This is a genomic window from Glaciimonas sp. Gout2, from assembly GCF_035018905.1.
In the GTDB taxonomy this organism is placed as follows: Bacteria; Pseudomonadota; Gammaproteobacteria; order Burkholderiales; family Burkholderiaceae_D; genus Glaciimonas.
Genome location: NZ_JASJXA010000010.1, coordinates 57,672 through 146,133 on the forward strand (window position 1 = coordinate 57,672; position 88,462 = coordinate 146,133).

The following is an 88,462-nucleotide window of genomic DNA, read 5'->3' on the forward strand; positions in this document are numbered from 1 at the left end:
TGGTCGAAATCTATGGCCCTGAATCATCCGGTAAAACCACGCTGACCCTGCAAACCATTGCTGAAATGCAAAAGCTGGGCGGCACCTGTGCGTTTATTGATGCAGAACATGCGCTTGACGTCGGTTACGCTCAAAAGCTTGGGATCAATCTGGCAGACCTGCTGATTTCACAACCGGATACTGGTGAACAGGCGCTTGAAATTACCGATGCGCTGGTCCGTTCCGGCGGTGTAGATCTGATTGTTATCGATTCCGTTGCCGCATTGACGCCACGCGCCGAAATCGAAGGCGACATGGGCGATTCCTTGCCGGGCTTGCAAGCGCGTCTGATGTCACAAGCATTGCGTAAATTGACTGGCAGCATTAATCGCACGAATACACTGGTGATTTTTATTAACCAGATTCGGATGAAGATTGGTGTCATGTTTGGTAATCCGGAAACAACAACCGGCGGTAACGCACTGAAGTTTTACGCTTCGGTCCGCCTGGATATTCGTCGTACTGGCTCAATTAAATCAGGCGACGAAGTGATCGGTAACGAAACACGCGTAAAAGTTGTGAAGAACAAAATCGCACCACCGTTTAAGGAAGCGCATTTCGACATTCTGTACGGTACAGGTACTTCGCGTGAAGGCGAAATTCTGGATCTTGGATCGGATGCCAAAATCGTTGAAAAATCAGGTGCCTGGTACAGTTATAACGGCGAGCGTATTGGTCAAGGTAAAGACAACGCCCGTAACTACCTGAAAGAGCGCCCAGAACTGGCACGTGAAATCGAAAACAAAGTACGTGCATCACTAGGCGTACCATTACTAGAGGGCGCAGTGTCGACAGAAACCGACAAAGCCGCTGAGAAAGCAGCAAAAGCCGCTGAAAAAGCAGCAGCCAAAGAAGCTGCAGCGTTAGCCGCAAAAGTAGAGTAATCAAAGAAAAGTGAATCGGTCGGGTGGCGCATGGCTCCTCGTCCGATTTTTATTTTGTTCTTGATGAGTGCAAAATAAGCGTGATGAGTGTTAAGTGAGGTTATAGCTTTCTCCTGACTCCTTATGTGCTTTTAAGATTGCGTTTTAAATAAGGTTGCGACGCTGCAAACTTAATGTGCTGTCGTAAAAGCGAACCCAACGTTTTGTAACGTTTTGTTTTTGGGAAATATTTTTTAATAAGGCGGGCTGTGTTACATGACCCGCATCCAGTAATGGCAAAACCAACAGTCAGTCTGAAGGGCAGGGCGCTTCGTTACTTATCGATGCGTGAGCATAGCCGTATCGAGTTAAAGCGTAAGTTATCGCGTTATGTCGAAGAGGGCGATGACATAGAGGTTTTGCTCGATTGGCTTGAGGAGTCTAAATTTTTATCTCAAGAACGCTTCTCCGAATCTCTTATTAATCGGCGCTCTGGACGTTATGGCAATAGCCGCATCGTGATGGAATTAAAAAGTCACGGTATCGCCGCCGATGCGATTAGTGCGGTTAAATCACAGCTTGCAGAAGGCGAATTTGCCCGCGCCCGCGAAGTGTGGGTGAGGAAATTTGGGCGTCAACCGCTTAATGCTATCGAACGCGGCAAACAGATGCGGTTTTTATTGCAGCGCGGATTTTCTCATCGGGCGGTGCAAGCTGCGATTAACAGCGTTGGTGATGACGATGCGTTCGAGCCCGTTGAATCTGATGACGATGGGATTGTTTAGGGCGGACATCAACATATTATTGCCACCGGTTCGGTCCTAATTTGGGCCTTAACCTAATTTGGTTCTTATGATGCCGAAGACGTCTGATGCGTCTAATAGAGTGGATTTTCGACGATCCTCGTACAATCCTTGTACATGCCTGTACATCCTCGCACATTCTTTCATATACGTGATTTAAACAGCTTAAATCGCCCATACGCGGGCGGCCATGCAAATTTACCGTAACTAGGTCATACTGTGAGATTGTTGCAACGCACACAAACTCACCTATTCACTACATCTGTGCTACACTTTTGTGGTTTTTTGCAAACCGCAGGAGCGGCAGCTACTATAGAAACTGTAGTAGCGATAAGCAAAGCAGACCAAAAAAATGTCCCTATTACCTCCTACTTCTCGCAGGGCGCTGACACATACGCGCACCATACAAGTCGACGCGTTTATTCGTGACGATGGCTTATGGGAGTTGGACGCGCACATTACCGATATTAAAGCCAGTGATCTTGAGTTGCCGCACGGAATTTTGCCAGCCGGCGAGGCTGTGCACGATTTATGGCTGCGTTTAACGCTAGACAATCTCTACACCATTACCGAGGTCGCGGTGCATTCTGAGGCCATGCCTTATCCCGGACATTGCAATACCGTCTCCCCTGCCTACAATCAATTAGTTGGCCTGAATCTGTTAAAAGGATTTCGCTATACGTTGAAAGAGCGTGTCGGTGGTGCGCTGGCTTGCACTCATCTGACTGAGCTTGCTCAAATATTGCCGACTGTTGCGCTTCAAGCGTTTTCTGGTGAAACGAGTGTTGGCAGCACGGCACCGACACGGTTGAGTACAGGAGACAAAAAACCATTTCAGGTAGGAAGTTGCTACGCGCTGCGGAGGGATGGAGCGGTTGTCGCGCAATTTTATCCAAAGTGGGCGTCCGCGCGGCCAGAAATTCCTGAGACACAATCCAACATGCCAGTTAGTAAGCCCCCGGACATACAGTCCGAACCCCGTTAGTGTCGTTAATGATTTTGTTGTAATTTAATTCTTAGTGCATTTATCTAGTCCAACCAGCAAGTTAATTTAAATCAGCGTCAGAAGGGAAGCTCGCATGAAAATCCATGAGTATCAGGGCAAAGAAATTCTCCGTAAATTTGGGGTAACAACACCGCGCGGTATTCCGTGCCTGAGCGTCGATGAGGCAGTTAAAGCTGCTGAAACTCTCGGCGGTTCGGTATGGGTCGTGAAGGCACAAATTCATGCAGGTGGTCGCGGTAAAGGCGGCGGCGTGAAAGTGGCTAAATCGCTTGAACAAGTTCGCGAATACGCTAATGAAATCCTGGGCATGCAGCTGATCACGCATCAAACTGGCCCAGAAGGTCAAAAAGTGCGTCGTTTGTTGATCGAAGAGGGCGCAGACATCAAGCAAGAACTATACGTCAGTATGGTAACTGACCGTGTTAGTCAACGCGTGGTGCTGATGGCATCGAGCGAAGGCGGCATGGACATTGAAGAAGTTGCTGAAAGTCATCCGGAAAAAATTCATCAGGTCGTCATTGATCCATCGACAGGACTCACTGACGCAGAAGCGGACAGTATTTCCGCAAAAATCGGCGTACCAGCGGGTTCTATTGCTGACGCTCGGGTACAACTGCAAGGTCTATACAAAGCTTATTGGGATACCGATTGCTCATTGGCCGAAATCAACCCGCTGATCGTCACTGGCTCTGGCAAAATTATTGCTTTGGACGCGAAGTTTAACTTTGATCCTAACGCTTTGTATCGCCAACCTGAAATCGTTGCTTATCGCGATCTGGACGAAGAAGACCCAGCAGAAGTCGAAGCATCGAAATTTGATCTGGCATACATCTCACTCGACGGTAACATCGGTTGCCTGGTAAATGGCGCTGGTCTGGCGATGGCCACGATGGACACGATCAAATTGTTCGGCGGCGAGCCAGCGAACTTCCTTGATGTAGGCGGTGGTGCTACAGCAGAAAAAGTGACTGAAGCATTTAAGATCATGCTGAAGAATCCAAGTTTGAAGGCAATTCTGGTCAATATTTTCGGCGGTATCATGCGTTGTGACGTGATCGCTGAAGGCGTGATCGCTGCATCGAAGGCGGTTTCATTGAGCGTGCCACTTGTCGTGCGCATGAAGGGTACCAACGAAGAAATCGGCAAAAAATTGCTGGCGGAATCGGGCTTGCCTATCATTGCTGCCGACAGCATGGAAGAAGCGGCGCAGAAAGTTGTTGCTGCAGCTAACGGTCAATAATCGCATTGGTTTTAGCGATCTGAGAATTTAGCGACGATCAATTTGCACTTACGTTGACGAATTGATTCACGCTCAAAAATAAGGCAAGGAACAAACATGTCGATCCTGATTAACAAAGATACAAAAGTCGTCACCCAAGGTATCACTGGCAAAACCGGTCAATACCACACGCGCGGTTGCCGTGATTATGCAAATGGCAAAGAAGCTTTTGTCGCTGGCGTGAACCCTAAAAGAGCCGGTGAAGATTTCGAAGGCATTCCTATTTTCGCTAACGTCGCAGAAGCCAAGGCCGCTACCGGCGCTAACGTTTCAGTGATTTATGTGCCGCCAGCAGGCGCGGCAGCAGCGATTTGGGAAGCGGTTGAAGCAGAACTGGATCTGGCGATCTGTATCACGGAAGGTATTCCTGTCCGCGATATGCTGGCATTGAAAGACCGTATGGCTAAATCCGGTAGCAAGACTTTGCTTCTAGGACCAAATTGCCCAGGTCTGATCACGCCGGACGAAATCAAAATTGGTATCATGCCAGGCCATATTCACAAGCGAGGCCGTATCGGTGTGGTATCGCGTTCGGGTACATTGACGTATGAAGCAGTCGGTCAGTTGACCGCGCTGGGTCTGGGTCAATCATCGGCAGTTGGTATCGGCGGCGATCCAATCAACGGCCTGAAACATATCGATATCATGAAGATGTTCAATGACGATCCTGATACCGATGCGGTCATCATGATCGGTGAAATCGGCGGTCCTGATGAGGCTAATGCAGCTTACTGGATCAAAGACAACATGAAAAAGCCGGTCGTTAACTTTATCGCTGGCGTTACAGCGCCTCCGGGCAAACGTATGGGTCATGCCGGTGCGTTGATTTCTGGCGGTGCTGATACAGCACAAGCAAAACTCGACATCATGGAAGCTTGCGGTATCAAAACCACTAAGAATCCGTCTGAGATGGCGCGTTTGTTGATGGCGATGTTGTAATCCGGCTACTTGCCTGATTGTAATTGAATGAATAAAAAGGAGCTTCGGCTCCTTTTTTGTGGCCAGTCGTTAACCGTTTAGTGCTGATTTTGTTATGTCGGCTATTTTCTACGCTACCGAAAATCGCAAGTTTTATGTTGCTTCCCTCAGCAATGACATGGCTACGAGGCTTTTTCAGAGTGGGCCTTCGAGGACTTTGGATGGATGAGATGCCAGACGATTTCGTTATCTACATGGACTGCGATGATTCACTACACAATAGATAAGTTAAGATTTCTCTTGGGAGTTAAGGTGTTTGAACGGCTTCGCCAAACAACCATGTACGTCATCAAGAAATATCTAGTTTTTCGCCTTTTTTTATGTTGCTGTCGTTCTATTAACCAACGAAAATACATTTAGATCAGCATTTGCCTGATATCTATACTCTTTTGATCGCTACTGAAAATGTCCATTCCTTTACGATTTGATTTTTTTGCCAAGACCGATGTTGGCATGGTGCGACCAGAAAATGAGGATGCTATTGCGATAAGCGAGGTTTTGCAACTGGCTATTTTGGCGGATGGGATGGGCGGCTATAACGCGGGCGAAGTGGCAAGTGGCATCGCCACGGTGACAATTCAGCATGCGGTAGAGCGGCATCAACGTGAAAACCAATATAGTCATCCAGATGATCAACCAGCGGTTAGGCGTCTGTGTTTAATTCAGGCTGTTCGAAAGGCCAACAGCACAATTATCGAGACTGCCCGCCAACATCCTGAATATCGCGGAATGGGGACGACGGTGGTGCTGGCGTGGTTTCAGGGTGATTGCGTGAGCATTGCACATGTTGGTGATTCACGCGCCTATGTGTTGCGCAATGGCGAGTTGGCGCAATTAACGCGAGATCATTCTCTGGTACAAGAGCAAATTTCTGCAGGGCTTTTAACGCAAGAACAAGCAGCATTCGCCATGAATCGTAATGTGATTACGCGCGCAGTAGGTGTAGAGCATCAACTGGTAGTCGACGTGCAAGAGCAAGCGGTGGAGGTCGGCGATCTTTTTTTGTTGTGTTCTGACGGCTTATCAGACCGCCTTTCACCACTGCAAATTAAAAACATTATCAACGCCACAAGCGATGATTCGAAAGCAGCATGTGAACTCCTGATAAAAGCCGCTAATGAAGGCGGTGGGCAAGATAATATTTCTGTAGTGTTAATAAAAGTTGTTAGTAATGATGCCCAGAATGACTCCCAATGCAGTGCCGCAGAGCAATTAAAGCCGAGTCATTAACACCTATGGATACCCATTGTGATTCACTCACAAAGCGCTGGGACCCGAGCGCTCATAATTGCACTTGTAGCATCAACGTTTTTAATTTTCTCAACAGGGAAAAACGAGTAGAAATTGATATCAATCCTGAGAAAATGTATTTAAAATAATATTTCTCCAGTTGTCCACATAAAACGAGAGAGATAGGAATGGCGAAGATTGTATTAACCGAAGGGGACAATGTCGTTCAGGAAATGGTCCTCCATAAGGAGCGCACTACCATCGGTCGGCGCCCTCACAATGACCTGGTGATCGACAGCCCCGCTGTTAGCGGTGAACATGCTGTCATCATCACTATCTATAATGATTCGTTTTTGGAAGACCTGAGCAGCACTAACGGCACGCAAGTCAACGGGCATGCCGTTACAAAACATTTTTTACAGCACAACGACGTCATACAGATGGCGAAGTACAAACTGGTGTATCTCGTCGACGCGGTTGAGGATATCAGCGAGGACCACCATCTGAAGATGTTTCCGTCGCTGCGTCCTGATGCGATCGTTACCGTGATTGACGGCCCCGGTGCTGGCAAGAAACTGGCGTTGGTGAAAGTACTGACGACAATTGGCCGTCCTGGTGTTCAAGTTGCCATTGTGGCGCGTAGAGCGCACGGTTATGAGCTAACGCACGTTGAGGGAAATACCTACACGCGTGTCAACGGTGCACCGCTGAAGGTGGGGGCATGGTCGCTATCAGATGGGGATGTAATTGATATTGCAGGAATGACTATGCAGTTTTCCTGGAAACCTCGGAATGGATATCAAAAAATCAATACTGCCGGTAAGCGGTGATTATCTGATCGCGACGCTTAATGCTGCGCGCTCCAGAGATACCCGGACCAAAGCGTCATAAAGCCATAGATATTAATTGACCAAACGTTAAAAAAACTGAAACGCATGGCGTCTTTAGCGGATAACGATTTGGTTTTCTTATTTTTGGGCTGACGAAGGGAGAATGACTTTGCATTCGGTCAGGATGTCCTTACCGAACAAATGAGTAAGTAGCATCTCTTGAGGCAAATGAATCGCCAGCCATTTTTTGGTTGGCGATTTAGATTCAGAGATTAGATGCTAAACGTTAAACAAGAAGTTCAAAACGTCGCCATCTTTCACTACATACTCTTTACCTTCAGCGCGCATCTTGCCAGCTTCCTTAGCGCCAGCCTCACCCTTATACGTAATGAAATCATCGTAAGCGATTGTTTGTGCGCGAATGAAACCGCGTTCGAAGTCAGTATGAATAACGCCTGCTGCTTGGGGCCCGGTATCACCGACGTGGATGGTCCAGGCGCGGACTTCTTTCACGCCCGCAGTGAAATAGGTTTGCAGACCGAGCAACTTAAATGCAGCACGAATCAGACGATCCAGACCCGGCTCTTCCATGCCCATGTCTGCCAGAAACTCGTGTTTGTCGGCTTCATCGAGGTCTGAAATTTCAGATTCAATTGATGCGCAAATTGGTACCATCGGTGCGTTTTGCGACGCGGCGTACGCGGTTAATTGATCGAGCAATGGATTGTTTGTGAAGCCGGTATCTGAAACATTGGCAACATACATCGCGGGCTTTGCCGTAATCAAACAAAGTGGCTTGATCAGCGCCATTTCTTCTTCATCAAGGCCACAAGCGCGTACTGGCTTGGCCTGGTTCAATTCCGGCATCAAACGTTCTAATACTGCGACTAGCTTGGCTGCATCCTTGTCGCCGGATCGGGCCTTTTTGTTTTCGCGATGAATCGCTTTCTCGACCGTTCCCATGTCGGCTAGCGCTAATTCGGTCTGGATAACTTCGATATCGTCTAGCGGGCTGACTTTGCCAGCAACGTGGATGACATTGTCATCTTCAAAGCAGCGTACTACATTGACGATGGCGTCTGTTTCGCGGATATGGGCTAGAAACTGATTACCAAGGCCTTCGCCTTTGGAAGCGCCGGCTACCAGACCAGCGATGTCCACAAACTCAACCGTCGCAGGCAGAATCCGCTCTGGCTTGACAATTTCGGCTAGCGACGTCAAGCGCGGGTCTGGTACTTCCACCATGCCGACATTCGGTTCGATAGTGCAGAATGGATAATTTTCTGCTGGAATGCCTGCTTTAGTCAGTGCATTAAACAGGGTAGATTTGCCAACGTTAGGTAGGCCGACGATGCCGCACTTGAGACTCATGAAAATCTTTCTAGATCAATAGGTTACACAGGAACAGTTACAGATGAAGCGGTCCGGCGCAGTGTCAGGTTAAATGCGCGTCGGCGATTCGAAGTGCCAATAAGCCAGGACGCGTAACGAAGATTCACAACGAGGATGCACAACAGACTTGCAACAGTACCAACAAACTTGGGTGACGTTCACCAATTTTATCGAGACTTTGTTCAAAAAGATGCCTATTGTAACTCTCTCGGAAGGTCTTCTGCCAACGGCGCTGACCTAAAACGGCTGGATATCTGCGAGATCCTGCTTTACATCGGTTTTGTGTGCAAATAGCGCGACTTTCACGCAACATAGGCGCGGTGTAAAGGTTTTCAGATGCATTTTGTCGGTGAACAGGTACGTTCGGCTGAATTGCTGTAAATAGTCTTGCGTGCGTTGCAATCAGAACCACCCGCACCTGGAGTAAAAATGCGTAGTCATGAGCGGACCATTTCTTGTCGATTCGGCGATGATGTGTCACTCACTATCATGAGCTTATATAAAGTTGTGATTTGCCGCGCCTGAATATCAGAAGTAGAAGAGGGTGCGCCGTTCCGGTGCTAGGGAACGGCGCTTGCTTTTTTATGTTTGATCAGAACTTAAAATATTTTAGCGACGCCGAGCTGGAATGTATTGGCTTTATTTCCACTCGCGAACTGACCGCTATAATTTGCAAAGGCAGTTGTATCGGCTGCCAGTTTGATGTTCGCACCCAGATCAAGATGGGTTGTGTTTGCCGCGCTTTGATACCCTGGCATCCCAAAACTGCCACCCATTCCGACCACATGCGCACGGACATCATCCGGCGTATTTTTCAATTCTCTGTCCCACGCTAGTTTGGCAAATGGTTGGATCGTAAAGCCCCACATAGTTTGATTGGAGGTTAATTGCAGCCCAACGCTGGATACTAGCGATGTACGTGTTTGCGCGTCAAAGTGCATGGCTGTGCTGTCGTTACCCAGTTCATCATATGCATCGACCTTTATCTGTTGCCAGGTCAAATTAACCAGAGGACTCAATACGGCGGCGCCTAGTGTGAAGTCATATTGAGCGCCTAAGCGCAGAAGTACTTGATCACCTGAAGTCTTACCGTTTTCGTTACGTAAAGCCTGACCCAGCAAGATACTTCGGGTGACATTGTTATAGTCAAGCAAACCGGCTAAGCCGATAGCATTGACAGCCCATGCGCCATCACGGTATTGGGTATAGGCTGAGATCATGGTTTGATCCAGCTTGAAGTGTCCGGTATTGCTGCCAAAATTTTCTTTATTTTGACCGTAACCAAACGCGGTTCCAATCATCCACTGCCGATTAATCGCGTAATCAATTCCCACTGTGGCACTCGTGGCGGAACCATCCAGGCCCTGCATATTATCGGTTCTGCTGTAGTTACGCTGGGTATTGCCAACTACCGCGTAGGCTTCTGGCTTGCCTACGTTTGCTGGTGCCAGGCCGAATAAACGCAAACGATTATCGATGGCGAGCGTTTGGGCTTGTGTGCCGACTAACGGCGCTGAAGCCAGCATACTAATCTGCGTTGGTGCTAACAATACCGACTGCGCATATTGGGCGAGGATTGCCTGGGCTGCGCCGCTGGGATGCACGCTATCGGCGAATAGGTAGGTCATATTTGCGTTCGGCTCTACTAAGGTAGCTGCCGTGCAAGTGCCAGAATCGGGTGTTGTACATGCCGCTGATATGACATTTTTAAAACCGTATAGCGTCGGATTGCGGATTACTTCATCCAGCAGACTGAAGACATCTAATGCAACAATATTGCCGCCTAACTTGTTCAGACTTTGATTCAAGGTTTGATTAAATGTGTAGGTCGAAGCCGTCCATAATTGCTGTAATCCGAGTTGAGCCGCCAGTGGCGTATTTCCGATATCGGGCAAATTCAATACCATTACTTTTCCTGCGCCAGCGTGTTGCAACGCGCCCACCAATCCTGCAACGTTAACGGCTTCACCCGCGACTAGTCCGACGATCGTTTGTGCGGTGGCTGCTTGCACCGCAGGATCTGGGTCTCCTAGTCCCGCCTGATTCAGGGTTGTATAAGCAAAAACGTCGTTGGAGCCCGCCCATACGGTGTAAAGGGCATTTTTATCCACTTTAGGGTGGCTGGCTAAATAACCATTCACCTGATCGGTGATAGAGGGAGTCAAGTATCCACTCGCCGGATCCAAAGAGGCCTGGCTTGTTTGCGCGCCGCCAACAGCGTAATTTGTTCCGCTCAACGGTACCACGCCATTCGGCGTCAGCACATAAGCTGGGTCGGCAGTCAGGCCATTTTTATGTGCCAGTAATTGCGTCCAGATCAAATCAGGATTGGTCGTAAAAGATGGCTGTTGACCGACACCGGTATAAAAGCCGCTATCCATTAAGGAATCGCCAAAAAAAACCATTTGTGAAAAATTCGAGGCAGACGCGACGGGCGCTATGCACAGGCCTATCCCAATACTGGCGCTGATAGCGAGAGTCCACCCAGTTCTGCGAGCTTGGCATTCCGGGCGCAGAGAAAGTAGTGTTGAAAAAAAAGAAGCGCGACGTGAGAGTGCAAACGGGAGCAGTGCCAAAGAAATTCTCCTAAGATAATTGATGTATTTTGTGTCTGCAGTGATAGGGGCAATCCGTATTTTTTTGGGTAGTTCGGACTACATTTCGATTGCTCTTGTTTTCCGGCTGAGACTGTAAGCAATCATCTATTTTTTTACCGAATACTTCTGAAAATAAAACAGGCGCAGAAAAAACATTATTTCCTCCTAATCTGGTGTTGCGCGCAGTGAGAACATCACTGTTCATTTAGGCACAACGGCCATTAATACAGTGTGAAGCGGCTAATGCGCTCGGCAAGTATGCATAACCATTTTCAAACAACGGTAGAAATGTTGTTATTTTTTCTATTTTGATTATCTCATCATGCCAAGAAAATACATTGATAATTCTACGAATCTCTACATTTCCTGATATTTGGATTGGTTGGCGAAGGTCGAATCGTGCCCCTTTTTTAGTTCGAAACTGTGGATGTAGGTTTTTTGGGCTGTTGGACAATAAAAGTCCGTAGGACACGGGCATTGGACACCATTTTTATAGCAAAGGGCGAGCGGTGATGGAGGTTGGGGAGAAAACGCGCTTCGAACGAGAGTTGCTCGAAGCGCAGAACGTTAGAAGCGTCTTTATTCCATCCTGATAGCGTTAATTGTCATAAGCCTAGATGTGATTGCCCTAGCTTACGCATATTGGCTTCCTTATCTCAGCTAGAACATCGCATTCACTATGATGGCCTCACAAAAAGGAGGCTTCACAACGCATTAACGATAATGATGAGGTCTGTGGTGGTGTTGAGAGTAATGATGATGGTGATGGTGGCGCATCATTGGACGGTGATCTTGTGCTTGCGCGAACGGAATACATCCCAGGACAAGTGCCACAAGGCAAAGTAGCTTTTTCATTTTCACTCCTTCTAGTGGTTGAAGTGTTAACCGCATGGGCAGCGGTACAATATCAAAACGCTATCAAATTGAATTGGTTGACAATGTTTTTATATTAAATGCGTCTTAAAATGGGTCGATTAGCGTCCAAATGAAGCTGAATTTCTCTCTTGATCTAATGGCGCAACGCATCAGCGGAGCTTATTTGGCGGTATGCAATAGCATGGTTGCTTCAGAAAATTTGCCGTCGCACAGCATTGGGATGACTTTTAGGCTTTCTGCGATGGCCTCATCAAGGAGTGGTTGTTCTTCTTTACGTGGTCGATGCAAGACAAAGTCAGCCACAGCCTGTTGTAAATTTAAGGTGCGCGGGTGTCCGATGCCGATGCGCAAGCGCCAGTAGTCTTGCGTTCCGAGTGCAGCGGTAATATCTTTTAGGCCATTGTGACCACCGGATGAACCGCCTTTTTTTAGTTTGGCGATGCCTGGTAACAAATCCAGTTCGTCATGTACCACTAAAACTTCCTCAGGAGAAATTTTATAAAAGCGCGCTAATGCGCCGACGGATTGGCCGGAACGATTCATGAAGGTTTGCGGTTCAAGAAGCCATACTTCTTGCGCATTAATTCTTGTTTTTACCATGAGTGCTTTGAAATCAGCTTTGCGCTGAAGGCTGCAGCCGAGATCTTGCGCCAGATTGTCGACTAGCCAGAAGCCGGCGTTATGGCGTGTTTGCTCGTATTCCGGGCCGGGATTACCGAGGCCAACGATGAGGCGAATAGACATGAGATTCCGAATAAAGCGTGCGGTGGATTTGAGGCGATATAAACGCGAATGGCATTTTGCTTACATCCCATTAGGCAGCTTTACGCTCTTGTATCGATTTTAGGGGTAAATACCCAACTGTTGCAATCTGGTTAGTTCACCGTCAATGTTACGACTATCGTGATTGGGATCGTCCGATAGCTGGTTAGGGATCGTGGATTAGTTGGGTATAAGGATGGTAATAAAAAAAACCCGCCACAAGGGGCGGGTTCTCTCGTCACAAAACATGCTGACTAATTACATTATTTTTTTTCTGCAGCAGGAGCAGCAGCGGCAACAACGGAAGCAGGTACTTCAGCTTCAACCTTACCAGCTGGAATCGCAGCAGTTGCGATTGTCAGATTTTCCTGGCTGACAACTGTCACGCCATTAGGCAACTTCAGGTCGACCAAGTGAATCGAGTGACCCACATCCAGAGCGGACAGATCAACTTCGACGAACTCTGGCAAGTCTTTAGGCAAGCAAGAAATGTCCAGGTCAGTGATAACGTGGCTGATGATACCAGCCGACAATTTCACTGCTGGCGAAACGTCTGCGTTGATGAAATGCAGTGGGACTTTAACGTGGATCGCGTGTGTCGCGTCTACGCGTTGGAAATCTGCGTGCAAGACTAACTGTTTGTATGCGTGGACTTGGAAGTCGCGCAACAACACTTTTTGCACAGCGCCGTCGATTTCCAGATCAAGGATCGAAGAGTGGAATGCTTCTTTCTTCAGCGCGTGGTAAAGCGCGTTGTGATCGAGCGACAGGTTAACTGGCGCGTCAGAACCACCGTATACGATTCCTGGTGTTTGGCCAGCAATGCGCAGGCGGCGGCTCGCTCCGGTACCCAGCTCTTTGCGAACAAATGCGATAACTTTCATTTTGAAACTCCATGTTTGCAAGATTTGCATCTTGCGGTAAAAATCTCCCGCGACCAGGGGATTTAAGTACACCACCGAAAGGGACAATCCCAGTTCGGGGGGTATAAATTCTTAAAAAATATTACGATTCAGCAAATAGCGACATGACTGAGTCGCCTCTGCTAATGCGCTTGAATGTCTCGGCTAGCAACTCTGCGCATGACAATTGGCGAATCTTGCCGCAGGCTTTTGCTTCGGCAGAAAGTGGGATCGTGTCGACTACCACTAATTCGTCTAGCGGAGAATTGACGATGCGCTCGAGGGCCGGACCGGACAATACCGGGTGCGTACAATAAGCAACGACCTTCTTCGCGCCGCGTTCTTTCAATACTTCAGCTGCTTTGGTCAGGGTGCCGGCGGTATCGACCATGTCATCCATAATCACGCAGTTACGGCCTTCGACTTCACCGATGATGTTCATGACTTCGGAAACGTTGGCTTTTGGACGACGTTTATCGATAATAGCCAGATCGCAATTCAGACGTTTTGCCAGAGCCCGAGCACGTACTACGCCGCCGACATCTGGAGAAACGACCAGCAGATCATCATAATTTTTGCTTACCAGGTCACCCAATAAAATGGGCGACGCGTAGATATTGTCAACAGGGATGTCGAAAAATCCCTGAATTTGGTCTGCATGCAGATCCATAATCAATACACGTTCAACGCCAGCTTCCTGCAACATATTGGCAACCACTTTTGCCGAAATCGCAACGCGCGCTGAGCGCGGACGGCGATCCTGGCGAGCATAACCAAAGTAAGGAATTGCCGCAGTAATGCGACCAGCAGAAGCACGTTTAAGTGCATCAACCATCAACATGATTTCCATTAAGCTGTCGTTGGTCGGCGCGCAGGTCGATTGCAGAACGAAGACGTCTTTACCACGGACATTTTCGTTAATTTCGACGGCTATTTCACCATCAGAGAATTTGGTGACGTTCGCTTTGCCCAACGGAATGCCGAGCTGTTTGGCAACTCCAATAGCTAGTTCCGGGTTTGCGTTGCCGGTAAAAACCATAAGGTTTTCGAGTGCCATGGAGATCCCTGAGTACAGTCGTTAAAAGTTAAAAAGCCAAGTTGAAAATCCAAGTTAAAAAGCCGACAATGCCCGACTGTGACAGTCTTGCGTTGGCGGCTTGTTCTTGTATTGTCGTATTTTTCGCGATGCTACGGGCGGTGTTGCTGCCACATAAAACGCTGTTTCTCTTGCTGCCTTGGTGTTAATTATTTTGTACTACCAACAGATACGGATAGCACAAGAACTTTATGGCAGGGGAGGAAGGACTCGAACCTTCGAATGCTGGAATCAAAATCCAGTGCCTTAACCAACTTGGCGACTCCCCTACGCAACTTGTTGTCGATCAAAATCGTCAATGCGCTAATCTAGCGCTTGCATTTCATGACCAACGAATTAGGGACCAGATTATAGCAAATCTTTTAAAGGATGGAAGCTTATTCCTTTAGCTTTCCACACTTTCCAACGTTGAGGTACTAATTTCAGTACTTCATCGGCTTGACTTTCCTGTTCAAAGGCGCAGAAGACGCATGCACCAGAACCGGTCATCCGCGCATTTCCATATGCGTTCAGCCAATTAATGACTTCGGCAACAGCTGGAAAAAGCTTGGTAGCAACGATTTGTAAATCATTCTTTCCGAAGCAATCCTGATGCCCTGAAAAGTCCGCTATTTTGACCAATTTTGTCGTCCGTGTCAATTCTTCTGACGAAAATATTAACGAAGTGGAAATTTGAACGCCGGGTTCGATGACGATGTACCAGTAATCCCGGGTATCGACTGGCATCAGCGTCTCGCCAACACCCTCGGCAAATGCATTTTGACCGAATATAAAAAATGGTACATCCGCTCCTAATTGCAGCCCGATCACCATTAACTCTGCGCGGCTGAAACCACCGTCCCATAGGTGATTTAGTGCCATTAGTGTCGTTGCGGCATCCGATGAGCCGCCTCCCAGACCACCGCCCATCGGCAATATTTTGTTTACGGTAATGTTGGCGCCGGGTGGTGGTTGACCTAATTTTTTTTGCATCGCCGTTTGTAGCAATTTTGCCGCGCGCACGATCAGGTCAGTTTCCGCCGGTATACCTGGAATGTCGGTAATACGTTGAATGATCCCGTCGTCCCGTGTTTCGAAGTCCAGCAGATCACAGTAATCAAGCAATTGAAACACTGTCTGCAATAGATGATATCCGTCTGCGCGCCGCCCATTAACGTGCAGGAAAAGGTTTAATTTGGCAGGAGCAGGGCAGTTTTTAAGCGTACGGGTCATAACGGATAAAGGTGCGGGTAATAAGCGCCGAAAATGGCGCACATGCTGAATTAAGGCCATCCATTCGCAATCTCACTGACCGCTTTGGTCTGTAAGAATGCAATGGCACGATTTAGTGCGGCTGCGCGCTATCAATCACGATACGGATAGCCACGTCGCCAGCTTGCGCGGTATTGCGCGTCAGATCAATGCGTTTCGGCAGGGGGTTGGCGGCGCCTTCTGCAGGCTGCCAACTAGCATATTGAATGGACCAGTGATCGGTGGTAGTAACGGTTGTCACCCCGTTATCGCTGGCCGGATTGACGTTAAAGGGTTTGCTATTGACATCAGTACCAAAGCCCTGCAACCAGTCCCGCAGACCCGCAATGGGCAGTGGCCATCCCAGTGCTTGCGCGGTCAATAGATCGACATCTGCTGCCGTGCGTGATGGCTGACCGGCTTGATGAAGAGTTGATTGTTTGGGTGTTATATCAATGGTCGCCAAAGTTTGACCCAGCGGGGAAAGCAACGTAACGAGCGTGTGCTGGCTAGTTTGCGCCCAGGTGAAGCTGCCGTGCAGCGCTTGTTCTTTGCCATCCTGTTGATAGCGGACCGACAACCGCCCACTTAAATCAATCGCCTGATGATACGAACGACTAACGCCATTAATAGCTGAAGCGGGTGGTGGCGCAGGCGTTGTGAGTGCCGCGCAACCGCTGATCGTCAAAGCGGCAGCCAGGCTAATGGCGGTAAAAGTAGTGCGCTTTGTCAACTGCGCTAATTTCCGATGAAATCCCAGTCCGCCGCTGGAAATCAACGCATTCAACCCTGACGGGATGTCTGTGCTCATCCTCTGCTGCCAAAGGCGGACAATCCAAGGCATTATCATAGGCGGACGTGCAGGCGTGTCAGCGTGCTGGTTAATGCGGCGTTTTTAGGATCTTTGGCCCGGAGTTCGCGCCATATCTTTTGTGCTTCTTCTTTTTTTCCGGTAGTCCATAAGACTTCCCCTAAATGAACGCCGATTTCAACATCGGGTAATTTACCGTAAGCCGCGCGCAGGTGGACTTCTGCCTCTGTCAGATTGCCCATCCGAAATTCTACCCATCCCATGCTATCGAGAATAAATGGGTCTTGAGGGGCAAGTGACAGCGCTTTCTTAATAAGAACCAACGCTTCCGGGAGCCGAATATTGCGCTCGGCGAGCGAGTAACCCAGTGCGTTGTACGCTTGCTGGCTATTAGGTGCAATTTCGATCAATTTGCGCAGCGATGTCTCCATGACGGCAACTTTGTCGAGTTTCTCCGCCACCATGGCATAGTCGTACAACAGATCGGTATTTTTTGGATAGTGTTTGAGCGCGACTTCGAGAACGTGTAGCGCTTCTATATTGCGATTCGCATCGCGCAAGAATTGTGCGTCGACTTGTGTAACCTGAACTTCTTCGCCCTCGCCATTGGTTTCGATTTGTGCCAGAACTTTTCTAGCGCCATCGATATCGCCACGTTTCGCTATTAATTGCGCGCGTCTTAACTGGGTGTCAAGGTAAGCTTCACCCGGACCAACCTTGGCGAGCCATTTGAGTGCGCCGTCAATATCATTTCGCTCTGCAGCCATTTGGGCCAAAATCTGAAGCGCTTGGGTGTTATCGCGATTTTCGTCTGGATGCGTTTCGAGTTTATCAACATATTGGGTGAGGTATTTTTCGGCCGTTTTGGTGTCGCCAATTTGGGCGTTAAGCAAACCGAGGGCCAACAGCGTGGTCAAATCCTCTTTGTCAGTTTTAAGTAATATTTCAAATTGAGCGCGGGCCTTATCGTATTCTTTTTGTTCGACCAAAGTGCGTGCATAGGCGATGCGGACTTCACGCGCTTTAGGGTGGGACGCGAGAAAATCGGTTAGTTCTTTGCCTGCAATTACTTTGTCTGGTGCGACTTGCGCCACAGTCAGGATCGCTAGCTCAGAATCCGGTTTCAGTTGCAATCCGAGATTGGCTTCTTCGATTGCGCGAGGACTGTCGCCATTCGAGAAAGCTGATTGCGCCAGCGCCAGATGCGCTTCCGGCATGCTTAAATACGGCGCTACAATGGTTTCGAGCATCCGCATGGCAGCGACTTTGTCTTGCGCGCGACTTAACAGACGCTGAATTTGGAAGATGATCAATCCGCGCGTTTGCGGCGTGGCATTCGCCACTCGCTGTTCCAAAATTGGCTGTGCTTCTGCCAGATTATTGCTCAGTATGATGAAGCCGAGAAAATACTGTGTTGCCTCTTCTGAATCGGGGGCAAGTTCACGCCACAAGCGAATGGCGACCAATGCGTCGCCGGCTTGTTTGGCGCTGAGTGCCATTTCGGCAGCGCGACGGGCCGGACGCGGATCGCGGGTCTGTTTAGCCACACTCATTAATGTGACGTAGGCTGATTGCCAGTTGCCGCGCTGAAATGCGATCTCAGAGCTCAACTCTTTGAACAAAATTTCACTGGTTAATTCGACCAACGGTAGGTGCTCATCGGCCTTCTTAACGTTGGCATCGGATGTGTCGTCATCCGATTTTGGCGCAGACGACGCCATTTTTTCGGTGGGCGTATCTTTCGTATCACCGGTGCTATTGGTTGGCGCCAGGCCTGCACATGCAGACAACAAGGTCGAGAGCGTTACAATGGCAAGAGCTTTTTTCAAGGCATTATCCTGACTAGCAAAGCAGAGTTGTAGGGCAGTTCTAATAAAATCAGTGTTTGCTGCAGCTAAACTTTTTAAAGTTAGCCTTGATTTTACGCCCAACCAGAGCGGAATGTGCGACTGCCCCACGGGATTGCAGTTTACGCGTTATCTTAGAATCCGCTTACTATTTGCGGCCTTAACGGCGCTGGTCTATTCCAAGTTCACAATAACGTCGCGTAAAAAACGGCATAGCTGAAATGCACCCGGCATTTTGAGGTGTGTTCGTGTGTTTATTGCGAAGTGAGCGCCAAATCGATGGTCACTCGTGACTACGCAGTAAGATAATGGGCTGATTTTCAAAGTGATATCATCGGGTTATCATCATCTAACTTTTTTGAATGCGTGTACGTTATGCCAGAACTCCCAGAAGTTGAAGTGACGAGACGTGGGGTCGCGCCTTATATTGAAGGCAAGATGGTTACCGAAGTAGTGTTACGGCGGAGTGGACTGCGTTGGCCTTTTCCCTTGGAACTGTCGTTAAGTCTGAGCGGTCGCACGGTTCGCGGTACGGGCCGACGTGGTAAATATTTATTGATTCATTTTGATCATGGTACCTTGATCGTTCACCTTGGCATGTCAGGAAATTTGCGTATTTTGCCACTGGCAACGCTCCCCAAAAAGCATGATCATTTCGATTTAGTTGTTGGTCAGCAGTTGATGCGGATGAACGACCCACGTCGTTTTGGCGCAGTACTCTGGCATGCTATGGAAGACGGCCCGGTTGCGCAGCATGTCTTGTTGGCCAAGCTTGGACTGGAACCGTTAGAAGATGTTTTTTCAGGCGATATTTTGTACGCCCAAACACGTCATCGCAGCGCACCGATCAAGCAGGTATTGTTGGCTGGAGATATTGTTGTTGGTGTTGGCAATATTTATGCGTGTGAAAGTTTATTTGAGGCGGGCATCAATCCAAAGACTGCCGCACAGAGGATCGGCAAGGCGCGGTATGCTAAATTAGCCAGCGCGATCCGCGATATTCTCGCGCGTGCTATCGAAAAAGGCGGCAGCACTTTGCGGGATTTTGTTGGTGCTGATGGCCGCTCTGGCTATTTTCAACAGAGTTATTTTGTCTATGATCGTGCCGGAGAGCCTTGTCGGGTCTGCGGTTCGTTGATCGAGCAAATGAAGCAAGGGCAGCGTTCGACTTTTTATTGTAAAACGTGTCAAAAATAAAATTAAGTAATGGCAATTAATCTGCGGCGTATCGGAGCCGCTTACTATACTGACCTTTATTCGAAGACCAGAAGTTACCGATTGCTAGTTTTAAATAGAAAATCGAATCTGCATCGGAGTGACGCAAATGCGTTGAATGGGGCAAAATTGAGGCTGACTTCGCATAAATAAGCGCCGCCAGATGGGCTTAACCCACAAAACAATCGTTGAAAGTAGCCGTATAAATGAAGCGTGTCGTGAAGAATTCTCTTGCCAGTGATGGCGTCCTTATTGCGAATAATATCGCTGCCAATAGTGCTGAAGGTGTCGTTGCCGCGGACGTGAGCAAGACCCTATCAGACAACAATCAGCACCTCGTCCATTACGTTGATCCCACGTTTTCTGATGCTGTGATTAGATGGCAGAAACAGCACGGACGGCACGCGTTACCTTGGCAAAATACGCGTGATCCCTATCGGGTCTGGCTCTCGGAAATCATGCTTCAGCAGACACAAGTGACAGCGGTAATTCCTTATTATCAAAAGTTTATGGTGCGCTTTCCAAGCCTGCACAGTCTGGCAGAAGCGCCGAGTGAGGATGTGATGGCGCATTGGGCTGGATTGGGTTACTACACGCGCGCCCGCAATTTGCATCGCTGCGCGCAGCGCGTTGTGGCGGAGTACGGTGGTGTATTTCCCAGCGATCCCTTATTGCTAGAAGATTTGCCTGGCATCGGACGGTCGACCGCTGCGGCCATCGTTGCGTTTTCCTACGGTGTGCGCGCAGCTATTTTGGATGGTAATGTCAAACGCGTATTCGCTCGCGTATTCGGTATTGACGGTTACCCCGGCGCTAAGCAAATTGAGTTACCCATGTGGCGTCGGGCTGTGGATTTGTTGCCGGAGCAAGGTGTCGAATCTTATACTCAAGGCCTGATGGATTTAGGAGCAACACTTTGCACGCGCAGCAAACCGTCTTGTATGGCTTGTCCCTTGGCGCAACGTTGCGTTGCGCTGGCGACTAATAGAGTGGCGGAGTTGCCTGTACGTAAGCCGAAAAAGACAATTCCAGAGAAGCAAACGGGTATGTTGGTGATTGTTGATGGAAACCAGGTACTTCTGGAGCAACGACCAGATAGCGGTATTTGGGGCGGATTATTATCGCTGCCAGAGTTCGATATGGAGCATGATATTGAATCATCAGTGACGCGGCTGACAGCCCCCTTTGGTACGGTGGCTTCGTGTGAGCCATTACAGTCTTTCCTGCATGTTTTCACCCATTTCAAGCTTCAGATTTCCCCTTATGAAATCCGGCTTGAACGCCGACTTAATATGGCGGCGCAATCAGCGTATGTTTGGTATTCGGCAGAAAAATTAGCAGATGCACCGTTGCCAGCGCCAGTCAAAAAATTATTGCTGGCAGTGTTTCGCCAGGCTGATCTTTTTGTGTAAGCGCACTACGAAATGTTTAATGCGCCACTGCGTCATCAAACCTGATCAGATATTAATTGAACGACATAGGTCGCTCAATTAACTGACAACGTGGCTAAGTTGTCGATGACGCCGGACTACATGCTCGGTCGTTTCAAAATGTTGGGCAAGATGTTCGACCATATAAACGGACCGATGTTGTCCGCCGGTACAACCGATCGCGACCGTTAGATAGCTACGATTGTCTTGTTTAAAGGACGGAAGCCATTTGCTGATGAAGCCTGCTATGTCGTGCAGTAACTCCGCGACCTGCGGCAACTCGTCAAGAAAATCGATGACCGGTTGATCGCGACCGTTCAACGGGCGCAGGACCGGATCGTAGTGTGGATTGGGCAGCATGCGGACGTCAAACACCAGATCCGCATCGAGTGGCACGCCATGCTTGAAAGCGAACGATTCGAACAGCAACGTCAGCGGGGCGTGTTCGGTATCGACCAGATCTTTGATCCAGCCGCGTAGTTTGTTGGTACTCAAATCAGACGTGTCGATGATATGACCAAGACCTTCAATGTCTACCAGCAACTCACGTTCCCCAATGATGCATTCGGTCAGCGTCATACGGTCTGAGGGATTCTGGCCGGGACGTAAGCGATGCGATAACGGATGACTACGGCGAGTCTCAGAAAAGCGTGCGATCAATGCTTCGGTTTGGGCGGTCAGAAAAATAACTTTGACGTCATGACCTTGGGCTTTTAGCTGTTTAATATCGGAAGGAAGCCGTGCCAACGAATCGGCGCTACGTGCGTCGGTGGCAACTGCGAGCATTTGGATGTCCTCGTCGACGCGGGTTGCGACCAATTCCCGTAATAAAGTCGGTGGCAAATTGTCGACGCAGAAGTAGCCAGCATCCTCTAAAACGCGAAGGGCGACAGATTTTCCGGAGCCGGAAATGCCAGTGATGAGAATTATTCGCATAGTCTAATAGGTCGCATGAGTCGTGTTTTTACCGAAATTGCTAAAGATGCTTGCGCAAAATAAGGGTCAAGCAGGCGTCAATACAGCGCCAATCAGAGTCGTCGAAACCGGTTGCGTCAACTCTGTTGGACGTGGTCTGGTAGGGAAACATAACATATCTGGCGAAATAATTTCACATTTGGAATGCGTGCAGAGGCACGCCAACGTTTCACGTGTGCTTATTTTGCCCGAATACTACTTTAATAAATATCGCTTTCGCTGTCCATAACTGCGCGTTGGCGCGCGATGAAGTCTTTAAGCGTGTCGATGCCGCGCAATTGCAAAATGGTATTGCGCACCGCCGCTTCGAGTAGTACCGCTATATTGCGACCGGCGGCGACCGGTATGATCACTTTGCGCACTGGGAGTCCCAGGACATCATCGTAATGCGCATCAAGCGGCAGGCGTTCATAGTTTTCTTCCAAAGTGGCGCGACGCACCAGATGGACGATCAGTTTCAGGCGCATTTTGCGGCGGACCGCAGTTTCACCAAAGATCGTTTTGATATCTAGCAGACCCAAGCCGCGCACTTCTAAAAGGTTTTGTAGCAATGGCGGGCAGCGACCTTCGATCATATTTGGCGCAATGCGGGCAAATTCGACCGCATCGTCAGCCACCAGGCCGTGACTACGCGAGATTAGTTCAAGCCCAAGTTCGCTTTTGCCGAGGCCGGATTCGCCGGTAATGAGTACACCAACGCCGAGTACGTCCATAAATACGCCATGCATGGTGATGCGTTGTGCTAATTTTTTTGATAAATAGACGCGTAAATAATCGATTACCTGCGCGGCCGGCAGCGGTGTCGAGAATAAAGGTATATTTTTTTCGTCGCAAATATCCAGAATGTCGGGCGGCGTGGCCAGTCCTTGCGCGATGATAAATGCCGGTGGCGCACCAGCGACCAACTCTGACGTTTGATACGCGCGTGACGTCTCAGACAGGCGTTTGTAGTATTGCGTTTCCTGATGACCAAAAACCTGAATTCGTCCGGGATGGATCAGATTCAAATGGCCGACTTGATCGGCTGCCGATGCCGCATCTCCTGAAATCAGGCGTTCGCCGCCCGGAAAACCGGCAAACCAGCCGAGTTGTAGCGACTCGCGATTGTCTTCGTATAGTTGTTGAATGGATAAAGGCGTACTTGAGGGCATAGGAGGGCAGTTTGAACAGTTAAAGGGCTGCGCATTGAGTGACCGCCTGCGATTAATCTGGATGTCGCCGCGAATTAACTACAATCGGGAGTTGCATGCGCTCACCCCAATACGCCGGTTTTTACAAATAAATCATGATATTTTGTACTGTCTTTCGTGCTGCCAGTGCCTTCACATTCTTTTATTAGACTTATCTTAGGATTGTTTTCGTCTGCATGCCCGGCGTGTACAATTTGTGTAAGTCCTTATAACTGCGTATCGAGGCTTGTTTATTTATTGTTTTTTTTTAATCTCATTTAATCATGGCCTATTTTGCATCCTTTTAGGTCGCATTTTCGGCGCTCATTGGCTGCCATCCAATGAGCTTTGCATGAATTGAAAGCGGATCAGGATCGGTATTCAGTATCTCCCTAAAAGTATCGCTGGAAAACATTTCTGCTACTTCCGATAGGATTTCAAGATGGTGTTGCGTCGCATGATCCGGGACGAGCAAAAATACCAGCAAACCGACTGGCTCACCGTCGGGTGATTCAAACGGAATCGGCTGGGCTAACCGCACAAAAGCAGCGAGCGGCGCCTTCAAACCTTTGACACGTCCGTGCGGTACTGCAACACCGTGACCAAGCCCGGTTGAGCCGAGTCTTTCGCGCGCAAACAGGTTGTCTGAGACGGTCGAGCGCGCAATGCCGCAATTGTTTTCGAACATGAGTCCAGCTTGCTCGAAAGCACGTTTTTTACTGGAAACTTCCAGATCCAGTACAACGTTTTGTAATGGCAGGATTTTTGCGAGATTAGTCATTTTACGAATCAGTTTCTGCACTGTAGTGATGTTGTGCAGAATTATAGGCCTGAATCTGACTCGTAGCACCTAGTTGCCGCATTGGTTGACGTAAACGTTATATTTTAAGCAGCTATTTAGTCGACCTCAAAGCGAGCAAACAACAACAGTACATCGCCATTACCCTTGTTGCTGGATAAGCGTGGAATATACGAGGCCATCAATTTCGCTTTTTTTGTCCCGATTCCGGCAATTGGCAAAGGCAGTGGAAACGGGAAACCACCGAAATAATCTTGGCGACTGACTAACATAGCAGTGTAACCAGCGCTAAATTCGATTGGCGTTTTTGGCACATTAAAGACCCATTCGTAGGCGTATCCAGCCATTAATTGTGGTTTAAAGTGCGAATCACGAATCCCGAAAAAATACAGTGATTCGTCATTTCCATCAGCATTGCGGAATGTGCGCCCACCGCCTATGCCCCATGCTTTTTCGTTCAACTCCCTGATCCGTTCGGCAGTGTAGGTATTCCGACCATGATAGGCGTAGCCGGATAAATACACTTCCTCTGCGCCATTGTCGGTAATGTTGCCAAGACGGTTTTTAGTTTGTTGCCACCAACCGGCGCTGTCGCTGGTTTCTTGTGCTTCTTGGGCGTAAGAGGCGGTAAAGCAAAGCATCATGATCAGAGTAATCGTAGCTTTTATATAATATAAGTAGTTTTTTTGTACCATAAGGGACTCATTAAAAATAGCAAAAAAGTGGAAGCAACATTTCCCACTCGGCAACGTCATTTTTTGGATGCAAAAATAACGATGATGATCGGTTTTTATTTTTGTTCAGGTGTTGGTGCAAAAAACAGTGCTTCGGCGAAGCGACTGTTCTATGCCTTAAACGATGCATTTAGGTGATGCATCAGTTGCGGATTCGACAATGAGCAATCAAAGGTGTACATAGAAGAAAAATAGATGCTACTGACGTGCGAGACGACGATTGGATGGTGGTGGACCTGAAAAGTTGCAACGCCAAGGATTAATATCCAATCCGCCTCGACGGGTGTAACGCGCATAAACGGATAATTTTTGAGGCGAGCACTGTTGCATGATGTCCATAAAAATGCGTTCGACGCATTGTTCATGAAATTCATTGTGATCGCGAAAACTGATTAAGTACTGTAGTAAGCCTTCCTGATCGATGGGCGTACCGACATATTGAATTTGTACGCTGCCCCAATCCGGTTGCCCGGTGACCAAGCAATTCGACTTGAGCAAATGCGATATAAGTGTTTCATTGACGGGGATGGCATGTCGGTCGGTTTTTAATAAAGATGGTTTTGGCTGATAGTCGGTGACGTCAATATCTAGTCGATCTAGCAATATTCCTTGCGGCTCCTTGATCATTTGAGCGGCAAATGCATCCGCTGTGGTCAGCATTACCTGTACGGTAGTACCAAATCCAAGCGATAAATCGGCACGCAATAACGCCAGCAATGCATCGGTATCGGCTAATTTTGTCTGATTGAAGGAGTTCAGATATAGCTTGAAAGACTTCGATTCGATGATGTTCGGGGAGTCCGCCGGTGCCGTGATGGTTGCGATGGCTACTTGCGGTTTACCACGCAAATTGAGCCACGATACTTCATACGCATTCCAGATATCGACACCGAAAAACGGCAATGCGCCGCGAATCCCGATTTCTTCGCGCTTGCCAGCGCGTGCGATAGAAAACAATAACGTTGGGTCGTATTCAGCTGTGTAAGTGGCAACTTTGCCTAACGGCGAGAATTCTGGCGTAATGGGAGCGTTCATGATTTTGATGGTGCGTAAATGCGTATTCGTCGATTGCCGGCAAAGCCAGAACTCCAGTGTGGCATGGAGAATTTTGAGAAAATATAGATTGAAAAAAACTTTATCGAAGCGCTATTAACGGGGTAGTCGTTGTCGGTCTGATAGTAACGATCAAACGCAATGATCGAGCATAATGATTGAACGACTCACCGTTTGACCGCCAGGACATAAGCTTGGCGGTCAATAAACACACAGACATGAACCTTGGTTAAGGTCAAAAATAGTTAACAAAATACGTTGTATTTCTTTGATGAAGGGATTGCGTAGTGATCCGAATTATTTTCCATCACGACACTTTATTCCAGATATAGTTTATCCCAAAAACAGTTTATAGACAGGGTTCTCACTTTCATCCCAATAGCGATAACCTAGATTATCCAGGAAGCCACGGAATGCTTTCATTTCCTTTTTCGGCACTTGCAGGCCAATTAAGATACGGCCAACGTCGCCACCTTGGCTCCGATAATGGAATAGGCTTATATTCCAGTTTGGTGCCATACAGTCAAGAAAGCGCGTCAGCGCGCCCGGACGCTCAGGAAATTCAAAGCGATATAGCAACTCATCATGCGCCAGCGCACTTTTGCCACCAACCAGATGGCGGATATGTACTTTGGCTAGTTCATCATGGGTCAGATCAAGCGTGCTGAAACCATGCTTCTCGAAATTTTTGGCGATCTGTCCAGACTCATCGTACGTTGAGGTTTGCACGCCGACAAAAACGTGCGCAGCTTTTTCGTCACTGATGCGATAGTTGAATTCAGTGACGTTGCGATCACCAACCAATTTGCAAAAACGACCGAAACTTCCGCGTTCCTCTGGTATCGTGACGGCAAATACCGCTTCGCGCGATTGGCCGATATCTGCCATTTCAGAGACGAATCGCAACCGATCAAAGTTCATATTGGCACCGGAAGCGATGGTAATCAGCACTTGATTTTTAATCGGCTTGCGGGTGCCTTTAGCGCGCTCGATATAGGCTTTGGCACCGGCTACTGACAACGCTCCGGATGGTTCTAGAATACTTCGCGTGTCCTGAAATACATCTTTAATGGCGGTACAAACTGCGAATGTGTCGACCAGAATGACTTCATCGACATACAGTTTGGCGAGACGAAACGTTTCTTCCCCGACAAGTTTGACGGCAGTGCCGTCGGCAAATAGCCCTACATCGGCTAAAGTAATCCGGCGACCCGCTTTAAGACTGCGCGCCATCGCATCCGAATCGACCGTCTGGACGCCGATCACCTTGATTTCGGGCCGCACCGCTTTGACGTAGGCGGCGATTCCTGCAATCAAGCCACCGCCACCAATAGGGACGAAAATTGCGTGAATTGGTGCTGCATGCTGGCGCAGAATTTCCATGCCGACTGTACCCTGACCTGCAATGACGTGTGGGTCATCAAATGGATGCACAAAGGTCAGCTTATGTTTTTTCTGCAGCGTTAATGCGTGGTTATAGGCTTCGGTGTACGAATCTCCAAACAGCACTACTTCGCCGCCACGGGCGCGTACAGCATCGACCTTGACCAGAGGTGTTGTGGTCGGCATAACGATCATGGCGCGACAACCAAGTTTAGATGCCGACAAAGCCAGACCTTGGGCATGATTACCCGCGGACGCACAAATGACGCCGCGTTTGAGTTGCTGCGGAGTCAAGCTCGCCATTTTGTTATATGCGCCGCGCAATTTAAAACTAAACACGCTATGCATATCTTCGCGCTTGAAATAAATCTGGTTCTCCATCTTCAGAGACAGCGTCCGCGCCAGTTCAAGTGGCGTTTCCTGCGCGACGTCATAGACGCGGGCGGTCAAGATTTGCTGCAAATAATCTGTAGTCATGGTCAGGTCAAATTAGCGCGCTGCGGCAGATTAGGAAGCTCCTGAATCGCTAGCGCCAGGTCAAGTTTAAGGTCTATCCGAAATGTAGACAGCCGATCATTATAATGGACCGCTTTGCGTGTTGGCGTGAATGGCTTTATAAGCTGCTATTTAGTCGTTATTTCGGTAGGTATTCGGCACTTGTTTTAAAAGCATGCGCCCTTTTTTAACCCCTTCTTTTTAAATTTTTATGATTGAATCAGCTGTTGTATGGGCGTTAGGCGTGCTTGCGATACCGACCGTTGGGTTATGGTCGGTGTTCATCGTCAGTTTTGTATCCGCCACTTTGTTACCAATGGGCTCAGAGCCCGCCGTGTTTGCGGTCATCAAAGCTAACGGTGCGCTTTATTGGTCCGTCATCGTGGTCGCCACCGCTGGGAATACACTCGGTGGCGCATTGGACTATTGGATGGGGTACAGCGCCAAGCAGGCATTTGCACGCGAACGCAAAAGTCGTTGGTTCCATTGGTTGGAGCATTACGGCCCAAAAACGATGCTATTGAGCTGGTTACCGATTATCGGCGACCCCATTTGCACTTTGGCAGGTTGGTTGCATTTGCCGTTCTGGCCAAGCGTCATGTATATGGCAATCGGCAAATTTTTACGTTATATCGCTATGACATGGATACTTATGTCATTACCGGATGGATTCTGGCGGCAGCTCGCGCACTGGCTGTTTTAACAGCGCCATATTCTGAATTAATGGCGTAATTCTGGTGTATAAATAATACGTATCACGCATTGCTAACCAGATGAAACGGATTGTTTATACGATAAGTCCATGCAGAAAGATGCCAGCCAATGCGGGAGTGATCAACAACATGACCAGTGGCGGCACGATACGGACTTGCCAAGGTTGTGCGCTTAGCAAGTGAGAAAGGCCAGAGTAGCGATTGGTAAGTACTTGATGACGAGTGCGCATGTTTAGACTCCAGTTCAATGAGAAAGGTTATAGCGTTAAGCTGAATAAGCCGACTGCTAGCCTTTGCACTCGGCGTATTCGGCGAGTGTGACAGCAACGTTGTCGAAGATGACGATCATAAATTGATGCCACATAATTGCTTTCGTATGATTGTGCGATACATTAATTATAGAATAAAACTATTAATTATTAATAGTTGATTGTTTTTATCGATTCAATTGCTTATTGCTATGACGCAATCTATTATTTTTGTAGAGATATAATTTTTCACAAATGCGATTTTAGTTATCATTTTAACCATTCTAATCTACGGATTTTGATGCTGAAATTGCGGCCATGCACAAATTGATGTCGCACAAACACTAGCTTGTCGTCGCGACTCTTCGCTATAGGCTAAAATGCTTACTCAGCGGCAGCCTACACTCTCTATATAAATGAACGCCCCAGTACAAATCCAAGCTCTAGTATCAGATGCACCACACGGTGCAACCCCTACGCGCGTGCGCGAGATTCCCTACAATTACACCTCTTTTTCAGATCGTGAAATTGTCATTCGGCTCCTCGGTGAAGCTTCGTGGGCGTTGCTCGATGAATTACGTTCCAAACGTCAGACCGGTCGCTCAGCACGTATGCTGTACGAAGTCTTGGGCGATATTTGGGTCGTACGTCGCAATCCCTATTTGCAAGACGATATGCTCGACAATCCAAAACGTCGGCAGGCGCTGATTGACGCGCTGAACCATCGTTTGGCAGAAGTCGATAAGCGTCGTCTGGATATCGCACACGCGCAAGATCATGACGACGACGCGATCCGCCGTAGCGCCAAGGTGGAAGCATTGGTCGAGGCTGCACGTTTGGCTATTAGCAAATTTTCGGACGAGTTCCGTCAGACTTATGATTTGCGTAAACGCACCAATAAAATTTTGGGGCGCTATACCGCCAAAGACAACATCAAGTTCGACGGACTGTCACGTGTATCGCACGTAACAGATGCTACCGACTGGCGCGTTGAGTATCCGTTTGTGGTCCTGACACCCGACAGCGAAGATGAGATGGCGGGACTGGTCAAAGGTTGTATCGAACTCGGTCTGACCATTATTCCGCGTGGCGGCGGCACCGGTTACACGGGCGGTGCGATTCCGCTCACACCGTTTTCAGCAGTAATCAATACCGAAAAGCTGGAACAACTCGGCGAAGTGGAAATGGCTGTATTGCCAGGTCTGCAAACGGAATACGCGACTATTTTCTCCGGCGCTGGTGTAGTAACCAAGCGCGTAGCGGATGCGGCTGAAAAGGCCGGTTTCGTTTTTGCGGTTGACCCAACCTCGGCATCCGCATCCTGCATCGGCGGCAATATTGCCATGAATGCGGGTGGTAAAAAGGCCTTGTTATGGGGCACTGCCATTGATAATTTGGCAAGCTGGCGCATGGTCGATCCAAACGGCGATTGGCTGGATGTCACGCGACTGGATCACAATCTTGGCAAAATTCATGACACGCCTTTAGCGCGTTTTAAACTGGAATGGCGGCATCCGGCGGCAAAAGGACATCCGGCAGAAGCGACGTTCAAGACTGAAATTCTTGAAATACCCGGCGGCACTTTCCGCAAGGAGGGTTTAGGCAAGGATGTTACGGATAAATTTTTAGCCGGTTTGCCTGGTATTCAAAAGGAAGGTTGCGACGGGCTGATCACGTCCGGCGTGTGGATTTTGCATAAAATGCCAAAGTTCACCCGTACCGTCTGTCTGGAGTTTTTCGGTCAGGCACGCGATGCGATTCCATCGATCGTTGAGATCAAAAACTATCTCGACGGTCTTCCCGCAAAAGGCGAAGGATTTACGTCGATTCGCCTCGCCGGTCTTGAACATCTCGATGAGCGGTATTTGCGCGCAGTCGGTTATTCGACCAAGTCCAAGCGCGGCGTGTTGCCGAAAATGGCCTTGTTTGGCGACATTGTGGGTGACGATGAAAACGCTGTCGCACACGCAGCGTCGGAAGTCGTGCGTCTGGCGAATAACCGTGTTGGTGAAGGGTTTGTTGCCGTTAGTCCAGAAGCGCGGAAGAAATTCTGGCTCGATCGCTCACGTACCGCGGCTATTTCCAAGCATACCAACGCCTTTAAAATTAATGAAGACGTGGTCATTCCGCTCAATCGGATGGGCGAATACACCGACGGTATCGAACGCATCAATATTGAGTTATCGATCAAAAACAAGTTGCAGTTGTTAGATCAATTGCAAGTCTTTTTTGCCAAAGGTAATTTGCCTTTGGGTAAAAGCGAAGAGTCCGATGGCGATGATATCGCTGGCGCAGAGTTGATGGAACAACGGGTTCCTCAAGCGCAGGATTTGCTGGCAAAGGCGAAGCTGCGCTGGACGTATCTTTTGCAGCAACTGGATGCACCGCTGGCCGACGTAAAGGCGGAATTAGCAGCATTGGGTCTGGATAAATTAAGTGCGGTGTTTGAGCAGCGCTTGATTCAGCAACCCGATGCACGTTTATTTGACGTGGTTCAGGACCGCACCGTCAGCATCTCCTGGAAGCAGGAAGTCCGTGCGCAATTGCGCCAGATTTTCAATGGTGGCGCGTTCAAGTTGATATTGGACGAATGCACGGCTATTCATAAAACAGTATTGCGTGGCCGTGTATTTGTCGCGCTTCACATGCACGCCGGTGATGGCAATGTCCATACCAACTTGCCGGTGAACTCCGATCACTACGACATGTTGCAGGACGCACACGCTGCAGTTGCGCGCATTATGAAGTTGGCGCGTTCGCTGGATGGCGTGATTTCGGGTGAGCATGGCATCGGCATTACCAAGCTGGAGTTTTTGACCGAAGATGAAATCAAGGATTTCCGCGATTACAAATTACGCGTCGATCCAGAAGGACGTTTTAACAAAGGTAAATTACTGAATTTGCCGGGCCTTGAAGCTGATTTAAGCAATGCTTACACGCCGTCGTTCGGCTTGATGGGACACGAATCGCTGATCATGCAGCAAAGCGACATCGGCGCGATTGCTACGAGTATCAAGGATTGCTTGCGCTGCGGTAAGTGCAAGCCGGTTTGTGCAACGCACGTGCCTCGCGCCAACTTGCTGTACTCGCCTCGCAATAAGATTCTGGCGACTTCGTTGCTGGTCGAAGCCTTCTTATATGAAGAGCAGACACGGCGCGGCATTTCGATCAAGCATTGGGAAGAGTTTGAAGACGTCGCGGATCATTGCACCGTCTGTCACAAGTGTTTGACGCCTTGTCCGGTCGATATCGACTTTGGTGAAGTGTCGATGAACATGCGTAATCTGCTGCGTAAGATGGACAAAAAATCGTTTAATCCGGGCACGACAGCGGCGATGTTTTTCCTGAATGCCAAAGATCCTGCGACGATCAACATGACCCGCAAAGTGATGACCGATTGGGGCTTTAAGGCACAACGACTAGGTAACGAAGTGCTGAAAAAGTTTGCCAAAAAGCAGACTAAAGCGCCACCGTCAACGATTGGCAAAGCACCAATTAAAGAACAGGTCATTCACTTTATTAACAAGAAAATGCCAGGTAATTTGCCGAAGAAGACCGCGCGCGCGTTACTGGATATTGAAGACGATAAAGTGATTCCGATCATTCGGGACCCGCAGACAACGACGGCCGAAACCGAAGCAGTGTTTTACTTCCCCGGTTGCGGTTCGGAACGCCTGTTCTCGCAAGTTGGTCTGGCGACGCAAGCAATGTTGTGGCACGTTGGCGTACAAACGGTGTTGCCACCTGGCTATTTGTGCTGTGGTTACCCGCAACGTGGTTCTGGCGATTTCGACAAAGCCGAGAAGATCATCACCGATAATCGGGTGTTGTTTCATCGGATGGCGAACACCTTAAATTACCTCGACATCAAAACTGTCATCGTGTCTTGCGGTACTTGCTATGATCAACTTCAGGGTTATGAGTTTGAGAAAATATTCCCCGGCTGTCGCATCATCGATATCCATGAATATTTGCTGGAAAAAAATCTTAAACTGGAAGGTGTTAACGGCACGCGTTATATGTATCACGACCCTTGCCATTCGCCGATGAAGTTGCAAGACCCACTGAAAACCGTGAATGCGTTAATCACGACTATAGACAATCAGAAGATCGAGAAAAATGATCGCTGCTGTGGTGAATCCGGTACTTTTGGCGTGAGCCGTCCGGACGTATCAACGCAAGTGCGCTTCCGCAAGGAAGAAGAGATGATCAGCGGTGCGGATAAAGTGCGCGCGGATGGTTTCACCGGCGAAGTCAAAATTCTGACATCGTGCCCATCTTGTTTGCAAGGGCTAACGCGTTACAACGATGACTCCGGCACGACTGCAGATTACATCGTGGTCGAAATGGCGAAGCATTTATTGGGCGAAAACTGGTTGCCGGATTACGTCAACCGCGCCAATAGCGGCGGCATAGAACGCGTGTTGGTATAACCATGACGGCCAGTTCTGCGGGTTGTGAATTGTGCGCAAGCGAGGGCGGAGAAGTGCTCTCTCGTAACGACAAATATCGCGTGGTATTGGTCGATGATGCCCAATATCCAGGATTTTGTCGGGTTATCTGGCATGCGCATGTGAAGGAAATGACCGATTTGTCCGCTGACGATCGTGATGGTTTGATGCGCGCTATATGGCGAGTTGAGCAGGCGATAAGGGCGGTCATGCAGCCGGAAAAAATCAATCTTGCTTGCTTCGGCAACATGACGCCGCATGTGCATTGGCATGTGATTCCGCGCTATTTGGATGACGTGCATTTCCCGCAACCAGTATGGGGAACGATTCAACAAACGACACCCTCGGCTGTGCTGGCCGCCCGTCAGGCGTTATTGCCGTCATTGCGAGCAGCGCTTTTGCAACTTTAATACGCACCTTTTGGTTTGCATTAATTTTCACATTAATACGTCGCACTTTAATTTATATACGGATACACCATGCTCGGCTCCAAACAATCTGCTCCTACTCCGATTCCCGTATCATTTACCGCCCATCAAAAATCAGGCGTATTGGAAGTCGTTTTTGATGACGGTAAGACGTTCTCGTTGCCGTTTGAAATGATGCGCGTCTATTCGCCTTCGGCCGATGTACAAGGTCACGGCGAAGGTCAGGAAACATTGCAAACAGGCAAGCGCGGTATTACCTTGGCAGCGCTTGATCCGGTTGGTAACTACGCCGTTAAACCGACCTTTTCGGATGGTCATGAAAGCGGTATTTTTACGTGGGCCTATTTATATAAATTAGGTCAGGAACAAGATGCGCTCTGGGAAGAATATTTGCGTCGTTTGGACGATGCCGGGCACGGACGTGATGCGGGGCGGGATTTATCGATGACTGCCAAAAAGGCAGGCGGCCATGGTTGCGGTTAAGTCTTAACGATTGCATGCCAATACAGTTATTGGTCCTGCTACTGTTAGGCTTAGCGGCAGCAATGTATCGCGACGAGGCTTAAAATAGTGTTGCCAAGGAGGGCATGTTCGTACAAATTGGCCATTCAGGACGGATATTATTTGAAGATATTTTCGTGTAGCTGTGTACTCACTGAGGCTAAATTCAATGCTGTCGATACCAGAAATTTGCGGGCTGTTTGAAGACGGAGGCCACGCTATGTATTCGGGCGAACCGGTATCGCAGCGTGAACATGCTTTGCAAACGGCAACACTTGCGGCACAGGCCGGTGCAACGTCAGAACTGATCTGCGCCGCTTTACTGCACGATCTGGGACACTTGCTCAACCCTCAGGGCGAGACACCATCGGAACGTGGAATCGACGATACCCATCAATATTTTGCCATTCCTTATTTGCGGGGTTTGTTTAGCCCTGCGGTGTTAGAGCCGATTCGCATGCACGTGGATGCCAAACGCTATTTGTGTGCGATCGATTCAACCTATTACGACCAGCTATCGGACGATTCCAAGCGGAGTCTTGCCCTGCAAGGCGGCGTATTTTCCACCCACGCCGCGGCAGAGTTTATCGCGCGCCCTTACGCCGCAGATGCCGTTAGCTTGCGTTTGTGGGATGATTTGGCTAAGGACGCTGATATGGTTACGCCAGCGATGCCTTATTTTGCTACGTTGATGGCTGATTGCGCATTAACTAAAGTTACCAGCTAATGGCGCGATGTTCCCTAAAGCGGATGGAACGCATGTCTGGACCAGAGGGTGTTTAAGCCTATTGATTAAGCTGCACGACCTCGCTTCGGGTAGGAAACTGCCTCTACAAGTAATTGTCTTCGATTCTCTCTTTGACAACAACATCTACAGCGGGCTTGTATAATGCAACCCTGTCTTAATAAGGTTATCGATATGACCAATACTACCCATTTCGGTTACAAAACTGTCGCTGAAGAAGACAAGGTGCATAAAGTCGCCGAAGTTTTTCATTCGGTCGCGGCTAAATATGACGTCATGAACGATTTGATGTCGGCTGGCATGCATCGGCTATGGAAAGCGTTCACAATCGCGCAGGCTGCCATACGTCCCGGATTTAAAGTGTTGGATATTGCTGGTGGAACCGGCGATCTGGCTAAAGCCTTCGCTAAACGCGCTGGGCCGAGCGGTGAAGTTTGGTTAACCGACATCAATGAGTCAATGCTGCGAGTTGGACGCGATCGCGTCTTGAATACTGGGTTATCAACCCCCACTTTGCTTTGTGATGCCGAGAAATTGCCATTTCCGGACAATTACTTTGATCGCGTGTCAGTTGCCTTTGGTTTGCGCAATATGACCCATAAGGATGTGGCGTTGTCAGAAATGCGCCGTGTTCTTAAGCCGGGCGGCAAACTGTTGGTGCTGGAATTTTCGAAAGTCTGTGAGCAATTGAAAAAGCCTTATGACGTGTATTCGTTTTCAGTATTACCCTGGTTGGGCAAAAAAATTGCCAACGACGCTGAAAGTTACCGCTATCTGGCCGAGTCAATCCGTATGCATCCAGATCAGGAAACGCTGAAAAAAATGATGCAGGATGCGGGGCTTGCGCGTGTCCAGTATTTTAATTTAACCGCTGGTGTGGCTGCGTTGCACACCGGGATCAAACTGTAAGTACTCTGCCAGGAGGCAGCATGAAAAAATTATTAGTGATATTAATGTTGATTGTCAGTGCGTTGTCGCTGACGATATCAAGTGCAGAAGCTCGACGATTGGGCGGTGGCGGTTCGTTCGGCAAACAGTCTTCCGGGATTTCACGCTCAGTGCCGAGTAGTCCATCGCAACAAAATTTCGCTCGCCCTGCTGCACCAGCGGCAGCGCCCGGCGTAGCCCCTAAACCTGCCAGTCCATTGAGAGGCATCATCGGCGGCGCATTGTTAGGCTTGGGTTTGGGCGCTTTGATGTCCCATTTTGGTATGGGCGGTGTTGGCGGATCATTCCTGATGATCATTTTATTAGCGTTTGTTGTGATTTTTGTGGTCCGCATGGTAATGCGCCGAAATAGCGATCCCGCGCCAGCCTATCCAAATGCCTATTCCGATAGCCCTGGAAGTACGCGTGCCGCTAACGATAATAACAATACAGGTTTCACGCCGGAAATAGGCTCACGCCTCGAACCGGCGCGACCAGCGGCGTTTCAAACTGACACGCCGGTCGCCGGACATGCTAGCGCCCCTTGGGGCGTTCCAGCAGATTTCGACGTTCCTGGCTTCGTGCGGAGTGCAAAAACCTATTTCATCCGTCTGCAAGCCGCGTGGGATAAAGCTGACACCAGTGATATACGAGAGTTTACTTCGCCAGAAATGTTCGGCGAGTTAAAAATGCAACTGCAAGAACGCGGCGCGTCAGCCAATAACACGGACGTGGTGCAACTCGATGGCGAGCTAATGGGCATCGAAACGGTGAATGATCATTATCTTGCCAGCGTTAAATTCAGTGGCTTGATTAAAGAAGCACCGGAAGCGTCAGCCGAGCCGTTCACAGAAGTCTGGAATCTATCGAAGCCAGTGTCGGGGCCGGGCGGTTGGATTTTGGCGGGGATTCAGCAAGTCAATTAAGTGCGTTGTTTAGAACGGTGCAATACGGATTCAGTGACATTATGGTTTTTTGCACTGTTGTACGCCCAATACGCCGCGCAGCGATGTACCGATGACGTATTGACGGAAGACCCGCCTGAATGGACGGAGACGTTTTTGGTTAAGCGTTTTCCTATAAGTAGCGCTCTGATGCGAGATGCGCCGTCAGTTTTAAACAGCTTCTGATAAACTTAGACCGCCCGTGAATTGTCACGGGCGGTTTTGTTTTGTGACCAGGACTTTTCCCTTGAACTTTACGCCTCTTACCGCAGCTGTTAACCATTTGCTTACCCAAGAACCTTGGGCTCAGCGTAAACTTGCCGCGCATGCTGACAAGATCGCTTACATCGATAGTGGTGCAATAGTGCTGAAGTGGCAAATTACGCCAGACGGCTTCTTGCAGGCACCAGTTACGAAAGTGGAATCGGCATCGGCATCAGCATCAGCATCAGCATCAGCATCAGCATCCATTTTGGCCCCAAATGTCACCATACGGATGAAATTGTCGGATTTGCCATTAATGGCGCAAAATCCCGAACGAGCATTTTCTTATGTCACTATTGAAGGCGATGCAGACTTCGCTAATGCGATTTCTCAAGTTGGCTTAGGTTTGCGGTGGGATGCTGAACAAGACCTGAGTAAGTTGTTCGGTGATATTGCCGCCACGCGCCTGGTCTCGATGGCAAAGTCAACGTTACAGACAGTGCAGACGACGCACAAAAAGTTGGCAGAAAACGTGGCCGAATATTTCCTTGAGGAAAAACCGTTGCTAGTACGCCCGCATGCGGTTTCTGATTTTACGCAAGAGGTCACGATATTACGCGATGACGTCGAGCGGTTGATCAAACGAATTGAGCGTATTGAACGCATAAATGCCGGTTCTGCCTAGAAACCGTAGCATCTAGGTGTGTAGATGATTGGGAGTAATAGCGCAGCGAATAGAATGGTCTCTAAAAACAGAAAGATTGCCAGTATCAGAATGGCTAGCGCCGCTTAGCACATTGGACAGTGCAGCCGTCGTACCGTGCGTCAGTTTTTGAAAGAGGTCAAATGCAAAATACTATGTTGAAGGCCGGGCACCAATGATTCTAAAATTTTTACGGGTTATAAAAATTGCACGCGTCGCCATTCGTTATGGTTTAGACGATATTGTGATGTCAGGATTTGATAAGCCGCGTATTTCTAAGTTAATCAATACGCTGTTATTTTGGCGCGATTTGTCTGCTCCCCGTGGCGAGCGCTTACGCAAGTCGCTCGAAGAGTTGGGCCCTATATTCGTTAAATTCGGTCAGGTATTGTCGACTCGCCGCGACTTGCTGCCGGGTGACATCGTCGATGAACTGGCGGGCTTACAAGATCGGGTACCGCCGTTTAGTTCTGACCTTGCAATCGCACAAATTCAGAAATCGCTTAAGGCCCATCCAGATCAACTTTTCGCCAGTTTTGATCGCCAACCTGTTGCCTCCGCTTCCATTGCGCAAGTTCATTTTGCGATGCTCAAAAATGGACGCGAGGTCGCGGTGAAAGTGCTGCGTCCTGGCATGAAAAAATCTATCGATGAAGATGTGGCGTTGATGCATTTAGCCGCTGAACTGGTCGAAAAATTATGGGCTGACGGCAAACGGCTGAAGGCACGTGAAGTGGTCGGCGAGTTTGATAAGTATTTACACGACGAACTTGACCTGATGCGTGAGGCCGCTAACGGCAGTCAGTTACGCCGGAATTTTGCCGACTCTGATCTGTTAATGGTCCCCGAGATGTTTTGGGATTATTGCTCATCATCTGTCATCGTAATGGAGCGCATGCACGGCATTCCGATTTCGCAGCTGGATCGTTTGCGGGCGGCCGGTGTCGACATGCAAAAGTTATCTAGTGATGGTGTGGAAATTTTCTTCACGCAAGTGTTCAGAGACGGCTTTTTCCACGCTGATATGCACCCGGGCAATATTTTAGTGTCGGTTGCGCCCGCTACATTTGGTCGTTATATCGCGCTCGATTTCGGCATTGTCGGAACACTTAACGATTTTGATAAAGATTATCTCTCACAAAATTTTCTAGCATTTTTTCAGCGCGATTATAAACGCGTCGCCGAAGCGCATATCGAGTCTGGCTGGGCACCGAAAGAGACGCGGGTGGATGAGTTGGAATCGGCAGTGCGCGCTTGTTGCGAACCCATTTTTGATCGCCCGTTGAAAGACATTTCTTTCGGTCAGGTACTGTTAAGACTGTTTCAGACTTCGCGCCGCTTTAATGTAGAAGTGCAACCACAGCTCGTCTTATTGCAGAAGACGCTTCTGAACGTCGAAGGCCTTGGGCGTCAATTAGACCCCGAACTGGATTTGTGGAAAACTGCAAAGCCTTATCTTGAGCGTTGGATGAGCGAGCAAATAGGTTGGCGCGGCTTGGTGCAACATTTGAAAATTGAAGCACCGCGATACAGCAAATTATTGCCGCAGTTGCCGCGCCTGATACATCAGGTTCTGTCTCAAGTCGTAGATGGACCTAAAGGTCAGGATGAAAAGCTGCTGTTATTAGCGCTTGCGGAACAAAGAAGAACCAATCATTTACTCGGTATCCTGGTGTATTTTGGCGGTGGATTGATGGGGGGAATATTGCTGACCCTGATCTTTCAGCGTTGGGGATATTTATATTTCGGCGCCTAATAAAAGATTCAGACGGAGAAAATTCTGGTTTGGTTGTCTCACCTTTACACCTGACGCTTCAACGTCGCGCTTGATTATGTGATTATCAGCGCTGCATTTGTCTGCGCAAGTAGTCATTGAACGCGGGTATACATATTGACCTTGAGAATGTGATTTAAAGATTCGTTTATCCAGCATTTAATTGTGTGTTCCTCTTTTGATTGAGAAATTATTTCGCCATGACAACACCGATATCCAATCAGACACCGACAGGCATTCCATCATTCACGACGCGTGATTCGGCTAAGCCCGATTTTTGGAGTGAACGTTTTCAGTCGGCCTTCACGCCTTGGGATAAAGGCGGTGTGCCTTCGGCGTTGGAGGATTACATCAATCGATCTGTACCGACGGTGACGCTGATTCCAGGGTGTGGCGTTGGATACGAAGTTGCCTGTTTCGCTAGCGCAGGTTGGGATGTGACTGCCATTGATTTTTCTGAAGCGGCGGTTAGCGCGGCTCAGGCGACACTTGGTAGTTTGGGTTCTCGCGTTGTCCAAGCCGATTTCTTTACGTTCAATCCGGTGAAGCCTTTAGGATTGATCTACGAACGGGCTTTTTTCTGCGCGTTACCGCCAGCGATGCGCCCGGCCATCGTTGAGCGCTGGGCGGCATTGCTATTGCCGGGTGCGACGCTAGCTGGATTTTTCTTTTTTGGGGATAGTCCAAAAGGGCCGCCTTTCGGTATTGATCGGCCAGACTTGGAACAGTTATTGCTACCGTATTTTGAGTTGATTGAGGATCATCCTGTCACCGATTCTATTCCGGCATTTGTTGATAAAGAGCGCTGGCAAGTATGGCGGAGGCGTCTTTAGAAAGCCAAAACGGTGGATTGCGTCGAGGATGACTAGTTCTCCGATGTATCTTTAATGGCGCAGTCGCACTATCTTCGTGCGGATGCTTTTGGAAACCATTGCGACAGTCATAAAACAGAGCGTGCTTGCGAATGTTAATGGTCGCATGAACTTCAGACCAAAACGCTGTGAGGCAAAACTTATTTCTTTGCCGGGGCATGGTAAGTTCGCGTAAATAAGTGCTTTTTTGCTACAATCTGCGCTTTTGCTTTCCGGGGCAACATCCATGGCTTTGCTCGAAATTCGTAACGTTAGTCGCTTCTTCGGTGACTTCACCGCGGTTAATAACATCAGTTTGTCGATTGAGGCCGGTGAATTCTTTACGTTGCTGGGCCCGTCAGGTTGCGGCAAAACCACTTTACTTCGCATGATCGCCGGGTTCGATTTACCCAATGCGGGCCAAATAATGCTGGATGGCGTTGATCTCGTAGGCATTCCGCCCGAGCAACGTCCTGTCTGCACCGTGTTTCAGAATTACGCGTTGTTCCCACACATGACGGTGAGCGCTAATATCGCCTTCCCGTTAAAAATGGCAAAACTTCCGCCAGCAGAAATCAAACAAAAAGTAGTTGAAGCGCTGGAAGATGTGCGGCTGGTCGGTTTTGGTGCGCGCTACCCGCACGAATTGTCTGGTGGTCAGCGGCAGCGTGTCGCGGTCGCGCGTGCGCTTGTATCCCGACCGAAATTGCTGTTGCTGGACGAACCGTTGTCAGCGATGGACGCGAAGTTGCGCGAGCAGATGCAGATTGAACTCATCAATTTGCAAAAAGAAGTGGGTATTACCTTTGTCTATGTAACCCACGACCAAACCGAAGCATTGGCCTTGTCGCATCGCATCGCGGTCTTGAATCACGGTCAAGTTGAGCAGTTGGACGAGCCATCACGCATCTATAGTTATCCCAAAACCCGTTTTGTTGCCGATTTTATTGGCACATGTAATTTATTAGATGGTGTTATCGAGAGCATCGACGAAGCCACGATGCATCTTGATGTCGCGGGACTGGGTCAAGTCACGGCAGCGTTACCACCTGATGCGGTGATTGGTCGAAAAGGAACGCTGGCGTTGCGCCCCGAAAAGATTCTAATCAGTGCCGCAGTTAGCGGGCACAGTGCGGAAAATCATTTTAAGGGCTACGTGAAAGAACTTCTATATCTCGGTGACGTGACGGTCTACATTGTGCAAACCGAAGGTGGGGCGGCGATAGAAGCACTGCTAGCCAATTCGGCTGCCGGGCGCGCCAAGTTCTTTGAAGTCGGCGATGCTGTTGATGTGGCGTGGAGTTTCGAGGCAGGACATTTTTTGTATGATTCTGTATGAGTGAGGCCGTACCCTTGTTACCGTCACCACGCCCAAGCCCAAGCCCAAGCCCAAGCCCGCGCGGACGATTAGCACGCTGGTTGATTAGCGGGCCGCCGTTGGTCTATCTGCTGATATTTTTTGCGATTCCTAGCCTGATCATGGTGTTTGCATCGTTTCGCTACGCTGGCGATTACGGTGGACTAGAACCCATCTTCGACGCGGCGGGTAAGCTTAATCTGACGATCGAAAGCTATACGCGGTTTGCGTCCGACTTTATCTATACAGCGATTTTTTTGAAATCCTTGATGTACGCATTGATCACCACTTTTTGCTGTCTGATCATGGCGTATCCGGTGGCGATACTCATCGCCCGAAGCGCCAAAAAATATCGCGATTTATTGATTCTGTTGGTGATCCTGCCATTCTGGAGTAATTTTTTGATCCGGGTATACGCCTGGATGATTATTTTGGGGCCGCAATCGGGTTTGACCCGTGCGCTCAATTACGTATTGGGATTGGTTGGCGTGCAGCCGGTGACGCTGTTATTTACCGCGTTTTCGGTGATCGTTGGTCTGGTCTATGTTCACTTACCTTTCATGGTCTTGCCGCTCTATGCTAATTTGGAAAAACATGATCCGGCATTGCTGGACGCCGCGCAGGATTTGGGTGCGTCGGCGTGGCAGCGTTTTTGGCGGATTACTTTTCCGTTATCGCTACCCGGTGTTTATGCTGGCGCGGCGCTGGTTTTCATTCCGGCGTTGGGGATTTTTGCGGTGTCGGACATACTTGGCGGAACAGGCGGCATGATGATTGGTAATGTCATCAAGCAACAATTTTTGGAAACCCGCGATTGGCCATTTGGGAGCGTGTTGTCGATTGTGTTGACGGTCGCCGCACTAGCGGTGGCGGGCGTGGCTATGCTCGCATCAAGACCAAGACGACAAGGATAGAAAAATATGGTGAATGTTCATCGACTTGATGGCATCAATAAACGCACCATCGCGTTATGGGCAGTAGCGGTGTTGGTATTTGGTTTTTTGTACGTGCCGTTGATTATTGTGATGGTGTATTCATTTAATGACTCCCAACTCAACGCAGAATGGGTCGGATTCACTTTTGATTGGTATCGCAAGCTGTTTAATGACCACGAGATGTTAAGCGCTGCCGGAAACTCGCTGATGATTGCCCTGGTTTCAAGCGCAGTCGCGACAGTGCTTGGAACGATGGCTGGTTTTGCGATGCACCGGTATAAGTTGAAGTTACTGCCTTTATTGGTGCTGACGCCGATTGCGATTCCCGAAATCCTTATTGGCGTGTCGCTGCTGATTTTCTTTGTAATGCTCAATATCACGTTAGGGTTGGTATCGATCACGTTAGCGCATATTGCCTTCTGTATTGGTTTTGTCGCTATCGTGGTGCGCTCGCGCTTGTCTGGTATGGATGAAAGCCTGACTGAAGCGGCACGGGATTGTGGTGCGACACCGCTTCAGGCTTTCCGTCTGGTGACGCTTCCGTTAATTATGCCCGGCGTTCTAGCTGGCGCGTTGATGGCGTTTACGTTGTCAATCGATGATTTTGTCATCACTTTTTTTACCGCGGGTGCGAATGCCTCAACGTTGCCGTTACAAATTTATTCCATGATCAAGATTGCGGTTACGCCCGAAGTGAATGCGGTCTCAACCCTGTTAATGGTGCTGACGCTATTTCTTATTATTGTGGCTGCGAAGTTAGCTCCTAGCGCACTGCGCTCGTCGTCTTAATTGCGTACCCATTTGCGTGCTCAATTGCGTGCTTTATTGCCTTCTTAATTTCATCCACATCATCATTCCTCAAGGATTGCCATGAAAAAATTGTTTTCCATGTTAGCGCTGCTCGTTGTCAGTATTGCCGGTGTCACTACGGCTGTTTCAGCGCAAGCGGCCGACGAATTGCATTTGTATAACTGGAATAACTATATCGCGCCTGAAACCGTGCAGCGCTTTGAAGCCTCTTGTAAATGCAAAGTGGTGCAGACTTACTATGGTGACAATGAAGAAATGCTGGCTAAGCTTGCGGCAGGAGCCAAGGGTTATGACATTATTGTGCCCACCGGAAATGCGCTGGATGCTTTGATCAAGCAAAAGGCGTTGAAGCCTTTAGATAAATCGCAACTGCCGAATTTGAAGAATATGAATTCGGCATACATGAATAAGGATTTCGATAAGGGCAATGTTTATTCAGTGCCTTATGCTTATACGATCACGTTGTTGGGCTACAACGAGCAAAAAATAAAAGAACTGGGTATTCCGGTCGATAGTTGGGCGACTATTTTTGATCCCGCCATTCTGGCCAAGATCAAAGGCAAAGTGACCGTCCTGGATTCTGCCAATGAGTTGATCGCAGCCGCCATGAAATATCGTGGCTATTCTGCTAACGATACAGACGAAAAGCATTGGGAGGAGGCGAAGAATGTGATTCTGCGCGCAAAACCGTATTGGGCGGCGTTCAATGGAAGTAGTTATATCAAGGAACTCACCGTTGGGAACGTGTGGGTAGTGCATGGTTATTCGAGTGATATTTTTCAAGCTGATGTAGACGCTCAGAAGGCCGGTCGAAAATTCCGTATTCGGGCGGCATTGCCAAAAGAAGGTGCAGTATTGGCGCTCGACAGCATGGTGATCCACAAGGATGCGCCGCGTCCAGATCTGGCGCTGAAGTTTATTAACTTTATGCTAGATGGAAAAAATGCAGCCGAATTGACCAATTTGATCGGAACCGGCAATCCGAATGCTGAGGCCGCACAATACATCAATCCCGAAATTGCAAAAAATACAGCGATTTTCCCGACAAAGGCCACAGTTGCTAAATTGGAAATGTTGAAGGATCTTGATGGCAAACAGCGCCGCGCATTGAACCGCTTGTGGACTGAAATTCGCGCCCGTTGAGCCGTTTATCTGTTCTACGCGCACAAGAGAGACCTTTCATGCTGAGCAGATATAACTCCTGTAGTAGCGTAACGGTGTGGATTCCGCAAAAACCTTTATAATTCAGGGTTTTACACGCTTTTCGCGGAGTTTTACCATGCCAATTTACGCCTATCGCTGCGAAGCTTGTGGTTTTGCTAAAGATGTATTGCAAAAAATGTCGGACGCGCAGCTAACTGTGTGCCCAACATGCCATCAAGAGTCCTTCAAGAAACAAGTGACTGCTGCCGGTTTTCAGCTAAAAGGGACGGGTTGGTACGTCACCGATTTCCGCGGCGGTGCGGCGACTGGCAAATCAGCGACCGGCGCGAGCGAGGAAGGCGGCACTTCAACTGCTACCGATAGCGCGGTTGCGGCGACGCCAGCGGCGGCGGCATCGACCAGCGCTCCAGCGTCATCGAATAGTGCACCGGCTAGCACTGCGGCAAGTGCAAGTAGTGGAAGTACTACAAGTACGAGCGCTGGCAATACCACAGCCAGCAAAACATCCTCTTCCACGGCGACCTGACAGCGCTGCGGCACGAATTTTAACTAAACTGTCTTGGGCCGAACTGCCAATCGCGGTTCGCCCCGTTGAAGAAAACCATGCGCAAATATTTCATTACCGGTTTACTGGTTTTGGTTCCTCTGGCGATTACGCTATGGGTACTGAATCTGATCATTGGAACAATGGATCAGTCATTATTGTTCCTACCGGTAGAGTGGCGTCCAAAAGCGCTGATAGGCTTTAATATTCCCGGTCTCGGCACTATTTTGACGTTGTTGATCATATTCTTCACGGGATTGGCAACGCACAACTTTATTGGGCGTCAGGTCGTGGCGTTGTGGGAAGCAGTATTAACGCGCATTCCGGTCGTCAACTCGATTTATTCCAGCGTCAAGCAAGTATCAGATACGTTATTTTCATCCTCAGGAAATGCTTTCCGCAAGGCATTGTTGGTGGAATATCCGCGTCGGGGATCATGGACCATCGCATTCCTGACCGGCGTTCCTGGCGGTGATGTAAAAAATCATCTGGAAGGTGATTACGTCAGTGTGTATATACCGACGACCCCGAATCCAACTTCAGGATTTTTTCTGATGGTGCCGCGTGCCGATACAGTAGAGCTGAGTATGAGCGTTGACGAAGCACTGAAATACATCATTTCGATGGGCGTCGTATCACCGCCTGATCATGTAGAAAAAAAACGCATTAATGATCCTGTTTAGACGATTCGATGCGCTATGACGGTTTATTGACTGTTGCAAGTAAAAATAGACGCACCGCAGACGCAAACAAGACCCCAAGACCCACTGATAGTTACTCTCAGTAACATTGAACTTAACACCTGAACTTCGGAAGAATTGAATATGTCCATGCGAACCCACTATTGCGGCCTCACCACCGAGGCACTTCTCGATCAGACCGTCAGCCTGTGCGGCTGGGTACATCGTCGTCGCGACCATGGCGGCGTGATTTTTATCGACTTGCGCGACCGCGAAGGTCTTGTGCAAATTGTGTGTGATCCTGATCGCGTAGATGTTTTCAAAAATGCCGAAGTCGTGCGCAATGAGTTTTGCCTGCGTATCACTGGTGTGGTGCGTAACCGTCCAGACGGCACCGTCAACAAAAACCTGAAGTCGGGCCAAATCGAAGTATTGGCCCATACGCTGGAAGTGCTGAATGCGTCCGTGACGCCGCCGTTCCAGTTGGATGACGACAATCTGTCGGAAACCACACGTCTGACGCATCGGGTGCTGGATTTGCGTCGTCCCCAAATGCAAAACAATCTGCGCCTGCGTTACAAAGTAACGATGGAAGTGCGTAAATTTTTGGATGCAAACGGCTTCATTGATATCGAAACGCCGATGTTGACCAAGTCAACGCCAGAAGGCGCGCGTGATTACCTGGTCCCGTCGCGCGTGAACGCAGGCCATTTCTTCGCGCTGCCGCAATCGCCGCAATTGTTTAAGCAATTGTTGATGGTGGCAAACTTTGACCGCTATTATCAAATTGTAAAATGCTTCCGCGACGAAGATTTACGCGCCGATCGCCAGCCTGAATTTACGCAGATCGATTGCGAAACATCGTTCATGTCCGAGCAAGAAATCCGCGATATGTTCGAAGGCATGATCCGCCTGGTATTCAAGAACGCACTAGATATCGATTTGCCAAATCCGTTCCCTGTGATGGACTTTGCCACTGCAATGGCAATGTACGGTTCCGACAAGCCGGATATGCGCGTGAAGCTCGAATTCACGGACCTGACCGCGGTCATGAAGGATGTTGATTTCAAAGTATTCTCGGGCGCTGCCAATATGGAAAACGGTCGCGTGGTTGGTTTGCGCGTTCCCGGTGGCGCTGCCATGCCGCGCTCCGAAATTGATGCTTACACGCAATTCGTTGCTATTTATGGGGCACGTGGTTTGGCGTATATCAAAGTTAACGAAACCGCTAAGGGCCGCGATGGCTTGCAATCGCCTATCGTCAAAAACTTGCACGACGTCGCATTGGCGCAAATTCTTGCGCAAACCGGCGCGCAAGATGGCGATCTGATTTTCTTTGGTGCTGACAAGGCGAAAGTGGTCAACGACGCTATCGGTGCATTGCGCGTCAAGATCGGTCATAGCGAGTTCGGTAAAAAGGTCGGCCTGTTTGACGATACATGGCGTCCGCTATGGGTGGTTGACTTCCCAATGTTTGAATACGACGAAGCTGGCGAGCGTTGGAGTGCTTGCCATCATCCGTTCACGGCCCCAAAAGATGGTCATGAAGACTATCTTGAAACCGATCCAGGCAAGTGTATTGCTAAAGCCTATGACATGGTATTGAACGGTTGGGAACTAGGCGGCGGATCAATCCGTATCCATCGTGCTGAAGTGCAAAGTAAAGTCTTCCGCGCGTTGAAGATTGATGCGGAAGAAGCGCAACTGAAGTTCGGTTTCTTGTTAGACGCGTTGCAATACGGCGCGCCTCCGCATGGTGGTCTGGCCTTCGGCCTGGATCGTATCGTCACCATGATGACCGGTGCCGAATCTATTCGCGATGTGATCGCTTTTCCAAAAACCCAGCGGGCACAATGTCTGTTAACTCAGGCGCCATCGGTAGTTGAAGAAAAACAGTTGAAAGAACTACACATTCGTCTGCGTGCGCCAGAAGCCAAAGTGGTTTCTTAAGGTTGACTGCCGTGCGATCAACTTTGTTTATTAAGAGTGAGTCGCTTGTACAATAGATAGTATTCAAAAGCGCGGTTTTCCGCGCTTTTTTTATGTCTCGATCAAATCAGTCTATAGTAAGGTTTAGGTCCGAATTTGTGATTGAAACGGGCTTTATTCTTAGCAACACCATCTGTTTTTTATGTTCCATGGTCGTCCGTATTAGTCGGCCGACTTGGTAGATTAATGGATGATAAAAAAACGTGTGCCATCCGGTCTGGCTTCTTATATTGTTCCTCAATAATTGTTTGCTATTTTTATAGTGTGTGCATGGATAAAATTCCCGAATCTGTTCTTGTTGTCATCCATACGATTGATTTGCAGGTTTTAATGATTTCGCGCACCGATAACGTCGATTTTTGGCAATCTGTGACCGGATCTAAAGATACGCCTGACGAGTCTTTGGTTCAGACTGCCATTCGTGAGGTAGCCGAAGAAACGGGCATTATTGTGTCCGATGGTCAGGTACCAATGTCGCATTTACGTGACTGGCAACTTTCCAACGTCTATGACATTTATCCTATGTGGCGTCATCGTTATGCGCCGGGTGTGACCACTAACACTGAGCACGTTTTTAGTCTCGAAGTGCCTGCAGAAATTCATATTGTTTTAGCACCGCGCGAACATGTCGAGTATCGCTGGATGCCGCACAGAGAGGCTGCGGACTTGTGTTTTTCTCCATCAAACGCAGAGGCGATATTGCAACTTCCTCACCGACTACGGGATGTTAAAAGGTAGTTGTTTCCGCGCTATGACGCTTTTATTTCACGTGGATCAAAAGCGATGAAAATACGAATTGCGACCTATAACATCCACAAAGGCGTCTCCTCTATCGGAAGTCGTCCACGTGTCCATGCTCTAAAGCAAGCGCTGGCATTGATGGAGGCCGACGTCTTCTTCTTGCAAGAAGTGCAAGGGCGGCATGATTTAATGGCTGCGCGTCACTCCGCTCATTGGCCGGAACAATCCCAGCAAGACTTTCTCGCTGGTGATTCTCATCATGCTGCGTATGGAATGAATGCAGTGTATGACCATGGTCATCACGGAAATGCATTATTAAGTCGCTTTGAGATTGCTTCGCAGACCAATCAGGATGTGTCGGATCATGCATACGAGGCGCGTGGCATTTTGCATTGCGTGATAAAAACCCCTCAGGCAGACGTCCATTGTTACGTCGTTCATTTGGGTTTGTTTGGCGGCGGTCGGCGCCGACAAACGGCGGCATTAATCGAGGCGGTGCGTAGTTCGTCACCGCCAGATGCGCCATTGATTATTGCCGGTGACTTCAATGATTGGGGAAATCGACTAAGTGAATTGTTGCGCGTGCGTCTCGGTGTCTCGGAGATTTTTGACGAGCGGATTGCGGCGCACGGGGTGGGATATTATTTACGTAAACTGATGGGACGCGAGCCAGGCATCAAATCGGCGTCCACCGCCAAAATTAAACCGGCCCGCACATTTCCTGCCGCGCTTCCTTGGCTGCGCCTGGATCGCATCTATCTACGCGGCTTTGCCGTAGAATCAGCACATGTATTACATGGACCGGCGTGGGCTAAGTTATCGGATCACGCTCCGATTGTGGCGACGTTACGGTTGAAGTAGACTCTTTATCGTCGGTATTGCAGGACTAATGTCAAGGCAATACCAAACCAATCCCAAGCAAATCATCAAAGCTAATGAGCGGCAATATCGTCGTGAATGTCGTCAATAATGTAGCGCATAACCCTTAACCGGCATATCTCATGACGATCTGTTTTTTGTGTAGCCTATGCGCGCGGTAAATTTTACCGCTGACAATCATATTGACCTGTTGCAAAGTGGCGCGGAATTTTTCCCGGCTTTAATCGCGGCCATTAATGGCGCGCGCGACGAGGTCTATCTGGAAACGTATATTTTTGCGGCCGATGCCACCGCCCAACGGGTTAAGGCGGCGTTGATGGAAGCAGCAAAAAGAGGCGTTGCGGTCAGAGTGGTGACCGACTGGCTTGGCACTGGGCGTGCACATAACACTTTATTAACGGAAGAGTTTCTTGGCACGCCCATCAAACATCGCATCTTTAACCCTTGGTTCCGTCGCGGGGTGGTGCGCACTCATCGTAAATTGTGCGTGGTCGATCACCAGATCGCGTTCGTCGGCGGCATTAATATTAATGACGATATGTTCACCGATGATGCGCGACATTTGCCATTGCCTGCCCCGCGCTGGGATTTTTCTATCCGCATTGTGGGGCCTCTTGTGCCAACAATACATGCCGAATTGGAGGCACAATGGATGCGTATGGGTGGGATAAAATTACGTGCACGGTGGGATGAGTTTAAGCGTGCACGCGTAAAGATAAACATGGCGTCGCATGGGGCCGCATCGGCAGGGTTAGTCATTCGCGACAATTTACGCAATCGACGAACGATTCAACGTGCTTACATGCAAGCATTGGGGCATGCACGCGAAAGCGCTTTGTTAGCGAATCCTTACTTTGCACCGGGCCGTAAATTACGCCAGGCCTTAGTTTCTGCTGCACAGCGCGGTGTCAAGGTGACTTTGCTACTCGGCGTCGGACATTATCGTCTGCAGGATGCGGTGACGCACTCGTATTATCCCAAGTTACTCAAAGCGGGCGTCAGAATCGTCGAATATCGCAAGACCGCGCTACACGCTAAAGTCGCTGTGGTGGATGACGAATGGGCCACCGTGGGATCGAGTAATTACGACGGTTTGAGTCTATTGGTGAATCAGGAGGCGAATGTCGTCATTCGAGATGCAAAATTTGCAGATTTGTTGCGCCAGAAAATCGAAGCGGGTATCGCGGATGGTGTAGAGGTGCAATCAGCTGAATTCGGGCACAGATCGTGGAGTCGGCGGCTGTGGTACGGATCAGCTTTTTTCGTCTATCGCTTTGCGATGAGAATTATGACGATAGGTAATAATCACTAAAAAGCAAAAGGACCGAACAATCGTTCGGTCCTCATTTTTATCCCTCAGCCTCATTCGGGCCTGATCGCTCATCAAATTATGTAGGTGAATTAACGCTGCATCTTACGATACGGCGCTAACTAACTCGCTTATATTTGAACCCACGCTCCCTTGAATACGACCGGTCCTGTTGGTCCGTTTGGATTCGGTGAGCCTCCTTTTGGCTCCAACGTTACAGCCAATATTGGTATCGATTGTGGCGTAGCATTCGCAGGTAGAGGCAATGTCACACTGCCATTGGCTGCAACCAGACCCAGCGAACGTGGTGGACCCTCTTTTGGAACCGCCCACAATTCGAGACTCTTATCAGCCGCCACCGATTGCGCTGCGATCACTTTCACAACCATCTGACCATTCTGTGCCGCAGTCACCACGGCAATGGGTGTTGCTTTATCATCGCTCAACATCGCGACGTAAGACGTGACCGGTGCAACCGGAATGGGTGCCAGTTGTTTAGTCATTAGCAGCGATACCAAAATCAAAGCTGCGGTGGTAGACACCAAGCCAAGCCCGCGCCAGAAACTCAGATCTTCTCGTAGTGATAGCCAGAATGATGCTTTGCGTTTGCGCGCTGCGAGTATTTGTAGTCCAAGGCGTTTTTCAATGGTGAGCCATACGCTTACCGATGGCTTACTCGCCGGAGTCATTTCTGCCATTGGATACAAACGGTCTTGCCATTCCGCCACCGTCAGTCGCAGCGCTGCACTGTCGAGCAAATAGCTTTCAAAGCGTCGGCGTGCCCCGCCGCGCAGTGTGCCAAGCACAAACTCTGCTGCTAACTTCTCTAATAATGCTTGGTTTTGAAGAATATTCATTAATTTTGCTCCAGCTTGCCTAGGCAGGTCCGTAATCGCTCTAATCCTCGCCGGATCCAAGTTTTAATGGTCCCGATGGGGAGCTTCATTTGATCTGCTACCTCGCTGTGCGAGAGATCATGAAAAAAAGATAGTGCTATCGCTTGTCGGTGCAAGCCCTCGAGTTTTGCCAGGCAGCCCGCGAGCGCTTTTGAATCGGCGCTCAGCTGCAGCGCTTCTAACGGCGTTGGATCTGCACTTTCCATGGCGGTAATGACCTCTTTGTCAAAAGTATCCGCATCAATTTCAACGTCATGGTCAGTGCGGCGCAAAATATCGAAGGCTTTATTGCGTACGATTGTCGTCATCCACGTCATGGGAGCCGCAAGGCCGGGTTGATAACTACCGGCACTGTTCCAAATGTTGATGAAACTTTCTTGTAAAACCTCTTCTGCCGCTTCACGCTTAACTAATATACGTAGCGCGAAGCCAAACAGTTTCGATGATGTTGCGTCGTAGAGAGAACGGAAGGCGCTGGCGTCTTTTTGGGCAACGGCGGCAAGCCAGATTTTCAGTTGCGCCGGTTGTAGTTCAGTAGAAGACAATTCGATTTCCTTCGCAAGATATTGGGTCATTCAGCATGTGCTTAATATCCGGAGGTACGCCTGGACAAGGTAACAGCCCTTTACGGAGCAATCAGGAATTATTAAAGTGCGTGTTGATGAGACTTTCTGAGGAATAGGTTAGCGCAAACTTGTTCACGCGGCAACTTTTCACTGTTGTTTTTGTATCTGTACTTTTCCTTTTGTTCCCAATAAAAAGCCCGTCAATGCAACGGGCTTTAAATCAGCGCGCTTCAAAATAATTGAAGGATCAGTTGAGCAAGGGATTGTGTCTTGCGCAATTTATTTTTTGAGAGAGTCGCGAATTTCTCTTAGCAACAGGGTGCTTTCAGGATCAGCAGCGGGTGGCGTTGCGGTTCTGACCTTGTTGACCAATCGTACCATCTGAAAAATGATGAAGGCTAAGATAAGGAAGTTCAGCAAAATAGTGATGAAATTGCCATACGCCAATACAGCGCCAGCTTTTTTCGCTTCGACTAATGTCATCGACGCTGCCTGCCCGTTCAGGGCGACGTAGTAATTAGAAAAGTCGAGGCCGCCAAAAATCCTGCCGATAATCGGCATGATTATGTCCTGCACTAGAGAATCCACAATTTTTCCGAAGGCTCCGCCAATAATCACACCGACAGCAAGATCAATCACGTTCCCCTTGACTGCAAATGCCTTAAATTCTTCAAGCATGCTCATGATGGGTTTCTCCCGGATAATCTTTTAATAAAGTGCTATTTTATATCGCGTTGAGAACTTGGTGGGTTATCAGAATGTGACTTTTTTGCCATATACACCGCTATGCTGCGGCAAAACCATGTTTCAGAGGGGAAAAGTCAGGCCGATTTTGCCATTTCTACTTAGAAATAAAAAAAAGTTCCGTGAATTTAAGTGACAAAGTATCTATTTCCTTTAAAACAGCGGTCAGCTTCGTTATAATCTAGGGTTGCTAGAAGTTTCATGCAGGTTTCGTATTTTGACTGATTGGGGTTGGTATGAGTATCGAAAAGCAGGTCGATTCAAGTCGACGTGGTTTGCTCGTCGCTACGTGTGCGGTGGGTGGTGTGGCAGGTTTGGCCACAGCGGGGGCCTTTGTGTCTACCTTCCAGCCGTCTGAGCGCGCTAAAGCCGCAGGAGCACCAGTAGAAGTAGATATTTCCGGTATTAACCCCGGAGAGATGAAAGTGTTCGAATGGCGCGGTAAGCCAGTGTGGATCATGAAACGTACGCCGGAGCAAATGAAGGGACTCGAACATACCGCTTCTGAAGTCGCCGATCCGGAATCGCTCAAGCCCTATACAATGGATCTTCCCGACTATTGTAAAAACAAAGCAAATAATCGTGGTCACGTCGGCCATGAATCCACATTGGTGCTGGTTGGTATTTGCCCGCATCTCGGTTGCTCGCCGTCATCCAAGTTCGCGCCAGGTGCACAACCTTCGCTGCCAGATGACTGGGAAGGTGGTTTCCTATGTCCATGCCATGGCTCGACTTTCGATTTGGCTGGCCGTGTATTTAAGAACAAGCCTGCTCCAAACAATCTTGATGTTCCGCGTCATATGTATTTGTCGGATACCAGGATTCTGATTGGTAAAGACGAGAAAGGTGAGGCTTAATCATGGCATTCCACGAAAAGAAGCTACCGGCTAATGCGCCGATTGCCGACAAAGCGTTGAACTGGGTTGATTCCCGTTTTCCGCTCACTTCCACCTGGAAGGCTCATCTTTCCGAATACTACGCACCTAAGAACTTTAACTTTTGGTACGCCTTCGGTTCGCTTGCGTTGTTAGTATTAGTGATTCAGATCGTAACCGGCATTTTTCTGGTCATGCACTACAAACCGGACGCAACGCTGGCATTTGCTTCTGTTGAGTACATCATGCGTGATGTGCCGTGGGGCTGGTTAGTGCGTTACATGCACTCGACCGGTGCATCGGCATTTTTCATCGTCGTCTATCTACATATGGTGCGTGGCCTGATGTACGGCTCTTATCGCAAACCGCGTGAACTGGTCTGGCTATTCGGCGTCGGTATTTTCTTGTGTCTGATGGGCGAAGCATTCATGGGCTATTTGTTGCCATGGGGCCAAATGTCCTATTGGGGCGCGCAAGTTATCGTCAACTTGTTCGGTGCAATCCCGTTTATCGGTCCTGATTTGTCGTTATGGATTCGTGGTGATTACGTTGTCTCAGATGCAACCCTGAATCGCTTCTTCGCGTTCCATGTGATTGCTATTCCTCTGGTATTGATTGGCCTCGTTGTTGCGCATATCATTGCGTTGCATGAAGTTGGATCAAATAATCCGGATGGTGTTGAAATCAAAGACACTGTGGATGCCAATGGTATTCCGCTGGATGGTATTCCGTTCCATCCTTACTACTCGGTACATGATGTCATGGCAGTTGCTGTGTTCCTGATTGTCTTTAGTACAGTCGTGTTCTTCGGCCCGGAAATGGGCGGTTACTTCCTTGAGTACAACAACTTTGTTCCTGCTGACTCGCTGAAAACGCCGCCGCATATCGCACCAGTTTGGTACTTCACGCCGTATTATTCGATTTTGCGCGCAGTGACATCCGACTTTATTATTTACCTGCAAGCCGGCATTGCTGCTTTTGTTGCTTTGATATGGTTGCGGTCGAGTCTTACATCGATTGTAAAACTCATTGCAACGGTGATCGGTTTGGCAATCATTGTGGCGATGTTTGTCCTTGATGCAAAATTCTTCGGTGTAGTTGCGATGGGCGTATCGGTTGTCATTCTGGCCGGATTGCCATGGTTGGATCACTCAAAGGTCAAGTCGATACGTTATCGTCCTGACTGGCATAAATATGTCTACATCTTGTTCGGGATTACTTTTGTGATTCTCGGATACCTTGGCGTACAACCGCCATCGGCCTTGGGGGGAGTGGTGTCGAAGGTTTGTACTTTCATTTACTTTGGCTTCTTCCTGTTGATGCCATGGTGGAGCGCAATGGGCACGTTCAAGCAAGTGCCTGATCGCGTTACTTATCATCCGCATTAAGTCGTAAAGAGGACATACATGAAATTGCTAAAAAGTTTGATTGCGACTCTTGTGCTGCTGCCAGCGTTGGCTTTTGCCAGCGAAGGCGGTTATCCGCTCGATAAGGCACCGGATCGCACCAAAGACATGTCGGCTCTGCAAAGTGGTGCCAAGCTATTTGTTAACTATTGCTTGAATTGCCACTCTGCGTCGTCGATGCGTTATAACCGTCTGCGCGATATCGGATTGACCGAAGATCAGATCAAAGCCAACTTGCTGTTTACAAGCGACAAAGTGGGTGATTTGATGCACGTCGCCATGTCGCCGAAGGATGCCAAAGAATGGTTTGGCGCCGCACCACCGGATTTGTCGGTGATTGCGCGTGCTAAAGCGTCTGAGGCAGGTTCTGGTCCGGATTGGCTCTATACCTATCTGCGTACTTTCTACAAGGATGATACGCGTCCAACTGGCTGGAACAACATGGTATACCCCAATGTCGCAATGCCACACGTGTTGTGGGAGTTGGAAGGTATTCGTACTGCCAAGTTCGAAGACGTCAAGGACCCCGAAGAAGAAGGCAAAATTGAACATAAGTTTTCTAAGTTCGAGCAAGTCACACCAGGAAAAATGACACGTTTGGAGTATGACGTTGCAGTTGCTAACCTAGTGTCATATCTTGAATGGATGGGCGAGCCAACACAAAACACGCGTAAGCGTCTGGGTGTATGGGTTCTACTCTTCCTCGGATTATTTTTCGTCGTGGCATGGCGTCTAAATGCGTCGTACTGGAAAGAAGTGAAATAACAATTTCATGCTCGCGTTTTTGCGGGTATGCGTTTTCGGGTGAGCCGTACCGCGCCTCACCCCTTTGTTTTTAAGGAACTATAAAATGATGGTTCTCTATTCAGGTACAACCTGCCCATTTTCGCAACGTTGCCGTCTCGTTTTGTTTGAGAAAGGCATGGACTTTGAAATCCGTGATGTTGATCTATTCAACAAGCCGGAAGATATCTCGACGATGAACCCATACGGCCAAGTGCCTATTTTGGTTGAGCGCGATCTGATTTTGTATGAGTCGAATATCATCAACGAATACATTGATGAGCGCTTTCCGCATCCACAACTGATGCCAGCCGATCCGTTGATGCGCGCACGTGCACGTCTGATGTTATTCAATTTTGAAAAAGAATTGTTTGTTCACGTACACGTCTTGGAAAATGAAAAAACCAAGGGCGCAGAAAAAAGTCATCAAGTCGCACGCGCAGAAATTCGCGATCGCCTGACGACGCTGGCACCTTTGTTCTTAAAGAACAAGTACATGTTGGGTGATGAGTTCTCGATGTTGGATGTCGCTATTGCCCCATTACTATGGCGTTTGGATCACTACGGTATCGAGTTGTCGAAGACCGCAGCGCCGTTGATGAAGTACGCTGAGCGCATTTTCTCGCGTCCAGCCTACATCGAAGCGCTGACCCCGTCAGAGAAAGTAATGCGTCGTTAATCGACGGATTTAAATAGCCTGTATAAAAATAGGTTATATTGTGCAGTTGCTGGCCCAGCAGCTGCACGATTTTTGTATTTGGCCAATCTTTCAGATTACCTCGTAATTTGCTTTATTTTTATCGCATGTTACGCACTTGATTTAGCGCACATACCAAATCTTCAGTTCACATTTGTATTTCCTTCGTATTGATGATGTCCGAAACTTCTACTAAACCCTACTTGCTACGCGCCATTTACGAATGGTGTACCGACAACGGCTTCACCCCTTATCTGGCGGCCAAGGTCGATGCCAACACGCGCGTCCCGCAGCAGTTCGTAAAAAATGGTGAGATCGTACTCAACATCAGTTTCGAGGCGACCAGCAGCCTTAAAATGGACAATGAATTCGTTAATTTCAATGCACGTTTCGGCGGCGTCTCCCGTGAAATTTCGGTCCCGGTAGAAAATGTCATCGCGATTTATGCCCGTGAAAACGGACAAGGCATGGCGTTTGAAGTAACCAAGTTAGCGGAGCAAAAGCCAGTCAACCCGGACGATCAAAATGCGCAAACCAAGCCCGCATCAAGCGCTGGATTTCCTGCATTGACATCGGTTCCATCGCCAAGTACAAACTCTGGCGACAAAGAAAATAGCGCTGATCCAGAAAAAGATCCGGAACCACCAAAAAAAGGTGGAAGACCCACCCTAACGCGAATTAAGTAATGTATAATTCTGTTCTCGCACATTTGCTGGCTTAGCTCATCTGGTAGAGCACCTGACTTGTAATCAGGGGGTGGCGGGTTCAAGTCCTGCAGCCAGCACCAATATCTAAAAGGCCCACAGTCATGTGGGCCTTTTTCTTTTGTTCCGCAAAACGGCATTTGTTCCGCAAAACCTCATTTTGTTGGCTTAACCAGCTTTCCTCTGCGATATCGGACGTAGCGTGCTGTCATAGTCGCTGTAGCATGTCCCAGCTGATATTGAGGTATACAACCGTTATTGTCAGTCCCCGCCATCTCCCGCAGTTCTCAAAACCGAAAGCCTCTATTTTTAATAGATATACGCCTGCGTGTTGTATCGAAGCGAGACCGCAGCGCACACCAGGTTAATGGATGCTCCGCTTTATTAGCAGATACCGATATTCCACTCATTAAGTATTTCAAACCTGCTCCAGTAACGCCTTAAACTTTTCAATCGGTAACGGTTGACCAAATAAATATCCCTGGTAATGCGTGCAGCGTTTATCCAAGAGGAATTGTCGTTGATCTTCCGTTTCGACGCCTTCAGCAATAACGTCCAGGTTCAGACTGTGTGCCATGGCTATGATGGCACACACAATCGCTTTATCGCTGCTATCGGTGGCGATGTCGCGTATGAACGACTGGTCAATTTTTAGCTCAGAGATCGGGAGGCGCTTGAGGTATTGCAAGGATGAATAGCCAGTGCCAAAGTCGTCCAGTGAGAAGCGGACGCCGATTGCTTTTAATGCACTCATGATGGCAATGGCGTTTTCGACGTTCTTCAGCAACAAGCTTTCGGTGATTTCCAGCTTGAGACGCGTTGGGTCGATGCCATGGCGTTTTACTAACGATTCGACGAGTGCGACAAAATCAGCCTGGTGAAATTGAACGGCACTAATGTTCACCGCCAGAACCAGATCGCGGGTTCGCGCATCATGCCTCCATATCTTGAGCCGGTGACAGGCCGTCTCCAGCACCCATTGCCCAATGGGCAGGATTAAACCAGATTCTTCCGCTAGCGGAATAAATTGAGCGGGAGGTACCAAACCGCGATCTGGATGTATCCAGCGAATCAAAGCCTCCACGCCAAATGGACTGTGCGAACTATCCACCTGAATTTGGTAATACAACTGAAATTGCTGGTTTTCCATTGCTTTGCGTAAGTCGGCCTCAAGCGAAGTGCGGGCGTTAATGACTTCCTGCATTTTCGGGTTAAAGAATCTCAGGGTGTTGCGGCCTGCTTTCTTGGCCTGATACATGGCGATGTCAGCACGTTTCAGCAGTTCTTCCGCAGACTTGCCCTGATCTTTAAAAAGCGCCGCGCCGATACTGGGCGTGCTGTGATATTCGTGCGTGGCAAGCAAGTAAGGCTGATTGAGCGTAGCGAGAATTTTATCGCCGACGGCTTGAGCCTGTATAGCGGCTTCAATCGGGTGTTCACTCAGGTCTCCCAGCATGACGACAAACTCATCTCCACCAAGTCGCGCCACGGTGTCGTTTTCGCGCATACAAGACTCCAGACGTAGCGCTGTCTGTTGTAGCAGTAAGTCACCGAAGTCATGGCCAAGCGTGTCGTTGAGATCCTTGAACTTGTCCAGATCAATGAACATCAACACACCGTCCCGACCACTGCGCTCACTAGAGGCGAATGCGTGATGGAGACGATCTAGCAAAAGCCGTCGGTTGGGCAGACCAGTGAGCGTATCGTAAAAGGCTAAGTTATTAAGCTCTGTTGCGAGCATTCCTTTCTGTTCATTTTGAAAGGCGAGTTCTTTGTTGGCAACGACAAGCTCCGCCACCCTTTTTTCTTTCTCTTTATTTTGAAAGGCGAGTTCTTTGTTGGCAATCGCTAATTCGGCGGCGCGTTTTCCTTTTTCTTGGTTTTGAAAGGCGAGTTCTTTGTTGGCAATGACGAGTTCCGCTAATTCCGACAACTCTTTCATATGATGCGCCCTCTTTCTAGTCGTTCACTGGAGCAGAGACGTGGACATACTAATCCTTGTCCGAGTTTCGCCGACGGAGGCGCTAAGAGGCGGCCGATATGCTGCGGGAGTAATCTGAATCGTGCCTTGCTCATTTTTTAACCTGTTCGAGTAACAGTGCAGAGCAAGTAACAGTGCAATGGATCGTGTTCCGATAGTCACTCAAGATAAATGTTGGTTATTCTATGTTTTTGCGCTAATGGACAACATAACGGTAGAAAGTATCAAAATTTCAGGCCGGCATCGGCTTACTGCCTAAAGTGGCCTTGAACGGTGCAAAGGCAATTATAGCGCCCTCTGTGATTTGATTGCACGAAAGAAATCAGAACGTTGCTCCACGGAAAAAATTAGCTGGAAACTATCGGTCACCCATCTAATCGTTGGACGCTATCGTAGAAAGATTGAGAAAGATTGATAAAAATTTATTAAATATTAAGATTTACGGCAATATCGGACATCGCCGAAGTTCGTCGATCGCATCTGAGCGCCGGACATTAGCAGACCTTCGCATATTCTTACCGCCTCGACATAGCCTTCGTTAAGCAACGTTTTAATTAAAACAACGCCTCGATAATCCTATGTGTAAATCATGAACGCGTCCCCTTTTTTAAATTTGCGCTAATCGGAAAACTCGTTATCTTCTGCCGATCCCTGAAAAAAAAGGGAACGGGTTTAGTCGCCTGAATGCAAAAAAAGCGCACAGACCGCGTAATGCGGTATTTTTATGTGTGTCTGCCTTGGTTCGTCCTTAATGGGCGGCGGCAGGGAAGCCTTCGTGCTTGCTGGTTTTCTTTTTTGCACCAGTCGACTAACCCTGTCATTTGCCGCGCACCCCGTTTAGTCGCGGGAAGCGGTTTAACCGCAAGAAAGGAACGAAGCATGTCTAGTACGAGTACGTCTACATCCTCCCGTTTTTCTTCCCGTTTTTCACCACATTTGTCAGCAGATTCAGCGCTGACGAAAACCAAATCCGATCAAGCTGTTTCTAGCTATATGGCGTTGTTCACGACCGATTTTTCGGGAGGAGGCCCATGCCCTGTCGGGGAGATGCCAGCATGAGAAACCCCACCGCGTCAACATCAGGAACAGACGCTGTCCATCAGCCATTTTCTTGGTTGCCTCTTAAATATAGAACGGATGGACCCGCTCAATTTTATGCTCTGACGATGGATGTCTGCCAAGGTATACAAACCTGTATTGATCTGACTCACTTCAGCACGATGGATCGCGATGGGGACGTTAGCGATACGATGCCAATGCTGAACATCGTTGACACGGATCGCTTGTTTGGTCTTGCTTTAACGTCGTCTCAGATGCTGGCAGAACTTGCCGCCGCTCGCATCGATAGGCTCAATCGATAGAAGAAATACCCGCGCCAGCAAAGGTGAAGAGTAACGTGCGCTTCTATTTAATTCTGCACGTATTTTAGATCGTCTAACGACTTCCTTATTTACCTGATTGCGTGCATTTTTCTTGTCTGGCAAGATGGAAGGTCGCTATAGCAAAGTGACATTCCATCTGTCGTTAAACGCCCGACTTTGCATGTCGGTTTGATTCTGGTTAAAAGGATTGTCCGGGAAAAATAATGGTGTTTGTATCCGTCACACGTTTGCGAGTCAGGTCTGTGCGTTATTTGCCATTTTTCTTCATTCATGCTCTGCTATCGTCCATTCAGGCATCGCGCTCAACAGGCAGCCTTGATGTGCGCCTTTTACGGGATCAAAAGAGTACTTTCTGGACTATCACTTTATGGCAAAGCGAGTCCGCAATGCGGCTCTTCATGACCAGCGGCTCGCATCGCCAGGTCATGCCCAAACTTTTACATTGGTGCGATGAGGCGTCAGTCGTTCACTGGAATCAAATTTCTGTCTTTGTGCCGGTCTGGATGGAAGCGCATCAACGGATGCAGCAAGAGGGTCGGCGCTCGAAAGTAGACCATCCTTCTGAAGATCATCTCGCGTATGCCATTCCTCCGCCGGTGGTTGGCAAAACAAGGCAACTGCGATTCAAATAAACAACGGTCGCGTTGATGGAGCGGTCACGTTTTTTTGATCACTATGCTGACTTTCTCAGCGGCACATTGATGAGTTCCCCGGGTCAATGAACTCGGTTATCGGCGACGTGAGCGTGGTAATTTATCGTAACATTCCCTTCGAATTTCCTTTGGGAATTATTGAGATTCGTCTGTGTATTGATGAGTAAAATTATTCATTTTTAACATAATATTTTATAGAAATATTTCTATATTGCATTTTTATAATCTGCTGTGTAAGATGGGAAAACAGAACTTGGCCAGCCGATATGCCTATCTGAATTTCTGCGGCGCGATGGCAGCGCAGTCTGCCCCACTGCATGATGCCGAGGTGGTGTAAGCCTGGTCTTTCTGCTGATATCGCTCTCGGTATTGCGTACATGAAATCAATTAAATCGTGAGGGATAAGGAATGTACGGGCTTGTCAATCAGGCAGTGAAGGAAATGGTGATCGAGGGATATGGCGAAGCCATGTGGGGGAAAATTCGATCAGAGGCAGGCGTTGTGGATGTGTTTGTTTCCTTGGATCAATATCCTGAAGATCTGACGGATAAATTGGTGAAGGCAGCGAGCGCTATTTTGCATACGAGCGCCAGCGAAATTTTGGCGGGTTTTGGTGAGTATTGGGTGGGATTTGCTAGCCGAAACTATGACTATGTTTTGGATATGTCAGGGCAAGATTTTTTGGCGTTCATAAAAAATCTGAACAACATGCATGCGCGGATTGGTCTTTGGATGCCAGACCTGAAGCCACCATCATTTCTTGTTACTGATGAAACGCGTGGCGCTTTTAAGCTTCAGTATCGTTCATCACGTAGCGGCTATGCACCAATGGTAAAGGGTTTGCTAAAAGGTTTAGGTGAGCGCTTCAACACCGATGTCAGTATTGAGCACGTGCGTGGGGCCGAACAAGGATTAAACTTTGAGGAATTTGCAGTTTGCTATGCTCCTCGTGCGCAGCCAGAAGTATTGTAGATGACGAAGGAAATCTCCTCCCCAGCGCTGTTGTATGGCATACCGCCTGCACTGATGCAGGAGGTATTTCCGTTTCATCTTGCCTTTGATTGCAAGGGGCAGATTGTTCAGCATGGCGAAAAAATGTCACGGCTTGTGCCATCGCTTGCATGCGGTGCCAGCGTTCAAGACCTGTTTCAGGTTGTCACGCCTACTGGATTGCTCATGAATTTTGACTCGATTGCGAGTCAATTGTTTTCAGTATTTTTTGTGGAGTGCCTCCAAACCCGGCATATCATCAAGGGACAAATGTTGGTGTGGAATCGCCCTGAGGGAGATTTGATGCTTTTCCTTTGCTCACCATTTGTCAGCGATGTGCAAGGCGTGAAGGGCCTCGGTTTGTCCTTCAATGATTTCGCGTTGCATGATTCGACGGTAGATTTCCTGTTTTTGATAGAAGCAAAAGCACGCATGATGCAGGATTTACGCAATCTCGCTGAGCGTCTCAAGCTTGAAGTGCAAGTACGCTATGAGGCCGAGCAAGCATTGCAAGTCATGAATGAGAAACTTGAACAACGGGTCAGTGAGCGTACCACAGAGTTGGCGGTCCAGAAAAACAGGGCCGAAGTGGCGAATAAGGCAAAGAGTAGTTTTCTCTCCAATATGAGTCATGAGTTACGTACGCCGCTCAATGCAATATTGGGCTATACCCAAATCCTTCAAACCGATCAGAATCTCAATCAGCGTCAGTTGGCTGGCTTGCACACGATTTACGAGAGCGGCGAACATTTATTGACGATTATTAATGACTTACTCGATTTAGGAAAAATCGAGGCCGGTAAATTTGAGTTAAATGTAAGAACGTTTAATTTGTGTGGATTCTTGCAAGCCATTACTAAAATGATCAGCGTGCGCGCGCAGCAAAAATACTTGATATTTACGGTGGAGATGGCGCCTGATCTTCCCCAAAAGGTACGTCTTGATGAACTGCGATTGCGCCAGATTTTACTTAATCTATTAAGTAATGCGATCAAGTTTACCGAGAAAGGGCAGGTCACCCTTAGAGTGGGCAGTGAGCCGTTTGCGCGTGGTCAAGCGCGCCTGCGGTTCGAGGTCCAGGATAGCGGTATCGGTATTCACTCAGATCAACTGGAGGCAATTTTTCGGCCCTTTGAACAGGTCGCTGCAACCCAAAATCAATTTGGTGGAACCGGTTTGGGGCTATCCATCAGTACGCAGCTAATACACATGATGAAGAGCACCATTTATGTCGAAAGTAAAGTCGGGGAAGGAAGTATTTTTTGGTTCGAGTTAATAGCGGACGTGACCGATTCCGAACGCGATAAGGTGTTGATACCAGAACCGTTCGGAGGTGAATTGTCGCTGGTTCCGCAGGAATGCATGACGATTCCACCGCCCGATGAAATCGAAAAGCTGTATCAGCTCGCCTTGGTCGGCAATATTCGCAAAATTAATCAGTACGCTAAAAAACTGATGGAGTTGGATCCGCGCTATAGCGGGTTTGTTGAAAAGCTGTGTTTTCTGGCTAAAGACTATCAAACCAAAGCAATCTTAAAATTGATTGAACAGCATCTGTCGGGTAAAGAGAGTACATGATGCCGATTGTAGACCCCGCTTTGCGGAATCAGACTATTTTGATCGTCGACGACACCCCGGCAAACTTGAGGGTTCTGGTAGATTATTTGGAGGAATTGGAATTCGACGTGCTGACCGCCCAAGATGGGGAGGAGGCGTTGAAACGGGCGCAGTTCGTACATCCTGATCTGATTTTACTGGATGTGATGATGGTCGGTATGGATGGGTTTGAAACCTGTCGCCGTATGAAAGCTATCGATAGCATTGCGGATATCCCGGTAATTTTTATGACGGCGATGACGGGTACCATGAGCAAGGTGGAAGGTTTTAATGCTGGTGGTGTCGACTACATTACCAAGCCATTTCAAATTGAGGAGGTATTTGTACGGATCCATACGCAACTTCGCGTACAGGCAATTCATCGACAATTATCCATACAAAATACGGCATTGCAGGAAGCGATTACGCAACGGGAACGACTTACCGAAAGAATGCGGATAGCCGCGTTGGTATATCAGAATAGCGGGGAAGGAATGCTGGTATCGGACATTGCGCTCCGGACGGTGGCAATTAATCCTGCATTTTCCAGAATCACCGGATATAGTTTTGATGAGGTTGAAGGTCGCGCATCGGGTTTGTTTAGCAAAGAGTCGCGGGAGAGTACACCGTATCTGAACATGTTAGAGGCGTTAAGAGTGGTGGGCTACTGGGACGGAGAGTTCTGGGGCCGGCGGAAAAATGGTGAGACTTACGCCAAGTGGATGGTGATTAATACGCTCAAAAATGAGGATGGATCGTTGCAAGGCTATGTCACGTTGTTTTCCGACATTACTGACAAAAAGAAATCTGAAGACGTCATATGGAAGCAAGCTAACTTCGACGAATTGACCGGGTTACCCAACCGCCGCATGTTTAGCGCGCGCTTGCAGCAGGAAATAAAGAATCATCATCGCGCTGGTCGCTTTATGGCGTTGTTATTTATTGATCTCGATCACTTCAAGGAAATAAACGATACGCTCGGGCACGCTGCCGGTGATCTTCTTTTGAAGGAAACCGGGCGTCGTCTTACCGCTTTGACGCGCGCTTCGGATATCGTTGCACGCCTTGGTGGGGATGAATTTGTCGTGGTGTTGACGCAGATGGGTAAAACTAGTCCCGTTGAGCGGATTTCGCAGCAGATTATCGATCAATTAGCGCAGCCTTATATTTTGGGTGTAGACGTTGCCTACATTTCGGCGAGTATCGGAATTTCGCTTTATTCCGATAGCGTCACAAGCACTGCTCAACTGCTGAATAATGCGGATCAGGCGATGTACCTGGCCAAACAAAAAGGTGGTAATTGTTTCAACTATTTCACTCCCTTCTTGCAAGAGGCGGCGTTGCGCCGCAGAAGTCTGATCAACGATCTGCGTACTGCGATTCAGACCAATCAGTTCCTGCTTCATTTTCAACCCATTGTAGAGATGGCAAGTGGTCGCATCCACAAGGCCGAGGCATTGGTGCGTTGGCGTCATCCGGAACGCGGTATCTTGGGGCCAATTGAATTTATCCCCGTGGCGGAGGAAACGGGGCTGATCATAGAACTGGGCGACTGGGTTTTTAGAGAGGCAGTTCTCTGGACTAAGCGTTGGGCCGAGCAGCGGCCGCACGGTCTTCAGGTCAGCATTAACATCTCTCCAGTGCAATTGAAAAAAGAAGGTAATCGGCAGGAGCAAGAATGGTTGGCGCATCTGGATGAGATAGGTCTTTCAGGTAACCATGTTGTACTTGAAATAACCGAGGGTTTGCTGCTTGGAGAAAATTCAAAAATAGCAAATAAGTTATGCCAGTATCGAACGGCCGGTATGCAGATGGCAATAGATGATTTTGGCACCGGTTACTCATCCTTGTCGTATCTGAAAAAACTCGATATCGATTACCTGAAAATCGACAAATCATTCATTTCCAATCTCGCCTCCGATGCCAACGATAGGGCGATCTCAACGGCTATTATCGTGATGGCACATAAGTTGGGGTTGAAGGTCATTGCCGAAGGCGTGGAGACGGTTGAACAAAAAGATTTTCTGCTCGCCGCCGGTTGCGATTATGCGCAAGGATATCTATATTCACGGCCGGTAATGCCTGAGCAATTTGAACAATTGCTACTCCAAGATCAGGTTAGTCCGGGTCGCGTTGGGGCGGTTTAGTACGAAATTGACCCTTGCTTCGGCTTTGCAGTCTTGCCGATACATGGCATGTTGTACCGAAAGCAAAGTTGCTGCTTTCCTTCTGCCGTCGTACGTTTGGTTTCATCCTATCTTCTACATCCATGGTCAGCAAGTCTCCTTGCTTTCTGGTAAAGTCATTATCGTTTTTGCAACTCCGTCATTGGACGTTAGTAAGAACGACATCAACATAAAAAAGCATATTTAATAAAAATAGGGAGATAACAATGTTTAGGATTTGTTCGCGTAAACGTTTCAGTTTTGCACGCAATACGTTAGTTTTTTTATTAAGTGGATTTACTGCGGTGGCTGTCGCTCAGGAGAGGGACGATCACCAGCCAAAACGCTTTCCGCAATTGACGATGGAAAATATTTCGCCACAATCGAAGGTTCTTGCCGAGGAGATCGTGGCCATATCGAGCGTCGGCCTGTCGGGTCCTTACAACGTCATGCTGCGCAGTCCGGTGTTCGCCGATCGCATGAAGCGACTGCTGGATTATCTACGATTCGAAACGTCGCTGCCGAAGCGCCTTAATGAATTTGCGATTCTTATTCAGGGACGCTTGTGGACGTCTCAAGTTGAATGGTTCGCCCATTATCCTTTAGCGCTGAAAGCAGGTTTGCCTGCGTCGGTGGCGGATGATCTCAAAGCTAATATTCGCCCTCGAGGAATGCAACCCGATGAAGAAGTTGTGTACGACGTCTGCATGACCATCAGTGAGCATCACGAAATCAGCGATGCGCTGTTTAATCGCGCCAAGGCCATTTTGGGTGAGCAACAATTGGTCGATCTCGTGGCCGTCAGCGGTACTTACGTGACCGTGGCAATGTTGCTTAGTCTGGGTGAGGAGTCGGTGGCGGCGAACAAAACGTTACCTTTTCCAGAAAAAGGTCGCTGAGCGTACGGCACACGTATTAATTTTTAGTGCAGCGAACCGGTGCCAGGCGATGATGCGCGTTTTGTCATTTGTAAAAGCCGGTGCGCCGAAACGTGTGATACTGATCTGGCAATAACCATAATAATCAAGGGAGACTAGGTGAAGATTTTCGTAAAGATAGTAAAGGTTTTAATGGTATTACTGATGATGGCATCTGCGGGTATGTCAGCCGCAGCAGATGGTGAAAAGATTGTGATGCAGGAGTTTATGGTGCCTTCTGCCGATCCTGGCATTCAACTGTATGTGCGCAATAAGCATCTGCAAAGTATTAAAAAATTTGGTCAAAATAAAATTCTTTTATATGTCCACGGTTCAACTTATCCATCAGAGACGGCCTTCGACTTGCCACTCAATGGTATGTCCTGGATGGATTATATTGCGCAGCATGGCTACGACGTCTATCTGGTTGATCTGCGTGGTTATGGACGCTCGACGCGACCGCCAGAAATGTCGCAGGCAGCGGATCAAAATGCGCCGCTTGTGCGAACCGAAACGGCGGTGAAGGATGTTGGTGCAGCGGTCGACTTTATTCTCAAGCGTACCGGATCGCCGAAGCTTGATTTGCTGGGCTGGTCTTGGGGTACGAGCACGATGGGCTGGTATACCTCGCAAAATAACGATAAAGTAAATAAGCTGGTTTTATACGCGCCACAATGGTTGCGCAACGACGCCTCGCTGACCGATACGGGTGGCAAGTTGGGCGCGTACCGTTCGGTGTCGATGGATTCCGCCAAAAAGCGCTGGCTAACGGGCGTGCCGGAAAACAAAAAGGAGTCGTTGATTCCAGCCGGTTGGTATGAGCAATGGGCGCAGGCGACACTGGCGACCGACACGGTGGGTGCGAGTCAAAGCAAACCGGTTTTGCGTGCGCCAAACGGCACAGTGCAAGATTCTCGCGAGTTTTGGTCGGTAGGGAAGCCGCTTTACGATCCTGGCCTGATTCGGGTACCGACATTTTTGGCGCATGCGGAGTGGGACGCCGACCTTCCTAGTTACATGTTGCACGCGTATTTTGCAAAGCTGACGAACGTTCCTTATAAGCGCTATGTAGAAATTGGTGAGGGGACGCATACGATCATCATGGAAAAGAATCGCATGCAATTGTTTCAGGCGGTGCAGGGATTTCTGGATGAGGATATCAAACCTGATCTGTGAAAGTTAATGTAAAACGCACAGCCTGGGTGCATGGCGTCATGGTGGAATGGTGGAATGGTGAAATAGTAGAATAGTAGAATAGTGACGCCTTGGTTCAGATGGGCAAAGTCGGGTCAGCGAATCCTCTGAATTTTTATTTATGTGGGTACGCGCCTGATTAATTGCCGCGCAACTATCATCCTATTTTGGGAACCGCTATGGAACTTCGGCAGCTACGCTATTTTGTTCGCGTCGTCGAGCAAGGCAGCATGGGGCGCGCTGCCCGTGAACTTGGCGTCGTCACTTCTGCGCTCAGTCAGCAAATAAGTCGGCTTGAAAGCGAACTATCGACGCGTTTATTGCAGCGCACGTCGAGCGGTGTCACGCCTACTGATGCCGGACTTGCGTTCTTGCATCAGGCTCAGCTTGCATTGCGTCATGTTGATGATGCGGCGCGTGCGGCGCAGCAAGCTCGGCTGTCGGGCCATGTCAGCGTCGGTATGGCACCAAGCACTACCGGCGTCCTCGGTTTGCCTTTCATGTGCGCGATGCGTGAACGCTATCCCGACGTTCGACTGCATATGGTGGAGAGTCTGTCGGGTCATTTGACAACGATGCTCGGTGCGAGGCAAATTGATCTTGCGATTCTGTTCCATGCCGATCCTGCCCAGCGCTGGAGCGTCATGCCGTTGTTGGAGGAGCGCCTGTTTGTCATCGGTGCAAGTGATCTTGCCGACCTTCCTACCGGCAAACGGGTGCGGTTGGCGCAGCTGGCAAACCTGCCCTTGATTCTTCCTAGCGGACCGCACGGTCTGCGTTCAATGCTCAACGCTGCATTCGCACGCGCCAAATGCACACCGCATATCGTGGCGGAGATTGATGGTCTGGCGATGTTAATGGATGCGGTACGTGCTGGTTTCGGTGCGACGATTCAACCCGGCGCAGCGCTTGCGCGTGGTGATAGCGAGCGACTGACCGCGGTGCATATTTCGGATACGCACGCGATTCGCTCCAATATGCTGGTCAGTTTATCTGACAATGAGCTATCGCCATCGGGCTTGGCTGCGCGCGTGGTCCTGGCCGATGTGACGCGGTCTCTGGTATCTGAAGGCCGTTGGCCGGGTGCGACTATTCACAAATAGTGAAGACCTCTTGTCTGATCTGCCGCTAGTGCGTGAAGACCTTGACGGCTATAGTCCTTCAAATATTGGGGAGACAATCTTGATGTTTGATGTATTAGTAATCGGCGGTGGAAATGCTGCACTTTGTGCCGCTTTGATGGCGCGCGAGCAGGGCGCATCAGTTTTACTGCTCGAATCGGCCCCGCGCGAATGGCGTGGCGGCAATTCTCAACACACACGCAATTTACGTTGCATGCACGACGCACCGCAAGACGTGTTGATTGATGCTTACCCTGAAGAGGAATACTGGCAAGATTTGTTGAAGGTCACTGGCGGTCTTACCGACGAAAAACTCGCCCGTCTGACGATACGTGCATCAGCCACTTGTCGGGACTGGATGCGTAGTCATGGCGTGCATTTTCAGGCCCCTATCTCCGGCACGCTTCACGTTGCCCGCACCAATGCATTTTTTATGGGCGGGGGTAAGGCGTTGGTGAATGCTTATTACCGTAGTGCCGAAAAGCTGGGCATTACGATTCGCTATAACGCCGCCGTTGATGCGCTTGATCTCGATAGCGAAGGCCGATTTCTGGCAGCGAGGATCGGCACGGAGCGGATTGAAGCGCGCAGTTGCGTGTTGGCTGCCGGTGGTTTCGAGTCGAATCGCGAATGGTTGCGCGAGGCTTGGGGCCAGATAAATGGAGAATGGGTCGCCGACAATTTTCTCATTCGCGGTACGCGTTTCAACATGGGCGTGTTGCTGAAATTCATGCAAGATGCGGGAGCCGACATGATCGGTGATCCTTCGCAGTCGCACTGTGTGGCAATTGATGCGCGGGCGCCGCTTTACGATGGCGGTATTTGTACCCGTATCGATTGCGTCTCGCTGGGCGTGATGCTCAATAAAAATGCTGAACGTTTTTATGACGAGGGTGAAGATTTTTGGCCTAAGCGGTATGCGATCTGGGGACGTCTGGTAGCGCATCAACCGGGGCAAATCGGTTACTCCGTGATTGACTCAAAAGCGATAGGACGTTTTATGCCACCAGTTTTTCCTGGTACTAAAGCGAACACATTGCAGGAGTTAGCTGTGCTGGTCGGCCTTGATCCAGTGGCTTTTGTGCGAACAATCGAAGAGTATAACGCCGCGTGTCGTGTGGGTACTTTCGATCACGGCATCCTTGACGATTGTCATACCGAGGGCTTGGTACCGCCAAAAACACACTGGGCGCAGCCCGTCGATAAAGCGCCGTTTTATGCTTATGCACTGCGGCCTGGTATCACGTTTACCTACCTTGGCTTGAAAGTCGACGAGCGTTCGACGGTGCACTTTGATGGCAAACCGAGCCCAAATTTGTTTGTTGCCGGTGAAATGATGGCTGGCAACGTGCTGGGCAAAGGCTATACCGCTGGGGTGGGAATGGCGATTGGCACCGCCTTTGGGAGGATTGCTGGCACTGAGGCGGCGCATGCTGCCGGGGTTTCAAAGAAGTACCAGAATAACGAAAAGAAAGTGCGCCATGGAGCTGCTTGAAGTTTTGATCAACGATGCGCGAGGGCTGGCGACTAACGAAATCGAAGTTGATCGTGTGATGACAATTTGCAACTCTTGCCGCTATTGCGAAGGTTTCTGCCCAGTCTTTCCTGCAATGGCCCGGCGTCTTGAGTTCGGCAAATCCGATATTCATTTTCTCGCTAATTTGTGCCACAACTGCGGCGCTTGTCTGCACGCGTGTCAGTACGCGTTGCCGCATGAATTTGCGGTCAATGTACCGAAGGCCATGGCGCAAGTGCGTTTGCAGACTTACACCGATTATGCGTGGCCGCCTGCATTGGGTGTGTTATATCAGCGTAATGGGTTGACGCTTGCGCTGGCCGCAGCTGGCGCGCTGGCGCTGTTTCTGGCACTGACCATGTTATTAAGAGGAACGCTTTTATTTACGCCGCTGGCGGGAAATTTCTACGCGATTTTTCCCCATAATACCTTGGCGTTAATGTTTGGGAGCGTGTTTCTGTTTGCGATGCTGGCGTTGGGAATCGGCGTGCGACGCTTTTGGCGCTCCGAGTCGCCCGGGCCAACTTCGGGTAGCGCCGTTGCAGAAGCAACCGGCAACGTATTGCAATTGACCTATCTGGGCGGTGGACATGGAGAGGGGTGCAATAACGCCGACGATGCTTTTACCTTGTGGCGACGGCGCTTTCACCATTTCACTTTTTATGGTTTTACGCTCTGTTTTGCGGCGACGTGCGTTGCGACGCTGTATCATTTTCTGTTCGATTTGCACGCACCTTATCCTGTGCTGAGCTTGCCTGTTTTACTCGGGATCGCCGGCGGTATAGGATTATTAATTGGGCCAGCGGGATTGTTATGGCTCAATTTACGACGCCATCCAATGCATGGAGATCAAGCGCAAAAGCCGATGGACCGTGGCTTCATTGCGTTGCTTTTGCTGACGAGCGGAACCGGTCTGGCCTTGTTGATCTGGCGTGATACCGGCGCAATGGCGTTGCTGTTGGCAATTCATCTGGGCGTGGTAATGGCACTGTTTTTGACGCTGCCGTACGGTAAGTTTGCGCATGGTATTTATCGTAGCGCCGCATTGCTTAAATGGGCGATTGAAAAGCGTCAACCAACCAAATTGCAAACGGGTGATGAATGACGTGGCATCAAGACGTGCAACGAGATTTTTGTTCATTTAATCATCTCGGTATTACCCAAACAAAAATACCTACAAAAAATTATTCAACATCCTTTTCAGGAGACAAGTCATGACCGTGCCGACAACAGATGCATCGGGGAAATCATCCTCTAAATGGGGCGCGGTCTTACGCGTCACTAGTGGCAATTTTCTTGAGCAATTCGATTTTTTCTTATTTGGCTTTTACGCCTCGCAAATTGCTAAAACATTTTTTCCTGCGGGGAGTGAATTCGCGTCTCTCATGTTGACGTTCGCAGTCTTTGGAGCAGGTTTCCTGATGCGTCCGGTTGGCGCGATCGTACTGGGTGCTTATATTGACAAAGTGGGCCGCCGCAAGGGATTGATCGTGACGCTAGCGATTATGGCTAGCGGGACCATTCTGATCGCGTGTGTGCCAGGTTATGCAACCATCGGTCTTGTTGCGCCGTTGTTGGTGTTGATCGGTCGTTTATTGCAAGGTTTTTCTGCTGGCGCGGAACTGGGTGGCGTCTCCGTTTACTTGTCGGAAATGGCGACTCCCGGCAACAAGGGTTTTTATACCAGCTGGCAATCTGCCAGTCAGCAAGTGGCTATCGTAGTTGCCGCCGGACTCGGATATGGATTGAACGCCTGGATGTCGGCCTCCGCCATTGTCGACTGGGGTTGGCGCATTCCGTTTTTTATTGGTTGCGCCATCGTGCCGTTTATCTTTTTTCTGCGTCAGTCGTTGCAGGAAACCGCAGAGTTTAGCGCACGCAAACATCATCCGAGCACGCGTGAAGTATTCAGTTCAATGGTGCAGAACTGGCGTACGGTTGCTGCCGGTACTTTGCTGGTGGCGATGACGACCACGACGTTTTATTTGATCACCGTGTACACGCCGACGTTTGGCCGGTCCGTGCTTAAGCTGAGTACATCGGATAGTTTATTGGTGACGTTATGCGTCGGTATTTCGAATTTTATCTGGCTACCAATTGGTGGCGCATTGTCGGATCGAATCGGTCGACGACCTATTTTGGTTGCTATCACCGTACTGGCGATTTTTACCGCCTATCCGACCTTATCCTGGCTGGTGAGCGCTCCTAGTTTTGGGCGCATGCTCATCGTATTGTTGTGGTATTCGTTTTTCTTCGGCGTCTATAACGGCGCAATGGTGGCGGCCTTAACAGAAGTAATGCCGGTGAACGTGCGGGTGGCTGGTTTTTCGCTGGCCTTTAGTCTGGCTACCGCCGTCTTTGGCGGATCTACGCCTGCCGTATCGACGTTCCTTATTCAAATCACGGGTGACAAGGCTGCGCCAGCGTACTGGATGAGCTTCGCCGCGGTGTGCGGACTTATGGCGACGCTGATTCTTTATAACGGTAAGGGTGCGCAGGTAGAAAAGCACATTGCCGTACGTCCAATGTGAAAAATCGGAGATCAGGATCTCACTGACGTAGACGGCTTTGCAGGCCGCTGCATAACCACTTTGCTACTTTTTCAAGTGGCAATTTATGGCCCTTCGTTTTTGTTAGGGTACGACGGACTGTCTGTGTTTAGCGCTTTTTTTAGCTGTTGGGACTTTGGTATTTCTCTTCGCGACATGGATTTTCTCGTCGAAAAAAATGCCAATTGGCAATTCGCGTAAAATTAGTTGGAGCAGGTTGAAGCAGGTTGAGTTTTATTAATTGTTAGGAAATTTATGAAAATGCAAGATCTTACCGGTAAGGTCGCGGTAGTGACGGGTGCTTCAAGCGGTATTGGTGAGGCGACTGCGCGCCTTTTAGTTCAGGAAGGGGTGCATGTTGTGCTGGTCGCGCGACGCCGTCAGCGTCTGGAGGCCCTCGCTGCCGAACTCGGTGAGGCTGCATCTATTATGGAAGCCGACGTTGCTGATAGCGTTCAGGTGGGAGCATTGTTTAAATATGTTGGCGAACGGTTCGGTGGGCTTGACCTGCTTTTTAATAATGCGGGTTTGGGTATTCATGCAAAGTTTGAATCCAGTCAACCGGATGACTGGAAAAAAATGATCGATGCAAACCTGTACGGTGTTTTGAATTGTACGCAGGCGGCTATTCCTCATTTGCGTGGTCGCGAAGGCGCAATGATCTGCTCAGTGTCCAGTGTTGGCGGGCGGTATGGTGTGGAAAACTGGTCGGTGTATAGCGCCACCAAATACGCTGTGGTAGGCTTTCACGATGCACTGCGTAAGGAACTGGGTCCAGAGCGTATTCGGGTAACGGTGATTGAACCCGGTGCTGTGTGGACCGAATTTGGCGAAAATGTCAGCACAGCGTTGAACCAACGGCGTGAGCAATTAAATGCTTTGACCTCCGAAAACATCGCTCAGGCGTTGGTATATGCATTTGCGCAACCTGGAAATGTGTTGGTTGAAGAGATTTTGATCCGCCCCGTATTGCAAGTCGCACCTTAGTTGCAACGCAAGAAACCATTGACTCGAACGTCGTGACAGGGCGTTGGTTATGGACCTTCAGAATCAATCCCCAGCTATCTGTCAATATATTGATTGATGGCAATATCAGAATACCGAGATTGATCGACGTAAAGGTTTGGTTTAAATTTCAGACTCACTCGCCAAGTCGCGATCCTCGGGCTACACTATTCGCTCCAGTTGCCGTTATATTCTCGACAATATAGGGCATCACCACTTCGGACACGCGGTATTGTTGCAGCGAAAGATGTCTGAACGTGCTTGACTTCGAGCGCACTCTAACTACTACACTCAATGCCATGACATCTTCCCTGACGATTCAACAAGCTGCGGTAGCCACCGGACTGACCGCGCATACGCTGCGATATTACGAGCGGATAGGTTTGATTGATCCCATTCCACGGCAGGACAATCAACACCGACTTTATCGTGATGAAGACATCGTTTGGATTGGTTTTTTGCTGAAGTTACGTTCAACAGGATTGCCCATTCGGAAAATGTTACGGTATGCGGAATTGCGCAGATTGGGCAACCAACAGGCAAGTGTATCGGAACGGAAGATGCTATTGGAGCAACATACATTATCGCTAGAAGCAACGCTCGCAGAGTTGCAAAGCAATTTGGCTGTCTTGTACAAAAAAATTGCGATGTATGCCGACATTGAAACGACTTTGAATGCGCGCCCGGCGATTAACACTTTTGAGAGGGAACTTGGACATGAGCACAACTAACACTACGACCACATCGATGACGCGGATGACCACGCGCACACTCGGCGTGAATGGCCCGACAGTTTCTACTATCGGCTTAGGTTGCATGGGTATGAGTGATTTTTATGCAAATCGGGATGATGTGGAGTCGATTGCGACTATTCATCGTGCCCTCGAATTGGGTATTAACTATTTCGATACTGCCGATATGTACGGTCCGTACACGAATGAGGAGCTTATTGCTAAAGCGATTAAAGGCAAGCGCGATCAAGTTTTTATCGCGACCAAATTCGGTTTCGTCCGCGATAGCACTGACGTCAACGCACGGGGAGTCAATGGCAGTCCTGAGTATATTCGTCGTGCCGTTGAGGGAAGTCTTAAACGGCTTGGGGTGGAAACCATTGATCTTTACTATCAGCATCGCATCGATCCGAATACGCCCATCGAAGACACGATCGGCACCTTGGCTGATTTGGTGAAAGCGGGGAAAATACGCTATATCGGTTTATCCGAAGCATCGTCAGAAACGTTGGAGAGGGCGCACAAAACGCATCCAATCACAGCACTTCAAAGTGAATATTCTCTTTGGACGCGCGATCCGGAACAAGGTGTACTGGCCACCTGCCGCAAACTGGGCATTGGGTTTGTTCCTTACAGCCCGTTGGGTCGCGGATTTTTGACCGGTGCGATCACCAAGCCAGAGCAGTTCGCCGAGGATGATTATCGTCGTAACACGCCACGTTTCCAAGGCGACAATTTTGCAAAAAATCTGCTGCTGGTTGATAAGGTGAAAGAACTCGCGGTGCGTAACGGCTGCACTCCCGGGCAACTAGCACTGGCTTGGGTATTGGCGCAGGGGAATGATATTGTTCCGATTCCTGGTACCAAACGCCGCGCCTATCTGGAAGAAAATGTGAATGCCGTTGGTGTGACATTGGGTAAGAGCGAGTTGGCAGAGCTCGACGCGATCTTCCCATTAGGGGTGGCGAGCGGCACTCGATATGTTGAGAGCAGTATGAAACTGCTGAACGGATAAGAGCGTGTTATTGCGCTGAAAAAAAATGGCTACATCGGCAGATTGATGTGGCTAATTCAGCGTAATTCATTGGCTAATTTAGCCGACATCAATTAGTTTTTTGGTGCGGCAATATGGCTTCTTGAGGATATATCGGATACAAAATCAGCGCTCAGCGATAGATGTTTTCATCTATCGCTGTATTCTTTTAAGCGTCAGAAAATGGCCTCCTTTAGAGCATTCTAATTTGCTCCCAATCGGTCAGGCCCTGGAATATTTTATCTATTCCATCTTGTTTTAAAGTTCGCATACCTTCTCCGATTGCTGTTTCTAAAATGTCGGGGACGTTTGCTTTGGCATGAATTTTTCTTTTGATGGCAGCGCTATTAAGCAACAATTCATGGACGCCTAATCGACCTTTGTAGCCGCTTTTGTCGCATTTTTCACATCCAGTTGCCTTGCGTAATATGAAGGCATGGTTATCTTTGTTATAGCGTCTCTGCCAGTCAGCAATGACATCGGCTGGTTGGAGCTTTGTTTCGTGACAATATTCGAAAGCAAGCATATCGATTTGCGCATCGGTGGCTTCATAATTTTGGCAGCAATTGGTACATAATTTGCGCGTAAGTCGTTGACCGACGACGCCCAATAATGCATCGGCAAAATTGAAGGGATCCAGACCGAGATCCAAAAGCCGCACTGCGCTTTCGACTGCGCTATTGGTATGCATGGTGGAAAATACCAGATGGCCGGTTAATGAAGCCTCAATCACCGTTCGGGCAGTTTCGGGATCACGCGTTTCACCGACCATGATCACGTCTGGATCTGCACGCAAGAAGCTGCGTAATATGGTGGCAAAAGTCCAGTCGATTTTCGCCTGAACCTGCACCTGCCGAAGGCCTTTTTGGGTAATTTCAATGGGGTCTTCGACCGTCCAAATTTTGCGCTCGGGCGTATTGATATAACTGACCAGCGAATGTAAAGTAGTGGTCTTGCCGGAACCGGTCGGGCCGCAGACGAATAAAAGACCATGCGGTTTGAGTGCCAGTTTCTGAAGGCCCTCTAACACCATCGGTGACAGACCCAATGCATCCAAAGATAATGCCTGCGGTGCTGCCAATATGCGCATGACGATGTCTTCGAGGCCTTCGGTTGTTGGCATAGTGACGACCCGAAGTTCGATTTTGGCTGGACCGAACTGCTCAAAGTTCATTTTTCCATCTTGCGAGCGCCGTTTCTCGGATATGTCCAGTCGGCTCATGATTTTGAGGCGGGAAATTAATGCATTTCGGAAGTTTGCCGGAATGTTGGAATAATCCTTCATTGCGCCATCTTTACGAAATCTCACGCGCGTTGGTTCATGTCCCTTCATGGTTTCAATATGGATGTCAGAAGCCCCTTGTTCATAGGCGTCCATGATGATTTTATTCACCAGGCGAACCATGGTGTTATCGGACTCGGTGATCACGTCATCGGCGGGCTCGTTGGTGACGGAGCCGCTGCTATCATCCAGTTTGGAAACAAAATCTGCAATATTCTGGCGTTCACCTTGCGTGCCATAAAACTTGGAAATCACGGATGCGAGGTCGGCCTCGGATGCCATGACAGGATCAATAGTATGTTTCGTGTAGACCGTGAGTGCTTTTAAAGCGTCCGATGAAAGCGGGTCTTCCATTGCAACCACCATCCGGGTTTGCGCACGGTATAACGGCATGACTCTATAGCGGCGGACGAGATCACCGGGGACTATTTTGATCAGTTCCAGATCAAACTGGAACTTCAGCAAAGTGACAAAGGGGATGCCCAGTTTTTGTGCGAGGACTCTCTTGATAGTGTCTTTGTTGACCACACCCATATCACATAGAATATCGCCTAAATGTATTCGCCGATCCGAGGCCTGACGCTGGAGCGCCTGTACCAATTGATCTTCCGTGATAAGGCGCTCTTGAATCAGCGCCTCCCCAAGTCTTAGATGCGGTATTGACTTTTGTCTTTGTAAAGCTGTTTCAACTTGCAACTCCGTGACTAGATTTTCCTGTTGCAGGTAATCGCCTAATTTGGATGCACGGAGTTCATTTTGTCTTTTTAGTCCGGCATCTAACGCATCGGCAGAGACAATTTTTTCGTCTACAAGTATCTTTCCCAGCTTTTCGCCAATTTGATAGTTAGCAATCGATCCAGCTGGAATGAACCAGCGCAATACGTTATTACCGACTGTGGAAAGAAAAAGGAAAAGCCCCGTTTCGTGCGGAACGAAGGCGACGGTTTCAGTAATCAGGCGCTCGCCATCATTGAAGGAAATAATGCATTTTTGCTTAACAGAGACGGAAGGTGCCTCGTGCAATCCCGCTGCTAACGGTAGGGACAATCTTTGGAGTGTAACCGGATTGGTCAGACGGATACTTTTTATGGCTGAAAATCCGATGTGAATGTTTTCACCTGCACGTTCAGGGTGAAACTCCAATTGGGCTGCGTCGAGATTAAAACGTATTAGTTCGCCGACTTTTTGGCGCCCATCGTGCAAGGTCACGACGCACGGCACGATGTGGTTATTTTCTGCTGGCGGAGTGGTCGCTATTACCTCGAAGTGAGCGGGTGTGGGCCATTCCAAATCGAATTCCATTGGTTTCTCCATTTAAGTTCAAAAGCCCCCTGTTACGTTCTGATGACGTTCAGGGTGTCGTGCTTGAAATTGTCATGCGTACCCGCCGGAAGAATACATCCGCTTTTTTGCCACTCCTAACTTATATGAAACTCTCTAGTTAATTCTTAAACAGATTTGCCAATTCCAGACCAGGTTCTGGCGCGCGCATAAATGTTTCACCTATCAAAAAAGAGTGTACGTTGGCGTCGCGCATTTGCTTTACGTCTTCTGCTGTTCGAATACCGGATTCGGTCACGACCAGCTTGTCGGGAGAAATATGCGGTAGCAAAACCAGCGTATTTTCCAGCGACGTTTCAAAGGTACGCAGATTGCGGTTGTTAATGCCTAATAGCGCTGTTTTTAGTTTGAGGGCAGCGGTAAGTTCTTCTGCGTTATGTACTTCAACCAGCACGCTCATCCCAAGCTCTAGCGCGATGGCTTCCATTTCTGCCATTAAGCCATGATCAAGAGCCGCAACGATCAGCAAAATAGCATCGGCACCCCAATAACGCGCCTGATAAATTTGATACGGATCAATCATGAAATCTTTACGCAAGACCGGAAGTGCGCAAGCCGACCGCGCTTGTTTCATGTATTCCGGCGAGCCTTGAAAAAATTTCTCATCAGTGAGTACGGATAAACACGCAGCGCCATGCGTCGCGTAGCTGATAGCGATATCAGCGGGGCGGAAATCAGCACGAATGATACCTTTTGATGGCGATGCTTTTTTGATTTCAGCGATGATGCCAGCATTACCAGCATCGACTTTGGTTCTCAGTGCGGCCTCGAAGTCACGCAACTGTAATCGGGCATCGGAATCGGTTTCGACCTCACGTCGCAGACTGGCTAGGTCACGCTGTTTTTTGGCAGCGGTGATTTCGTCTGCTTTGACGTCGAGAATTTTATTTAATATATCGGACATAGCGGGTTTCCATTTCGTATTCTGAATGCGCGTATTCTCGCGGATTGGAATGTATTTAACTAGGTGTTGGCACCAAGTGATTGCGTGGCTTGCACAAACTGTTCCAGTTTGCGGCGCGCAGCACCTGAAGCCATGACTGCGCGTGCTTTAATCAAACCATCGGCAATTGAATTTGTAATGCCCGCAGCATAGAGAGCGGTGCCAGCGTTGAGGGCGACAATATCCCGAGCAGGGCCCGGTACGTCATCGAGCGCTTCGAATATTTTTTCTTTTGACTCGTGCGAATTGGCGACCTTTAAATTGCGGCTAGCGATCATTTGTAGCCCGAAATCCTCCGGATGTATTTCGTATTCGCGGATTTCGCCATCGATCAATTCACCCACCAGCGTTGCTGCGCCGAGCGACACTTCATCCATATTGTCGCGGCCCCAAACAACGATTGCACGCTGCGCACCAAGGCGCTGCAACACGCGCACCTGGATTCCTACCAGATCAGAATGGAACACGCCCATCAGGATATTCGGTGCGCCAGCGGGATTAGTGAGCGGGCCTAAAATATTGAAAATCGTCCGCACGCCTAGCTCTTTACGCACCGGTGCCGCATATTTCATCGCCGCATGATGGTTTGGCGCAAACATGAAGCCGATGCCGGTTTGGTCTATCGAGCGCGAAACTTGCTCCGGTGTCAGGTTGATGTTGGCACCCAATGATTCGAGTACATCAGCGCTGCCGGACGAAGAAGAAACACTCCGGCCGCCATGTTTCGCAATGCGTGCACCAGCGGCTGCGGCGACGAACATGGTTGCTGTAGAAATATTAAAAGTCTGTGCACCGTCACCGCCGGTTCCGACAATATCGAGTAGATTGCTGGTATTTGTGGTCGGAACCGGGGTTGCAAATTCCCGCATCACTTGTGCAGCAGCGGCAATTTCGCCGATTGTTTCTTTTTTAACGCGTAAGCCCATGGTCAATGCTGCGATCATGACTGGCGACATTTCACCCCTCATGATTTTGCGAAAGAGATGCAACATTTCATCGTGGAAAATTTCGCGATGCTCAATGCAGCGCAAGAGTGCTTCTTGGTCAGTAATCGGCATGAACTTCCTCTTGAGGCTTTACGTGGACGACATCTTTAATACCAATGCCATCGTATCCTGAATACATGGGTAATGTTAGCGCGCAACGGCTGGATGGCCGCTACGTGTTGCTGGATCAGGGTATATCTGAATGGTTGAGTTAGCGTTCCGCAGGCATCTGGATCGAATGTCAGATCGAAAAGCGCCCGGCAACATTAACGCTGTAAGAAATTTTTAAGCAGAGCGTGACCATGTTCGGACAAAATGGATTCCGGATGAAATTGGACGCCTTCAATATCAAGCGTCTTATGGCGCACCCCCATAATTTCACCGTCATCGGTCCACGCTGTGATTTCCAGGCAATCGGGTAAGGATGCGCGTTCGATCGCCAGCGAATGATAGCGCGTGACATTAAACGGGTTGGGTAAATCCTTGAACACGCCAACGCCGGTATGATTAATGAGCGACGTTTTGCCATGCATAACTTGTTGTGCACGAATCACTTCACCGCCGAATGCCTCGCCAATTGCCTGATGTCCCAGACAGACGCCGAGGATTGGCAGCGTGCCGCCTAACTTTTGCAATAGCTCAACGCAAATGCCGGCCTCTTTTGGACTACAGGGACCGGGCGATAAACAGATACGGTCGGGATTCAATGCCGCGATTTCAGCGAATGAAATTTCGTCGTTACGGAAGGTGCGGACATCTTCACCCAGTTCACCGAAGTATTGGACCAGGTTATAGGTGAAGGAGTCATAGTTATCGATCATCAGTAGCATCAGATTTCTCCATCCAGGCCATCTTGTACTTGTTCGGCTGCGCGCAATACTGCGCGGGCTTTATTTTCGGTTTCTTCCCATTCGGTCTCTGGCACCGAGTCAGCGACGATACCGGCGGCGGCTTGTACATATAGCATGCCATCTTTAATGACACCGGTGCGTATGGCAATAGCGACATCCATTTCGCCACCGAATGACAAATAACCGCAAGCGCCGCCATAAATGCCGCGCTTGGTGAGTTCTAGTTCATCGATGACTTCCATCGCCCGCACTTTTGGTGCACCGGAAAGGGTGCCAGCGGGGAAGGTTGCCTTCAGGACGTCAAGATTGGATAGGCCGGATTTCAGCACGCCTTCTACGTTTGAGACAATATGTTGCACGTGAGAATATTTTTCGATGACCATCTGGTCGGTGACTTTGACGCTGCCGGTTTCGGCAATGCGACCAATATCGTTGCGCGCCAGATCAATCAGCATGACGTGCTCTGCTATCTCTTTTGGATCGGCTAGCAATTCGATTGCCAGTTGTTCGTCACGTTCCGGTGTCGAGCCGCGTGGACGCGTACCAGCCAGTGGGCGGATGGTGACTTTACGTTTTCCGTCAGAGGTGGGCGTCGGCGCAGCAGTTTGCTCGTTGCGGACCAGTATTTCGGGTGATGAGCCGACAATCTGCATATCACCGAAATTGTAGAAATACATGTACGGAGACGGATTTAATGACCGCAATGCGCGATACAGCATGAGCGGTGAATCGACGTACGGTTTTTTGATGCGTTGGCCAATTTGTACTTGCATCAAATCACCGGCCATGACGTAGTCTTTGGCTTTGGCCACCGCTTTGAGGTAATCCTCTTTTTTGAATTCGCGAATTGTTTCTGTCCGTACCGAGGCAGATGTTACAGGAGCGTCCGCAGGACGGCGTAACATTATGCGTAACTCTTTCAGGCGTTGGCGGCCCTTGGAAAACGCTTCCGGCTGGGTTGGATCGGTGTAGACGATTAGATATAGTTTGCCTGACAGATTGTCGATTACCGCGAGTTCTTCCGTGAGCAGCAATTGAATGTCAGGCAAGCCCAAATCATCTCTGGGCGTGGTGTTTGCTAGCCGTTTTTCGATGTGGCGTACGGTGTCATAGCCAAAGTAACCCGCCAGACCGCCGCAAAAGCGTGGCATACCAGGGCGGATTGCTACTTTGTAGCGCGATTGGAATTCGCCGATGAAATCGAGCGGATTGCCTTCAAGGCTTTCGATGATCTTGTCATTTTTGACGACTTCGATCCGTGTGCCAAAACTGCGCAACAGCGTTGATGCTGGCAAGCCGATAAATGAGTAGCGCCCAAAGCGCTCTCCACCGACGACCGACTCTAGCAAAAAGGTATTTTTGCCAGTTTGCTGGGTCTGCGCAAGTTTTAGATACAGCGTCAAAGGGGTTTCGAGATCTGCCAATGCTTCGGCGATCAGTGGGATGCGATTATAGCCTTGTGCGGCCAGCGATTTGAATTCGAGTTCGGTCATGTTTCTCTCCAGACCGCTATTGTAAAACAGCGGGGGTCGACTACAAAAAACGTTGTCGGTGATCGTCTTTATAAAAAGGCGAAAAGTCGGACAGCGGCGATCAGCGGGTTACTTAGCCCAGGATTGCCAGCGTCGCCAGAGCCAGGCCTCAGCGGCGGCTAATGGGACAATACGTTTTTTTTCGAGAAACATCATTTGAGAATTTTGTTTAAGAGTTTTTTAGCTAAGACGTTTGAACTTAGCTGGAAATGTAGTGCGCCGCGGAAAGCAGCGTGGATACTATACCATCCGAATCGACGTCTTGTATAGGCTCGCCATGATTGTAGCCATACGGAACACTCAATACGCGGCATCCGGCTGCGCGGGCTGCTATTGCGTCATTTGAGGAGTCACCAATAGCTACGACTTGTGCTGGCGCCAACTTGAATTGCCGAAAAACCTCCAGAAACGGCATCGGGTCAGGTTTTTTTCTGGAAAACGAGTCGCCGCCGTAGACCAGTTCAAAAAAATCGCGTAATCCGGTGGTTTCCATTAGCGGTAGCGCAAATGCAATGGGTTTGTTTGTGACACAAGCCAGACGCAAGCCCGATGCGCGCATGGATTGAAGTCCTGCGATGACATCTGGGTACAGTGTCGCGTAATGGCCATTGATCGCCAGATAATGGTGTTGATAAGAGGCTAGTGCTGCGTCGAAATGCGTTTCGACCTGCGCTGGAGGATAATCTGCGCCTAAGACGCGGCGGATCAGATTTTCCGACCCTTTGCCGACGAAGTTGCTAATGGTTTGCAGCGGCAGCGGTGCCAGATCAAAATCAGCACGCATGCGATTGATGGCGACGTGGAAGTCCGGGGCCGTATCGAGCATGGTGCCGTCCAAATCGATGATGACCGCTTTAATGCCGGTCAGCATGACGCTGCGCATACTAGTCGTCACTTCGGCGCTAGGCAAAGTCATACTTTTGCCAATTCACCACGCATTGCATCAATCACTGTTTTGTAATCAGGCTTTCCAAAGATGGCTGAACCAGCGACGAAAGTGTCTGCGCCGGCGGCGGCGGCTCGGGCGATATTTTCTATTTTGATACCGCCGTCGACTTCTAGCATGATATTGCGGCCGGAATCGTCGATCAAGCGACGCACTATGGCGATTTTGCGCAGTGCTTCAAGAATGAAAGACTGGCCGCCGAAGCCTGGGTTGACCGACATAATCAGGATAATGTCGAGTTTGTCCATGACATGCTCAAGATAGTCTAAAGAGGTCGCTGGATTGAACACCAAACCCGCTTTACAGCCATGGTCGCGAATCAATTGCAAGGATCGATCAATATGTTCTGATGCTTCTGGATGAAATGTGATGATGTTTGCGCCAGCTTTGGCAAAATCCGGAATAATACGATCCACCGGCTTGACCATAAGGTGAACGTCAATCGGTACTTGTACATGAGGACGAATTGCTTCGCAGACCAGCGGTCCAATGGTGAGATTGGGAACGTAATGGTTATCCATGACGTCAAAGTGAATCATATCTGCGCCAGCGCTGACAACATTGCGCACTTCTTCGCCGAGACGGGCAAAGTCGGCAGATAGAATACTTGGGGCGATTCGGTAGGTTGGTTTGTTTGGCATGGCGGTCACTAAATGAGATGATGCGTAAAAGATGCGCTATTTTACTCCGCGCATGCTGTCTGGGCGGAGTTGTACTTGCATCAGTTGATAATTTCGTGTGCAATGATCTGCGGGAATCCATGGATCCGAGAGCGTCGCGCTGAAGTTGTCCGTCGGCTTGTTCAGTGGTTCCACTGAACTAATGGTTTAAATAGAGGAAAACTGCATGTCCGCTTATGAATTTACCGTCACTGTCAAAACCCAATATCTTGAAGAGCAATCCGAACCGGATCGCAATCACTATGTTTTTGCCTATGCAATTACCATTAAAAATACTGGTAAAGTCGCTGCGCAACTGATTTCTCGCCATTGGGTGATTACGAATGCTAACAATGAAGTACAGGAAGTCCGCGGGCTTGGCGTGATAGGCCATCAACCTTTGCTGCAACCTGGTGAAAGCTTTGAGTATTCCAGCGGAACATCGTTGGCAACACCACAAGGATCTATGTTTGGCGAATTTTTCTGCGTGGCAGAGGATGGCGAGCAATTCGAGTCGCGAATTCCAGAATTCGTTTTATCGCTGCCACGGACGTTGCATTAATGTACGTTGTATAAGGCCAGGTTGCATCGCATAACGCGTCATTGAAAAATGTGGCGTTACTTCCTGTAAATGTTATCTAGTCGTTACTTACTTAGTATGTTGATCGCCACTTTGTTTCTGTGGCGGCGCTTTACGTGATGGTGTCTGGTCCGGTTTTCGGCCCGACATAGTCCACCATACAATAAACACAAATAAGAAGAAGGCAACGCTCGCCTCAAGTATCAATAACCACATAAAGAATCCTCAATGTCATTCAAGCGCATAAGTCTACCCGTTTCAGCCCGTATCTCAGCTCTAATTGTTGCTCTCAGTCTGGCAGCGTGCTCTACTTCTCCGCCACTGTCATCATCAATCACACCTAAATCGCCTGAAATTAAACCCCCTCCGTCAGCTTACGTCGGACCCTTGCCAGATATGAAGGTACCTGCTGGTACCTTGAGGTTAAGTACCTTTTCTGCCTTGCCGGGTTGGCTTAATGACGATGTACGTCAGGCGCTACCGGCGTTCTTGACGTCGTGTTCAACCATGGTGAGAAGAGTTGGCTGGACGGAGCCTTGTACTATCGCACGTGATTTGGATGCGACCAGTGAAAGCGTTGTTCGTACATTTTTTGAGGCATTTTTTGCCCCGTATCAAGTAATTAACGCCGATGGTACCGATAATGGTTTGGTTACAGGATATTACGAGCCGCTATTACGCGGTTCCCGCAAGCGCGGTGGTGTCTACCAGACGCCCCTTTATCATGCGCCAGATGATTTATTAACAATAGATTTGGCTAGCGTTTATCCTGAGCTAAAAGGACTGCGTTTACGTGGTCGCATCGTTGGCAATAAGGTGGTGCCCTATCCAAATCGCGCTGAACTGGACAAAACAGGCAGTCTTAGCGGGAAAGAAATTGTGTGGGTAGATGACCCTGTCGATGCATTTTTCCTGCAAGTGCAAGGTTCAGGGCGTGTCCAGATGGCGAATGGGGAAATTTTGCGCGTAGCTTACGCCGATCAAAATGGCTATCCTTATAGATCGATCGGTCGTTATTTGATTGATAAAGGTGAGTTGACGCTGGCGCAGGCTTCGGCGCAAGGAATTAAAGCCTGGTTGGTGGCAAATCCTTCGCGGCGGCAGGAGTTATTGAATTCGAATCCGAGTTATGTCTTTTTTAAGGAGGAGAAAGTGTTGGATCCGAGTCAAGGGCCGAAAGGCGCCCAAGGTGTCCCTTTGACCGCTCAGCGTTCGATTGCGGTTGATCCTCATTTTATTCCTCTCGGCGTTCCTGTATTTTTGGCGACGACTCAGCCAAATAGTACTAAGCCGCTCCAGCAGTTGGTCGTTGCGCAAGATACTGGTGGCGCGATTAAGGGTGCTGTGCGGGCAGATTTTTTCTGGGGTTTTGGTAATGATGCCGGAGAGAAGGCAGGAAAAATGAAGCAACGAGGCGCAATGTGGGTTTTGCTGCCGAAGTTGTCTGTTATAGCCGGACGTTGATTGGCAGCGGAGTCTTTAGTGGATTTTCTTGCAAACTCAACGCCAACTGGCGTTGAGGCTTTCACTATATATATGTACCTACCTAAATAGATAAGCATCTAATTGTGTGTATGTAGACGTGCGCTCTGCCGCCTTATATTAGCGTAACACCAGTACTGGGATTGTAGAGTGAGCCAGGACCCTTTGAGTTTTGCTGCCTAGAAACAGGCGACTTAAGCCGCTTCGACCATGTGAAGCCATAAAAATAACGTCACAACCGTATTTTTCCGCCGCATTGATAATTTCTTCATCTGGATTGAATGCTTGAGCGGTAAGTATTTCACATTCCACTCCTGCCGCCTTAGCCGCATCGGCAACTTTTTGAACATGTAATTGTGCGAGAGCCAGCATATTCTCTTCATAAGTTCCGGGATCTGCCGCCATAGTGCTCTCTGCCATGGGCGAAAATGGATAAGGTTCAGCCACTGACAAACCAATTACCTTGCCGTTGCCAAATTTTGCAAATTCGATGGCTGCGGAAATTGCCTTATCCGACAACACTGAGCCATCTGTCGGTACCAATATGGTTTTGAACATTATGTCCCCTTTGTTAATGAAGAAATTGTGACACTTTCAAGATGTCGCCATTGCAATAATACTTCTTAGGTCGATAGTTAGACGCAATAATTGGACACATTACTGTCTGATAAATTCCTCATCTAATCGAAGCCCTAATTATGAGTGTTAAAAATGTAATGCGCTTCCTGCGAGATCATCGTATCTGTTATCTTTAAGAGGCTACAATTAATCTTTTATAACACCTACTGACACGGAGACACAATGCCATACGAAGCAATTTTGGTTGAGACACAAGGAAAAGTCGGACTGATTCGGCTAAACCGCCCGAAAGCCTTGAACGCTTTGAATGAGCAGCTGATGACTGAGCTAGGGCGGGCGCTGTTGGCGTTCGATAGCGATGACGCAATCGGATGCATCGTTATTACCGGAAGTGAAAAAGCATTCGCAGCCGGTGCCGATATCGGCGCAATGGCCAATTACTCTTACATGGATGCGTACAAAGGTGACTACATCACGCGTAACTGGGAGGAAATACGCCGTGTTCGTAAGCCTGTTATTGCAGCAGTAGCCGGTTTTGCTCTAGGAGGTGGATGTGAGTTGGCAATGATGTGTGATTTCATCATTGCAGCGGACAATGCGAAGTTCGGTCAGCCCGAAATTAAATTGGGTGTGATTCCAGGTGCTGGTGGAACGCAGCGTTTGCCACGCGCGATATCAAAAGCTAAGGCAATGGATATGTGCCTGACAGCTCGGATGATGGATGCGGTTGAAGCTGAGCGCGCCGGACTTGTGTCACGGGTCGTGCCTCTGGATCAATTGATGGCCGAAACCTTGGCAGCAGCAACTGTCATTGCCAATATGTCGCTTCCAGCGGTAATGATGGTCAAAGAGTCGGTTAATCGTGCTTATGAAACCACCTTGGCAGAAGGCATTCACTTTGAGCGTAGATTGTTTCATAGCACCTTCGCCACAGAAGATCAAAAAGAGGGAATGCAGGCATTTTTAGAGAAGCGTTCACCTGTTTTTAAAAATGTTTAAAATTGTTTATAAAATTGCTTGCCAGTGTTGAGATGTGTTGCTATAGTTCGGCCTCTGTTGAAAACGACGCGAAATACTGAGTACGGC

The 88,462-nt window shown here is 49.0% G+C and carries 79 protein-coding genes and 3 tRNA genes (1 of these 82 running past the window's edge); 53 read left to right on the forward strand and 29 right to left on the reverse strand.

Annotation, left to right across the window (positions count from 1 at the left end; genetic code table 11):
* The 7 genes from recA to QN379_RS09425 all read left to right on the forward strand — a co-directional run.
* On the forward strand, positions 1 to 923 hold the 3' portion of the coding sequence (gene recA / locus QN379_RS09395) for a recombinase RecA (RefSeq protein ID WP_322233509.1). 202 nt of this gene lie to the left of the window's left edge; the window shows 923 of its 1,125 coding nt (coding positions 203-1,125); its start codon lies off the left edge, out of view; the stop codon is at positions 921 to 923.
* A gap of 272 nt (positions 924 to 1,195) precedes the next feature.
* Positions 1,196 to 1,687 (forward strand): recombination regulator RecX, encoded by a 492-nt coding sequence (gene recX / locus QN379_RS09400; protein WP_323506534.1) that lies wholly within the window; start codon positions 1,196 to 1,198, stop codon positions 1,685 to 1,687.
* A gap of 370 nt (positions 1,688 to 2,057) precedes the next feature.
* Complete coding sequence (locus tag QN379_RS09405) at positions 2,058 to 2,690, forward strand: DUF2889 domain-containing protein (protein WP_322233505.1); 633 nt, start codon at positions 2,058 to 2,060, stop codon at positions 2,688 to 2,690.
* A 70-nt stretch (positions 2,691 to 2,760) separates the two neighbouring features.
* Positions 2,761 to 3,951 (forward strand): ADP-forming succinate--CoA ligase subunit beta, encoded by a 1,191-nt coding sequence (sucC, locus tag QN379_RS09410; RefSeq protein WP_322240246.1) that lies wholly within the window; start codon positions 2,761 to 2,763, stop codon positions 3,949 to 3,951.
* A 96-nt stretch (positions 3,952 to 4,047) separates the two neighbouring features.
* Positions 4,048 to 4,929: a succinate--CoA ligase subunit alpha gene (gene sucD, locus QN379_RS09415; RefSeq protein WP_205323055.1), complete on the forward strand. Its 882-nt coding sequence runs from the start codon at positions 4,048 to 4,050 to the stop codon at positions 4,927 to 4,929.
* Between the two features lie 444 nt (positions 4,930 to 5,373).
* Positions 5,374 to 6,198 (forward strand): Stp1/IreP family PP2C-type Ser/Thr phosphatase, encoded by an 825-nt coding sequence (locus QN379_RS09420; RefSeq protein ID WP_323506535.1) that lies wholly within the window; start codon positions 5,374 to 5,376, stop codon positions 6,196 to 6,198.
* A 188-nt stretch (positions 6,199 to 6,386) separates the two neighbouring features.
* Positions 6,387 to 7,028 carry an FHA domain-containing protein gene (locus QN379_RS09425; RefSeq protein WP_323506536.1) on the forward strand — a complete coding sequence of 214 codons (642 nt, stop codon included), beginning with the start codon at positions 6,387 to 6,389 and terminating at the stop codon, positions 7,026 to 7,028.
* 279 nt (positions 7,029 to 7,307) lie between these two features.
* On the opposite strand, the gene ychF is transcribed toward QN379_RS09425, so the two are convergent.
* The 9 genes from ychF to QN379_RS09470 form a co-directional block, all read right to left on the reverse strand.
* A complete protein-coding gene (gene ychF, locus QN379_RS09430) occupies positions 7,308 to 8,399 on the reverse strand; it encodes a redox-regulated ATPase YchF (RefSeq protein WP_322233497.1) in 1,092 nt (363 codons plus the stop codon).
* A gap of 620 nt (positions 8,400 to 9,019) precedes the next feature.
* A complete protein-coding gene (locus tag QN379_RS09435; protein WP_323506554.1) occupies positions 9,020 to 10,825 on the reverse strand; it encodes an autotransporter outer membrane beta-barrel domain-containing protein in 1,806 nt (601 codons plus the stop codon).
* A 1,227-nt stretch (positions 10,826 to 12,052) separates the two neighbouring features.
* On the reverse strand, positions 12,053 to 12,637 hold the full coding sequence (pth, locus tag QN379_RS09440) for an aminoacyl-tRNA hydrolase (protein WP_322233495.1): 585 nt from the start codon (positions 12,635 to 12,637) through the stop codon (positions 12,053 to 12,055).
* Positions 12,638 to 12,918: 281 nt separating this feature from the next.
* Entirely contained in the window at positions 12,919 to 13,539 is a 621-nt protein-coding gene (locus QN379_RS09445) for a 50S ribosomal protein L25/general stress protein Ctc (RefSeq protein ID WP_322233493.1), read from the reverse strand.
* 121 nt (positions 13,540 to 13,660) lie between these two features.
* Positions 13,661 to 14,614, reverse strand: coding sequence for a ribose-phosphate pyrophosphokinase (locus tag QN379_RS09450; protein WP_205323061.1), 954 nt, complete (start codon positions 14,612 to 14,614; stop codon positions 13,661 to 13,663).
* Between the two features lie 231 nt (positions 14,615 to 14,845).
* Positions 14,846 to 14,922: transfer RNA gene (locus tag QN379_RS09455), tRNA-Gln, on the reverse strand.
* 79 nt (positions 14,923 to 15,001) lie between these two features.
* Complete coding sequence (ispE, locus tag QN379_RS09460; protein ID WP_322240242.1) at positions 15,002 to 15,865, reverse strand: 4-(cytidine 5'-diphospho)-2-C-methyl-D-erythritol kinase; 864 nt, start codon at positions 15,863 to 15,865, stop codon at positions 15,002 to 15,004.
* A gap of 112 nt (positions 15,866 to 15,977) precedes the next feature.
* A complete protein-coding gene (locus QN379_RS09465; protein ID WP_322233491.1) occupies positions 15,978 to 16,694 on the reverse strand; it encodes an outer membrane lipoprotein LolB in 717 nt (238 codons plus the stop codon).
* Positions 16,695 to 16,729: 35 nt separating this feature from the next.
* Positions 16,730 to 18,523, reverse strand: coding sequence for a tetratricopeptide repeat protein (locus tag QN379_RS09470; protein ID WP_323506537.1), 1,794 nt, complete (start codon positions 18,521 to 18,523; stop codon positions 16,730 to 16,732).
* Positions 18,524 to 18,916: 393 nt separating this feature from the next.
* On the opposite strand from QN379_RS09470, the gene mutM reads away from it, so the two are divergent.
* Both mutM and mutY read left to right on the forward strand, forming a co-directional pair.
* Positions 18,917 to 19,738, forward strand: a complete 822-nt coding sequence (mutM, locus tag QN379_RS09475; protein WP_322233487.1) for a bifunctional DNA-formamidopyrimidine glycosylase/DNA-(apurinic or apyrimidinic site) lyase — start codon at positions 18,917 to 18,919, stop codon at positions 19,736 to 19,738.
* 320 nt (positions 19,739 to 20,058) lie between these two features.
* Positions 20,059 to 21,168, forward strand: coding sequence for an A/G-specific adenine glycosylase (gene mutY / locus QN379_RS09480; protein ID WP_323506555.1), 1,110 nt, complete (start codon positions 20,059 to 20,061; stop codon positions 21,166 to 21,168).
* A gap of 78 nt (positions 21,169 to 21,246) precedes the next feature.
* Here the strand turns inward: mutY and rapZ are convergent, their stop codons facing one another.
* The 6 genes from rapZ to ilvA all read right to left on the reverse strand — a co-directional run bounded on the left by rapZ (position 21,247) and on the right by ilvA (position 27,776).
* Positions 21,247 to 22,122, reverse strand: coding sequence for an RNase adapter RapZ (gene rapZ / locus QN379_RS09485; RefSeq protein ID WP_322233486.1), 876 nt, complete (start codon positions 22,120 to 22,122; stop codon positions 21,247 to 21,249).
* A 239-nt stretch (positions 22,123 to 22,361) separates the two neighbouring features.
* The gene (gene hprK / locus QN379_RS09490; protein WP_205323068.1) at positions 22,362 to 23,312 is read right to left on the reverse strand and encodes an HPr(Ser) kinase/phosphatase; all 951 of its coding nucleotides are present in this window, start codon (positions 23,310 to 23,312) and stop codon (positions 22,362 to 22,364) included.
* 322 nt (positions 23,313 to 23,634) lie between these two features.
* The gene (locus tag QN379_RS09495; RefSeq protein WP_322233483.1) at positions 23,635 to 24,111 is read right to left on the reverse strand and encodes a PTS sugar transporter subunit IIA; all 477 of its coding nucleotides are present in this window, start codon (positions 24,109 to 24,111) and stop codon (positions 23,635 to 23,637) included.
* A 116-nt stretch (positions 24,112 to 24,227) separates the two neighbouring features.
* Positions 24,228 to 24,824 carry a hypothetical protein gene (locus tag QN379_RS09500; RefSeq protein WP_323506538.1) on the reverse strand — a complete coding sequence of 199 codons (597 nt, stop codon included), beginning with the start codon at positions 24,822 to 24,824 and terminating at the stop codon, positions 24,228 to 24,230.
* Between the two features lie 237 nt (positions 24,825 to 25,061).
* Positions 25,062 to 25,898, reverse strand: a complete 837-nt coding sequence (gene queF / locus QN379_RS09505; RefSeq protein ID WP_322233479.1) for an NADPH-dependent 7-cyano-7-deazaguanine reductase QueF — start codon at positions 25,896 to 25,898, stop codon at positions 25,062 to 25,064.
* 351 nt (positions 25,899 to 26,249) lie between these two features.
* Positions 26,250 to 27,776: a threonine ammonia-lyase, biosynthetic gene (gene ilvA, locus QN379_RS09510; protein WP_322233477.1), complete on the reverse strand. Its 1,527-nt coding sequence runs from the start codon at positions 27,774 to 27,776 to the stop codon at positions 26,250 to 26,252.
* 229 nt (positions 27,777 to 28,005) lie between these two features.
* Here ilvA and QN379_RS09515 point away from each other — a divergent pair, with 229 nt between their 5' ends.
* The gene (locus tag QN379_RS09515; RefSeq protein ID WP_323506539.1) at positions 28,006 to 28,497 is read left to right on the forward strand and encodes a YqaA family protein; all 492 of its coding nucleotides are present in this window, start codon (positions 28,006 to 28,008) and stop codon (positions 28,495 to 28,497) included.
* Between the two features lie 84 nt (positions 28,498 to 28,581).
* Here the strand turns inward: QN379_RS09515 and QN379_RS09520 are convergent, their stop codons facing one another.
* A complete protein-coding gene (locus QN379_RS09520) occupies positions 28,582 to 28,737 on the reverse strand; it encodes a hypothetical protein (protein ID WP_322233473.1) in 156 nt (51 codons plus the stop codon).
* A 434-nt stretch (positions 28,738 to 29,171) separates the two neighbouring features.
* On the opposite strand from QN379_RS09520, the gene QN379_RS09525 reads away from it, so the two are divergent.
* From QN379_RS09525 to clsB, 19 genes are all read left to right on the forward strand, one after another.
* Entirely contained in the window at positions 29,172 to 33,188 is a 4,017-nt protein-coding gene (locus QN379_RS09525) for an FAD/FMN-binding oxidoreductase (protein WP_322233471.1), read from the forward strand.
* A gap of 2 nt (positions 33,189 to 33,190) precedes the next feature.
* Positions 33,191 to 33,616 carry an HIT family protein gene (locus QN379_RS09530; protein WP_322233469.1) on the forward strand — a complete coding sequence of 142 codons (426 nt, stop codon included), beginning with the start codon at positions 33,191 to 33,193 and terminating at the stop codon, positions 33,614 to 33,616.
* Positions 33,617 to 33,685: 69 nt separating this feature from the next.
* A complete protein-coding gene (locus QN379_RS09535; protein ID WP_322233467.1) occupies positions 33,686 to 34,117 on the forward strand; it encodes a DUF971 domain-containing protein in 432 nt (143 codons plus the stop codon).
* A 187-nt stretch (positions 34,118 to 34,304) separates the two neighbouring features.
* Complete coding sequence (locus QN379_RS09540; RefSeq protein ID WP_322233465.1) at positions 34,305 to 34,862, forward strand: phosphonate degradation HD-domain oxygenase; 558 nt, start codon at positions 34,305 to 34,307, stop codon at positions 34,860 to 34,862.
* 192 nt (positions 34,863 to 35,054) lie between these two features.
* The gene (gene ubiE / locus QN379_RS09545) at positions 35,055 to 35,789 is read left to right on the forward strand and encodes a bifunctional demethylmenaquinone methyltransferase/2-methoxy-6-polyprenyl-1,4-benzoquinol methylase UbiE (protein ID WP_322233463.1); all 735 of its coding nucleotides are present in this window, start codon (positions 35,055 to 35,057) and stop codon (positions 35,787 to 35,789) included.
* Between the two features lie 20 nt (positions 35,790 to 35,809).
* Complete coding sequence (locus QN379_RS09550; protein WP_322233461.1) at positions 35,810 to 36,733, forward strand: Tim44-like domain-containing protein; 924 nt, start codon at positions 35,810 to 35,812, stop codon at positions 36,731 to 36,733.
* A gap of 265 nt (positions 36,734 to 36,998) precedes the next feature.
* A complete protein-coding gene (locus QN379_RS09555; RefSeq protein ID WP_322233459.1) occupies positions 36,999 to 37,640 on the forward strand; it encodes a sterol-binding protein in 642 nt (213 codons plus the stop codon).
* 193 nt (positions 37,641 to 37,833) lie between these two features.
* Positions 37,834 to 39,414, forward strand: a complete 1,581-nt coding sequence (ubiB, locus tag QN379_RS09560; protein ID WP_322233457.1) for a ubiquinone biosynthesis regulatory protein kinase UbiB — start codon at positions 37,834 to 37,836, stop codon at positions 39,412 to 39,414.
* Positions 39,415 to 39,632: 218 nt separating this feature from the next.
* The gene (locus QN379_RS09565) at positions 39,633 to 40,265 is read left to right on the forward strand and encodes a methyltransferase domain-containing protein (RefSeq protein ID WP_322233455.1); all 633 of its coding nucleotides are present in this window, start codon (positions 39,633 to 39,635) and stop codon (positions 40,263 to 40,265) included.
* 265 nt (positions 40,266 to 40,530) lie between these two features.
* Entirely contained in the window at positions 40,531 to 41,622 is a 1,092-nt protein-coding gene (locus tag QN379_RS09570; RefSeq protein ID WP_322233453.1) for an ABC transporter ATP-binding protein, read from the forward strand.
* Entirely contained in the window at positions 41,619 to 42,554 is a 936-nt protein-coding gene (locus QN379_RS09575; RefSeq protein WP_323506540.1) for an ABC transporter permease, read from the forward strand. Before QN379_RS09570 ends, QN379_RS09575 begins: the two co-directional genes overlap by 4 nt.
* Before the next feature lie 6 nt (positions 42,555 to 42,560).
* Positions 42,561 to 43,364, forward strand: coding sequence for an ABC transporter permease (locus QN379_RS09580; protein WP_322233448.1), 804 nt, complete (start codon positions 42,561 to 42,563; stop codon positions 43,362 to 43,364).
* 81 nt (positions 43,365 to 43,445) lie between these two features.
* The gene (locus QN379_RS09585; RefSeq protein ID WP_323506541.1) at positions 43,446 to 44,528 is read left to right on the forward strand and encodes a spermidine/putrescine ABC transporter substrate-binding protein; all 1,083 of its coding nucleotides are present in this window, start codon (positions 43,446 to 43,448) and stop codon (positions 44,526 to 44,528) included.
* Between the two features lie 136 nt (positions 44,529 to 44,664).
* Positions 44,665 to 45,075 (forward strand): FmdB family zinc ribbon protein, encoded by a 411-nt coding sequence (locus QN379_RS09590; protein ID WP_322233444.1) that lies wholly within the window; start codon positions 44,665 to 44,667, stop codon positions 45,073 to 45,075.
* 77 nt (positions 45,076 to 45,152) lie between these two features.
* Entirely contained in the window at positions 45,153 to 45,776 is a 624-nt protein-coding gene (locus QN379_RS09595) for a DUF502 domain-containing protein (RefSeq protein ID WP_322233443.1), read from the forward strand.
* Positions 45,777 to 45,917: 141 nt separating this feature from the next.
* Positions 45,918 to 47,723: an aspartate--tRNA ligase gene (gene aspS / locus QN379_RS09600; protein WP_322233440.1), complete on the forward strand. Its 1,806-nt coding sequence runs from the start codon at positions 45,918 to 45,920 to the stop codon at positions 47,721 to 47,723.
* A gap of 309 nt (positions 47,724 to 48,032) precedes the next feature.
* A complete protein-coding gene (gene nudB / locus QN379_RS09605; RefSeq protein ID WP_322233438.1) occupies positions 48,033 to 48,500 on the forward strand; it encodes a dihydroneopterin triphosphate diphosphatase in 468 nt (155 codons plus the stop codon).
* Between the two features lie 45 nt (positions 48,501 to 48,545).
* The gene (locus QN379_RS09610) at positions 48,546 to 49,364 is read left to right on the forward strand and encodes an endonuclease/exonuclease/phosphatase family protein (protein ID WP_322233436.1); all 819 of its coding nucleotides are present in this window, start codon (positions 48,546 to 48,548) and stop codon (positions 49,362 to 49,364) included.
* A 166-nt stretch (positions 49,365 to 49,530) separates the two neighbouring features.
* Entirely contained in the window at positions 49,531 to 50,694 is a 1,164-nt protein-coding gene (gene clsB / locus QN379_RS09615; protein ID WP_322233434.1) for a cardiolipin synthase ClsB, read from the forward strand.
* Between the two features lie 128 nt (positions 50,695 to 50,822).
* Here clsB and QN379_RS09620 read toward each other — a convergent pair whose 3' ends face one another.
* The 3 genes from QN379_RS09620 to mscL form a co-directional block, all read right to left on the reverse strand.
* Positions 50,823 to 51,548 (reverse strand): anti-sigma factor domain-containing protein, encoded by a 726-nt coding sequence (locus tag QN379_RS09620; RefSeq protein ID WP_322233432.1) that lies wholly within the window; start codon positions 51,546 to 51,548, stop codon positions 50,823 to 50,825.
* Entirely contained in the window at positions 51,548 to 52,162 is a 615-nt protein-coding gene (locus QN379_RS09625) for an RNA polymerase sigma factor (RefSeq protein WP_322233430.1), read from the reverse strand. Before QN379_RS09625 ends, QN379_RS09620 begins: the two co-directional genes overlap by 1 nt.
* A gap of 270 nt (positions 52,163 to 52,432) precedes the next feature.
* The gene (mscL, locus tag QN379_RS09630) at positions 52,433 to 52,837 is read right to left on the reverse strand and encodes a large conductance mechanosensitive channel protein MscL (protein ID WP_323506542.1); all 405 of its coding nucleotides are present in this window, start codon (positions 52,835 to 52,837) and stop codon (positions 52,433 to 52,435) included.
* A 296-nt stretch (positions 52,838 to 53,133) separates the two neighbouring features.
* On the opposite strand from mscL, the gene petA reads away from it, so the two are divergent.
* From petA to QN379_RS09660, 6 genes are all read left to right on the forward strand, one after another.
* Positions 53,134 to 53,754: a ubiquinol-cytochrome c reductase iron-sulfur subunit gene (petA, locus tag QN379_RS09635; RefSeq protein ID WP_322233426.1), complete on the forward strand. Its 621-nt coding sequence runs from the start codon at positions 53,134 to 53,136 to the stop codon at positions 53,752 to 53,754.
* Positions 53,754 to 55,160, forward strand: coding sequence for a cytochrome bc complex cytochrome b subunit (locus QN379_RS09640; RefSeq protein ID WP_322240238.1), 1,407 nt, complete (start codon positions 53,754 to 53,756; stop codon positions 55,158 to 55,160). The genes petA and QN379_RS09640 overlap by 1 nt, the downstream gene beginning before the upstream one ends.
* A gap of 18 nt (positions 55,161 to 55,178) precedes the next feature.
* Complete coding sequence (locus tag QN379_RS09645; RefSeq protein WP_322233424.1) at positions 55,179 to 55,943, forward strand: cytochrome c1; 765 nt, start codon at positions 55,179 to 55,181, stop codon at positions 55,941 to 55,943.
* A gap of 85 nt (positions 55,944 to 56,028) precedes the next feature.
* Positions 56,029 to 56,640, forward strand: a complete 612-nt coding sequence (locus tag QN379_RS09650) for a glutathione S-transferase N-terminal domain-containing protein (RefSeq protein ID WP_108442713.1) — start codon at positions 56,029 to 56,031, stop codon at positions 56,638 to 56,640.
* A gap of 194 nt (positions 56,641 to 56,834) precedes the next feature.
* Complete coding sequence (locus QN379_RS09655; protein WP_322240236.1) at positions 56,835 to 57,344, forward strand: ClpXP protease specificity-enhancing factor; 510 nt, start codon at positions 56,835 to 56,837, stop codon at positions 57,342 to 57,344.
* 25 nt (positions 57,345 to 57,369) lie between these two features.
* Positions 57,370 to 57,445, forward strand: a tRNA-Thr gene (locus QN379_RS09660).
* A 335-nt stretch (positions 57,446 to 57,780) separates the two neighbouring features.
* Here the strand turns inward: QN379_RS09660 and QN379_RS09665 are convergent.
* Positions 57,781 to 59,304: a putative bifunctional diguanylate cyclase/phosphodiesterase gene (locus QN379_RS09665; RefSeq protein WP_323506543.1), complete on the reverse strand. Its 1,524-nt coding sequence runs from the start codon at positions 59,302 to 59,304 to the stop codon at positions 57,781 to 57,783.
* Positions 59,305 to 60,222: 918 nt separating this feature from the next.
* On the opposite strand from QN379_RS09665, the gene QN379_RS09670 reads away from it, so the two are divergent.
* From QN379_RS09670 to QN379_RS09725, 12 genes are all read left to right on the forward strand, one after another.
* Positions 60,223 to 60,402 carry a hypothetical protein gene (locus tag QN379_RS09670; RefSeq protein ID WP_323506544.1) on the forward strand — a complete coding sequence of 60 codons (180 nt, stop codon included), beginning with the start codon at positions 60,223 to 60,225 and terminating at the stop codon, positions 60,400 to 60,402.
* Positions 60,399 to 60,704: a hypothetical protein gene (locus QN379_RS09675; RefSeq protein ID WP_322233367.1), complete on the forward strand. Its 306-nt coding sequence runs from the start codon at positions 60,399 to 60,401 to the stop codon at positions 60,702 to 60,704. The genes QN379_RS09670 and QN379_RS09675 overlap by 4 nt, the downstream gene beginning before the upstream one ends.
* Positions 60,705 to 60,928: 224 nt before the next feature.
* Positions 60,929 to 61,357, forward strand: a complete 429-nt coding sequence (locus tag QN379_RS09680) for a hypothetical protein (RefSeq protein WP_322233365.1) — start codon at positions 60,929 to 60,931, stop codon at positions 61,355 to 61,357.
* Positions 61,358 to 61,786: 429 nt separating this feature from the next.
* The gene (locus tag QN379_RS09685) at positions 61,787 to 62,350 is read left to right on the forward strand and encodes a heme NO-binding domain-containing protein (RefSeq protein WP_322233363.1); all 564 of its coding nucleotides are present in this window, start codon (positions 61,787 to 61,789) and stop codon (positions 62,348 to 62,350) included.
* On the forward strand, positions 62,351 to 63,946 hold the full coding sequence (locus QN379_RS09690) for an ATP-binding protein (protein ID WP_323506545.1): 1,596 nt from the start codon (positions 62,351 to 62,353) through the stop codon (positions 63,944 to 63,946).
* Positions 63,943 to 66,111: an EAL domain-containing protein gene (locus QN379_RS09695; protein WP_323506546.1), complete on the forward strand. Its 2,169-nt coding sequence runs from the start codon at positions 63,943 to 63,945 to the stop codon at positions 66,109 to 66,111. Before QN379_RS09690 ends, QN379_RS09695 begins: the two co-directional genes overlap by 4 nt.
* Positions 66,112 to 66,356: 245 nt before the next feature.
* Positions 66,357 to 67,028 (forward strand): carboxymuconolactone decarboxylase family protein, encoded by a 672-nt coding sequence (locus QN379_RS09700; protein ID WP_322233357.1) that lies wholly within the window; start codon positions 66,357 to 66,359, stop codon positions 67,026 to 67,028.
* Between the two features lie 138 nt (positions 67,029 to 67,166).
* Entirely contained in the window at positions 67,167 to 68,222 is a 1,056-nt protein-coding gene (locus tag QN379_RS09705; RefSeq protein ID WP_323506547.1) for an alpha/beta hydrolase, read from the forward strand.
* A 197-nt stretch (positions 68,223 to 68,419) separates the two neighbouring features.
* Positions 68,420 to 69,343, forward strand: a complete 924-nt coding sequence (locus QN379_RS09710; protein ID WP_323506548.1) for a LysR substrate-binding domain-containing protein — start codon at positions 68,420 to 68,422, stop codon at positions 69,341 to 69,343.
* A gap of 82 nt (positions 69,344 to 69,425) precedes the next feature.
* Positions 69,426 to 70,856 (forward strand): FAD-dependent tricarballylate dehydrogenase TcuA, encoded by a 1,431-nt coding sequence (tcuA, locus tag QN379_RS09715; protein WP_323506556.1) that lies wholly within the window; start codon positions 69,426 to 69,428, stop codon positions 70,854 to 70,856.
* Entirely contained in the window at positions 70,843 to 71,982 is a 1,140-nt protein-coding gene (tcuB, locus tag QN379_RS09720; RefSeq protein WP_322233353.1) for a tricarballylate utilization 4Fe-4S protein TcuB, read from the forward strand. Before tcuA ends, tcuB begins: the two co-directional genes overlap by 14 nt.
* 109 nt (positions 71,983 to 72,091) lie before the next feature.
* Complete coding sequence (locus QN379_RS09725) at positions 72,092 to 73,408, forward strand: MFS transporter (protein ID WP_322233351.1); 1,317 nt, start codon at positions 72,092 to 72,094, stop codon at positions 73,406 to 73,408.
* On the opposite strand, the gene QN379_RS09730 is transcribed toward QN379_RS09725, so the two are convergent.
* Positions 73,406 to 73,481: transfer RNA gene (locus QN379_RS09730), tRNA-Cys, on the reverse strand. The genes QN379_RS09725 and QN379_RS09730 overlap by 3 nt on opposite strands.
* 200 nt (positions 73,482 to 73,681) lie before the next feature.
* On the opposite strand from QN379_RS09730, the gene QN379_RS09735 reads away from it, so the two are divergent.
* The 3 genes from QN379_RS09735 to QN379_RS09745 all read left to right on the forward strand — a co-directional run bounded on the left by QN379_RS09735 (position 73,682) and on the right by QN379_RS09745 (position 76,177).
* Entirely contained in the window at positions 73,682 to 74,413 is a 732-nt protein-coding gene (locus QN379_RS09735; protein WP_322233348.1) for an SDR family oxidoreductase, read from the forward strand.
* Positions 74,414 to 74,730: 317 nt separating this feature from the next.
* Positions 74,731 to 75,162 carry a MerR family transcriptional regulator gene (locus QN379_RS09740; RefSeq protein ID WP_322233346.1) on the forward strand — a complete coding sequence of 144 codons (432 nt, stop codon included), beginning with the start codon at positions 74,731 to 74,733 and terminating at the stop codon, positions 75,160 to 75,162.
* Entirely contained in the window at positions 75,149 to 76,177 is a 1,029-nt protein-coding gene (locus tag QN379_RS09745) for an aldo/keto reductase (RefSeq protein WP_416186783.1), read from the forward strand. The genes QN379_RS09740 and QN379_RS09745 overlap by 14 nt, the downstream gene beginning before the upstream one ends.
* Before the next feature lie 211 nt (positions 76,178 to 76,388).
* Here QN379_RS09745 and QN379_RS09750 read toward each other — a convergent pair whose 3' ends face one another.
* The 7 genes from QN379_RS09750 to rpe form a co-directional block, all read right to left on the reverse strand.
* Positions 76,389 to 78,779: a GspE/PulE family protein gene (locus tag QN379_RS09750; RefSeq protein WP_323506549.1), complete on the reverse strand. Its 2,391-nt coding sequence runs from the start codon at positions 78,777 to 78,779 to the stop codon at positions 76,389 to 76,391.
* A 139-nt stretch (positions 78,780 to 78,918) separates the two neighbouring features.
* Complete coding sequence (gene trpC / locus QN379_RS09755; protein ID WP_322233342.1) at positions 78,919 to 79,722, reverse strand: indole-3-glycerol phosphate synthase TrpC; 804 nt, start codon at positions 79,720 to 79,722, stop codon at positions 78,919 to 78,921.
* A gap of 59 nt (positions 79,723 to 79,781) precedes the next feature.
* Complete coding sequence (trpD, locus tag QN379_RS09760; protein ID WP_322233341.1) at positions 79,782 to 80,819, reverse strand: anthranilate phosphoribosyltransferase; 1,038 nt, start codon at positions 80,817 to 80,819, stop codon at positions 79,782 to 79,784.
* Between the two features lie 194 nt (positions 80,820 to 81,013).
* On the reverse strand, positions 81,014 to 81,577 hold the full coding sequence (locus QN379_RS09765) for an aminodeoxychorismate/anthranilate synthase component II (RefSeq protein ID WP_322233339.1): 564 nt from the start codon (positions 81,575 to 81,577) through the stop codon (positions 81,014 to 81,016).
* Positions 81,577 to 83,091: an anthranilate synthase component I gene (gene trpE, locus QN379_RS09770; protein WP_323506550.1), complete on the reverse strand. Its 1,515-nt coding sequence runs from the start codon at positions 83,089 to 83,091 to the stop codon at positions 81,577 to 81,579. The genes QN379_RS09765 and trpE overlap by 1 nt, the downstream gene beginning before the upstream one ends.
* Positions 83,092 to 83,329: 238 nt before the next feature.
* Positions 83,330 to 84,046, reverse strand: coding sequence for a phosphoglycolate phosphatase (locus QN379_RS09775; protein ID WP_416186782.1), 717 nt, complete (start codon positions 84,044 to 84,046; stop codon positions 83,330 to 83,332).
* On the reverse strand, positions 84,043 to 84,717 hold the full coding sequence (gene rpe, locus QN379_RS09780; RefSeq protein WP_323506551.1) for a ribulose-phosphate 3-epimerase: 675 nt from the start codon (positions 84,715 to 84,717) through the stop codon (positions 84,043 to 84,045). The genes QN379_RS09775 and rpe overlap by 4 nt, the downstream gene beginning before the upstream one ends.
* Before the next feature lie 205 nt (positions 84,718 to 84,922).
* Here rpe and apaG point away from each other — a divergent pair, with 205 nt between their 5' ends.
* Complete coding sequence (gene apaG, locus QN379_RS09785; RefSeq protein WP_322233333.1) at positions 84,923 to 85,297, forward strand: Co2+/Mg2+ efflux protein ApaG; 375 nt, start codon at positions 84,923 to 84,925, stop codon at positions 85,295 to 85,297.
* Positions 85,298 to 85,711: 414 nt separating this feature from the next.
* Positions 85,712 to 86,779 (forward strand): murein transglycosylase A, encoded by a 1,068-nt coding sequence (locus tag QN379_RS09790; RefSeq protein WP_416348541.1) that lies wholly within the window; start codon positions 85,712 to 85,714, stop codon positions 86,777 to 86,779.
* Positions 86,780 to 86,917: 138 nt separating this feature from the next.
* Here QN379_RS09790 and QN379_RS09795 read toward each other — a convergent pair whose 3' ends face one another.
* Positions 86,918 to 87,355 (reverse strand): universal stress protein, encoded by a 438-nt coding sequence (locus QN379_RS09795; RefSeq protein WP_322233329.1) that lies wholly within the window; start codon positions 87,353 to 87,355, stop codon positions 86,918 to 86,920.
* Between the two features lie 243 nt (positions 87,356 to 87,598).
* Here QN379_RS09795 and QN379_RS09800 point away from each other — a divergent pair, with 243 nt between their 5' ends.
* Positions 87,599 to 88,375, forward strand: coding sequence for an enoyl-CoA hydratase (locus QN379_RS09800; RefSeq protein ID WP_322233327.1), 777 nt, complete (start codon positions 87,599 to 87,601; stop codon positions 88,373 to 88,375).
* Positions 88,376 to 88,462 lie beyond the last annotated feature (87 nt).

What these genes read in the sequence shown, in the direction of transcription:
- QN379_RS09670 (WP_323506544.1), top strand. Translation starts at nt 60,223, where the DNA reads ATGTCTAGTACGAGTACGTCTACATCCTCCCGTTTTTCTTCCCGTTTT.
- nudB (WP_322233438.1), top strand. Translation starts at nt 48,033, where the DNA reads ATGGATAAAATTCCCGAATCTGTTCTTGTTGTCATCCATACGATTGAT.
- clsB (WP_322233434.1), top strand. Translation starts at nt 49,531, where the DNA reads ATGCGCGCGGTAAATTTTACCGCTGACAATCATATTGACCTGTTGCAA.
- rapZ (WP_322233486.1), bottom strand. Translation starts at nt 22,122, where the DNA reads ATGCGAATAATTCTCATCACTGGCATTTCCGGCTCCGGAAAATCTGTC.
- QN379_RS09405 (WP_322233505.1), top strand. Translation starts at nt 2,058, where the DNA reads ATGTCCCTATTACCTCCTACTTCTCGCAGGGCGCTGACACATACGCGC.
- QN379_RS09710 (WP_323506548.1), top strand. Translation starts at nt 68,420, where the DNA reads ATGGAACTTCGGCAGCTACGCTATTTTGTTCGCGTCGTCGAGCAAGGC.
- QN379_RS09520 (WP_322233473.1), bottom strand. Translation starts at nt 28,737, where the DNA reads ATGCGCACTCGTCATCAAGTACTTACCAATCGCTACTCTGGCCTTTCT.
- QN379_RS09775 (WP_416186782.1), bottom strand. Translation starts at nt 84,046, where the DNA reads ATGACTTTGCCTAGCGCCGAAGTGACGACTAGTATGCGCAGCGTCATG.
- ispE (WP_322240242.1), bottom strand. Translation starts at nt 15,865, where the DNA reads ATGACCCGTACGCTTAAAAACTGCCCTGCTCCTGCCAAATTAAACCTT.
- QN379_RS09700 (WP_322233357.1), top strand. Translation starts at nt 66,357, where the DNA reads ATGTTTAGGATTTGTTCGCGTAAACGTTTCAGTTTTGCACGCAATACG.
- QN379_RS09535 (WP_322233467.1), top strand. Translation starts at nt 33,686, where the DNA reads ATGCTCGGCTCCAAACAATCTGCTCCTACTCCGATTCCCGTATCATTT.
- QN379_RS09575 (WP_323506540.1), top strand. Translation starts at nt 41,619, where the DNA reads ATGAGTGAGGCCGTACCCTTGTTACCGTCACCACGCCCAAGCCCAAGC.
- QN379_RS09690 (WP_323506545.1), top strand. Translation starts at nt 62,351, where the DNA reads ATGACGAAGGAAATCTCCTCCCCAGCGCTGTTGTATGGCATACCGCCT.
- QN379_RS09580 (WP_322233448.1), top strand. Translation starts at nt 42,561, where the DNA reads ATGGTGAATGTTCATCGACTTGATGGCATCAATAAACGCACCATCGCG.
- QN379_RS09425 (WP_323506536.1), top strand. Translation starts at nt 6,387, where the DNA reads ATGGCGAAGATTGTATTAACCGAAGGGGACAATGTCGTTCAGGAAATG.
- QN379_RS09620 (WP_322233432.1), bottom strand. Translation starts at nt 51,548, where the DNA reads ATGAATATTCTTCAAAACCAAGCATTATTAGAGAAGTTAGCAGCAGAG.
- QN379_RS09790 (WP_416348541.1), top strand. Translation starts at nt 85,712, where the DNA reads ATGAAGGTACCTGCTGGTACCTTGAGGTTAAGTACCTTTTCTGCCTTG.
- tcuA (WP_323506556.1), top strand. Translation starts at nt 69,426, where the DNA reads ATGTTTGATGTATTAGTAATCGGCGGTGGAAATGCTGCACTTTGTGCC.
- QN379_RS09550 (WP_322233461.1), top strand. Translation starts at nt 35,810, where the DNA reads ATGAAAAAATTATTAGTGATATTAATGTTGATTGTCAGTGCGTTGTCG.
- QN379_RS09530 (WP_322233469.1), top strand. Translation starts at nt 33,191, where the DNA reads ATGACGGCCAGTTCTGCGGGTTGTGAATTGTGCGCAAGCGAGGGCGGA.
- rpe (WP_323506551.1), bottom strand. Translation starts at nt 84,717, where the DNA reads ATGCCAAACAAACCAACCTACCGAATCGCCCCAAGTATTCTATCTGCC.
- QN379_RS09590 (WP_322233444.1), top strand. Translation starts at nt 44,665, where the DNA reads ATGCCAATTTACGCCTATCGCTGCGAAGCTTGTGGTTTTGCTAAAGAT.
- QN379_RS09645 (WP_322233424.1), top strand. Translation starts at nt 55,179, where the DNA reads ATGAAATTGCTAAAAAGTTTGATTGCGACTCTTGTGCTGCTGCCAGCG.
- QN379_RS09570 (WP_322233453.1), top strand. Translation starts at nt 40,531, where the DNA reads ATGGCTTTGCTCGAAATTCGTAACGTTAGTCGCTTCTTCGGTGACTTC.
- QN379_RS09740 (WP_322233346.1), top strand. Translation starts at nt 74,731, where the DNA reads ATGACATCTTCCCTGACGATTCAACAAGCTGCGGTAGCCACCGGACTG.
- QN379_RS09735 (WP_322233348.1), top strand. Translation starts at nt 73,682, where the DNA reads ATGAAAATGCAAGATCTTACCGGTAAGGTCGCGGTAGTGACGGGTGCT.
- QN379_RS09585 (WP_323506541.1), top strand. Translation starts at nt 43,446, where the DNA reads ATGAAAAAATTGTTTTCCATGTTAGCGCTGCTCGTTGTCAGTATTGCC.
- tcuB (WP_322233353.1), top strand. Translation starts at nt 70,843, where the DNA reads ATGGAGCTGCTTGAAGTTTTGATCAACGATGCGCGAGGGCTGGCGACT.
- QN379_RS09565 (WP_322233455.1), top strand. Translation starts at nt 39,633, where the DNA reads ATGACAACACCGATATCCAATCAGACACCGACAGGCATTCCATCATTC.
- ilvA (WP_322233477.1), bottom strand. Translation starts at nt 27,776, where the DNA reads ATGACTACAGATTATTTGCAGCAAATCTTGACCGCCCGCGTCTATGAC.
- QN379_RS09765 (WP_322233339.1), bottom strand. Translation starts at nt 81,577, where the DNA reads ATGCTACTGATGATCGATAACTATGACTCCTTCACCTATAACCTGGTC.
- trpD (WP_322233341.1), bottom strand. Translation starts at nt 80,819, where the DNA reads ATGCCGATTACTGACCAAGAAGCACTCTTGCGCTGCATTGAGCATCGC.
- QN379_RS09465 (WP_322233491.1), bottom strand. Translation starts at nt 16,694, where the DNA reads ATGAGCACAGACATCCCGTCAGGGTTGAATGCGTTGATTTCCAGCGGC.
- recX (WP_323506534.1), top strand. Translation starts at nt 1,196, where the DNA reads ATGGCAAAACCAACAGTCAGTCTGAAGGGCAGGGCGCTTCGTTACTTA.
- sucD (WP_205323055.1), top strand. Translation starts at nt 4,048, where the DNA reads ATGTCGATCCTGATTAACAAAGATACAAAAGTCGTCACCCAAGGTATC.
- QN379_RS09650 (WP_108442713.1), top strand. Translation starts at nt 56,029, where the DNA reads ATGATGGTTCTCTATTCAGGTACAACCTGCCCATTTTCGCAACGTTGC.
- QN379_RS09665 (WP_323506543.1), bottom strand. Translation starts at nt 59,304, where the DNA reads ATGAAAGAGTTGTCGGAATTAGCGGAACTCGTCATTGCCAACAAAGAA.
- queF (WP_322233479.1), bottom strand. Translation starts at nt 25,898, where the DNA reads ATGAACGCTCCCATTACGCCAGAATTCTCGCCGTTAGGCAAAGTTGCC.
- QN379_RS09445 (WP_322233493.1), bottom strand. Translation starts at nt 13,539, where the DNA reads ATGAAAGTTATCGCATTTGTTCGCAAAGAGCTGGGTACCGGAGCGAGC.
- QN379_RS09725 (WP_322233351.1), top strand. Translation starts at nt 72,092, where the DNA reads ATGACCGTGCCGACAACAGATGCATCGGGGAAATCATCCTCTAAATGG.
- mscL (WP_323506542.1), bottom strand. Translation starts at nt 52,837, where the DNA reads ATGAGCATGCTTGAAGAATTTAAGGCATTTGCAGTCAAGGGGAACGTG.
- ubiB (WP_322233457.1), top strand. Translation starts at nt 37,834, where the DNA reads ATGATTCTAAAATTTTTACGGGTTATAAAAATTGCACGCGTCGCCATT.
- QN379_RS09795 (WP_322233329.1), bottom strand. Translation starts at nt 87,355, where the DNA reads ATGTTCAAAACCATATTGGTACCGACAGATGGCTCAGTGTTGTCGGAT.
- QN379_RS09525 (WP_322233471.1), top strand. Translation starts at nt 29,172, where the DNA reads ATGAACGCCCCAGTACAAATCCAAGCTCTAGTATCAGATGCACCACAC.
- QN379_RS09515 (WP_323506539.1), top strand. Translation starts at nt 28,006, where the DNA reads ATGATTGAATCAGCTGTTGTATGGGCGTTAGGCGTGCTTGCGATACCG.
- QN379_RS09745 (WP_416186783.1), top strand. Translation starts at nt 75,149, where the DNA reads ATGAGCACAACTAACACTACGACCACATCGATGACGCGGATGACCACG.
- ubiE (WP_322233463.1), top strand. Translation starts at nt 35,055, where the DNA reads ATGACCAATACTACCCATTTCGGTTACAAAACTGTCGCTGAAGAAGAC.
- QN379_RS09675 (WP_322233367.1), top strand. Translation starts at nt 60,399, where the DNA reads ATGAGAAACCCCACCGCGTCAACATCAGGAACAGACGCTGTCCATCAG.
- QN379_RS09435 (WP_323506554.1), bottom strand. Translation starts at nt 10,825, where the DNA reads ATGGTTTTTTTTGGCGATTCCTTAATGGATAGCGGCTTTTATACCGGT.
- pth (WP_322233495.1), bottom strand. Translation starts at nt 12,637, where the DNA reads ATGTCTATTCGCCTCATCGTTGGCCTCGGTAATCCCGGCCCGGAATAC.
- QN379_RS09540 (WP_322233465.1), top strand. Translation starts at nt 34,305, where the DNA reads ATGCTGTCGATACCAGAAATTTGCGGGCTGTTTGAAGACGGAGGCCAC.
- QN379_RS09495 (WP_322233483.1), bottom strand. Translation starts at nt 24,111, where the DNA reads ATGACTAATCTCGCAAAAATCCTGCCATTACAAAACGTTGTACTGGAT.
- trpC (WP_322233342.1), bottom strand. Translation starts at nt 79,722, where the DNA reads ATGTCCGATATATTAAATAAAATTCTCGACGTCAAAGCAGACGAAATC.
- mutM (WP_322233487.1), top strand. Translation starts at nt 18,917, where the DNA reads ATGCCAGAACTCCCAGAAGTTGAAGTGACGAGACGTGGGGTCGCGCCT.
- QN379_RS09610 (WP_322233436.1), top strand. Translation starts at nt 48,546, where the DNA reads ATGAAAATACGAATTGCGACCTATAACATCCACAAAGGCGTCTCCTCT.
- ychF (WP_322233497.1), bottom strand. Translation starts at nt 8,399, where the DNA reads ATGAGTCTCAAGTGCGGCATCGTCGGCCTACCTAACGTTGGCAAATCT.
- hprK (WP_205323068.1), bottom strand. Translation starts at nt 23,312, where the DNA reads ATGCCCTCAAGTACGCCTTTATCCATTCAACAACTATACGAAGACAAT.
- trpE (WP_323506550.1), bottom strand. Translation starts at nt 83,091, where the DNA reads ATGACCGAACTCGAATTCAAATCGCTGGCCGCACAAGGCTATAATCGC.
- QN379_RS09595 (WP_322233443.1), top strand. Translation starts at nt 45,153, where the DNA reads ATGCGCAAATATTTCATTACCGGTTTACTGGTTTTGGTTCCTCTGGCG.
- petA (WP_322233426.1), top strand. Translation starts at nt 53,134, where the DNA reads ATGAGTATCGAAAAGCAGGTCGATTCAAGTCGACGTGGTTTGCTCGTC.
- QN379_RS09685 (WP_322233363.1), top strand. Translation starts at nt 61,787, where the DNA reads ATGTACGGGCTTGTCAATCAGGCAGTGAAGGAAATGGTGATCGAGGGA.
- QN379_RS09800 (WP_322233327.1), top strand. Translation starts at nt 87,599, where the DNA reads ATGCCATACGAAGCAATTTTGGTTGAGACACAAGGAAAAGTCGGACTG.
- QN379_RS09625 (WP_322233430.1), bottom strand. Translation starts at nt 52,162, where the DNA reads ATGACCCAATATCTTGCGAAGGAAATCGAATTGTCTTCTACTGAACTA.
- aspS (WP_322233440.1), top strand. Translation starts at nt 45,918, where the DNA reads ATGTCCATGCGAACCCACTATTGCGGCCTCACCACCGAGGCACTTCTC.
- QN379_RS09420 (WP_323506535.1), top strand. Translation starts at nt 5,374, where the DNA reads ATGTCCATTCCTTTACGATTTGATTTTTTTGCCAAGACCGATGTTGGC.
- QN379_RS09695 (WP_323506546.1), top strand. Translation starts at nt 63,943, where the DNA reads ATGATGCCGATTGTAGACCCCGCTTTGCGGAATCAGACTATTTTGATC.
- QN379_RS09500 (WP_323506538.1), bottom strand. Translation starts at nt 24,824, where the DNA reads ATGGTACAAAAAAACTACTTATATTATATAAAAGCTACGATTACTCTG.
- QN379_RS09680 (WP_322233365.1), top strand. Translation starts at nt 60,929, where the DNA reads ATGGTGTTTGTATCCGTCACACGTTTGCGAGTCAGGTCTGTGCGTTAT.
- apaG (WP_322233333.1), top strand. Translation starts at nt 84,923, where the DNA reads ATGTCCGCTTATGAATTTACCGTCACTGTCAAAACCCAATATCTTGAA.
- QN379_RS09750 (WP_323506549.1), bottom strand. Translation starts at nt 78,779, where the DNA reads ATGGAATTCGATTTGGAATGGCCCACACCCGCTCACTTCGAGGTAATA.
- QN379_RS09655 (WP_322240236.1), top strand. Translation starts at nt 56,835, where the DNA reads ATGTCCGAAACTTCTACTAAACCCTACTTGCTACGCGCCATTTACGAA.
- QN379_RS09450 (WP_205323061.1), bottom strand. Translation starts at nt 14,614, where the DNA reads ATGGCACTCGAAAACCTTATGGTTTTTACCGGCAACGCAAACCCGGAA.